This window comes from Variovorax sp. UC74_104 (assembly GCF_044055375.1).
In the GTDB taxonomy this organism is placed as follows: domain Bacteria; phylum Pseudomonadota; class Gammaproteobacteria; order Burkholderiales; family Burkholderiaceae_C; genus Variovorax.
The window spans coordinates 3,258,659-3,371,468 of record NZ_CP171978.1; the positions used below are offsets into that span (position 1 = coordinate 3,258,659).

Annotated in this window: 96 protein-coding genes, 1 tRNA gene, 5 pseudogenes and 1 riboswitch (2 of these 103 cut by a window edge); of the genes and pseudogenes, 63 read left to right on the forward strand and 39 right to left on the reverse strand. The window is 68.0% G+C overall.

What is annotated here, in order from left to right; genetic code table 11:
* Positions 1-473, reverse strand: partial view of a DJ-1/PfpI family protein gene (locus ACHMXA_RS15200; RefSeq protein WP_176667486.1) — the 5' portion only. 175 nt of this gene lie to the left of the window's left edge; only the first 473 of its 648 coding nucleotides appear in the window; its start codon is at positions 471-473; its stop codon lies off the left edge, out of view.
* A 204-nt stretch (positions 474-677) separates the two neighbouring features.
* Between ACHMXA_RS15200 and phbB the strand changes: the two genes are divergently transcribed.
* The 3 genes from phbB (at position 678) to ybaL (ending at position 4,661) form a co-directional block, all read left to right on the forward strand.
* Complete coding sequence (phbB, locus tag ACHMXA_RS15205; RefSeq protein ID WP_093201910.1) at positions 678-1,415, forward strand: acetoacetyl-CoA reductase; 738 nt, start codon at positions 678-680, stop codon at positions 1,413-1,415.
* Between the two features lie 126 nt (positions 1,416-1,541).
* Positions 1,542-2,885: a dicarboxylate/amino acid:cation symporter gene (locus tag ACHMXA_RS15210; protein WP_395315730.1), complete on the forward strand. Its 1,344-nt coding sequence runs from the start codon at positions 1,542-1,544 to the stop codon at positions 2,883-2,885.
* A 63-nt stretch (positions 2,886-2,948) separates the two neighbouring features.
* Complete coding sequence (ybaL, locus tag ACHMXA_RS15215) at positions 2,949-4,661, forward strand: YbaL family putative K(+) efflux transporter (RefSeq protein ID WP_176667488.1); 1,713 nt, start codon at positions 2,949-2,951, stop codon at positions 4,659-4,661.
* A 24-nt stretch (positions 4,662-4,685) separates the two neighbouring features.
* Here ybaL and ACHMXA_RS15220 read toward each other — a convergent pair whose 3' ends face one another.
* Complete coding sequence (locus ACHMXA_RS15220) at positions 4,686-5,090, reverse strand: hypothetical protein (RefSeq protein WP_176667489.1); 405 nt, start codon at positions 5,088-5,090, stop codon at positions 4,686-4,688.
* A gap of 172 nt (positions 5,091-5,262) precedes the next feature.
* Here ACHMXA_RS15220 and ACHMXA_RS15225 point away from each other — a divergent pair, with 172 nt between their 5' ends.
* From ACHMXA_RS15225 to ACHMXA_RS15260, 8 genes are all read left to right on the forward strand, one after another.
* Positions 5,263-5,487, forward strand: a complete 225-nt coding sequence (locus tag ACHMXA_RS15225; protein WP_176667490.1) for a hypothetical protein — start codon at positions 5,263-5,265, stop codon at positions 5,485-5,487.
* Between the two features lie 91 nt (positions 5,488-5,578).
* Positions 5,579-5,874: riboswitch (cobalamin riboswitch) on the forward strand.
* Positions 5,875-6,006: 132 nt separating this feature from the next.
* The gene (locus tag ACHMXA_RS15230) at positions 6,007-8,199 is read left to right on the forward strand and encodes a TonB-dependent siderophore receptor (RefSeq protein WP_176667491.1); all 2,193 of its coding nucleotides are present in this window, start codon (positions 6,007-6,009) and stop codon (positions 8,197-8,199) included.
* A gap of 23 nt (positions 8,200-8,222) precedes the next feature.
* Complete coding sequence (locus ACHMXA_RS15235; RefSeq protein WP_176667492.1) at positions 8,223-9,761, forward strand: PepSY domain-containing protein; 1,539 nt, start codon at positions 8,223-8,225, stop codon at positions 9,759-9,761.
* 73 nt (positions 9,762-9,834) lie between these two features.
* Complete coding sequence (locus ACHMXA_RS15240) at positions 9,835-10,512, forward strand: energy-coupling factor ABC transporter permease (protein WP_176667493.1); 678 nt, start codon at positions 9,835-9,837, stop codon at positions 10,510-10,512.
* Between the two features lie 135 nt (positions 10,513-10,647).
* Complete coding sequence (gene cobW, locus ACHMXA_RS15245) at positions 10,648-11,715, forward strand: cobalamin biosynthesis protein CobW (protein WP_395315731.1); 1,068 nt, start codon at positions 10,648-10,650, stop codon at positions 11,713-11,715.
* A gap of 12 nt (positions 11,716-11,727) precedes the next feature.
* Positions 11,728-15,543: a cobaltochelatase subunit CobN gene (gene cobN, locus ACHMXA_RS15250; RefSeq protein WP_395315732.1), complete on the forward strand. Its 3,816-nt coding sequence runs from the start codon at positions 11,728-11,730 to the stop codon at positions 15,541-15,543.
* Positions 15,540-16,634: an ATP-binding protein gene (locus ACHMXA_RS15255; RefSeq protein WP_395315733.1), complete on the forward strand. Its 1,095-nt coding sequence runs from the start codon at positions 15,540-15,542 to the stop codon at positions 16,632-16,634. Before cobN ends, ACHMXA_RS15255 begins: the two co-directional genes overlap by 4 nt.
* A 224-nt stretch (positions 16,635-16,858) precedes the next feature.
* Positions 16,859-17,284, forward strand: coding sequence for a hypothetical protein (locus tag ACHMXA_RS15260; RefSeq protein WP_395315734.1), 426 nt, complete (start codon positions 16,859-16,861; stop codon positions 17,282-17,284).
* A gap of 1 nt (position 17,285) precedes the next feature.
* Here the strand turns inward: ACHMXA_RS15260 and ACHMXA_RS15265 are convergent, their stop codons facing one another.
* The 7 genes from ACHMXA_RS15265 to ACHMXA_RS15295 all read right to left on the reverse strand — a co-directional run bounded on the left by ACHMXA_RS15265 (position 17,286) and on the right by ACHMXA_RS15295 (position 27,513).
* Positions 17,286-17,813: an SET domain-containing protein gene (locus ACHMXA_RS15265; protein ID WP_176667497.1), complete on the reverse strand. Its 528-nt coding sequence runs from the start codon at positions 17,811-17,813 to the stop codon at positions 17,286-17,288.
* A gap of 104 nt (positions 17,814-17,917) precedes the next feature.
* Complete coding sequence (locus ACHMXA_RS15270) at positions 17,918-18,859, reverse strand: ABC transporter substrate-binding protein (protein WP_176667498.1); 942 nt, start codon at positions 18,857-18,859, stop codon at positions 17,918-17,920.
* A 34-nt stretch (positions 18,860-18,893) separates the two neighbouring features.
* Entirely contained in the window at positions 18,894-19,745 is an 852-nt protein-coding gene (locus ACHMXA_RS15275) for a PA4780 family RIO1-like protein kinase (protein ID WP_395315735.1), read from the reverse strand.
* Positions 19,742-20,842, reverse strand: coding sequence for an N-acetyltransferase (locus tag ACHMXA_RS15280; RefSeq protein ID WP_395315736.1), 1,101 nt, complete (start codon positions 20,840-20,842; stop codon positions 19,742-19,744). The genes ACHMXA_RS15275 and ACHMXA_RS15280 overlap by 4 nt, the downstream gene beginning before the upstream one ends.
* Before the next feature lie 375 nt (positions 20,843-21,217).
* A complete protein-coding gene (locus tag ACHMXA_RS15285; protein WP_176667501.1) occupies positions 21,218-23,158 on the reverse strand; it encodes a reverse transcriptase family protein in 1,941 nt (646 codons plus the stop codon).
* A 282-nt stretch (positions 23,159-23,440) separates the two neighbouring features.
* The gene (locus ACHMXA_RS15290; protein WP_176667502.1) at positions 23,441-25,147 is read right to left on the reverse strand and encodes an SWIM zinc finger family protein; all 1,707 of its coding nucleotides are present in this window, start codon (positions 25,145-25,147) and stop codon (positions 23,441-23,443) included.
* The gene (locus ACHMXA_RS15295) at positions 25,144-27,513 is read right to left on the reverse strand and encodes a hypothetical protein (RefSeq protein WP_395315737.1); all 2,370 of its coding nucleotides are present in this window, start codon (positions 27,511-27,513) and stop codon (positions 25,144-25,146) included. Before ACHMXA_RS15295 ends, ACHMXA_RS15290 begins: the two co-directional genes overlap by 4 nt.
* On the opposite strand from ACHMXA_RS15295, the gene ACHMXA_RS15300 reads away from it, so the two are divergent.
* Complete coding sequence (locus ACHMXA_RS15300) at positions 27,512-28,318, forward strand: hypothetical protein (protein ID WP_395315738.1); 807 nt, start codon at positions 27,512-27,514, stop codon at positions 28,316-28,318. The two genes, ACHMXA_RS15295 and ACHMXA_RS15300, sit on opposite strands and share 2 nt — an antisense overlap.
* Before the next feature lie 154 nt (positions 28,319-28,472).
* Positions 28,473-29,552, forward strand: coding sequence for a DNA ligase (locus ACHMXA_RS15305; RefSeq protein WP_176667504.1), 1,080 nt, complete (start codon positions 28,473-28,475; stop codon positions 29,550-29,552).
* 143 nt (positions 29,553-29,695) lie between these two features.
* Here ACHMXA_RS15305 and ACHMXA_RS15310 read toward each other — a convergent pair whose 3' ends face one another.
* Both ACHMXA_RS15310 and ACHMXA_RS15315 read right to left on the reverse strand, forming a co-directional pair.
* On the reverse strand, positions 29,696-30,205 hold the full coding sequence (locus ACHMXA_RS15310) for a GNAT family N-acetyltransferase (protein WP_176667505.1): 510 nt from the start codon (positions 30,203-30,205) through the stop codon (positions 29,696-29,698).
* Positions 30,206-30,211: 6 nt separating this feature from the next.
* Positions 30,212-30,568 (reverse strand): DUF2845 domain-containing protein, encoded by a 357-nt coding sequence (locus ACHMXA_RS15315; protein WP_176667506.1) that lies wholly within the window; start codon positions 30,566-30,568, stop codon positions 30,212-30,214.
* Between the two features lie 240 nt (positions 30,569-30,808).
* On the opposite strand from ACHMXA_RS15315, the gene ACHMXA_RS15320 reads away from it, so the two are divergent.
* From ACHMXA_RS15320 to ACHMXA_RS15330, 3 genes are all read left to right on the forward strand, one after another.
* Positions 30,809-31,279: a plastocyanin/azurin family copper-binding protein gene (locus ACHMXA_RS15320; RefSeq protein ID WP_176667507.1), complete on the forward strand. Its 471-nt coding sequence runs from the start codon at positions 30,809-30,811 to the stop codon at positions 31,277-31,279.
* Positions 31,280-31,354: 75 nt separating this feature from the next.
* Positions 31,355-32,191: an APH(3'') family aminoglycoside O-phosphotransferase gene (locus tag ACHMXA_RS15325; protein WP_176667612.1), complete on the forward strand. Its 837-nt coding sequence runs from the start codon at positions 31,355-31,357 to the stop codon at positions 32,189-32,191.
* Positions 32,192-32,435: 244 nt separating this feature from the next.
* Positions 32,436-32,816, forward strand: a complete 381-nt coding sequence (locus ACHMXA_RS15330; protein WP_176667508.1) for a helicase SNF2 — start codon at positions 32,436-32,438, stop codon at positions 32,814-32,816.
* A gap of 135 nt (positions 32,817-32,951) precedes the next feature.
* Here the strand turns inward: ACHMXA_RS15330 and ACHMXA_RS15335 are convergent, their stop codons facing one another.
* The 3 genes from ACHMXA_RS15335 to ACHMXA_RS15345 all read right to left on the reverse strand — a co-directional run bounded on the left by ACHMXA_RS15335 (position 32,952) and on the right by ACHMXA_RS15345 (position 34,413).
* Entirely contained in the window at positions 32,952-33,341 is a 390-nt protein-coding gene (locus tag ACHMXA_RS15335; protein ID WP_176667509.1) for a DUF427 domain-containing protein, read from the reverse strand.
* 135 nt (positions 33,342-33,476) lie between these two features.
* A complete protein-coding gene (locus ACHMXA_RS15340) occupies positions 33,477-33,944 on the reverse strand; it encodes an FMN-dependent NADH-azoreductase (protein WP_256099160.1) in 468 nt (155 codons plus the stop codon).
* A gap of 151 nt (positions 33,945-34,095) precedes the next feature.
* On the reverse strand, positions 34,096-34,413 hold the full coding sequence (locus tag ACHMXA_RS15345; protein WP_176667510.1) for a multidrug efflux SMR transporter: 318 nt from the start codon (positions 34,411-34,413) through the stop codon (positions 34,096-34,098).
* A 94-nt stretch (positions 34,414-34,507) separates the two neighbouring features.
* On the opposite strand from ACHMXA_RS15345, the gene ACHMXA_RS15350 reads away from it, so the two are divergent.
* From ACHMXA_RS15350 to ACHMXA_RS15360, 3 genes are all read left to right on the forward strand, one after another.
* Entirely contained in the window at positions 34,508-34,915 is a 408-nt protein-coding gene (locus ACHMXA_RS15350) for a helix-turn-helix domain-containing protein (protein ID WP_218088415.1), read from the forward strand.
* Between the two features lie 2 nt (positions 34,916-34,917).
* Positions 34,918-35,907, forward strand: coding sequence for a tripartite tricarboxylate transporter substrate binding protein (locus ACHMXA_RS15355; protein WP_176667614.1), 990 nt, complete (start codon positions 34,918-34,920; stop codon positions 35,905-35,907).
* An 82-nt stretch (positions 35,908-35,989) separates the two neighbouring features.
* The gene (locus tag ACHMXA_RS15360; RefSeq protein WP_176667511.1) at positions 35,990-36,733 is read left to right on the forward strand and encodes an FABP family protein; all 744 of its coding nucleotides are present in this window, start codon (positions 35,990-35,992) and stop codon (positions 36,731-36,733) included.
* Positions 36,734-36,809: 76 nt separating this feature from the next.
* On the opposite strand, the gene ACHMXA_RS15365 is transcribed toward ACHMXA_RS15360, so the two are convergent.
* Positions 36,810-37,727 (reverse strand): LysR family transcriptional regulator, encoded by a 918-nt coding sequence (locus ACHMXA_RS15365; protein ID WP_176667512.1) that lies wholly within the window; start codon positions 37,725-37,727, stop codon positions 36,810-36,812.
* Between the two features lie 91 nt (positions 37,728-37,818).
* On the opposite strand from ACHMXA_RS15365, the gene ACHMXA_RS15370 reads away from it, so the two are divergent.
* From ACHMXA_RS15370 to ACHMXA_RS15385, 4 genes and pseudogenes are all read left to right on the forward strand, one after another.
* Positions 37,819-39,210 (forward strand): acyclic terpene utilization AtuA family protein, encoded by a 1,392-nt coding sequence (locus ACHMXA_RS15370; protein WP_395315739.1) that lies wholly within the window; start codon positions 37,819-37,821, stop codon positions 39,208-39,210.
* A complete protein-coding gene (locus ACHMXA_RS15375; RefSeq protein WP_395315740.1) occupies positions 39,207-39,572 on the forward strand; it encodes a hypothetical protein in 366 nt (121 codons plus the stop codon). The genes ACHMXA_RS15370 and ACHMXA_RS15375 overlap by 4 nt, the downstream gene beginning before the upstream one ends.
* A 47-nt stretch (positions 39,573-39,619) precedes the next feature.
* The gene (locus ACHMXA_RS15380; RefSeq protein WP_395315741.1) at positions 39,620-40,585 is read left to right on the forward strand and encodes a Bug family tripartite tricarboxylate transporter substrate binding protein; all 966 of its coding nucleotides are present in this window, start codon (positions 39,620-39,622) and stop codon (positions 40,583-40,585) included.
* A 73-nt stretch (positions 40,586-40,658) separates the two neighbouring features.
* Positions 40,659-42,756 (forward strand): annotated as a pseudogene (locus tag ACHMXA_RS15385) (alpha/beta hydrolase domain-containing protein).
* A gap of 6 nt (positions 42,757-42,762) precedes the next feature.
* Here the strand turns inward: ACHMXA_RS15385 and ACHMXA_RS15390 are convergent.
* A complete protein-coding gene (locus ACHMXA_RS15390) occupies positions 42,763-43,542 on the reverse strand; it encodes an NAD(P)H-dependent oxidoreductase (protein ID WP_395315742.1) in 780 nt (259 codons plus the stop codon).
* 89 nt (positions 43,543-43,631) lie between these two features.
* Between ACHMXA_RS15390 and ACHMXA_RS15395 the strand changes: the two genes are divergently transcribed.
* Positions 43,632-44,525: a LysR family transcriptional regulator gene (locus ACHMXA_RS15395; protein WP_395315743.1), complete on the forward strand. Its 894-nt coding sequence runs from the start codon at positions 43,632-43,634 to the stop codon at positions 44,523-44,525.
* Positions 44,526-44,542: 17 nt separating this feature from the next.
* Here ACHMXA_RS15395 and ACHMXA_RS15400 read toward each other — a convergent pair whose 3' ends face one another.
* On the reverse strand, positions 44,543-46,456 hold the full coding sequence (locus ACHMXA_RS15400; protein ID WP_395315744.1) for a sensor histidine kinase: 1,914 nt from the start codon (positions 46,454-46,456) through the stop codon (positions 44,543-44,545).
* A gap of 341 nt (positions 46,457-46,797) precedes the next feature.
* On the opposite strand from ACHMXA_RS15400, the gene ACHMXA_RS15405 reads away from it, so the two are divergent.
* Complete coding sequence (locus ACHMXA_RS15405; protein WP_395315745.1) at positions 46,798-47,811, forward strand: OmpA family protein; 1,014 nt, start codon at positions 46,798-46,800, stop codon at positions 47,809-47,811.
* 21 nt (positions 47,812-47,832) lie between these two features.
* Here the strand turns inward: ACHMXA_RS15405 and ACHMXA_RS15410 are convergent, their stop codons facing one another.
* Positions 47,833-48,327 (reverse strand): Lrp/AsnC family transcriptional regulator, encoded by a 495-nt coding sequence (locus ACHMXA_RS15410; protein ID WP_395315746.1) that lies wholly within the window; start codon positions 48,325-48,327, stop codon positions 47,833-47,835.
* 65 nt (positions 48,328-48,392) lie between these two features.
* Between ACHMXA_RS15410 and ilvB the strand changes: the two are divergent.
* Positions 48,393-50,178: pseudogene (ilvB, locus tag ACHMXA_RS15415) on the forward strand (biosynthetic-type acetolactate synthase large subunit).
* Between the two features lie 24 nt (positions 50,179-50,202).
* Here ilvB and ACHMXA_RS15420 read toward each other — a convergent pair.
* A complete protein-coding gene (locus ACHMXA_RS15420) occupies positions 50,203-51,762 on the reverse strand; it encodes a sodium:proton antiporter (RefSeq protein WP_176667522.1) in 1,560 nt (519 codons plus the stop codon).
* A gap of 208 nt (positions 51,763-51,970) precedes the next feature.
* On the reverse strand, positions 51,971-52,963 hold the full coding sequence (locus ACHMXA_RS15425; RefSeq protein WP_176667523.1) for a helix-turn-helix domain-containing protein: 993 nt from the start codon (positions 52,961-52,963) through the stop codon (positions 51,971-51,973).
* Between the two features lie 206 nt (positions 52,964-53,169).
* Between ACHMXA_RS15425 and ACHMXA_RS15430 the strand changes: the two genes are divergently transcribed.
* Entirely contained in the window at positions 53,170-53,925 is a 756-nt protein-coding gene (locus tag ACHMXA_RS15430) for an aldolase (RefSeq protein WP_371132255.1), read from the forward strand.
* The gene (locus tag ACHMXA_RS15435; RefSeq protein WP_176667525.1) at positions 53,922-55,223 is read left to right on the forward strand and encodes an MFS transporter; all 1,302 of its coding nucleotides are present in this window, start codon (positions 53,922-53,924) and stop codon (positions 55,221-55,223) included. The genes ACHMXA_RS15430 and ACHMXA_RS15435 overlap by 4 nt, the downstream gene beginning before the upstream one ends.
* A gap of 1,787 nt (positions 55,224-57,010) precedes the next feature.
* Here the strand turns inward: ACHMXA_RS15435 and ACHMXA_RS15440 are convergent.
* From ACHMXA_RS15440 to ACHMXA_RS15465, 6 genes are read right to left on the reverse strand one after another with little or no spacing between them, the layout of a single operon-like run.
* Complete coding sequence (locus ACHMXA_RS15440; RefSeq protein WP_176667527.1) at positions 57,011-58,669, reverse strand: ABC transporter ATP-binding protein; 1,659 nt, start codon at positions 58,667-58,669, stop codon at positions 57,011-57,013.
* Entirely contained in the window at positions 58,666-59,484 is an 819-nt protein-coding gene (locus ACHMXA_RS15445; protein ID WP_176667528.1) for an ABC transporter permease, read from the reverse strand. Before ACHMXA_RS15445 ends, ACHMXA_RS15440 begins: the two co-directional genes overlap by 4 nt.
* Positions 59,481-60,425 carry an ABC transporter permease gene (locus ACHMXA_RS15450; protein WP_176667529.1) on the reverse strand — a complete coding sequence of 315 codons (945 nt, stop codon included), beginning with the start codon at positions 60,423-60,425 and terminating at the stop codon, positions 59,481-59,483. The genes ACHMXA_RS15445 and ACHMXA_RS15450 overlap by 4 nt, the downstream gene beginning before the upstream one ends.
* A 17-nt stretch (positions 60,426-60,442) precedes the next feature.
* Positions 60,443-62,065, reverse strand: a complete 1,623-nt coding sequence (locus ACHMXA_RS15455) for an ABC transporter substrate-binding protein (RefSeq protein WP_176667530.1) — start codon at positions 62,063-62,065, stop codon at positions 60,443-60,445.
* 57 nt (positions 62,066-62,122) lie between these two features.
* Complete coding sequence (locus tag ACHMXA_RS15460; RefSeq protein WP_176667531.1) at positions 62,123-63,220, reverse strand: C45 family peptidase; 1,098 nt, start codon at positions 63,218-63,220, stop codon at positions 62,123-62,125.
* A 19-nt stretch (positions 63,221-63,239) separates the two neighbouring features.
* Positions 63,240-64,595: an aspartate aminotransferase family protein gene (locus ACHMXA_RS15465; RefSeq protein WP_176667532.1), complete on the reverse strand. Its 1,356-nt coding sequence runs from the start codon at positions 64,593-64,595 to the stop codon at positions 63,240-63,242.
* A gap of 173 nt (positions 64,596-64,768) precedes the next feature.
* Here ACHMXA_RS15465 and ACHMXA_RS15470 point away from each other — a divergent pair, with 173 nt between their 5' ends.
* A complete protein-coding gene (locus ACHMXA_RS15470; protein ID WP_176667533.1) occupies positions 64,769-65,707 on the forward strand; it encodes a GntR family transcriptional regulator in 939 nt (312 codons plus the stop codon).
* A 19-nt stretch (positions 65,708-65,726) separates the two neighbouring features.
* Here the strand turns inward: ACHMXA_RS15470 and ACHMXA_RS15475 are convergent, their stop codons facing one another.
* Complete coding sequence (locus tag ACHMXA_RS15475; protein ID WP_176667534.1) at positions 65,727-66,110, reverse strand: response regulator; 384 nt, start codon at positions 66,108-66,110, stop codon at positions 65,727-65,729.
* A 275-nt stretch (positions 66,111-66,385) separates the two neighbouring features.
* Here ACHMXA_RS15475 and ACHMXA_RS15480 point away from each other — a divergent pair, with 275 nt between their 5' ends.
* The 5 genes and pseudogenes from ACHMXA_RS15480 (at position 66,386) to ACHMXA_RS15500 (ending at position 70,030) form a co-directional block, all read left to right on the forward strand.
* Positions 66,386-67,171 (forward strand): acetoacetate decarboxylase family protein, encoded by a 786-nt coding sequence (locus ACHMXA_RS15480; protein WP_176667535.1) that lies wholly within the window; start codon positions 66,386-66,388, stop codon positions 67,169-67,171.
* A gap of 109 nt (positions 67,172-67,280) precedes the next feature.
* Positions 67,281-67,529 (forward strand): annotated as a pseudogene (locus ACHMXA_RS15485) (AraC family ligand binding domain-containing protein); the annotation flags it as partial.
* Between the two features lie 26 nt (positions 67,530-67,555).
* The gene (locus tag ACHMXA_RS15490; RefSeq protein ID WP_395315747.1) at positions 67,556-68,026 is read left to right on the forward strand and encodes a helix-turn-helix transcriptional regulator; all 471 of its coding nucleotides are present in this window, start codon (positions 67,556-67,558) and stop codon (positions 68,024-68,026) included.
* Between the two features lie 13 nt (positions 68,027-68,039).
* Positions 68,040-69,065 carry a tRNA dihydrouridine(20/20a) synthase DusA gene (gene dusA / locus ACHMXA_RS15495; protein ID WP_256099163.1) on the forward strand — a complete coding sequence of 342 codons (1,026 nt, stop codon included), beginning with the start codon at positions 68,040-68,042 and terminating at the stop codon, positions 69,063-69,065.
* 179 nt (positions 69,066-69,244) lie between these two features.
* Positions 69,245-70,030, forward strand: coding sequence for an IclR family transcriptional regulator (locus ACHMXA_RS15500; protein ID WP_176667538.1), 786 nt, complete (start codon positions 69,245-69,247; stop codon positions 70,028-70,030).
* A 134-nt stretch (positions 70,031-70,164) separates the two neighbouring features.
* Here ACHMXA_RS15500 and ACHMXA_RS15505 read toward each other — a convergent pair whose 3' ends face one another.
* Positions 70,165-70,806 (reverse strand): GntR family transcriptional regulator, encoded by a 642-nt coding sequence (locus ACHMXA_RS15505; protein WP_176667539.1) that lies wholly within the window; start codon positions 70,804-70,806, stop codon positions 70,165-70,167.
* 132 nt (positions 70,807-70,938) lie between these two features.
* Here ACHMXA_RS15505 and scpA point away from each other — a divergent pair, with 132 nt between their 5' ends.
* From scpA to ACHMXA_RS15545, 8 genes are read left to right on the forward strand one after another with little or no spacing between them, the layout of a single operon-like run.
* Positions 70,939-73,101 carry a methylmalonyl-CoA mutase gene (gene scpA / locus ACHMXA_RS15510; protein ID WP_176667540.1) on the forward strand — a complete coding sequence of 721 codons (2,163 nt, stop codon included), beginning with the start codon at positions 70,939-70,941 and terminating at the stop codon, positions 73,099-73,101.
* An 11-nt stretch (positions 73,102-73,112) separates the two neighbouring features.
* The gene (locus ACHMXA_RS15515) at positions 73,113-73,586 is read left to right on the forward strand and encodes a GNAT family N-acetyltransferase (protein ID WP_019653178.1); all 474 of its coding nucleotides are present in this window, start codon (positions 73,113-73,115) and stop codon (positions 73,584-73,586) included.
* Between the two features lie 47 nt (positions 73,587-73,633).
* Positions 73,634-74,617, forward strand: a complete 984-nt coding sequence (gene meaB / locus ACHMXA_RS15520) for a methylmalonyl Co-A mutase-associated GTPase MeaB (protein ID WP_176667616.1) — start codon at positions 73,634-73,636, stop codon at positions 74,615-74,617.
* Positions 74,605-75,618, forward strand: coding sequence for a hypothetical protein (locus tag ACHMXA_RS15525; RefSeq protein ID WP_395315748.1), 1,014 nt, complete (start codon positions 74,605-74,607; stop codon positions 75,616-75,618). The genes meaB and ACHMXA_RS15525 overlap by 13 nt, the downstream gene beginning before the upstream one ends.
* 21 nt (positions 75,619-75,639) lie before the next feature.
* Positions 75,640-77,184, forward strand: a complete 1,545-nt coding sequence (locus ACHMXA_RS15530; RefSeq protein WP_019653176.1) for an acyl-CoA carboxylase subunit beta — start codon at positions 75,640-75,642, stop codon at positions 77,182-77,184.
* Positions 77,185-77,204: 20 nt separating this feature from the next.
* Positions 77,205-79,253 carry an acetyl-CoA carboxylase biotin carboxylase subunit gene (gene accC, locus ACHMXA_RS15535; protein ID WP_176667542.1) on the forward strand — a complete coding sequence of 683 codons (2,049 nt, stop codon included), beginning with the start codon at positions 77,205-77,207 and terminating at the stop codon, positions 79,251-79,253.
* A complete protein-coding gene (gene bioB, locus ACHMXA_RS15540; protein WP_395315749.1) occupies positions 79,253-80,281 on the forward strand; it encodes a biotin synthase BioB in 1,029 nt (342 codons plus the stop codon). Before accC ends, bioB begins: the two co-directional genes overlap by 1 nt.
* Positions 80,278-80,769 carry a VOC family protein gene (locus ACHMXA_RS15545; protein ID WP_176667544.1) on the forward strand — a complete coding sequence of 164 codons (492 nt, stop codon included), beginning with the start codon at positions 80,278-80,280 and terminating at the stop codon, positions 80,767-80,769. The genes bioB and ACHMXA_RS15545 overlap by 4 nt, the downstream gene beginning before the upstream one ends.
* Here the strand turns inward: ACHMXA_RS15545 and ACHMXA_RS15550 are convergent.
* Positions 80,759-81,256 carry an Lrp/AsnC family transcriptional regulator gene (locus ACHMXA_RS15550; RefSeq protein WP_176667545.1) on the reverse strand — a complete coding sequence of 166 codons (498 nt, stop codon included), beginning with the start codon at positions 81,254-81,256 and terminating at the stop codon, positions 80,759-80,761. The two genes, ACHMXA_RS15545 and ACHMXA_RS15550, sit on opposite strands and share 11 nt — an antisense overlap.
* 116 nt (positions 81,257-81,372) lie before the next feature.
* On the opposite strand from ACHMXA_RS15550, the gene yedA reads away from it, so the two are divergent.
* The gene (gene yedA / locus ACHMXA_RS15555; protein ID WP_176667546.1) at positions 81,373-82,302 is read left to right on the forward strand and encodes a drug/metabolite exporter YedA; all 930 of its coding nucleotides are present in this window, start codon (positions 81,373-81,375) and stop codon (positions 82,300-82,302) included.
* Here the strand turns inward: yedA and ACHMXA_RS15560 are convergent.
* From ACHMXA_RS15560 to ACHMXA_RS15575, 4 genes and pseudogenes are all read right to left on the reverse strand, one after another.
* Entirely contained in the window at positions 82,268-82,906 is a 639-nt protein-coding gene (locus ACHMXA_RS15560; protein ID WP_176667547.1) for a LysE family translocator, read from the reverse strand. The two genes, yedA and ACHMXA_RS15560, sit on opposite strands and share 35 nt — an antisense overlap.
* The gene (locus tag ACHMXA_RS15565; RefSeq protein WP_176667548.1) at positions 82,903-83,538 is read right to left on the reverse strand and encodes an RnfABCDGE type electron transport complex subunit B; all 636 of its coding nucleotides are present in this window, start codon (positions 83,536-83,538) and stop codon (positions 82,903-82,905) included. The genes ACHMXA_RS15560 and ACHMXA_RS15565 overlap by 4 nt, the downstream gene beginning before the upstream one ends.
* A gap of 25 nt (positions 83,539-83,563) precedes the next feature.
* Entirely contained in the window at positions 83,564-84,970 is a 1,407-nt protein-coding gene (locus tag ACHMXA_RS15570; RefSeq protein ID WP_176667549.1) for a polyhydroxyalkanoate depolymerase, read from the reverse strand.
* Between the two features lie 158 nt (positions 84,971-85,128).
* Positions 85,129-86,326: pseudogene (locus ACHMXA_RS15575) on the reverse strand (amino acid aminotransferase).
* Between the two features lie 105 nt (positions 86,327-86,431).
* Between ACHMXA_RS15575 and uvrB the strand changes: the two are divergent.
* The 15 genes and pseudogenes from uvrB (at position 86,432) to ACHMXA_RS15650 (ending at position 97,938) form a co-directional block, all read left to right on the forward strand.
* Positions 86,432-88,549: an excinuclease ABC subunit UvrB gene (gene uvrB, locus ACHMXA_RS15580; protein WP_218088416.1), complete on the forward strand. Its 2,118-nt coding sequence runs from the start codon at positions 86,432-86,434 to the stop codon at positions 88,547-88,549.
* 235 nt (positions 88,550-88,784) lie between these two features.
* Positions 88,785-89,321 carry a Fe-S cluster assembly transcriptional regulator IscR gene (iscR, locus tag ACHMXA_RS15585; RefSeq protein ID WP_007828186.1) on the forward strand — a complete coding sequence of 179 codons (537 nt, stop codon included), beginning with the start codon at positions 88,785-88,787 and terminating at the stop codon, positions 89,319-89,321.
* 91 nt (positions 89,322-89,412) lie between these two features.
* Positions 89,413-90,634: pseudogene (locus tag ACHMXA_RS15590) on the forward strand (IscS subfamily cysteine desulfurase).
* A 65-nt stretch (positions 90,635-90,699) separates the two neighbouring features.
* A complete protein-coding gene (gene iscU, locus ACHMXA_RS15595; RefSeq protein WP_126018730.1) occupies positions 90,700-91,122 on the forward strand; it encodes a Fe-S cluster assembly scaffold IscU in 423 nt (140 codons plus the stop codon).
* Position 91,123: 1 nt separating this feature from the next.
* On the forward strand, positions 91,124-91,465 hold the full coding sequence (gene iscA / locus ACHMXA_RS15600; RefSeq protein WP_395315750.1) for an iron-sulfur cluster assembly protein IscA: 342 nt from the start codon (positions 91,124-91,126) through the stop codon (positions 91,463-91,465).
* Positions 91,466-91,514: 49 nt separating this feature from the next.
* The gene (hscB, locus tag ACHMXA_RS15605) at positions 91,515-92,033 is read left to right on the forward strand and encodes a Fe-S protein assembly co-chaperone HscB (RefSeq protein ID WP_176667552.1); all 519 of its coding nucleotides are present in this window, start codon (positions 91,515-91,517) and stop codon (positions 92,031-92,033) included.
* Positions 92,034-92,037: 4 nt separating this feature from the next.
* Positions 92,038-93,900: a Fe-S protein assembly chaperone HscA gene (gene hscA / locus ACHMXA_RS15610; RefSeq protein WP_176667553.1), complete on the forward strand. Its 1,863-nt coding sequence runs from the start codon at positions 92,038-92,040 to the stop codon at positions 93,898-93,900.
* Positions 93,901-93,909: 9 nt separating this feature from the next.
* Entirely contained in the window at positions 93,910-94,248 is a 339-nt protein-coding gene (gene fdx, locus ACHMXA_RS15615; protein ID WP_176667554.1) for an ISC system 2Fe-2S type ferredoxin, read from the forward strand.
* A 79-nt stretch (positions 94,249-94,327) separates the two neighbouring features.
* Positions 94,328-95,050: a DNA polymerase III subunit epsilon gene (gene dnaQ / locus ACHMXA_RS15620; RefSeq protein WP_395315751.1), complete on the forward strand. Its 723-nt coding sequence runs from the start codon at positions 94,328-94,330 to the stop codon at positions 95,048-95,050.
* 60 nt (positions 95,051-95,110) lie between these two features.
* Positions 95,111-95,185, forward strand: a tRNA-Val gene (locus ACHMXA_RS15625).
* Between the two features lie 246 nt (positions 95,186-95,431).
* Positions 95,432-95,554: a stereocilin gene (locus ACHMXA_RS15630; RefSeq protein ID WP_395315752.1), complete on the forward strand. Its 123-nt coding sequence runs from the start codon at positions 95,432-95,434 to the stop codon at positions 95,552-95,554.
* Positions 95,555-95,613: 59 nt separating this feature from the next.
* Positions 95,614-96,720 carry an NAD(P)/FAD-dependent oxidoreductase gene (locus ACHMXA_RS15635; RefSeq protein WP_176667556.1) on the forward strand — a complete coding sequence of 369 codons (1,107 nt, stop codon included), beginning with the start codon at positions 95,614-95,616 and terminating at the stop codon, positions 96,718-96,720.
* A 149-nt stretch (positions 96,721-96,869) separates the two neighbouring features.
* Positions 96,870-97,166 carry a DUF883 family protein gene (locus tag ACHMXA_RS15640; RefSeq protein WP_093052316.1) on the forward strand — a complete coding sequence of 99 codons (297 nt, stop codon included), beginning with the start codon at positions 96,870-96,872 and terminating at the stop codon, positions 97,164-97,166.
* Between the two features lie 57 nt (positions 97,167-97,223).
* A complete protein-coding gene (locus ACHMXA_RS15645) occupies positions 97,224-97,769 on the forward strand; it encodes a phage holin family protein (protein WP_395315753.1) in 546 nt (181 codons plus the stop codon).
* Positions 97,770-97,773: 4 nt separating this feature from the next.
* Positions 97,774-97,938 (forward strand): hypothetical protein, encoded by a 165-nt coding sequence (locus ACHMXA_RS15650; protein ID WP_395315754.1) that lies wholly within the window; start codon positions 97,774-97,776, stop codon positions 97,936-97,938.
* A 24-nt stretch (positions 97,939-97,962) separates the two neighbouring features.
* Here ACHMXA_RS15650 and ACHMXA_RS15655 read toward each other — a convergent pair whose 3' ends face one another.
* Positions 97,963-99,048: a quinone-dependent dihydroorotate dehydrogenase gene (locus tag ACHMXA_RS15655; RefSeq protein WP_176667558.1), complete on the reverse strand. Its 1,086-nt coding sequence runs from the start codon at positions 99,046-99,048 to the stop codon at positions 97,963-97,965.
* 40 nt (positions 99,049-99,088) lie between these two features.
* Between ACHMXA_RS15655 and rpiA the strand changes: the two genes are divergently transcribed.
* Positions 99,089-99,802: a ribose-5-phosphate isomerase RpiA gene (gene rpiA, locus ACHMXA_RS15660; RefSeq protein WP_176667559.1), complete on the forward strand. Its 714-nt coding sequence runs from the start codon at positions 99,089-99,091 to the stop codon at positions 99,800-99,802.
* Positions 99,803-99,821: 19 nt separating this feature from the next.
* On the opposite strand, the gene ACHMXA_RS15665 is transcribed toward rpiA, so the two are convergent.
* The 5 genes from ACHMXA_RS15665 to ACHMXA_RS15685 all read right to left on the reverse strand — a co-directional run bounded on the left by ACHMXA_RS15665 (position 99,822) and on the right by ACHMXA_RS15685 (position 106,789).
* A complete protein-coding gene (locus ACHMXA_RS15665) occupies positions 99,822-100,481 on the reverse strand; it encodes a glutaredoxin family protein (protein ID WP_176667560.1) in 660 nt (219 codons plus the stop codon).
* Between the two features lie 30 nt (positions 100,482-100,511).
* A complete protein-coding gene (locus tag ACHMXA_RS15670; RefSeq protein ID WP_176667561.1) occupies positions 100,512-102,560 on the reverse strand; it encodes a M3 family metallopeptidase in 2,049 nt (682 codons plus the stop codon).
* Positions 102,561-102,688: 128 nt separating this feature from the next.
* The gene (gene folD / locus ACHMXA_RS15675) at positions 102,689-103,540 is read right to left on the reverse strand and encodes a bifunctional methylenetetrahydrofolate dehydrogenase/methenyltetrahydrofolate cyclohydrolase FolD (RefSeq protein ID WP_395315755.1); all 852 of its coding nucleotides are present in this window, start codon (positions 103,538-103,540) and stop codon (positions 102,689-102,691) included.
* A 79-nt stretch (positions 103,541-103,619) separates the two neighbouring features.
* Complete coding sequence (locus tag ACHMXA_RS15680) at positions 103,620-104,252, reverse strand: response regulator transcription factor (RefSeq protein ID WP_012747279.1); 633 nt, start codon at positions 104,250-104,252, stop codon at positions 103,620-103,622.
* Entirely contained in the window at positions 104,249-106,789 is a 2,541-nt protein-coding gene (locus ACHMXA_RS15685; protein ID WP_176667563.1) for a PAS domain S-box protein, read from the reverse strand. The genes ACHMXA_RS15680 and ACHMXA_RS15685 overlap by 4 nt, the downstream gene beginning before the upstream one ends.
* A 197-nt stretch (positions 106,790-106,986) precedes the next feature.
* Between ACHMXA_RS15685 and aceE the strand changes: the two genes are divergently transcribed.
* The 4 genes in view from aceE to lpdA are tightly spaced (at most 57 nt apart) and all read left to right on the forward strand, a layout consistent with a single transcriptional unit that may run on beyond the window.
* A complete protein-coding gene (aceE, locus tag ACHMXA_RS15690) occupies positions 106,987-109,701 on the forward strand; it encodes a pyruvate dehydrogenase (acetyl-transferring), homodimeric type (RefSeq protein ID WP_395315756.1) in 2,715 nt (904 codons plus the stop codon).
* 57 nt (positions 109,702-109,758) lie between these two features.
* Positions 109,759-111,432 carry a dihydrolipoyllysine-residue acetyltransferase gene (gene aceF / locus ACHMXA_RS15695; RefSeq protein WP_395315757.1) on the forward strand — a complete coding sequence of 558 codons (1,674 nt, stop codon included), beginning with the start codon at positions 109,759-109,761 and terminating at the stop codon, positions 111,430-111,432.
* Positions 111,429-112,022 carry an MFS transporter gene (locus ACHMXA_RS15700; RefSeq protein WP_176667566.1) on the forward strand — a complete coding sequence of 198 codons (594 nt, stop codon included), beginning with the start codon at positions 111,429-111,431 and terminating at the stop codon, positions 112,020-112,022. The genes aceF and ACHMXA_RS15700 overlap by 4 nt, the downstream gene beginning before the upstream one ends.
* Positions 112,019-112,810 carry the 5' portion of a dihydrolipoyl dehydrogenase gene (gene lpdA / locus ACHMXA_RS15705; RefSeq protein WP_176667567.1) on the forward strand. Its footprint extends 1,035 nt past the window's final position, so the window shows 792 of its 1,827 coding nt (coding positions 1-792); its start codon is at positions 112,019-112,021; the stop codon falls past the right edge of the window. Before ACHMXA_RS15700 ends, lpdA begins: the two co-directional genes overlap by 4 nt.

Below are 112,810 nucleotides of genomic sequence, written 5' to 3' on the forward strand. Positions count from 1 at the left end.
GCCGATACCCCGGCGGAGGTCCAGACGTTGCCGTCCTGCACGAAGCGCTGCTCCACCACCTTCACGTCGCCCAGCGCGCGCAGGCGGTCGAGCGATCCCCAGTGGGTGGTGGCGGTCTTGCCCGACAGCAGGCCGGCCGCGTGCAGCACGAAGGCGCCGGTGCATACCGACATCAGCGTGGTGCATCCGGGCGCCTGGTCGGCGAGGAAGCGGGTCATGACGACGTTGTCGACCTCGCGGCGCGTGCCCATGCCGCCGGGCACGAGCAGGCAGTCGAGCTGCGGGCAGTCGGCGAAGGAGACGTGGGGGTTGATCGACAGGCCCTTGGCGCAGGCCACCGGCTCGCGCTTCTCCGCCACGATCAGGCAGTGCTCGGGACCGCCGGCCAGCTTGCTCCACATGGTGAGCATCTCCCAGGGGCCGACGAAGTCGAGTTCCTCGACGTCGGGGAAGACGATGATCCCGAAATTCATACTTTGGAACTCCTTGGGTTTTTTGCCTGTGCGGACACGCACGGATGAGAGGATAGAGGGTGAGCACGAAGGCCGCCTGACGCAAATCTTCGTGACAGCTGGTTGCAAGCTTGGCTCAGTGTTTTCCTCAGAGGGCCCGTGGCTTGAAACTCGCTAGAGTGAAGGCGGCCGTTCAGGCTTTTGCCATTACACAAAGGAAATCTCATGAGCAAGAAAGTTGCATATGTCACCGGGGGCATGGGTGGCATCGGAACAGCCATCTGCCAGCGTCTCTACAAGGACGGGTTCACCGTGGTCGCAGGTTGCGGCCCCACGCGCGACTACGCCAAATGGCTGGCCGAACAGAAAGCCGCAGGCTTCGAGTTCCACGCGTCGGTCGGCAATGTGGGCGACTGGCAATCCACCGTCGAAGCCTTCTCCGCCGCCAAGGCCGCGCACGGCCCCATCGACGTGCTGGTCAACAACGCCGGCATCACACGGGACCGCATGTTCCTCAAGATGACGCCCGAGGACTGGAGCGCGGTCATCGAGACCAACCTCAACAGCATGTTCAACGTCACCAAGCAGGTGGTGGGCGACATGGTGGAAAAGGGCTGGGGCCGCATCATCAACATCAGCTCGGTCAACGGCGCCAAGGGCCAGGCGGGCCAGACCAACTACTCGGCGGCCAAGGCCGGCATGCACGGCTTCACCATGGCGCTGGCGCAGGAGCTGGCCAACAAGGGCGTGACGGTCAACACCGTGAGCCCGGGCTACATCGGCACCGACATGGTCAAGGCCATCCGCCAGGAAGTGCTCGACAAGATCGTGGCCACCATCCCGGTCAAGCGCCTGGGCGAGCCCAGCGAAATCGCCTCCATCATCTCGTGGCTGGCCACCGATGAAGGCGGCTACAGCACGGGGGCTGACTTCTCCGTCAACGGCGGCCTGCACATGCATTAAGCATGCTGACTTACACCTGATCGACAAGACCCGCTTCGGCGGGTCTTTTCATTTCGACGATGCGGGTTCCACGGATAGAAAACCGCGAATACGCGTCCTACAGTCTTCAACCCTCCGGAGGCAAACATGGAAAGCACAACAAGCACACCCGCCAGAAAGCTCCCGCTGTACCGCTCGCTCTATGTCCAGGTGATCACCGCCGTGGTCATCGGCGTGCTGCTCGGCCACTTCTATCCGGCGGCCGGCGAGGCGATGAAGCCGCTGGGCGACGGCTTCATCAAGCTGATCAAGATGATCATCGCGCCGATCATCTTCTGCACGGTGGTGGTGGGCATCGCCGGCATGGAAGACATGAAGAAGGTCGGCAAGACGGGCGGCCTGGCGCTGCTGTACTTCGAGGTCGTGAGCACCATCGCGCTCGTCGTGGGGCTGGTGCTGGTGAACGTGCTCAAGCCCGGCGCCGGCATGAACGTCGATCCGGCCACGCTCGACACCAAGAGCATCGCGGCCTATACCGGCCCGGGCAAGATGACCGGCACGGTCGACTTCATCATGAACATCATCCCGAACACCATCGTGGATGCCTTCGCCAAGGGCGAAATTTTGCAGGTGCTGCTGATCGCCGTGATGTTCGGCTTCGCGCTGCACCGCTTCGGCGGCCGCGGCACGCTGGTGTTCGACGTGATCGAGAAGGGCTCGCACGTGCTCTTCGGCATCGTCAACTACATCATGAAGCTGGCGCCCATCGGCGCTTTCGGTGCCATGGCCTTCACCATCGGCAAGTACGGGCTGGGCAGCCTGTTCTCGCTGGGCAAGCTGATGGGCACCTTCTACCTGACCTGCCTGCTGTTCATCTTCGTGGTGCTGGGGCTCATTGCGAAGTTCCATGGGTTCAGCATCTGGAAGTTCATCAAGTACATCAAGGAAGAGCTGCTGATCGTGCTGGGCACCTCGTCGAGCGAATCGGTGCTGCCGCGCATGATGGAGAAGATGGAGAACCTGGGCGCGAACAAGACCTGCGTGGGCCTTGTCATCCCCACCGGCTATTCGTTCAACCTCGACGGCACTTCCATCTACCTGACGATGGCGGCCGTGTTCATCGCGCAGGCGACCAGCACGCCAATGACGCTCACGCAGGAGATCACGCTGCTGGCGGTGCTGCTGCTCACCTCCAAGGGCGCGGCAGGCGTCACGGGCAGCGGCTTCATCGTGCTGGCGGCCACGCTGTCGGCGGTGGGGCACGTGCCGGTGGCTGGCCTTGCGCTGATCCTGGGCATCGACCGCTTCATGTCGGAAGCCCGCGCGCTGACCAACCTGATCGGCAACGGCGTCGCCACCATCGTGGTCGCCAAGTGGACCAACGAGCTCGACGAGGCCCGGCTGCAGGCCGGGCTCAACAACGAGAGCTGGGTGGAGGCGCAGGAGCCCGAGGCGCTCGACGCCGCCCGCACCAGCAAGATGGCCGGCTGAGCTGCCGTCCGCGGATGGCCTGACGAACCAAAAGGCCGGGCATCGTTCCTGCAAAATGCAGCGATGCCCCACAGCGTCTCCCTCATCAACACGATCGCCGCCGGCCTGGGGCTGGCGCTCATGCTCGGCTTTCTTGCGGCCAGGCTGCGATTGCCGGCGCTGGTCGGCTACCTGCTGGCGGGCGTGATCATCGGGCCCTTCACGCCGGGTTTCGTGGCCGACGCGGGCATCGCGGCCCAGCTCGCGGAAATCGGCGTGATGCTGCTGATGTTCGGCGTGGGCCTTCATTTCTCCCTCGACGACCTGCTGGCGGTGCGCAAGATCGCGCTGCCGGGCGCGCTCGCGCAGATTGCGGTGGCCACGCTGCTGGGCGGCGGCCTGGCCCTGTGGTGGGGCTGGAGCCCCGGCGCTGCGCTGGTGTTCGGGCTGGCGCTGTCGGTGGCGAGCACGGTCGTGCTGCTGCGCGCGCTGGAAAGCCTGGGCATCCTCGATTCGTTCACCGGGCGCATCGCCGTCGGCTGGCTGGTGGTGGAAGACCTGGCGATGGTGCTGGTGCTCGTGCTGCTGCCGCCGCTGGCGGGCACGCTCGGCGTGCAGGGCGGGGCAGGCGCAGCTGGCAATGCCGACCCGCTGTGGCAGACGCTGGGCCTCACGCTGCTGCAGGTGGGCGGCTTCGTCGCGCTGATGCTGGTGGTGGGGCGCCGCGTGTTCCCGTGGATCCTCTGGCAGGTCACGCGCACCGGCTCGCGCGAGTTGTTCACGCTGTGCGTGGTGGCGGCGGCCGTGAGCATCGCCTACGCGTCGGCGGCGCTCTTCGGCGTTTCCTTCGCGCTGGGCGCCTTCTTCGCCGGGATGGTGATGCGCGAGTCGCAGTTCGCCCACCGGGCCGCGCAGGAGTCGCTGCCGCTGCGCGACGCCTTCGCGGTGCTGTTCTTCGTGTCGGTCGGCATGCTGTTCGACCCATCGGTGCTGATCGAGCGGCCACTGCAGGTGCTGGCGGTGGTGCTGGTGATCGTGCTGGGCAAGTCGCTCGCGGCCTGCGCGCTGGTGCTGGTGTTCCGCTATCCGCTGGGCACGGCGCTCACGGTGAGCGCGAGCCTGGCGCAGATCGGCGAGTTCTCCTTCATCCTGGCCGGGCTGGGCGTGTCGCTGGGCCTGCTGCCGGTGGAAGGGCAGAGCCTGGTGCTGGCCGGGGCGCTGATTTCCATCGCCACCAATCCGCTGTGGTTCAGCCTGATCGCGCCGATGCAGAAATGGCTGCATGCGCATTCCTCCTTCGCGCGCGGCCTGGAGATGCGCGAGGACCCGCTGGCCGAGCTGCCCATGACCACCGAGGCCAAGTACCTCTCGCGGCAGGTGGTGCTGGTGGGCTACGGCCGGGTCGGGCGCCGCATCGCGGCCGAACTCGACGCCAACGACATTCCCTACGTGGTGGCGGAGCAGAACCGCGAGCTGGTCGAGAAGCTGCGCGAGGCAGGCACGCCGGCGGTGTGGGGCGATGCAGCCGACCCGGCGGTGCTGATCCAGGCCCACATCGCGCGTGCACGCGTGCTGGTGGTTGCAACGCCGGACACCATGAACGTGCGCCAGATGATGGAAACCGCGCGCACGCTCAACCCCGCCATCCAGACCGTGATCCGCAGCCACAACGAGCAGGAAGCGCGGTTGCTCACGCAGGAAACATCAGCCACCGTTTTCCTCGGCGAGCACGAACTGGCTCAGGCCATGGCCCGCGACGTGGTGCAGCGGGCTGTATCGATGGCGGTGCCGGCCTGACGCTTGGCGGGCGCCGCCGTCGGCTCAGAGATCTTCGATCACCAGCGTGCGGTAGCGCTGGGCGATGGAGTAGGGCACGGTGCGCACCAGTTCCATCAGCCGCTCGGCCGCCGCGCCGTCCTTGGTCCTGACGAGCAGGCCGGTATGGCCCTCCTGCGCCAGCTTGGCGTAGGCACGCACCGTCGCCGCGTCGGTGCCGGCGGAGGGAAGGGGGCTGTCGGCCGAACTCACCGTCGGCGCGATCTCCGCGAGCACCGTCTCGGCGGGAAGCAGGTAGACCTCGTCGCCGCTCACGCCTTTTTCGATCAGGCGGTGGCCGATGCGGTCCGCGTCTTGCGCGCTGGGGAACATCACCATCGAGTAGCCGGTCGGGTAGAAGGCGCCGCCGATGCTCGATCGCATGCCGGGTTCAAGAGTGAAGTGCTTCATTGCTGCCTCCTGTTCTTGGTCGGTTCTTCTTCGAAAACTCGGAGATCCCTGTGAATACAACATTAGGTCGCAGCCGGGGCATGCTCTGTAGGAGAACCCCGAAAGCTCTGTCAACCGCACCCGTGCGTTCCCTGTTCATCCAGTAATCAGGCAGCACATTCATCCTCGCACCATGCCCCCCTCGAGAAACATCGCGCTCACCGTCCACGAACTGGAGGCGGGCGAGTTCTACTGGGTGCTGATGGAAGCCGTGGACGACTCGCCCGGCGCGCCCGGCGAAACCTCCCACGTCTACGTGCCGCTGGAGGCGGCCCACGAGCCGTACGCCACCTACTCCAATGCGCTTGTGGCGGGAGTGGCCATGATGCGGCGGCTGTTCGGGCCCGGCGGCCCCTGAGGCCGCCAGCGGGGCCTGGAGGGGCCCGGAGGGGCGCTACCTATAATCCCGCCGTTCCGATGCGGCAGTTTTCATTAGTTACCCGCCGCACCGGACAACACGGTTCGAAGGTGCCCCGCACGCCATCTCATCCTTGGCGACGGGGTTAAACGGGAAGCAGGTGAGCTGCGCCGTCGTTCTCTCCCGAGAGCGATGGACGCGCCAATTCCTGCGCTGCCCCCGCAACGGTCAGCGGATCTGGAACCCTCGGGCTCGTGCCTCATCGATCGGCACGGGCAGCCACTGCGCTTTGGCGTGGGAAGGCGAGGATTTCCGCCGCGGCGTGCATCCAAAGCATGCCGCGGCACTCCGCAAGCCCGGATACCGGCCTTCGCAACCGCCTTCGGACGCTGCGGGAGTGCGTGTCCGGGCCTGCCGCTTCACTCGCCCGCGAGCCGCCGCAGTCCCTTCGCCTCTACCCCCCGCCGCGTCCTTCATCGGTCAGGAGCCTGCGGGGACGCAGGCCGGAGGAGAAACTTCATGGGTCATGCATCGCCGCCAGGACGCGATCGCAGGAGGGCGTCGCAACGGCCGCGGCGCTGGGCGCGGTTTTCGGGGCTTTCCAGTCTTTCGCTGGGTTGGGGGCTGGCCCTGGGGCCCTGTGCGGCGGCCTTCGCGCAAACGCCCGACGGCCAGACCCTCAAGCCGATCCAGGTCGATGCCGAACGGCACACGCCATTGGCCATCGACGAACCCACGCAGACCGGCAGCCGCCTGGGCCTCACGCCGCTCGAGACGCCGGCCAGCGTCGAGGTGCTGTCGGGCGACACCATCCGCGCGCGCGGCGACGTCTCGGTGGTCGACGCCGTCACCCGCGCCACCGGCATCACCGGCTCGCCCGGTCCGGGCAACGGCGGCACCGCGCTGGTGGCGCGCGGCTTCCTCGGCCACGGCTCGGTGATGCAGCTCTTCGACGGCACGCGCCTCTACGCGGGCGCCGGCACCGTCACCTTTCCCTTCGACACCTGGTCGGCCGACCGCATCGAGGTGCTGCGCGGCGCGGCCTCCGTGATGTACGGCGAGGGCGCCATCGGCGGCGCGATCAACGTGGTGCCGAAGAAGCCCACGCGCGGGCCGATCCGCAATGAAGCGCTGCTCACGCTCGGCTCCGACGCCACGCGGCAGGTGGCCTTCGGCAGCGGCGGGGCGATCAACGACCGGCTTTCGTACCGATTCGACATCAGCCAGCGCAACACAGACGGCTTCATGCAGCGCGGCGAGGCCGAGAGCCTGGCCGTGAGCGCGGCCGTGCGGCTCGACGTGTCACCGCAGCTGCAGTTCACGCTCTCGCACGACGAGGGCCGCCAGTCGCCGCAGCGCTACTACGGCGTGCCGCTGATCGACGGCCGCCTGAGCAGCCAGACGCTGCGACAGAACTACAACGTGGACGATGCCGAGATCAAGTACCGCGACAAGTGGACCCGCCTCGACGCCCAGTGGACGCCCAGCGACGCCGTCACCGTGCGCAACCAGCTCTACCGGCTGGAGAGCAAGCGCCACTGGCGCAACAGCGAGACCTACACCTACAGCCCCGCCACCCGCCGCGTGACGCGCGGCGACTACCTGGAGATCGGCCACGACCAGGAGCAGATCGGCAACCGCACCGACGCCACCTTCAGGCACGGGATGTTCGGCCTGGCCAACCAGGTGCTGGTGGGCTTCGACGTGAACCGCATCGACTTCACGCACACCAACGACTCTCCCTACGGTGGCCGATCGGTGGTCGATCCCTTCGTCTTCAGCCCCGGTTACTACGCGTCGCCCGTGGCCTACACGCCGCGCTACAAGACGAAGACCAGCACCTACGCCTTCTTTGCCGAGGACAAGCTGGCCTTCAACGAGCGGTGGTCGGTGGTGGGCAGCCTGCGCTGGGACCACGCGAAGGTCGCGCGCACCGACCTGCAGAACGCCGCCAACAGCTTCGGCAAGACCTTCGAGTACGCCACCGGCCGCCTCGGTGTGGTCTACGCACCCGACGCCTCGCAGTCGTTCTACGCGCAAGTGGCGCGCGCGGCCGATCCGCTGGGCTCGCTGGTGACCACCTCCGCGTCGCAGGCGGCCTTCGACCTCAGCACCGGCCGGCAGGTCGAGGTCGGCTACAAGCGCCAGCTCGCGGACAACCGCGGCGCCTGGACCGTCGCCGCCTACCGCATCGACAAGAACAAGCTGCTGTCGCGCGACGCCATCGATCCGACCGTCACCCAGCAGGTCGGCAAGCAGTCTTCCGAAGGCATCGAGGCCACGCTCGACCTGGCGCTGAGCTCCACGCTGCGGCTCGAGGCCAACGTCGCCAAGCTGCGTGCGCGCTACGACGACTTCAACGAAGTGGTCGGCGGCAGGCTGGTCTCTCGCGCCGGCAACACGCCCACCGGCGTGCCGGAGGAGGCCGCCAACCTCTGGCTCACCTGGCGCTTCCTGCCGCAGTGGGAGGCCGACGTCGGCCTGCGCTACGTGGGCTCGCGCCAGGTCGATTCGGCCAACTCGCGAAAGATCGGCTCCTACACGGTCGCCGATGCGGGCGTGAGCTGGCAGGCGAATCCGTCGCTCAAGCTCGCGCTGCGTGCCTACAACCTGGCCGACCGACGCTATCCGGTGTCGTTCTCGAACGGCGGCAACCAGTGGCTGCTGGGGCGTCCGCGCTCCTTCGAGCTGTCGGCGCTGGTCAGCTTCTGAACGACGGGCAGGACGAAGAACGCATGACCTCCGCATGGCGCCGCGCTTGGCCGCGCATCCGGCACTGGCTCTACTGGACGCACCGGTGGCTGGGCATCGGCGGCTGCCTGCTGTTCGTCATGTGGTTCCTCTCGGGCGTGGTGATGATGTACGTGGGATATCCGAACCTCACGGACGAGGAGCGCCTTGCGGGGCTCTCGCCGCTGCGCTTCCGGCAGGCGACGGTGTCTCCAGCGGCTGCGCTCGAAGCGCTGCCCAAGGATGTGCGCGCCCAGCCGCCGCGGCGCATGGTGCTGGAGACGCAGGGCGGAACCGGCGCCGGCCCCGTCTGGCGCATCGTTGACGCGCGTGGCGGCCGGCATACGGTGTCGGCACGCGACGGCCGCATGCCCGGCCCGGTCGATGCCGTGCAGGCCGAGTCGATCGCGCGCGACTTCTCCGGCCATGCCGGCGCCCGCTGGGCCGAGACGCTGGAGCGCGACCAGTGGACCGTGCCGCAGGGCCTGAACCCGCTGCGACCGCTGCACCGCATCGAGGTCGGCGACGCACCGGGCACCGAGCTCTACGTGTCGCAGGTCAATGGCGAAGTGGTGCGCGACACCACGCGACACGAGCGCTTCTGGAACTGGCTGGGCTCGGTGCCGCACTGGATTTACTTCACGCCGCTGCGCGCCGATCCGCCGCTGTGGCACGACGTGGTGGTGTGGCTGTCGGCCGCCTGCATCGTCTCGGCCGTGACGGGCATCGTCATCGGCATCCTTCGCGTGCGCCTGCGGCGACGTTTCCGCAGCGGGGCGGTCACGCCCTACAGCGGCTGGATGGCCTGGCATCACATCGCGGGGCTGGTCGGCGGCTTCTTCGTGCTGACCTGGATCGTCAGCGGCTGGCTGTCGATGAACCCCAACGGCTGGTTCCAGCGCGGAGCCGGCGATGCCGCGGCGATGGCGAACTACACGGGAGCCGGTACGTCGCCGTTCCCGTGGCCGCCCGCGTCGTTGCCGGCGGACGACGGCGCCGACGCACCCCGCGAGGCCGTGCTGCTGTGGTTCGACGGCAGGCCGCTGCTGCAGCTGCGCGATGCCAAGGCCCGCGTGCGGGTGGTCGATGCCGCCACCGGCGCGCCGGCCACCATCGCGAAGGACGACATCCTGCGCGCCGCCGCCCGCCTGCGCCCCGGCTCGAACATCACCGAGGCCGTGCTCCAGACCCGCGAGGACTTCCACTGGTACGGCCATCACCGCGAGCGCATCGTGCCCGTCTGGCGCCTGCAGTTCGACGACCCGGTGCGCAGCTGGATCTACATCGACCCATCCAGCGGCCAGGTGGCCGGCAGCAGCGACGCCAGCTCGCGCCTGCGCCGCTGGCTCTTCAATGCGGCGCACAGCCTCGACTTTCCCTGGCTCATCCAATACCGGCCGGCCTGGGATCTCGTGATGTGGCTGCTTTCCCTCGTCGGCGCGGTGGCTTCGGCCAGCGGCGTCGTGATCGGCTGGCGACGGCTGCGGCGAAAACCGAAGCCGGCGGCCATGCCGGGCGCGCGGCAGGCGCTGCGGCGTTCATGAACGGGGCTTGCGCCAGCCTGCCCATCCACCAACAATCAACTTTCGCACCGCGGTGCATTTCAGGAGGTGCTCGATGCACATCGAACCAGGTCTAGTCGACGGATCCAAGATATTCCTCAGCTACGCGACGGCAGCCGCCGCGCTTGCCTACACCGGCAAGGTCGCGTTCCAGACGCTCATGAAGGACGGGCCTGCCGCACTGGTGCTGCGCTCCGCCATTGCCATGGCGCTGGTGTTCTGCTTCTTCGAGGTGTTTCCGCATCACCCGGTGGGCGTGTCGGAGGTGCACCTGATCCTGGGCACCACGCTGCTGCTGGTGTTCGGTCTCGCGCCCGCGGCCATTGGCCTGGCGGGCGGCCTGCTGATTCAGGGGCTGTTCTTCGAGCCGCAGGACATTCCGCAGTACGGCATGAACGTCACCACGCTGCTGGTGCCGCTGTTCGCGACCTCCGCGCTGGCGCGCCGCATCATTCCCGAGAAGCTGGCCTATGTGGACATCGGCTACCGCGAGGCTTTCAAGCTCTCGGTGGCCTACCAGGGCGGCATCGTGGTGTGGGTCGGCTTCTGGGCGCTGTACGGACGCGGCACCGGCATCGAGAACATGAGCCAGATCGCCAGCTTCGGCGCCGCCTACATGACGGTGGTGCTGGTCGAGCCTCTGGTCGACCTGGGCGTGCTGGCTGCCGCCAAGGCATGGCGCCGGCTGCAGGGTTCCGTCTTCGTCGAGCGCCGCCTGTACGGCGGCGTCTGACCTCTTCCTCTCGTCGCTTCCCCGGGGCAGGCCTCGGGGAGGCTGTCCGTTTCCATCGGTGGCGCCGGAATCATCCGGCGCCACTTTCGCCTTGCTGGTGCGCCCCGCTCGCGAGCGCCTGAAAGAATCCACCCCATGACCCCAAGCAACGCCAAGATCCCCGTCACCATCGTCACGGGCTTCCTCGGCAGCGGCAAGACCACGCTGCTGCGCCACATCCTCGGCAACGCCGAAGGCCGCCGCATCGCGGTGATCGTCAACGAGTTCGGCGAGCTGGGCATCGACGGCGAGATCCTGCGCGGCTGCGGCATCGGCTGCGACGACGAAGGCAACGAGCGTGAAGGCGCGCTCTACGAACTGGCCAACGGCTGCGTCTGCTGCACGGTGCAGGAGGAGTTCCTGCCGGTGATGCTGCAACTGGCCGAACGCCGCGGCGAGCTCGACGCGGTGCTCATCGAAACCTCCGGCCTCGCGCTGCCCAAGCCGCTGGTGCAGGCCTTCCAGTGGCCGGACATCGCCAACATCTTCACCGTCGATTCGGTGGTGACGGTGGTCGACGGTCCCGCCGCCGCCTCGGGCCAATTCGCCGAGAACCCGCAGGCGGTCGATGAAGCCCGCCGCGCCGATCCCGACCTCGACCACGAATCGCCGCTGCACGAGCTGTTCGAAGACCAGCTCTCGGCCGCCGACCTCGTGGTTCTCAACAAGACCGACCTGATGGACGACGCGGCGCGCGCCAAGGTCGAGGCGCTGGTGCGCGAGGAACTGCCGCCCGAGGTGAAGATCGTCGCCGCCAGCGAAGGCCGGCTGCCGCTCGCGCTGCTGCTGGGCCAGGGCCGCGCGGCCGAGGACACCATCCACCTGCGCGAGAGCCACCACGACCACGAGGAAGACCACGACCACGACGAGTTCGATTCGCTCGTGATCGAGTTGCCGCCCGTCGAGCGCGACAGCCTGCTGGCCGCGCTCGGCAAGCTGGTCGAGCAGCACACCATCTACCGCGTGAAGGGCTTCGTCGCCGTGCCGGGCAAGCCGATGCGCCTGCTGGTGCAAGGCGTGGGCCGCCGCTTCGACCATCACTTCGACCGCCGCTGGCGCGACGGCGAGGCGCAGCGCACGCGGCTGGTGTTCATCGGCGAAGACCTGGACGAAGGCGCGCTGCGCAAGGCGCTCGAAGAGGCGAGCGCGGTCGCCACCGCCTGACGCCCCGAGCGCATGCACCTGCTGAGCACCCAGCCCGGACGCTTCGTCGAGGACGACAGCGTCGTCACGCGCCTCGACCAGACGCCGGGCGACATCGTGGTGCTCAGCTCGGCCGACACGACGCTCGCGCTGCTCGCCGCCGCGCGCACCGCGCTGGCGGCCACCGACCCCGGCTATCCGTCGCTGCGGCTGGCCAACCTCATGTACCTGCGCCAGCCGGCCTCGCTCGACCTCTACGTCGACGAGGTGCTGCAGCATGCGCGCGTGGTGGTGGTCGACCACCTGGGCGCCGAATCGGCCTGGGCCTACGGGCTGCAGCAGCTCGAGAAGCTGGCCAGGCGCAAGGGCCAGCAACTCGCCATGTTCTCCGGCGACCTGCAGGAAGACGAAGACCTGCTCGCGCGCGGCACGCTGTCGCGCGCGGTGAGCCGCCGGCTCTGGCAGTACATGCGCAGCGGCGGGGCAGGCAATGCGATGCAGTTCCTGCGCGCCGTGGCCTTTCACGGCCTGGGCCACGGCGAAGCGCCGCTGCCGCCGCGCAGCCTGCCGCAGGTGGCGCTGCACGTGCCGGGCGGCGTGGGCGCTTCGCATACCGTGGCCGGCATCGACGACCTGCGCGCCGGCTGGCACGCGGGCGCGCCGGTGGTGGCGCTGGTGTTCTATCGCTCGCACCTGCTGTCGGGCAACACGGCGGCCTTCGATGCGCTCGCCGCGGCCTTGACTGCGCAGGGACTGAACCCGCTGCCCGTCGCGCTCGATTCGCTGAAGGATCCGCTGTGCCTTTCCACACTGCGCGCGCTGTGCGCAGAGCACGATGTGCAGCTCGTGCTCAACACGACCGCATTCGCGGCGCTGGGGCAGGGCGGACAGAGCGACGAGGTCGAGCTGGCCGGCGACGCCCCCGTGCTGCAGGTGATCGTGAGCGGCGGCAACCGGGAAGACTGGCTGGCCGACAGCCAGGGCCTGCGCCCGCGCGACATCGCGATGCAGATCGCGCTACCCGAGATGGACGGCCGCATCGTCACGCGCGCCGTGAGCTTCAAGGGCCTGTCGCACCGCTGCGAGCTCACGCAGACCGAGGTGGTGAACTACCAGCCCGAGCCCGACCGCATCGCCTTCGTGGCAGAGCTGGCGCGGCGCTGGTGCAAGCTGCGCAGCCTGCGCGCAGAAGAGAAGCGCGTCGCGCTGATCCTCGCCAACTACCCGGGCAGCGAAGGCCGCATCGGCAGCGGCGTGGGGCTGGACACGCCGGCCTCGGTGATGGCGATCCTGCACGCGATGACGGCCGAGGGCTATGCGCTCGGCGATCCCGATGCGATGCCCGTCGACGGCGATGCGCTGATGCGCAAGCTGCAGGAAGGCATCGCCAACGACCCGTCGCAGTGGGCTTCGCGGCCCGCCTGGCAGAGCTTCGCACTGGCCGACTACCGGGCATGCCTGTCACGCCTGCCCGATGGCATGGCCGCAGCCATCGACGAACGCTGGGGTGCGCCCGAGCAAGACCCGATGCTGCGCAACGGCCGCTTCATGATCGCCGGCCTGCGGCTGGGCCGCGTGTTCGTCGGCATCCAGCCCGCGCGCGCGCTCGGCAGCCTGGGCGCCGCCGACTACGCGAGCTACCACGACGCCGAGCTGGTGCCGCCGCACAGCTACTTGGCCTTCTACTTCTGGCTGCGCGAGGCCTTCGCCATCGACGCGGTGGTGCACGTGGGCAAGCACGGCAACCTCGAATGGCTGCCCGGCAAGAGCATCGCGCTGTCGCAGGCCTGCTGGCCCGACGCGATCCTCGGGCCGCTGCCCAACGTGTATCCGTTCATCGTCAACGATCCGGGCGAGGGCGCGCAGGCCAAGCGGCGCACGCAGGCGGTCATCGTCGACCACCTCATGCCGTCGCTCACGCGGGCGGAGAACCACGGCCCGATGCAGGACCTGGAGCGGCAGGTCGACGAGTACTACGACGCGCTGCTGGTCGACGCGCGCCGCGCGAAGGTGCTGCGCGCGCAGATCCTCGCCGCGGTGCGTGCGCAGCACCTGATCGAGGAGCTGGGCTTGCCCGGCGCGCAGGAGGAAGACGACGCCGTGCTCGCGCGCGTCGACGCCTACCTCTGCGAGCTGAAGGAAACGCAGATACGCGACGGGCTGCACGTCTTCGGCGCCTCCCCGAACGGACGGCTGCGGCGCGACACGCTGCTGGCGCTGGCGCGCTATCCCGCTGCCGATGGCGCGGGTGCGAACGCCGGTTTGCTCGGCGCGCTCTCGCAAGACCTGCTGCCCGACGACGCCTTCGATCCGCTCGACATCGACGCGGCCAAGCCATGGCAGGGCGCGCGCCCCGAGCTGCTGCAGTCGGTGAGTACGGAGGCATGGCGCCACCAGGGCGACACGCGCGAGCGGCTGGAACTGCTCGCGCAGCGGCTGATGGAAGAGGGCGCGTGTCCTCCCGAGCTGCCGCGCACCGCCGCCGTGATGAGCCGAATCGACAGCAGCCTCGCACCCGCGCTCGACGCCTGCGGCACGCAGGAGCTGCGTCAGCTGTCACGCGCCCTGCAGGGCCGCTTCGTGCCGCCGGGCCCGAGCGGCTCTCCCTCGCGCGGCCGGCCCGACGTGCTGCCGACGGGCCGCAACTTCTACGCCGTCGACACCCGCGCCATTCCCACGCCCACGGCCTGGATGCTCGGCCTCAAGTCGGCAGCGCAGCTGGTCGAACGGCACATGCAGGAGCACGGCGACTATCCGGCGGCGCTAGGCCTGTCGGTCTGGGGCACGGCGACCATGCGCACCGGCGGGGACGACCTGGCGCAGGCCTTCGCGCTGATCGGCGTGCGGCCGAAGTGGGCGCCGGGCAGCCAGCGGGTGGTCGATTTCGAGGTGCTGCCCACGGTCGGGCTGGGGCGTCCGCGCATCGACGTCACGCTGCGCATCTCGGGCTTCTTCCGCGACGCATTCCCGAATGCCGTGCAGATGTTCGACGCGGCCGTACAGGCCGTGGCGGCGCAGGAAGACGAGGACGAAGAGCGCAACCCGATCCGCGCGCGCATCCTGCGCGAGGCCGCCGCGCTGCAGGCGCAGGGCATGGCACCCGAGCTTGCCCGCACGCAGGCCGGCTGGCGCGTGTTCGGCTCGGCGCCGGGCAGCTATGGCAGCGGCCTGCAGCCGCTCTTCGACCGCGGCGACTGGCAGAGCGACGACGACCTGTCGAAGGCCTACGTCGGCGGCAGCGCCCATGCCTACGGCCAGGGCAGCGACGGCATACCGGCGGCCGACGCCCTGAAGCGCCGCCTGCGCGCGATGACCGTCGTCATGCAGAACCAGGACAGCCGCGAGCACGACCTGCTCGACTCCAACGACTACTACCAGTTCCAGGGCGGCATGGCCGCCGCCGTGCGCCACCTGAGCGGCCGCCAGCCGGCCATGTACCACGGCGACCACGGCAACCCGCAGGCGCCGCGCGTTCGCACGCTGAAGGAAGAGATCGGCCGCGTCGTGCGCTCGCGCGTGGTCAACCCGAAATGGATAGCCGGCGTGAAGCGCCACGGCTACAAGGGCGCCTTCGAGATGGCCGCCACGGTCGACTACCTGTTCGGCTTCGACGCCACCGCGCGCGTGGTCGGCGACCACCAGTACGCGATGGTGGCCGACGCCTACGTGCTCGACGACGCCACCCGCGATTTCGTGAACGAACACAACCCGCGCGCGCTGACCGACATGCTCAACCGCCTGCTCGAAGCCATGCAGCGCGGCCTCTGGCAGTCGCCCGGCGACTACCGCGCCCAGCTGGAGAACCTGCTGCTCGACCACGAGCAGCGGATGGAAGGAATCCCCCGATGACCACAGCCGCCCCGATGCCGGTGCCCTTTCCCTTTGCCGCGATAGCGGGCCAGCCGCATCTGCGCCAGGCCCTGCTGCTGGCCGCCGTCGATCCGGGCCTGGGCGGCGTGCTCATCGAAGGACCGCGCGGCACGGCCAAGACTACCGCGGCGCGCGCGCTCGCCGAGCTGCTGCCCGGCGCGCCCTTCGTCACGCTGCCGCTGGGCGCGAGCCTCGAAAGCCTGGTCGGCACGCTGGACCTCGCGAAAGCCCTGGTGGGCCATGAGCTCGCCTTCGCGCCCGGCCTGCTGGCGCGCGCGCATGGCGGCGTGCTGTACGTGGACGAAATCAACCTGCTGCCCGACGCGCTGATCGATTCGCTGCTCGACGCTGCCGCCAGCGGCGTCAACGTGGTGGAGCGCGACGGCATCTCGCACCGGCATGCCGCGCGTTTCGTGCTCGTGGGCACGATGAACCCGGAGGAGGGCACGCTGCGCCCGCAGTTGCTCGACCGCTTCGGCCTGTGCGTGCAGTTGCGCAACATCGACGAGCCGGCCGAGCGGCAGGCCATCGTTCGCGCCCGGCTGGCCTTCGATGCCGATCCGCAGGGCTTTCGCGCGAAGCATGCGCAGGAAGAGGCGGCGCTGGCTGCCTCGCTGGCGCGCGCGCGGACGCTCGTGGCCGATGCGTCGGCGCTGCCTTATGGCGATGCGGTGCACGAGGCCGTAGGCGCGCTGTGCATTGCCGCCGGCGTCGACGGGCTGCGCGCCGATCTCGTGATGCTGCGCTCGGCCCGGGCGCTCGCGGCCTGGGAAGGTGCTGACGGGATCACGGCCGACCACGTGCGGCGCGTGGCCGAAGCGGTGCTGCTGCATCGTCGCAAGCCCGGGGCCGAGGCTGCAGCGCCGGCTCCGGCATCCGGCGCTGCAAGGCCCGCCGCGACCGTCAATGGGCAGGACGGCACGAACAGCGCGAACGACTTGGGCGGCACGGGAGATGTGGGTGGAGAGGACTGGGGCGCCATGCCTCCCGAGCCCGTCGGCATCGAGCGCGTGAAGCCGCTGCGCCCGCTGATCGCCCCCGCGCAGGCGGTCGCCTCAAAAAAAGCCTGAGCCTCCGGGACGCCACGCCCGCTGGCTCGCGCCAGGGTGACCGGAGGCAGGGTTCGCACAGGGACGCATGGCACGCCACAGCCACGCACGGCGCTGCCTTCGATTGGCCGCGCACCTTCGCGGCGCGCGGCGCCGGCCGGCTCCGTGCCGAACACCTGCGCCATCGTCCGCGGGAGGCGCGCAGCGGCGCGCTGCACTGCTTCCTGCTCGATTGCTCGGCCTCCATGCGCGACGACGGCGGCCTCGCGCGCGCCAAGGGCCTGCTGCTCGCGCTGATGCAGGAGGCTTACCAGCGCCGCGACCATGTCGCGCTGCTGTGCTTTGCCGGCGACACGGTGGAGCTGCGCCTGCCGCCGCGCCGCGCCAGTGCGTGGAACGACGACTGGGTCGCGCCCATCGCTGCCGGCGGCGGCACGCCGCTCGCGCTGGGCGTGCGGCGCGCCGACCAGTTGCTGGCGAAGAGCGAGACGCGGCAGCGCTGGCTGTGGCTACTGACGGACGGACGCAGCAGCGAGAGCCCGACGCGGCCGGAGGCCGCCGACGTGGCATGCGTGATCGACTTCGAGGCGGCGCGGTTGCCGCTGCATCGCGCGAGGCGGCTGGCCGCGCAATGGGATGCGCGCTACCTCGCCGCGGGCGGGATGGCCTGAATCAAGGAGCGGCCGGGGCGTCCTGCACGGCCTGCACGGCCTGTACGGCCGCGGTTTCGTTTTCCGTCTCGGGCGGCGCCAGCATCGTTCCCCTGCAGTTCGGCGAGCCGCAGTGGCAGGGGTACTTCGACGGCGGTGAGCCGTCGTCCGCTGTGAGCGAGTAGTCGATGAAAAGCTCGTCGCCCGCGTCCACCGCCACAAGCGTCTGGAACTTGAGCACCAGTTCGCCGCCCTCGTCGTATTCCTCCACCGCCTCGCAGTTCGGCTCGCACGAATGGTTGAGGTGGCGGGTGGCGTTGCCGCCCTTGGCGCCGTCGATGGTCTCGTTGTTCGACAGCGTGAACAGGTAGGTGAGCTGGTCGTCCCAGACCTTGGTGGCGATCTCGGCCTTGGTGTAGCGGCGGCCTTCGTAGAGGCCGAGAAAGGCTTCGGCCGGCAGGTCGCGCGTGGCGAAGGCGCCGAGGCCGTGCACGCCGCTGGGGCCTACGCGCACGAAGGGGGTGGACGAGGTTCGCTTGTGGTGCTTCATGGGGGGGAGGGAGCCCGTCGGGCGAATGGCTCCTCGTGGTTTCTTGCTGGAGTGTCAACGGCATTTCGATCCGGCGGATGACAGGTGCTGCGTCATCGGGTCGTTCAGGGCTTCGGGTCGCCCAGGGAGTTCAGGCAACCCACGATCGCATCGGCAGCCTCGTCGAGCCGGGGACCGGGCCGCATCATCAGGTCGAAGCGCGCGGAGGCAAAGCTGCACACCCGCCCGCGCTGGATGGCCGACATGGCAGACCAGCCGGGCCGTGCGGCCATGGCGGAGATCTCGCCGAGGGCCGACACCATCAGCACGTCGGGGTTGGCGCGCACCACGAATTCGGGGCTCATCTTGGGGAAGGGGCCGAGCGTGCCGGGCACCGCATTGCCGAGCCCGAGGCGGGCCAGCGTCTCGCCGATGAAGGAGCTCTCGCTGGCCGCGGCCATGCCGCCATGCACCTCGAAATACACGCGCCGGCCCTTCCAGCCGGCCGGCACGCGGGCGCGGGCTGCGTCCAGCCCGGCGTCGAGCTTGCGCCAGTAGGCCTCGCCCGCACCGGGGCGGCCGGTGGCTCGGGCCACGGTTTCCATCACGCGGCGCATGTCGGCGTGGGTCTTGGCGTCGAGCGCCAGCACCTTCAGGCCCAGGCGCTCCAGCGGCTCGGCGGCGCGGCTGCGAGGGCGCAGCAGCACCAGGTCGGGCTTGAGCGCGACGATGCGCTCGACGTTCGCGTCGTCGATGCCGCCCACCTGCGGCAGCCCCTTCACCGACGCCGGCCAGTTGGCGTGGCGGTCGATGCCCACCAGCCGGTCGCAGGCGTCGAGCGCGCACACGGTCTCGGTCAGCGAGGGCATCAGCGACACGATGCGCTTGGCCGGGGCCTGCAGCTCGACCGAGGTGCCACGGTCGTCCTCCAGCCGGATGGCCGTGCCGGCGGCATGCGCGGCCGGGCCGAAGCCCAGCGCGACGAAGGCCGCGGCCTCGGCGACCCGGCGGACGGTGGAAGACAGAAGCTGGCGCGGGGCGGGGTTCGGCAGGGCGGAGGAGGTCATCGATCTGGCAGGTGGCGGGCAGGCGTTGGCCCGCCTATTGTCGCGGCGTGCGCAGGCGCAGCCGCCGCGCGGCTTCTTCCTCGCGCGCGTCGTCCACCTCGCGCATCACGTGGCGCAGGTCGACCGGGCCGGTCTCCTGAACGAAGCTGCCGGTGAGTTCGGTCTCGGGGCGCAGTTGGCCGCGCTCGTAGAGGTGCCAGATCTCCTCGCCGTAGCGCGTGTCCAGCAGCACGGGCGCGAACTGGCCGAAGAAATTGCGCAGGTTCTCGACGTCGCGCAGCAGCATGCGCCGGGCGTGGTTGTTGCCCGCGGCATCGACCGCCTGCGGCAGGTCGATGACGACCGGACCGTCCTCGGCCAGCAGCACGTTGAACTCCGAGAGGTCGCCGTGCACGATGCCCGCGCACAGCATGCGCATCACCTCGCGCAGCAGGCTGGCGTGGTGGCGCATGGCGTCCGCGGGCGAGAACATCACGTCGTTCAGGCGGGGTGCGGCGTCGCCGTTCGCGTCGGTCACCAGGTCCATCAGCAGCACGCCCTCCAGGAAGTTGTGCGGCGTGGGCACGCGCACGCCGGCGGCGGCAAGCCGGTAGAGCGCATCGACCTCGGCGCTCTGCCAGATGGCCTCGGTCACCTTGCGACCGAAGCGCGTGCCCTTGGCCATGGCGCGCGCCTCGCGGCTGTTCTTGACGCGCCGGTTCTCGGTGTAGTCCACGGCCTGCCGGAAGCTGCGCTTGTCGGCCTCCTTGTAGACCTTGGCGCAGCGCGTCTCGTCGCCGCAGCGCACGACGTAGACCATGGCTTCCTTGCCGCTCATGAGCGGGCGCACCACGGTGTCGATGAGGCCTTCGTCGATCAGGGCCTGCAGTCTTTGCGGTGCCTTCATGCGCGGGCCTCCCGGGAGATCATGGGACGGATAGCGAGGTAGGCCCGCAGGCTGTTCGTGCCGAACTGGTAGATGCTCTCCTGCCGGTGCACGGCAAAGCCCAGCTGGCGGTTGATGGCGAGCATCGGCGCGTTGACCTCCGCGTTGCTGGTGGAGATCAGCGCCAGCTCCGGGTGGCGCGAGTGCACCAGCCGCAGCATCGCGGCCTTGACGCCCTTGGCCAGGCCCCTGCCGCGCCAGTGGCGGGCCACGGCCGTGAGCCGCTGGAACATGCGATCGGGGAACAGCTGGTTCCAGCTGGCGTCGCACACCGCGACGACCTCGTCGCCGTCGAGCTGCAGCACGAGGTAGTGTTCGCCGCCGCGGCGGTCGATCTCGGCGTACCACGCGACGTATTCCGCCATTTCATAGCGCATGGGCGCTCGCTCCAACGCGCTGGTGGGTGCATCGTTCAGCAACGTCGACAGCGCGGGCAGCAGTGTCGCGAGCCGCTCGACGGGCACGCGCCCGGCATGGATCTCGGCGCGCAGACCGTGGGCGGGCGCGAAGCCCTCGGCTTCCCACCGGGAGAGAGCCTGCCAGTCGAGGCCGGCGAAGGTTGCGCGGTTCTCGACGCTGCGGTGCTTTTCCTGCGCTCCGATGGCGCGCAGGAAGGCGTGGCCCTCGGGCAGGTGCGCCTTGACCGTCGCGGTGGTCTTGCCCTGTGCTTCCATGAGCGCGAGCAGCGCGCCAAGCAGCGTGCTGGCCACGCCGCGGCGCTGATGCGAGCGCAGCACGCCGCCCCAGGCATCGACGAAGGGCGCGAAGGATTCGTAGTCGGGCGTTCCCGCTCGGCGGATGCCCATGTTGAGGCTGCCGACGGGCTTGCCGTGCTCGCCGAGCGCGAGCACCCGGTGGACGACGTACAGCGGCGCGTTCTGCAGCACACCGTGCCGGGTCTCGGCGTCGCTCGTCGAGGGTTCGTCGGGAAAGTCCTCGGCGCTGCGCTGGCGCCAGTAGGCGAGGGCATCACGCCACTCAGCCTCGGAGGCGCGCTGGGGATCGAAAAATACAGTGGTTGCAACGGGCCGCGAATGCGCGGCGTTGGCTTCGGACATGGTGTGCCTTGATTCGAAAGGGAACGGGGCGCCGACGGCACATGCGTGCTGGCGGCGGCGTTTGAATCGGGGCGGTTTGTCGCGGCGGCGAAAAGGCCGCGGGTGCCGGACTGGCCGTGCCCGTCAGGGGCACGTGCTGCGCGGGAGGCGCGTCAGCAATCGATCAGCGGGTGGGGGGCACGACAAACCGCACGATGGTGGGGGCGTGAATTACGGCGTCTTCCATCTCGTGCCTCCTTTTCGCAGGTGGTTGTCGAAGCGGCCACTGTAGCGGGCTGGTCGCCTGCTGTGAAGTGCTGCGTGGTGCCGCGTGGTGCGGGCGGCACACGAGAGCCGACACGCCCGATCGGTGCGTCGGCCCTGAACATGCCGTCCTCAGTTCTTCATGCTGTGGACCAGGGACGCCAGCGCCGACGATATGAAGATGGCCACGATGAAGCGCAGCCAGCCCGACTTGCGCTGCACGAAGTTGCCGATGACGACGCCGCCCGTCATCAGCCAGATCAGCGGGCTGGTTCCCGAGAGGAAGACGCTGACGACGTAGAGGGCCTGCAGCATCATGCTGGCGACCCAGCCGATCTGGGAGAGGGCGCCCGGTGCCTGCTTCGCAGCCGGGGCGGCTGCCTGGCCTGTCGCGGCCTGCGCCGCGGCGGGTGCGGGCGCCGGTGCCCGGCTGGCCGTGGCCGCTTGCGGGCGTGCCTCTTCGCGCTGAGCCTTCTTCTCTTCGGCGATCTGCTCGGCGGTTTTCTCCAATACCGGTGCGGCTGCTTCAGCTGGCTGCCACCACGCCGGCCAGGGCGCCTTGCCCTCGGCGGACAGCTTGCGGAACGCGCCTGCGCCGAGCTTGCGCTGCGATGCCTGCGTCTTCGGTGCCGAGCCGCCTTCATGCTTCGCCGCCAGCGCGCGCACCCGCTGCAGATACGGCTCGGCGCGCGCCGCATCGGTCATCGCGATGAAGTTCGCATAGCCGCGCAGCGCGCCGATCACGTCGCTGTTGCCGTTCCATTGCAGCCCCTGCGGGCCGTGGCGCTCCGCCTGGTGCAGCACCGCGCGGAAGCGCCGCAGCGTGTCGCGGTCGACCGAGAGCTTGTCGTTGACGACGATGCCCGTCACATGCTGCTGGCGGTGCCTGCGCATCACCTGCTGTTTGTCGGGGTGCAGCGTGAGGCCCTCGCTCGCCACGATCTGCTTCACGCGCCACAGCAGCTTGGCCGTGTCGCGGCTGTGCTCGGGGCCGGCGGAGAACGTCAGGTCGTCCGCGTAGCGCGTGTAGCGAAAGCCCAGCTTCGCCGCGCTTGCGGCCAGCCGCGCATCGAGCCTGCGGCACAGCAGGTTGGTGATCATCGGGCTGGTGGGCGCACCCTGAGGCAGCACGCGGTCGCCGCGCGCGACGAAATAGCGGTTGCCGTCGAGCTGCACTTCGTCGGTCGGCGCCTCGGTGCACACCAGCGCCAGCAGGCTCGCCACCTGCGACGAATAGCCGAGCTGGCGGAACACGCCGCGCACGCGGCGCATGCCGATGGAGGGAAAGAAGTCCTTCAGGTCGAGGTTGACGACCACATCGCGGCCCACGTGCGGCGCGGCATTGGTGATGATCGAGCGGCCCGGCATGAAGCCGTGCGCGGCCTCGTGCACCGGCATCTTCGCGAGGATGTTGTCGAGCACCCAGTACTGCGCGCGCTTCAGCCGCGGCATGGGCGCGGAGATGTGCCGCTCGCCGCCGCTCTTCTTGGGCATGGTGAAGCGCTGGTAGTGGCTCACGCTCGACACCTCGCGGTGCCATGCCAGGAAGCGCAGCTCGCCCAGGCCGACGCCCATGGCTTGCGCCAGGTCGCCCGCATGGTCCAGCGCGGGCAGGGTGTTGCGGGCCAGCGCCTGGCTGTCGCTGTGCCCGTCGTTGAGGCCGCCCGAGACGCCGTCGCCCACATACAGCAACTCGCGCTTGCGCCGCTCGTGCCATGCCACGGCGCGCGCATGGCGGCCCTGAGCGAGGCGCTGGCGGGTTTCCTCGCGGCGCTCGCGGGCTCGGGCCATGCGCTCCTTGCGCATCATCTTCAGGGCCCGGTCGCGGTCCTCGATGCCGCGCAGTTCGGTGCCGAGCTTCGAGAGCGCGGTCTGCAACTCGCCCTCGCGGCGGATCAGCTGCTCCTCGACCGTTGGCTGTGCCACGTCGTGCGGCCAGAAGCCCAGGCGCTGCATTTCCTCGAGGACGACTTCCTGCTTGGAACTCTTGCGGATGCGCTCGTACAGCTGCTCGCGGGTGAGCGCGGAGTCGGGAACGGAAGATGAAGAAGCGGCGGGAGACTGCATGGTCATGGCGCTGCGCCACCGGCCGATGCACTGCTTGGAGAAGGGAAAGATTGCGAACGAAGCGGGAATCTCGTCGAAGAGCCTCGGGACTGGAGGGCTCCACTCGACGCCGTATGGCCATGGTGACGCCGATGAGCTTCGAGGAAGCCGCACTGTTGTCGCGTCACCATGGCCATACGGCACAGTGAAGAGACGTCCAGTGACGCTTGGGAAGTGCTGTGTGCGAGGGCGGCGATACGCCGACCGGATTGCAAGAGCCTTCCCGCTCCGTTCGCAAAAAGCAGTGTATCAGCCGATGTGGGCGGTGGTCCTTTCCTGGTCTGTCGTTGTTGTTGTCGTGGTGTTCGCCGCAATGGACGGCGCGGCCGAGAGGCGCAGCGCAAGCATGTGCTCGCACGGCCCCCTGGTCATGCGATGGCGCACGAAGTGGCTGCACTGGCACTCGCCCGAGGCCACGCGCTGGTCGGCATCGAGCTGAAGGCTCGTGAAGTACTCGCGCTGGCCGGCCGAGCCCTTGCACTTCCCGCTGATCGAGACGCCTCCATCGGCGCGCGCCTGCGTCTTCACGCCGGCGATGCGACGCGCGCGCACCAGCTCGGCTGCGGCTTCTTCCTCGGGGCTGGCGTAGCGCAGCTTGTCCATGGGCAGCGGTTCGCGGCTGAGCTCGCGCAGCCGCCACACGCCGTGCGCGATGTCGTACACCACGCGGCCGGCCTGCACGTAGCCGCCGAGCGCGGCGTCGACCGTGAGCGTCGAAAGGCCGGTTGCCGCGGCAAGCTCGTCGGTGGTGGCGCGCCAGCGTTCGCCCAGCGCGGCGAACACGCGCAGCAGGCTGTCCTGGTCGACCGTCTGGCGCGGCTGCAGCAGCTCGAAGTGGCCGTTGCGCGACCAGTCGTTGGCGGTCCAGCCCGAGAGGCCGAGCGTGAATTCCATGTCGGGCATCTGCGCGACCCAGAAGCTGGGCATGCCGGTGCCCAGCAGGTGCACGGTGAAGCCCTGTGCCACCGGCACCAGCCGTTCGAGCTGCAGCAATCGGCGCCGGCCCCACACGCGGATGTCGATGTCGGAGGTGGCGCTGTGCGTGGAGCGCGGGCACACCAGCTCGTGGCCCCAGGGCTCGAACACGATGCGCACCGGCTGTCCCGGCCGCAGCACGAAGCGCAGCGAACGCGGGCCCACACGCTCCTTGCGTCGGCGCAGCACCAGGCAGATGTTGTGGATGTCCATCGGGTGCAGCTGCAGCCGGTGCGCAGGCAGCAGCATCGCGCTGCTGACCTGCAGGAAGCCGCGAACCCAGCTGTCGGGCACGTCGATCTTCGGCTCGTGGAAGGCCGGATCGTTGTCGCTCTGAACCTGGAAGCCGCCCGGGTCGATGGCCAGCCGCGTCGTCTTGTAGTCGCGGATCTTCTGGAACTCGTCGTACAGCGATTCGGAGTAATCGACGTTGGTGGTGCCGAAGGCGTGGTCGCTCACCCGGTCGAAGATGTCGTGGCTGCACGAGAACATGCCGTAGCTCGACTCGTCCTGGCTGAAGCATTCGAAGAACACGCGGTCGGGGTGCACCGTGATCACCGGGTCGAGCACGAACCACGCCTCGCGGTTGACCTTGTAGATGTGGTCGAAGTAGCGCTGCTGCGCGCTCATGAAGGGCTGCATCACCGCGCGCTTGCTCTTGCGCAGCTCGGCCAGCTCCCTGCTGATCGGCTCCATCTGCGCCTTCAGCTCGTCGCTGCGCGCCATGAACTGGGCGAGCAGCTCGCTTTCCTGTCCGGCCAGCCATTCGAGGTACGCGCTCTTGTCGCGCGGCTTGAAGCGCAGGTCGCCCACCACTACGTCGTGCAGCGCGGACATGCCTTCGCGGAACGGCAGGTGGCGGTTGATGTCGGCGACGAAGTGCACCGGCGTGCGCAGCGTGTCGGGCGCGAATTGCAGCGCGGTGCTGTTGGCGGTGTGCTGCGCGCCGGAGTGGCCGAAGTAGCGGTACTGGAATCTCATGCTGCGGGCCCTCCGGTCAGGGCGGAGGAAGAGGGCGGCGGCGAACGTCGCGGCGCGATGCTGCGCACCGGCGCGGTCTGCAACGGGTTGTCCAACTGGGGAAAGGCTTCCTGGATGCTGCGCAGCCCCGCCACGTATTGCGCGCGCTCCGTGATCGCGCCGGTGACGGCCTGCCGCGCGAAGACGCGCGCAACGATGCGCGCGATGTCTTCCGAATGCGCGGCCTGCGCAGCCAGGAATTCCATGACGCGCGCCTTGGCCAGCCGCCCCCGGTTGGCCTGCGAAAGCACGCTCAGGAAGTAGGGCTCCAGCCGTGCCAGCACGTCGGCGTTGCGGCTCGCGGCCGATGCCAGCCAGTTGGTGACGAACAGCTGCATGCCCGCCGACGGGTGCTGGCTGAGCTGCAGCATGTAGGTGGTGACGTCGGTCACGTCGAAATGCGTGGTGAGCAGCTCGCGGCCCAGCCGCTGCGCGCCCGCGTCCTTGTGGTCGCACAGGCGAACCAGCAGCGCGGGCGTCCACTGGCTTGCGCCGCTTTGCGAGCCGAACCACTGGCGGGCCCAGTCGCGCGCGTCGTCCCAGCGGCTGTCGAAGATGCGCAGCGCATCGCCGAGGTTCGAGAGCGTGCGTTCGGGGTTCGAGGCCAGCTGGTCCATGGCCCAGCGGCGCGCGGCGGCGGTGTCGACGAGGCCGAGGCTGGCTGTCTGCAGCACGTCGAAGCCCTGCGCATCCTGCTGCGGCAGCAGCCACGCGCCGAGGCGCTGCGCACCCTTGCTGCGCGCTTCGAGCAGTCGCAGCGTGACGGCGGGCTCGCCGCGGCGCGTGTGCTCGGCCAGCGGGCCGCACAGCCATTGCAGCAGCGAATCGAACACGCCTTCGGCCGCTTCGGCGCGGAACAGCTCGTCGCGCAGCAGCGGCATCAGCGCGGCGGCGAATTCGGGGTGGGCGGGAAGCAGCTGCGCCAGGCGCGGCGCGACGGCGGCGCGTACGGCCGGCATCGGGCTGCTGCAGAAGGCCGCGAACAGCTCGGGCTGGTTGACCAGCGTGGCATCCGGCAGGGAGGTGAAGAGCCGCACGCCGGCGCCGCGCAGGCGCTCGTCGTCGGACTGCAGCAGGCGGGTGAGCACGCTCACCGGCAGGCCCTGGACGGAGGCCGGATGCAGCAGCAGCCACTCGGCGGCGGTGCGCACCACGTCCGGGCTCGCGTGATCGAAGAGCGCGAGCAGCCTGTTCAGCGGCGCCTTCGCGGCAGCCGTGCGCAGCAGGCCCTGCAGCGCCCATTGCACGTTCTCGCAGATGGCGTCGAGCGCCGGCTGCGCGGCGTCGCAGGCCGACAGCCATGCGAGCAGTTCGGTGGCCAGCGCGTCGAGCGTCGAAAGATTCGGCGCGGCGGCCTGCAGCAGCAGGCGCGAGGCGCGGCGCACTTCGGCATCGGCCGATGTCAGCAGCATCAGCAGCAGGTCGACCTGCTGGCTGTAGAGGCCCGGATCCTGCCCGATGTATTCGAGCGCGAGCGTGCGCGCCTCGGCCAGCGGCGAGCCCAGCATCGCGGGCAGCCAGGGCAGGGCGGGCTCGCCGGCCGTGATGCGCTGGCGCGCGATGGCGAGCGCGAAGCGCGCAGTGTCCTCCCAGGTACTGGCCAGCAGGCGCCACACGGCGGGCGGCTCGAGGGCATCGCAGAAGGGCTTGTTGTCCTGCAGCGCGCGCGCGGCGAAGGCGTGCACCGCCGCGCACCGGCTCTGCTGCATCAGCTGCAGCAGCGCCTGCGGATGGCGGTCCCAGCGTTCGGGCCAGGCTTCGGTGCGGTTCAGGCGCTGCGTGGGCAGCGGCGTGCTGCGGCGCCACTGCAGGCCGCCGCGCTGGGCTTCCCATTCGGGGTCGTGGCGATGCAGCAGCTGCATCAGCACCAGCCAGCGGCTGTAGGGGCCGGTGTGCCAGCTGCGGGGTTCGGGCGTCCAGCGCGATTCGCGCTGCTGGCCGGCGGTACCCGCCTCGCTGTCGTCGGCCGCGAGCAGCACGCCCATGGCGAGCCGCAGCCAGTCGGGCTCGTCGGCCGTGCCGGCCAGCGCCAGCCGGCGCAGGTTGCGCCACGTGCGGCGGCGCAGGTAGTCGCGCGTGCGCTGGCTGTAGGCGAGGCGGCTGTCGGGCCGCACGATTTCCTTGGCGATGTCCACGTAGCGGCCGTCGACCTGCGCCCAGCGCCCGCCGGTGCGGAAGGCCGCGCGCTGCGTTTCCAGGCGCTGGTGCAGCACGCCAAGCAGGGCGTAGTCGCCCGAGAACTCCGCGCCCTTGTAGAGCCGGCGCCATGCGCGGAAGCTGCCGGCCGCGAGCTGCAGCGTCGGCGCGATCTTCGAGCAGCGCGGCATGCGCGAGCCCCTCGCCCGCGGGGCCTTCGAGCAGCGAGAGGTCGAACAGCTGCTCGACCCAGGCCGCGTACTTCATTCCGTTCCAGAGCGCGGGGTCGGCCAGGTGCTGCCGCAGCATCGGCATGGCTTGCCCTGCAGGGGCTTCGCCCATGGCTGTCCAGGCGCGGCGCAGTGCAGCGGGCCAGTCGTCGACGATGCGCGCCGCTTCGGCCGCGCGCTGCTCGGCGGGCCAGAGCGCGAGCGCGGCCCAACGCGCCGCCCGGGTGACCACGGGCGTGCGGCCACGCCGGGAGAGTTCGCGCATCGCCTCGAAGGCGCCGCCGTCACCGCAGCGGCCGATGGCCCATGCGATGCAATAGTCGAGCATTGGCTCGCCGGTCTCGATGAGGTCGACGAGCTGCGGCACCGCCGCCGCCAGCCGGCGTTCGCCGATGCGCCACACCACGCGGCTGCGGCGCACGGGGGGCAGCAGCCTCCACGCGTCGGGGCGGATGCTGGCGAGCAGGACGGCGTCGCCGGGATGGGAGAGGGCAGCGGCCACGGGGGCTGCGGCAGGAACGACGGCGGAGCCCTCGGGCACATAGCCCTGCGCGATCTGCGCCGCCACGGCGCGCTCGAAGACGGCGGTGGCGGCTTCCAGCGGCAGCGGCGACGGGGTATGGACCGTCTCCTTCCACTGCAGCCCGTCGCGGCTGGTGCTCACATGCACCACGTGGCCGGGAGCTTCCGGCAGGGCGAACAGTTCCACGGTGCTGAAGCCGGCGGCGCCTGCCACGCCGGGCTTCGTGCGGATGAATTTTTCTGAGCGAATGCGCTTCACGCGGAGGCCTCCCCTGCCTTCGGTCGATGCTTGTGCTGCTTTCTTGTGTCGCCGCGCATCTTAGCGGGCGTTGGCGCCGGCGCGGCCTGTGTAGCATGCGCGCTCCGGCAATCGCATGGGGGGTCTTCAGGTGTCGAACATGGAACAGGCTGAGCGCTCGAGCTTTCTCTACTTCACGGGCCAGGGCTCGGACAAGGTCTACCAGGTGCACCTGCGCCAGAAGGACGGCGGCTGGGTTGTCGACTACGGCAACGGCCGGCGCGGCGGCACGCTTTCCACCGGCACCAAGACCAGCAGCCCCGTCGCCTACGAGGCCGCGCTGAAGATCTACGACAAGGTCGTCAAGGAAAAAACCTCGAAGGGCTACACGCCCGACCAGTCCGGCGCGCTCTACACCTCGACCGACCTCGCCGGCCGGGTGAGCGGCGAACTGCCGCAGCTGCCGACGCTGATCCTCGAGGAACAGGCCGAGCGCTACTTCGACGATCCGGGCTGGGGCCTTCAGGAAAAGGCGGACGGCGAGAACCGCATCCTGCTGATCGAGGGCGAGGCCGTGCGCGGCACCAACCGGCGCGGACTCTTCGTGGACATTCCGCAGGCCTGGGTCGGCACGGCAACTGCCGCAGGGCGCACCGTGATCGCCGGCGAGCACGTGGGCGATGCCTTCATGGCCTTCGACCTGCTGGAACTCCATGGCCGCGACCTGCGCGGCGCGCCGTTCATCGAGCGCTTCGGCCATCTGCGCACGGTGGCCTCGGCCATGCCGTGGATCGCGCTGCTCGAACTCGAACTCACCGCCGAAGGCAAGCGCCGCCGCGCTGCGCAGCTGCTGGCCGCGCATGGCGAGGGCTACGTGCTCAAGGCACTCGACGCGCCTTTCGCAGCGGGCCGCAGCACGAGCAGCCTGAAGTTCAAGTTCAACCAGAGTGCGACCTGCGAAGTGATCCGCGTCAACGCGCAGCGCTCGGTGGCCGTGGGACTGCGCGACGACGCGGGCGCCATGATCGACCTGGGCAACGTGACCGTGCCGCCCAACGAGGCGCTGCCCGCGGTGGGCGCGCTGGTGGAGGTGCGCTATCTCTACCGCTATGCGGGCGGCAAGTTCGAGCAGCCGGTCTACAAGGGCCAGCGGCCGGACATGACGCCAGAGGACGCGGTGCTGTCGCAGGTCACGCGCATCAAGGACCGCAGCGCGGCGCTCGACGACGAAGCCGCCTGAACCGCACTCGCTTCGGCCGCCGGGTACGCCGCACCTGTTCGCGGAGGACCCCGATCCGGTCAAGCCGGCCAGGCTGGCGGTGCTGTTCGTTGCCGAGGAGAACTGCAGCCCGCTGTTGCCGCCGCCCTGAGCCTTCGGCGCATTCAGGCCGTCGCTTCGAAGGCCGCGTGATACGCGACGGTGCCGCTCGGCATCGCTCCTGCCATCGGCAGCGCCTGGAAATACTGTGGCGGCACGCCGGGATAGACCAGGGCAGGCGTGGCCGCGAATCCGAAGCGGCCGTAATAGGCCGGCTCGCCGAGCACCACGCAACCGGATGCACCCATGCCGCGCAACGCGGCCAGCGCTTCGTTCACGAGCCGCGTGCCGATGCCCAGCGCCTGCTGCCCGGGTCCGACCGACACCGGACCGAGCCCGTACCAGCCGGGCGAGCCATCGGAGATGCGCACCGGCGAGATGGTGACGTGCCCGACGATCGTCTGTCCGTCATCTTCCGCAACCAGCGAGACCGAGAGCTGGCCGGCGCGCCGCAATGCATTGACGATGAACTGCTCGGTATGGCTCGAATACTCTGCTGCGAGAAATGCGGCTGCCGTCAACGCCTCGATGGCCGGTGCGTCCGCAGGCACTTCGTTTCGGATACGGATGTTCATCGGCTGCTATCGCATCCGTTCGCCGTCGCGCACCGATTCGACGGCGCCGTTGTAGAACCTCACGATGCCCAGGAAGTTGCCCTGGCCCCGGTGGTACACCCAGTCTTCCATCGGCACGCAAGCCTGCGTCACCACCTGCTGCGCCGGGCCGCCGGGGTAGGGCGAAAGCACCCATGCCACCTGCGGGCGGGGCACGCAGACGAATTCCTTGGACATCGGCTCGCCGCATTTCTGCACCACCGAGAACTTGGAGTCGCCCACGCCGGAGAGCGTGCCGCCGCAGCTCAGCGACTGGGCCGATGCGCTGCCGGCGGGCATGAGGACGACAAGACAGAAGAGGGCGCTTGCGGCGAATGTGCGCATGGTGTCGATGGGTTCCTTTTGCAGGCTGGGACCACGGCGGGCCTCGATAGTTTCGCTTGCCTTCATCACGACCTCGGGCCGCTCCAGGCAAGGGCCGAAGCGGCGGGCGCCATCTTGCGGGCGTGCCTGCGGATTACGCCCTTGTAATCGGCGTGAAAGGCGATGGCCGGGTGGGCTTTCCAGAATTCTCGTCTTCATTCGCCTCTTCATTCACCTCTTCACCTCAAGGAGCATCGCCTCATGAAACACGCATTCCTCGCCACCTCCGCCTGCGCAGCGCTGCTCGCCGTGCTTGCCACCGGCGCATCGGCCTCGGGTACGCACGACGACGCGATCGGCAAGCCCGGCGTGGCCGCCAAGGCAACCCGCACGGTCGAGGTCGACATGACGGACGGCATGCGCTTCACGCCGGCCGACATCAGCGTCAAGCAGGGCGAGACCGTGCGCTTCGTGGTCAGGAACTCGGGCAAGCTGAAGCATGAACTGGTGCTGGGCACGGCGCAGGAACTGAAGTCGCACTATGCCGCGATGATGAAGAACCCCGAGATGGAGCATGCCGAACCGAACATGGTGACGCTGGCGCAGGGCAAGACGGGCGAAGTCGTCTGGCAGTTCACGAAGGCCGGCAAGGTCGATTTCGGTTGCCTGCAGCCCGGGCACTACGACGCGGGCATGAAGGGCGTGGTGAACGTGGCGCAGGCTGGTCGATAGATGGGGGCATTGGGCGCGTGGCGGGAGGGATTGGATAAATTCACTCGAGCAACGCAACAACCAGTGCCCAATCGCATGCATCCCTCGACCCCAGGCCTCCCGGAACCCCGGCGCCTTCTTCCTGCCCTGCCAGCCGGCATCGAATGGCTTCCCGTGAATCTCGGCGAGTCTGGAGACAGCGTCTATCGCCGCAGCGACGGCGCGGCCTTCGCCAAGGTGTCCCCTGGAAGCGCCGGCGGCGTGGAGTCGCTGGCCGGCGAGCGGCTTCGCACCGAATGGCTCGCGCCTTTCGAGCTGGGGTCCGCGAAGGTGCTCGACTGGTGTGCATCGCAGGAAGGGGCATGCCTGGTGACGAGCGTTGTTCCCGGGGTGCCCGCCAGCGAACTGCCCGCCGAGAAACTGCTGCAGGCGTGGCCTTCGATGGTGCAGCGGCTGAGGCTGCTGCACGAGATTCCCGCAGCGGATTGCCCCTTCGCGCGCGCTCTTTCCACGATGTTCGAGCGTGCCTGCGACGTGGTAGCGCGCAATGCGGTCAACAAGGAATTCCTGGACCCGGAACAGCAGGACGTTCCGCCGCCACTGCTCCTCGACGCATTGCGGGTGCAGTTGATTCAACGCCTGGCGCAAGAGGCGCGAGACCGCGTCGTGTGCCACGGCGACGCATGCATGCCCAACTTCATGATCGATCCGCAAACGCTGCGCTGCACCGGGCTGATCGACCTCGGCCGCCTCGGAACGGCCGACCGCTACGTCGATCTTTCGCTCTTTCTTGCCAATGCGCGCGACAGCTGGCGCGGTCCGCACGACGAATTTGCCGCTCGCCAAGGCCTGTTCGACACCCTGGAGATCGGCGAGCCCGATGACGGGCGGCTCGACTTTTACCTGCGCCTGGATCCCCTGACCTGGGGCTGAGGGGCACACCCGCCGAGGCGCTGCGATTGTTTCCATCGCATGAACGCCGCGGTTCTTTTTGCTGCGGGTTTTTACCTATCCGGCGGCTCACAATTCATCCCACAGACCAGCCGCCGACAACAAGCAAGCCAGTCTGGATGAACAGGCCCCGAGCGAGGTGGCCGCCCCCGAAAGGGACGGTGCCCCACCCAAGACCGGTTCGAAAACATCCCGTATGCAAAGAACTGAACTGAAGGAAATCCAAATGACCGCCTCCAAGCTCCTCTCCGCCATCTCCATCGCCCTGCTGGCTGCTGCCGGTGCCGCCCATGCCGAAAGCTATGACGGCGTGCATCAGCTCAGCTCGGCCGCGAGCCGTGCCGACGTTGCCAGCCAGGCCGTGGTCGCCGCCCGCAGCGGCAACCCGTACGCTGACGGCGCCAACCAAGGTCCCGTGCAACTGATCGTTTCCACCACCAGCCGCGCCGCCGTTCGCGCCGAAGCCGTGGCCGCTGCCCACAGCGAGAACCCGTATGCCGAAGGCGTGACCTCGCGCGTTGCACCGGTTCTCGCCAGCGGCCTGGATCGCTCCACGGTGCGCGCAGCTGCCCGTGCCGCCGCACGCGGCGACTCGCTGCCGCTGTGATCGCCGGGTGCGTGGTGCCACGCTGGTGAAATAGCGCGAAAGCAAAAGCAAAAAGCCGGTCCCCGTGTAAGCGGGGACCGGCTTTTTGCTTTTGTACGTTGATTGCGTCGATGTATGAGGCGCGTGTCGAAGTGCTCAGTAGACGCGCTCTTCGATCGGACCCACGCGATCGGGATAGAAGGCCACGTAGTCCTTGAGCTGCGAGACCGGGTCGTACGGCGACTCGTAGGTCCATACGGCATTCACCGAGCGTTCGCCGCCGGCCGGGATGCTGTAGTAGTTGCACTCGCCCTTGTATGGGCAGTAGGTCGCGTGCGCGGTGCGTTCCAGCAGCGACATCTTCACGTCCTTGCGAGGAAAGTAGTGCACGGTGCCGAAGTGTGCTTCGCGTACCGTCAGGGCCTCACGGGTATCGGCAATGACGCAACCGTCGACCGACACCACCACGCGCAGCGGGTTGGGTGTGATGGTGATCGGGTGTTCCGGGCCGGGGGTCTTGATGGTGCGCTCTGCTGTAGCGAACATGGAAAGCTCCTTAGTCCTCAGGTCGGATCGGGTGACACAGGAATCGGGGGATGCGGATATTGCCCCTACCGCGTGTCGATTTGAAGTCCCCCGAAAATCAGCCCATTCGCAACGTGGTTAAAGGCACGGAGCCCATCAGAAGCCCTCTGCAAGCCTTTCGGCTTCATTTCGTGCCCTTGCGAGGGCGGCTGCCACGGCCTCGGGTGATGCGAGCGTTGGCGCCGCCGTTATCTCGACAAGGTCATCGATTCCGAGGAAACCTAGCCAGGTGCGCATATACGGTTTCTGGAAATCCTTATCGTGCGACGGCAGCCCCACCGGATAGTCGCCGGCACTCGAATAAATGAGCGCGGCGCGCTTGCCCTGCAGCAGGCCGCTATAGCCTTCCCCCGGCGTCCAGAGCCAGTTTTCGCCCGGCAAGGTAACGATATCGATGTAGTGCTTCAGTATGTAAGGAATGCCGAAGTTCCACATCGGCAGGCTGAAGACGTATTTGTCGGCAGCATTGAAGGCGCGCGAGAGTCGCACGGCGCCCTGCCAGCGGCGCTTCTGTTCCTCGGTGGCGTTGGTGGCTCGCAGCACCGCGAACTTGGCCTCGATCATCGTGGCGTCGAAGGCGGGCAGGCCTCCGGGTGGTGTGCACGGTGTTGCTGAAGGAAGTAACGCGCCGTATCCGTAGAGCGCGAACGTTCGCCCGAAGGCGATGCCTCGATGTGCAGGATGCGTGTGGTCACGATTCTGTTTCCTTTGCGCATCAGCCGTTGACGAGGCGCAGGCCCACGGTGCCACCGATCACCATGGCGATGCATGCCAGCCGTGCAGCCGAGAGCGATTCGCCGAAGAACAGCACGCCCATCAGCACCACGCCCACCGAGCCGATGCCGGTCCAGATCGCGTAGGCAGGCCCCAGCGGCAGGTAGCGCAGCGCCCGCGCCAGCAGGTAGATGCTGAGCAGCGCGGTCAGCACGCCCACCACCGACGGAACGAGCCGCGACCAGTCCTCCGATTGCTTGAGCGCGGCGGCCATCGCGATCTCGACCAGCCCGGCGGACAGCAGAAATATCCAACCCATGAAAAAACTCCTTCGTTGTCGTTCGTTGCGGAAAAGAGGAACCCGATAATTCCGGCCCAGGCACCAACCGACAAGTACGCACCTTCTGGTAACCATGGGAAATTCAAAGACGCCGTCGAAGAAGACCTCGGATGTGGCAGAGGCCGAAGCAGCCCCCGCCGACGTGTGGAGCGCCGACTGCCCCTCGCGCCGCGTGCTGGAGCTCATCGCCAACAAGTGGGCACTGCTGCTCATTCCGCTGTTGCGCGGCAAGCCGCAGCGCAACAACGAGCTGCTGCGCAAGGTGGGCGGCATTTCGCAGAAGATGCTCACGCAGACTCTGCGCGACCTGGAGCTCAACGGGCTCGTGCTGCGCGAAGACCACCAGACCGTGCCGCCGCACGTCGAGTACAGGCTCAGCCCCCTGGGCCTGTCGCTGAGCAGGACGCTGATCGCGGTCGACCGATGGGCCGAGGCCAATCATGCGCAGATCGATGCGGCGCGAGAGGAGGCCAGAAAGTGAAGATGAAGAACCCGCTGGCGACCCTTGCAGTCTTCCTTGCAGCCGGCCTGCTCGCCGCAGGCGCATGGGCACAGCAGCAGCAGCAACAGGCGTGGCCATCGAAGCCGGTGCGCGTGATCGTGCCCGCGCCGGCCGGCAGCTCGCTCGACCTGATCGCCCGCACGCTCGCGGACCGCCTGCGCGTGATATGGAAGCAGCCCGTGGTGATCGAGACCAAGGCCGGCGCCGGCGGCCTGATCGGCATGGACGCGGTCGCCAAGGCGCCGCATGACGGCTACACGCTGGGCATAGGCTTCAACGGCCCGATCGCGTTCGGACCCTACATGTATGCACGCATGCCCTACGAGCCTTCGCGCGACCTGGTGCCGGTGGTGCTCACCACCTCGCAGCCCAACGTGCTTGCGGTGCGGGCCGACAACCCGGCGAACACGCTGCCCGAGTTCGTCGAATGGGCGAAGAAGCGGGGCAACAGGTTCAGCTATGCGTCGGTGGGCGCGGGCAGTTCGTCGCATCTCACGATGGAACTGTTCCGCAGCGTGGCGCACATCGAGGCGGTGCACGTGCCGTATTCGGGCTCGCCGCCCGCCGGGCTCTCGCTCGCGGCGGGCGATACGCAGGCGCTGTTCGCCGTGGCGCCCGCGCTGCTGCCGCTGATCCAGGGGCAGCGGGTGAAGCTCATCGCCGTCACCAGCGCGAAGCGCTCCGAGCTCATGAAGGAACTGCCGACCGTGGCCGAGGCGGGCTATCCCGGATTCGAGTCGCTGGCCTGGAACGGCTTCTTCACCGCCGCCGGCACGCCGCCCGAAGTGGTGCAGCGCATCAACGCCGACGTCAACGCCGTGCTGCAGGAGCCGGTGGTGCGCGAATTGCTTGCCAACCAGGGTCTGGTGGCGGGCGGCGGTTCGCCCGAGGAGTTCAGGGCCTTCATCGACGCCGAAGGGCGCAAGTGGGGCGCGATCATCGCGAAGGTCGGCATCCGGCTCGACCAGTGAGCGGCAGGCGAGTCAGGGAAGCAGAAGGTTGATGAGCGACACTCCTGCCCCATACAGCAAGCCCCATCGAGGAGAGAAGAACATGGAACAGCAGCAACCCGCGACGCAATTCCCGCGCGACATCTACACAGAGCCGGAACCCGATCCGAACACGCTCGCCAACCTGGGGCCGCTCACCGCGCTGGCCGGCATCTGGACCGGCTCGGCCGGCCACGACGTGAGCCCGAAGGAGGACGGCCCCGAGGCCGAAGCCTACATCGAGCACGCGGAGTTCCAGCCCATCGATGCGCAGACCAACGGCCCGCAGATCTTCTACGGCCTGCGCTACCACTTGCGCATCGTCAAGCCCGACGACGTGGAGACCTTCCATGACCAGGTCGGCTACTGGCTCTGGGAGCCCTCCACCGGCGCGTTGATCCAGACGCTCACCATTCCGCGCGGCCTTACCGCCATGGCCACCGGCCGCGCGAAGGCCGACGACCGCAGCTTCAGGCTCGAGGCCGTGCGCGGCGGCGAAACCAACGGCATCGTGGCCAACCCGTTCCTGGAGCATGCATTCAAGACGCTGCGCTACAGCATCGAGGTGACGGTGCACGACGACGGCAGTTGGTCGTACGAGCTCGAGACGGTGCTCGAAGTGCTCGGAAAGCCCGAGCCCTTCAGCCATACCGACCGCAACACGATGCGCAAGATCGGCGAGCCCACGCCGAACCCGACCGCGCGTGCCGCGATGGAAGCGCAGGCAGAGGCGGCGGTGGAGTCGGTGGTGGAAGCGGCAGTGGGAGCCGTGGCGGCGACGGGCAAGGCGGGCACCGAAGCGGCCTGAGCTGTTGCCGGCATCCGGCGGCAAGCCCGAAGGGCACGGCGCGAGCGGATGGCGGGTCGGGGCGGTGGGCCGGCCCTCAGTCCAGTCGCAGCGCCCCGAGCCGCTCGACGATGAGGTCGTGCAGCGTCTGCGCCGCCACCGACAGGCTGCCTTCGCGCCGCTGCACCACGTAGAGCGTGCGCGTGAGCGAGGGCAAGGGCAGCGGGCGCGTTACCAGTGTTTCGCGCTGAAAGTGGAACAGCGTGAGCGCGGGCACCACGCTAATGCCCAGGCCGGCTTCTACCAGCCCCATCACCGTGGCCAGGTGCTCCACCTCGAACACCGAGTTCAGCCGCTGCGGATGCAGGGCAGCGTCGAGTGCCTGCCGCACGCTGCTGTTGCGTGCCATCTGAATGAACGGGTAGGGCGCGATCTTCTTCACCGTCAGGCGCGGCTCGCTCGCGAGCGGATGGTCGGCGCGGCACACGAGATGGAAGCGGTCGGTGCAGAGCTTGCGCGCGCGCAGGTCGCCGTCTGCAGTGCCGCCCGCGCCCGATGCCGCGAGCGCGAAGTCGGCCTGGCCGTTGCGCACGAGCGCGATGCAGGCGTCCGACAGCGCATCGTCCAGGTCGATGCGGATGCCCGGCCACGCCTGCATGAACTCGGCGAACACCGAAGGCAGCCAGCCGGCCGCGAGCGAGGGCAGGGCGGCCACACGCACACGGCCCTTGCGGCGCTCCACGTGATCGGCAAGGTCGTCCATGGCGCTGCCCATGTCGTCGAGCAGCCGGCGCGCCGAACTCTCGAACAGCCTGCCCTCAGGCGTGAGCTGTACGCTGCGCGTGTCGCGGTCGAACAGGCGGGTGCCGACGGCATCTTCCAGCGTGCGGATCAGCGCGCTGAAGGCGGGCTGCGAGAGATGGCTGCCCTGCGCCGCGCGCGTGAAGTTGCGGTGCTCGGCCAGCGCGAGAAAGGCGCGCAGCTGGCGCGTGGAGAGGTCGGGCGTCTTTCTCATCTTCTTGTCTCTCTTCTTATTTGAAAAGCGGATCAATCGATCCGGATTTTCGATTTTACGGATGACCCCGCGCTGCCTACAGTGCACGCCGATGAATCCGAATGTTCCGCCCACGCTGTTGATCGGTTGCGCCGCCGGCTTCTCGGGCGACCGCACCGACGCTGCCGGGCCGGTGGTCGACACGCTGATCGCGCGCCTTGCCAGCGGCCCCGCCGGGCAGCGCGCCTTCCTGATCTTCGAGACGCTGGCCGAGCGCACGCTCGCGCTGGCGCAGCTGCGCCGCCGCGACAACCCCGAGGCCGGCTACGAGCCGCTGCTCGACCCCATGCTGAGGCCCGTGCTCGCGCGCTGCCTGGCGCACGGCATCCGCATCGTCAGCAACTTCGGCGCTGCCAATCCGCGCGCCGCCGCCCGGCACATCGCCCGCATGGCGCGCGAACTGGGCGCGAGCGCGCCGCGCATCGCGGTGGTGGAGGGCGACGACCTGTCGGGGCCCGAGCACCGCGCGATGCTGCAGGAAGCACTGGGCGCGCAGATGGAAGGCCTGCGCGTGGTGAGCGCCAATGCCTACATCGGCGCCGAGCCCATCGCGGCGGCGCTCGATGCGGGTGCGCAGATCGTGGTGTGCGGCCGCGTGGCCGATCCGTCGCTCACGGTCGGCCCGGCCATGTCGCACTTCGGCTGGCGCGCCGACGACTGGGACCGGCTGGGCCGCGCGACCATGGCGGGCCACCTGCTCGAATGCGGCGCGCAGGTGTGCGGCGGCTATTTCGCCGACCCGGGCTACAAGGACGTGCCCGGCCTGGAGTCGGTCGGCTTTCCCATCGCCGAGATCGACGCCGAAGGCCGCTGCACCATCGGCAAGGCCGACGGCACCGGTGGCCTCGTGAGCGAGGCGACGGTGAAGGAACAGCTGCTCTACGAGGTGCACGACCCGGCCGCCTACCTGACGCCCGACGTGGTCGCCGACATCTCCGAAGCCGAGGTGCAGGCGCTGGACGGTGCCGACCGGGTGGCGCTTTCCGGCGTTCGCGGCCATGCGCGGCCGGATCGCTACAAGGTCAACGTGTGCCATGAAGGCGGCTGGCTGGCCGAGGGCGAGATTTCCTATGCCGGCCCGCGCGCCGAGGCGCGGGCGCGGCTCGCAGCGGATGTGCTGAGAAAGCGGCTCGACGGCCTCGCGCTTCGCGTGGACCTGATCGGCGCGCTGAGCATCTTCGGCGACGACGCCGGCCGCGCGCTGGCGGACACGCCCGATGCCGGCCTGCGCGACGTGCGCCTGCGCGTCGCGGCCTCGCACACGCAGCGTGCGCAGGCCGAGCGGCTGGCACGCGAAGTGATGGCGCTCTACACCTGCGGCCCGGCGGGCGGCGGCGGCGTGCGCACCGTGCTCACGCCCAGGCTCAACACGCTGTCGTGCCTGCTGCCGCGCGAGGCGATACCAGTGCGCTTCGAATTGATTCCGCAGGAGGAACTTGCATGAACGGTATGGCAGACACCATCGAAGTGCCCCTGTACCGCGCCGCCCACGGCCGCACCGGCGACAAGGGCGACCGTTCCAACATCAGCGTCATCGCCTGGCACGCGCAGCTTTATCCCGTGCTGGTCGAGCAGCTCACGCTGGAACGCGTGGCGGCGCAGTTTCACCATCGCGCGCCCTCGCAGGTGCAGCGCTTCCTGCTGCCGAAGCTCGGCGCGATGAACTTCGTGCTCGACGCGGTGCTCGACGGCGGCGTCAACGATGCGCTGAACCTCGACGCGCACGGCAAGGCGCTTTCCTTCCTGCTGCTCGACATGCCGGTGCGCGTGCCGCGCGAGCTGGTGCCGCTGCTGGCCGGGCCGTAGCCGCAATCCTTTTTCCCTTACCAAGCATTCCATACGGAGACAAGACAATGAAACGATTCCCCCTCACCTTGCTGACCGCCGCGCTGGCCGTGGTGCCATTGCTGGCGCAGGCGCAGGCCTTTCCCGAGAAGCCGATCACCTTCGTCGTGCCCTTCGCGGCCGGCACGGCCACCGACCAGATCGCGCGTGCGCTCGGCACCCAGATCACCGCCGAGACCAAGCAGGCCGTGGTCATCGACAACAAGGCGGGCGCCAGCGGCTTCATCGCCTCGCAGAACGTGGCCAAGGCACCGGCCGACGGCTACACGGTGCTCATCACCACCAACACCACGCATGCGGCCAACGAGCACCTGTTCAAGAAGCTGCCCTACGACCCGGTGAAGGACTTCTCGCCCGTGGCCGCGCTCGGCAAGGGCGGGCAGATCATGGTGGTGAACCCCACCTTCCCCGCGAAGAGCGTGGCCGAGTTCATTGCGCTGGCGAAGAAGGAGCCGGGCAAGTACAGCTTCGGCAGCGGCAGTTCGTCGAGCCGCATGGCGGGCGAGCTGCTGCAGCAGATGGCCGACATCAAGCTGCTGCACGTGCCCTACAAGAGCAACACGCTCGCCGTGACCGACCTGCTGGGCGGGCAGATCAACATGATGATCACCGACACCGCCACCGGCCTGCCGCAGGTCAAGGCCGGCAAGCTGCGCGCGCTGGGCTTCTCCAGCTCCACGCGATCGGCGCTCGCGCCCGACGTGCCCACCATCGCCGAGGCGGGCGTGAAGGGCTACGAGATGGGCTACTGGTTCGCGGCCTACGCGCCCGCGAAAACGCCGCCGGCCGTGGTCAAGCGGCTCAACGAGCTGCTGGTGAAGGCCGCGAAGAGCGAAGCCGCGAAGACCGCCTTCTACGAGCCGACCGGCACCGAGGTGTTCACCAGCTCGCCCGAGGAACTGGCGAAGTTCCAGGCCGGCGAGTCGCAGAAATGGGGCCGCATCGTGAAGGCGGCCGGCATCGAGGCCGAGTGACCTGACGGCCCGCACGCCGTAGCGGGGATCGGCGCCGCACGCAGACAAAGACACACAACGAAGGAGACAAACCATGAAACGCTGGAGCCTCAGGGCTGCCACGGTGGCTTCGGCCGCCCTTTTTCTTCTGAGCGCCTGCGGCGGAAGCGGCGGCGGAGGAGGGGGCGGGCTGATCCTGCCGCCGCCTTCCACCGGAACCCCGTCGACGCCTCCGCCTGCCGCGGCCGCCGCCCCGAAGTACAAGCTCGCGATCACTGCAACCGAAGACGTGCCGGGCACCTTCGGCAGCGTCGGCGCCTACGAGAAGATCACCGGCACCTTCACCGGCGAGGTCGATCCGAAGGACGCCCGCAACGCGATCATCCAGGACCTGCAGATCGCGCCGCTCAACGCCAACGGCAAGGTCGAGTACACCTCCGACTTCGTGCTCTTCAAGCCCAAGGACATGAGCAAGGCCAGCGGCGTGCTGCGCTATGACGCGCCGAACCGCGGCAACATCGTGAACCTCGATCCGTACTTCGCCTCGCGCGGCTACGTGTTCCTCACGGCCGCGTGGCAGGGCGACGTGCCGGCCGCAGCCGGGAAGCTCACGCTGAAGGTGCCGGTCGCGAAGAATGCCGACGGCAGCAGCATCACCGGCACCTACCGTGCCGAGCTGTTGCCCACCGCGGCCACCAACGATTCGCTGCCGTTGCCCGGCGGTCCGTTCAACGCCGCGATGCAGGCCTACGCCACCGCCAGCCTCGACAACACGAAGCCCGGCTACGTGCTCACTCGCCGCATCAACGAGGGCGACGCGCGCCAGCTCATTCCGGCGAGCGATTGGAAGTTCGCGAAGTGCAGCGCCGCCACGCCGTTCCCCCGGCACGCCCGACGAGACGAGCGTGTGCCTGAAGGACAAGAGGGACCCGGCCTATCTGTACGAGCTGGTCTACGTCGCGAAGGATCCGAAGGTCATGGGCCTGGGCCTCGCGGCGCTGCGCGACATGATCACCTTCTTCCATCGCGATGCCAGCGACTCGGTCGGCACGGCCAACCCGGTGGCGGCCGCGATCAGGAACACGATCGCATCGGGTGTCTCGCAGTGCGGCAACTTCATGAAGACCTTCGTGCACCTCGGCTTCAACGAGGACCGTGCGCGGCAGAAGGTGTTCGACGGCGTGTTCGCGCAGATCGCGGCGCGGCAGACCAACATCAACATGCGCTTCGCCATTCCGGGCGGCGGCGGCGGCGTGCGTGCCGACCACACCGCCTTCGGACAGGCGGGCACGCGCGGGCTCTCGAAGGACTACGTGGACGACGTGGCGCAGCGCCGCGGCGGCATCCTGTCGCGCTGCGAGGCGAGCGGCACCTGCCCCAAGCTCTTCATCGGCTTCAGCGGCACCGAGTTCTACGTGCTGCAGGGCTCGCCGCTGCTGACAGACGCCTGGGGCACGACCGACCTCGTGCAGCCCGCCAATGCCCGCGTCTACTACTACGCGAGCACGCACCATCTGCTGGGCCTCGCGTCGCTGCCGGGCTTCAGCGCCGGCGCGCTCTATGCGACCAACGGCAATGCCGGCGTGATCCCGGTGGTGCGCGCGCTGTACCAGAACCTGGAAGACTGGGTCGTCGAGGGCACGACGCCGCCCGACAGCCAGGTGCCGAAGATCGCCGACGCCACGCTGGTGCGGCCGCAGCAGGTCAAGTTCCCTTCGATTCCTGGCGTGAGCTACACCGGCCTGGTCAACAACTACTCGCTGCTCGACTGGGGCCCGAACTACCGTCCGCAGGACGAGAGCGGCATCGCCACGCAGGTGCCGCCGGCCTACCTGGGCCGCGACTACGCGATCCTGGTGCCGCAGGTGGACGCCGACGGCAACGACGTCGCCGGCATCCGCAGCCTCGACGTGGCCGTGCCGCTGGGCACGAACACCGGCTGGAACTACACGAGCGTGCCGGGCCGCATCGACCAGGCGGGCCTCTTCGGCTCGTACTTCCCGTTCGCGAAGACGGCCGCGCTGCGCGGCGCCGATCCGCGCCCCTCGCTGCAGGAGCGCTACACCGACCAGGCCGGCTACGTGGCGGCGGTGACCGCAGCCGCCAACGACCTGGTGGCGAAGCGCTTCATGCTGCGCGTGGATGCCGACGCGGCCATAGCCAACGCAGTGGCGAACCCGGTGCTGCCCTGAGCCTGCTCAGTTCGCGGTGTGCACCGCGAAACCCGTCTTGCCCGGCGCGATGTGCTCGCGCAGGGTGAGGGCGGGGATCTCGTAGTCGCCCCCGTTCTGGCGGCGGAAGGGAATCGGCTCGGTGCTGAAGAGCGTGTCGAGCCGTTCGCCCAGCTCCTGCGTGATGCGCGCGTACGCGGCCTCGTCGATCTTGTGGGTGCGATACACGACGTAGGGCGGCAGCACGTCGAAGCCGGGGTAGTAGAGGATGCCGTGGTGGATCGGGAAGAGCAGGTATTCCATCGGCCCGTTGACGCCGCGCGGCGCGTAGTGCGAGGCCCAGCCGCCGGCCGTCACCACGAGCATGGCGCGCTTGCCCGCCATGACGCCTTCGCCGAAGCGGTCGCCCCAGTGCCGGTCTGAATGCTCGCCCACGCCGTAGGCGAAGCCATGGGCGTAGATGCGCTCGATCCAGCCCTTGAGGATGGCGGGCATCGAGTACCACCAGAGCGGGAACTGCAGGATCACCGCGTCGGCCCAGAGCAGCTTCTCCTGCTCGGCGGCGATGTCGGCTGTCTGCGTGCCGGCCTCGAAGGCCTGTTGGGAATCCAGGACCGGGTCGAAACGCGCGGCGGTGTCGCGCGCCGGGAAGTCGTCGGCATCGAGCGTGGGCTTCCAGCGCATGGCGTAGAGGTCGGACACGCGCACGCTGTGGCCGTTGGCCGTGAGGCGATCGAGCATGAAGCGGTGCAGCGAGCCGTTGAGCGAGGCGGGTTCGGGATGGGCAAGGACCAGTAGGACGTTCATGATTTCCTGAGGGTTCGAGTGGGGATGCCTTCAGGTTAGGTCGCCTGGCGATATATTGGAAATGAATAGTCTGAATTCCAGGAATTGCCATGAACAATTTCAGCCGCCTCGACCTGAACCTGCTGGTCACGCTCGACACCCTGCTGGCCGAGCGCAACGTCACGCGAGCCGCCGAGCGGCTGAACCTGTCGCAGCCCTCGGTGAGCGTGCAGCTGGCCAAGCTGCGGGAGGTCTTCGGCGATCCGCTGCTGCTGCCCGCGCAGCGTGGCATGCGGCCGACCGCGCGGGCCGACGAGCTGCGCGAGCCGCTGCACGAGGCGCTCGAAGCGCTGGGCCGCGCGGTCGCTCCGACTCGGCCCTTCGAGCCGGCCGAGGCCGGCACCACATGGCGCGTTGCCGCGGCCGACTACGCCGAGTCGGCCATCCTGCTGCCGGCGCTGGCCGGGCTGCGTGCGGCCGCGCCGAACACGCGGCTGGCGGTGGTGGAGGCCGTGCCGTCGCGCATGGCGCGGCAGCTGGAAAGCGGCGAGATCGACCTGTTCTTCCACACCAGCGTGGGCGCGCCGCCGGGACTGCATGCGCGGGTGCTGTTTAATGAGCGCTATGTGCTCGTCGGCCGCGCGGGCCATCCGCGCCTGAAGCGCCGGCCCACGCTCGCGCAGTTCTGCGCGCTGGAGCACGTGGTGGTGTCGCTGGCCGGTGGCGGCTTCGCGGGGCCCACCGACGAGGTACTGGCGCAGCAGGGATTGACGCGCAAGGTGGTGCTGTCGGTGCCGCACTTCCTTTTCATGATGTCGGCGGTGGCGGGCACCGACATGGTCGCGATGCTGCCCGAGCGGCTGGCGCGCAACGCGCCCGGGCTGAGCGTGGTGGAGGCGCCGCTGGAAGTGCCGGGCTACGAGATGGCGATGCTCTGGCACGAACGCCGGCATCGCGATCCGGCCCACAAGTGGCTGCGCGAGCAGATCGCGGCCAGCCTTTGAGGCTTGAGCCTGTGCGTTCAGGCCGCGCTCAGGACCTTGCCTACCCCGGCCGGCCGTTCCAGCGGAAGCCAGAGCACGAAGCGCGTGCCGGCGGCGCCGGCTTCCCAGCTCACGGTGCCGCCGATCTCCTGCGCGCGCCGCTGCTGGTTGCGCAGCCCGCGGCCGCCGCGCCGCATGGCTTGTTCCACGTCGAAGCCGCCGCCGTTGTCCTCGACCATCACGCACACGCCGTCGTTCGCCGTGGCGGTGCTCACGCAGATGGTGGTGGCCCGCGTGTGGCGCAGCACGTTGGCCACGCATTCCTGCACGATGCGCAGGATGTGCAGCGCGCCGTCCGGGTCGAGCCAGGGCAGGCTGGGCACGGGCTGCACCTCCCATTGCAGGGTGATGCCGGCGCTCTCGATGCGCGGCGCGAGGCGAAAGCGCATGGTCGCCAGCAGCAGGAGCAGGTCGGCGTCGACGCTTTCCATGGAATCGATCACCAGCCGCAGGTCTTCCATGCAGCCCTTGAGCACGCGGGAGATCTCGGCCTCGGTCATGGCGCCCCGTTCCACCGAACGGATCGCGCTGATGAGGGATGAGCCCAGCCCGTCGTGCATGTCCTGCATGAGGCGGCGGCGCTCGGCGCTGAGCATGTGCTGGTTCTCGCTCACGCGCAGCCGCTGGTAGCTCTGCTCCAGTTCCGCCTCGCGCGCCTGCAGTCGCTGGGCCAGGCCCCTGTTCAGCCGGCCCACCTCGGCGAAGGCGTCGGTGTAGCGCTGGAACATGATGTACGAGAACACGAAGAACAGGCTGATGATGGCGTAGGGCGACATGTAGACGCTCTCGGGGCTCACGAGGTTGTTCTGCAGCAGTCCGTCGCAGGAGGTGAGCGCGAGCGCGAACACCGTCCAGCCCGCCACCAGCCGTCCTTCGCTCTGCTGGTTGCGCAGCGACTTGCGCAGGTTCACCGTGAAGATCAGCACCGCCATGGGCAGCACCGCCAGGTTGAGCAGCGGCGTGAACAGGTAGAGGTTGACGATCTTCGTCGACAGCTGCGGCAGCGTCGTGATGTTGCAGGCCAGCACCAGCCCGATCGAGATGCGCGTCAGCCAGACCGAGGGCTGCTGGTGCAGGCGCTGCAGGAACAGGTGGATGAGGATGATCAGCCAGAGCAGGCTGGAGACGGTCATCCACTCGAACCAGTCGTCCGAGATCGGGATGAAGCTGCCTCCCGCGTAGTAGTGCAGCGTGCGCAGGAAAGCCATCGCCGAGATGGCGAAGAACAGCAGGTAGAGCAGTTCGCGCCGCCTGCCCAGCCACACCGCGAAGGCGAATGCGCCGACCGCCAGGAAGGCGGCGCTGCCCATGAAGGGCAGCTGCACCTGCAGCAGCTGGCGGATCTGGTAGCGCCAGCTCAGCGAGGCCTCGCTGCCGATCCAGACGGTGGAAAAGCCGCTGCCGCTGTTGCGCAGGCGGTCGACGCGGATCAGCACGGTCTTCGGCGGCGGCGCGCCGGCCGTCGGGTTCAGCGGCAGCAGCAGCGGATGGTTGTAGCCGTTGTGGATGGGGCTGCCGTGCGACTGGTAGAGCAGGGCGCCGTCGCCGTACACCGCGATGTGGCCCAGCGTCTTCCAGCGCGGGAGATAGAGCAACTGGGGCTCGCGCACGGAAGCCCTGCCGGAGAGGTCGATGCGGTACCAGTCGGTGACGGTGCGTGCGCCGCTGCCTTCGTCGGGCACCAGCTCGCGTCCGACCGTGTGCGGGAGGTTGACGTTTCTCCAGCCTTTGGGAGGCAGTGCCGCCTCCTGCACGTCGCGCGGAGGAGCGGTATAGCCGTTGCCCGGGACGGAAAGCAGCTCGACCCGCGTGATGTGCACGGCCTCGCCGCCCTGCGGCGACTGCCCCGTCGCCGGCTCGGCAGCGTGTGCGAACGACAGGAGCACCGGCACGGCGGCCAGCAAAAGCTTTGCGATCCACCTGCCGATTCGCCAACAGCTCTTGCTGCCCAGCCTCATAGATCGCTTTGCCTTGGAAGTCGCTTCTTTGTGGTTTGCACCGGCCTGAAGCCGCTGCGTTACGGCTCCGTGCCGTGGAGCCCGGATCTCGCCCTCGCGAGACGGGCGCGATTATGTTCCCCCTCGAATACGCCTGCGATTACGACCGTTAACACGCCGGCGACCCGGCGGGGCGGCGGCATAGGCCGTCCGTCGAATGCACAGCGGCGGCGGCGTTCCCTAGCATGCACAGGTCGCTGTGTTTCCCCGCTTCCATTCCTCTTCCGGGCCCGCCGATGAAACAGTCCGCCTTCATGGTTCTCGTTGCCCGCCTGGTGGCAGGCGCGCTGCTCTCGTCGGCCGCCGGCTCCTTCGCCGCCGAGCCGGCCAAGGACAACCCGCTGGTCGGGCGCTACGAGGGCTCGGTGCTCGACGGCTACAAGGCGGCCGCCTACGACGAAGTGGGCCTGATCAAGGAGCCGTTCCAGAACTGGGGCGGCGGCAAGCCCGACCTGCTCAAGGTCGAGGGCAAGGTCACGCTCTATCTATACAGGCTGCCCAAGGAGCGCTCGCTGCTGGAGGTGCAGCGCAACTACGAGTCCAGCCTGAAGGCCAAGGGCTTCGAGGTGCTGTTCAGCTGCGGCACCGCCGATGGCTCGTGCTACAAGCCGCGCGACGGCAGCGTGGACACCACCACGCCCTACGACTTCGCGCTGGCCTTCGACGCCCCCGAATGGCCGCGCCTGGGCAGCCGGGGCGACTACGCGCGCAACTATTTCGCCGTGAGCGGACGCTACCTGCTTGCCAGGAAGACCGGGCCGGGCGGCACCGTCTACGCCAGCATCGCCCTGGCCGAGCACAACGCCGAGGTCGGCAACCACGCCTTCGTGCGGGTGGTGGAGAGCAAGGCGATGGAGGAGAACAAGATCGTGTTCCTCGACGCCACGGCCATGCAGAAGAGCCTGGCGGAGACGGGGCGCGTCAATCTCTACGGCATCCTCTTCGACCTCGACAAGGACGTGATCCGCCCCGAGTCGCAGCCCACGCTCGACGAGATGACCAAGCTCATGCGCAACAACCCGCCCCTGAAGCTGTCGGTGGTGGGCCACACCGACGCGCAGGGCGAGGCGAAGCACAACGACGATCTTTCGAAGCGCCGCGCGCTGGCGGTGATCTCGGTGCTGGTGAAGGCGGGTGTGGACCCGCGCCGCTTCACCACGCGCGGCGCGGGTGCCTCGGAGCCGGTGGCGCCCAACGACAGCGAGGCGGGGCGGGCGAAGAACCGGCGAGTGGAACTGATCCGGCTCTGAGCCCGGCCATGGCGCGTGGCCTCAGATGACGGGCACGCTCGCTTCCTTCAGCACCCGCAGCACGAAGTGCGACTTGCTGTGGCGGATGCCCGGAATCTTGTACAGCTTCTCGCGCAGCAGCCGCTCGTAGTCGCGCGTGTCGCGCACGGCGATGCGGATGTAGTAGTCGTAGTCGCCCGAGACCAGGTAGGCCTCCTGGATCTCCGGGATGGTGGCGAGCGTGCGGCCGAAGTCGTAGAGCGTCTCGTCGGTGTGGCTCTCCAGCGTGACCTGCACGATCACCGAGTCGTGGTAGCCGAGCTTGGCCGGGTCGACGTCCACCGTGTAGCGCTTGATGACCCCGGTGGCCTCCAGCTTCTTGATGCGCGTCCAGCAGCTGGTGGGCGAAAGGCCGACCTCGTTGCCGATCTCCTGCAGGGTCTTGCGCGAGTCGAGCAGGAGCACCCGCAGGATCGCCAGGTCGGTCTTGTCGAAAGATCCTTCGCTGTCGCTCGGTGTTTGCCGATTGGTTTTCATGAATCGAGCTTAAAGAGCCAAAAGAAAGATGCATATTCTGCGCCCGAAACGGAAGAATTGACGGCATGCGACTGCTCGACCTACCCCCCACGTCCTCCCCGTCCCTCCACCCCGACACCAAGCCGGTTCGCATCCGCAACGGCGCCGAGGCCCTGCTCGACACCCTGGTCGAGTGCGGCGTGGACACCATCTTCGGCTACCCCGGCGGGGCGGCGCTGCCGCTTTACGACGCGCTGCACGGCGAACCCCGGCTGCGCCACGTGCTGGTGCGCCACGAGCAGGCGGCCGTGCACGCGGCCGAGGGCTATGCGCGCAGCACCGGCCGCGTGGGCGTGGTGCTGGTCACCTCCGGGCCGGGTGTGGGCAACACCATCACCGGGCTGCTGGACGCAATCAGCGATTCGGTGCCGGTGCTGTGCATCAGCGGGCAGGTCGCCACCGCCGTCATCGGTACGCAGGCGTTCCAGGAAAGCGACGCGCTGGGCATGTCGCGCCCGGTGACGAAGTGGAACCGCCAGGTCCGCGCCGCCGACGACGTGCCCGCGCTGGTGCGCCGCGCGCTGGAGATCGCATCGACCGGCCGACCCGGCCCGGTGCTGCTCGACGTGCCGAAGGACATCCAGCTGCAGCGCCTGGGCCGCGCCTCCGAGCCCGCGCCGCTTCGAGCACTGCGCACCAGCCGCACCGCGCTGCCGCCCAAGGCCATGGTGCAGCGCGCCGCCGACCTGCTTTCCACCGCGCGCCGGCCCGTCATCTACGGCGGCGGCGGACTCGTCAATTCGGGCCCGGCGGCATGCGAAGCCTTTACGAAGCTGGTCAACCTGATGCACGCGCCGTGCACGCTCACGCTGATGGGGCTGGGCGCCTTTGCGGCATCGGACCCGAAGTTCATCGGCATGCTGGGCATGCACGGCACGCTCGAAGCCAACCTCGCGATGCACGAAGCCGACCTGGTGGTCTGCATCGGCGCGCGCTTCGACGACCGCGTGACCGGCAAGCTCGACGAGTTCTGCCCGCACGCCCGCAAGATCCACATCGACATCGACCCCGGCAGCATCAATAAGGTGGTGCGCGTGGACGTGCCGATGGTGGGCGACTGCGCCGCGATCCTCGAAGAGCCTGCTCGCGCTGCTGCCGGCAGAGGGCTTCGCGCCCGAGCGGCTTGCGCCGTGGTGGGAGCGCATCGAACGCTGGCGCGCCGTCGACTGCCTGGCCTTCGAGCCGAAGGCCGGTTCGATCCTGCCGCAGCAGCTGATGTCTTCTCTGCAGCGCGCCATTGCCGGACGCGACGCCATCGTGTCGACCGACGTGGGCCAGCACCAGATGTGGGCCGCGCAGTACCTGCGCTTCGACAGCCCGCGCCGCTGGCTCACCTCCGGCGGCGCCGGCACCATGGGCTACGGGCTGCCCGCCGCCATCGGCGCGCAGATCGGCCACCCCGGCGCGCTCACGGTGTGCGTGAGCGGCGATGCCTCGGTGCTGATGAACATCCAGGAGCTTTCCACGGCCGTGCAGCACCGCGTGCCGGTGAAGCTGGTGCTGAGCAACAACGGCTACATGGGCATGGTGCGCCAGTGGCAGGAGCTGAACCATGGCAACCGCCTGAGCCACAGCTGGAACGAGGCACTGCCCGACTTCGTGGCGCTGGCCAAGGCCTTCGGCTGGGGCGCGCGACGGGTCTGCGACCCGGCGGAACTCGAGGACGCGCTGGCCGAATGCCTCGCGAGCGAGGGGCCGTTCTTCCTCGACGTGCAGGTCGAAGCGCAGGAGAACTGCTTTCCGATGATGCCCTCGGGCCACGGCCACCACCGGGTGATGCTGGCGAAGGACCGGTGGTACGAGGAGGGTTGAAGGCAGAGAAGAGGAAGCCGGGCCTCAGACGCTCTGCAGCCGCACGTCGTTCGCCGGAATGGCGTTGAGCTCGGCCCAGTCCATCTCTTCCTCCAGCTGGTGATAGGTGTCGTCCTCGATCTCGCCCGTCTGGCGCAGCGAGTCGAGCGCCTGCCGCTGCGCGCGAATGGCCACGGCGCGCAGCTGGTCGTGCGCGGTCTTGGCCTGCGGATGGCGCTCGTCCTGCGCCAGGGCGCGCGCGGCGCGGTATTCGTCGCGCACGGCATCGGCCTCGCGTCCGTCCTCGGCTTCGATGGCCGTGAGCGCCGCATCCATCATCGCGGTGCGGGCGAGCGAGATCTCCCTGTCCTGCGAATCGTCGGGCTCGATCTTCAGCACCCTGATCAGCGGTCCGATGGTGAAGCCCTGGATCACCAGCGTGCCAAGCACCACCGCGAACGCGCTCAGCACGATGAGATCGCGCCCCGGAAACTCCGCCGGCAGCGCGAAGGCGGTGGCCAGCGTCACCAGCCCGCGCATGCTCGACCAGCCGACCAGCAGGTTGATGCGCCTGGAGGGCAGCGGCACCTTGCGCCCCTGCACGATCAGGCGCAGCTTGTACTTGCGCATCGCGGCGCCGTAGATCAGCAACCACGCTACCCGCACCCCGATGACCAGCGCCAGCACGAGGGCGGCGAACTCCAGCGCATGCGTCAGCTGCGGCCCCGACAGCCGCGTGAGGATGCCGCGCGCCTGCAGCCCCATGAGGAAGAAGGCCAGCACGTTGAGCGTGAACACCACCGCGCCCCACACCGCATAGGAGTGCACGCGGTCGCGCGGCGCATGGCGCCTCGGTGCGTACTGGCCCAGCGTCATGCCGAAGGCCACCACCGAGATGATGGGCGACAGGTGCAGCCGCTCGGCCACGATCCAGGCGCCGAAAGTCATCACGAACTGGAAGATGATGGCCGAGCGCGTGCCCGCGAAGAGCGGTGCGCCGAAATGCAGATTGAGCTTGGCGAAGGCGAAGCCCACCAGCGCACCGCCCGGCACCGCCACCAGCAGCATCGGCAGCGAGCTCGTCATCGGCACGTGCGCGGCCCCCGCCGCCGACACCGCCACGCCGAACACCAGCAGCGCCACGGCGTCGTTGAGCAGGCTCTCGCCGTTGATGATCGACAGCGTGCGCCGAGGAATGCGGAACTGCTGCATCACCGCCGCCGCGGCCACCGCGTCGGGCGGCGCGACGATGGCGCCGAGCGTGATCGCCGCGGCCAGCGGCAGCCCCGCGAAAGCCCAGCCGGCCCACGCCACCACGGCCGTGGTCAGCAGCACCGCCACCAGCACCAGCGAGACCAGCGACATCCAGTTGCGCCGCAGTTCGCGCGGCGAGGTGTCGAAGGCCGAGTCGAGCAGTGCAGGCGCGATGAAAAGCGCGAGCGCCAGGTGCGGGTCGAGGCTCACGTGCGGCACCCAGGGCATCGCGCCCAGGCAAACGCCGGCCAGCGCCAGCATCGAGGGGTAGGGCAGCGCGAGACGCCGCGACAGCTGCAGCAGCAGGCAGGCGGCGATCAGCATGACGAGTACGTTCTCGAAGACGTCCATCGGGCCTCTGTCTTGGTGTTGTTTGCCCCGAATACTAAGAGGTCACCGGAAGACGGGCTCCTGCAGGCCGGCAAAAGACGATGGGCCCGCTGCGAGCCCCCTCGTCGCCAGTGTGTTCTTCACCAGCTTGGTCTTGCACGACGAGCGTGGGCGCGTCGAACTTCTTCGGGTCCTCATCGAAGTTGGTCTCCGAGAAGGACTTGATCCCTCAGTCCGGCGACCTGCGAAAGCCCCCCGGAGGCACGCCGAACCGGTCCCTGAAGCAGCGGCTGAAGTGGCTCGCGTCGCCGAAGCCGTTGCGATAGGCGATCTGGGCCACGCTCAGATGATCGAGCCGCCGGTTCTGCAGTTCGTCCTTCGCGCGCTCAAGCCGGCGCATCCGCAGGTACGCGCCGTACTGCGTGCGATGCGTCTCGAAGAGCCGATGCGTAAGCCGCCGCGAGATGCCGAGCTCCCGCGAGACCGCGTCGACCGACAGTTCCGGGTCGCCCAGATGCGCCTCGATGAAAGCCACCAGCCGCTGCCAGCGGTCGCGCTCGCGGCGTTTGCCGTCGGCCGTGTCCTGGTCGGCCGACTCGTCCAGCGACTCGCAATAGGCCGCGGCCAGCAGTGCGACGAAGGACTGCTCGGAAAAATAGGCGAGCGCCGGCGCAACGTGCGCCGCTCCCGGGAACACATGCCCCATGTGCGAGCGCGCGGCTTCTGCCAGCCGCGAATCCGCCTGAGCGATCGATGGCACGAAGCGCTCGTGCAGGTCGGCGTAGATGCCGAAGAAGCGCTCGGACGGCACCCGCAGCACCACCAGCTTGCCGGGCGCGGTCAGCGTACAGGCGGATGGAAGCCGCGTGGTCCTGAACGTGATGTCGCCCTTGCGAAACGGCATGCGGCGTCCGCCTTGCTCGATGGCGCCTTCGCCTTCGACGGCGATCATCGCGAGCACGTCGCCAGCGCCTGCGGCACACGGCAGGGCGGTGTCGTGGCGCACCGCCAGCGGCGTCGACGAGAAGCTGATCGCCAGGCCCCCGCCCACCAGGCGGCAGGCTTCGAGGCTCATGCGCGGATTGCTGTCCCGCACGCTGAGCTGGCCGGGATAGACCAGCGAATCGAGCGCGTTCGAGTAGCCCTGCACGTCGCCCGGATAGAACGGCCGGAAACGGGGCGCGAAGCTCAGGTCGGAGGCTGCTGTCGTGTCGTGGTGCATGGGTGGGGCTCCTGCCGACGGTCCGCATGCTTCGTGCCAGGCGGGGGCGGCGGCAGCAGCAGTCTAGGCAGCGATCCGTTGCGCGGGGGCTAAGACTTTCCACTAGTTGGCGCACTGGATCAATGCGCGTGCACCCAGGCGCAAGAGCGAACGGCGGGCTGCTTCTTACATTGACAGCACCCCTACGAACGCACAGGAGCCACAGCGTGAGCGATCCCAGCCCAGCAAGACACGACACCCCCGCACCGTCCCTCGACGGCCTCAGCTACGGCGACTGGAGCGAGGCCGAGAAGCTCGCGCTGAGCTGCCGCATCCTCGCCAGGGAGGGCCATTCCGAAACTCTGGCCGGACAGGTCACCGTGCGGCAGCCGGACGGCACCTTCCTGACCACGCCGCTGGCGCATGCCTTCGGCGAGATCCGTGCTGAGTCGGTCATGCGCATCGACGATTCGCTGCGCGTGCTCGAAGGCCGCGGCGTGCCCAACCCGGCGGTGCGTTTCCACCTTTGGGTCTACAAGCGCAGGCCGGACGTGAACTGCGTGATCCACACGCATCCGCCGTACGTGTCGGCACTGTCGATGACCGGCGAGCCGCTGCAGATCGCCCACATGGACGCCACCCCGTTCTTCGACGACTGCGCCTTCCTGGCCGAGTGGCCCGGCTTGCCGATCGCGGACGTCGAGGGCGAGATCATCTCGGCCGCGCTCGGCACCAAGCGCTGCGTGCTGCTCGCCAACCACGGCTTCCTGGCTGCCACGGCGAGCATCGAGGAATCGCTCTACATGTCGGTGCTCATCGAGCGCGCCGCGCGCAACCAGCTGATCGCGCAGTCGGCCTATGGCCGGCTCAAGCCGGTGGACCCGGTACTGGCGAAGGAGTCGCACGACTTCCTGCTGCAGCGGAGCATCGTCAACGCCAGCTTCGCGATGTTCGCGCGGCAGATCACCGGGGAGCGGCCATGAACAGCATCGCACCTCCCTTGCAAGGCGCCGCCGGCAGGAAGCACCAGAGCGTGTGGAAGATCGGCACCGCCACCATGGTCGGCACGGCCATCGAGGCTTTCGACTTCCTGGCCTATGGCACCGCCGCGGCGCTGGTGTTTAACAAGCTCTTCTTCCCCAACTTCGACGCCACCGTCGGCACGCTCGCGGCCTTCGGCACCTTCGCGAGCGGCATGCTCGCTCGGCCGCTGGGCGGCATCATTTTTGGGCACTACGGAGACAGGCTGGGCCGCAAGTCGATGCTCACGCTGAGCCTGCTGCTGATGGGCATCTGCACGGTGCTGATCGGCCTGCTGCCGACCTACGAGTCCATCGGTCTTTGGGCCGCGGTGCTGCTGGTGCTGCTTCGCATCGGGCAGGGCCTGTCGTTCGGCGGCGAACTCGGCGGCGCGATGCTGATGGCGGTGGAGCACGCTCCGCCCCGATGGCGCTCGCTGGTCGGCAGCATGCCGCAGATGGGCGCGCCGATCGGCGTGCTGCTGTCGTCCGGCGCCTTCGCACTGGTCACGCAATTGCCCGAGTCCAGCTTCCTGAGTTGGGGCTGGCGGCTGCCCTTCCTCGCGAGCGCGGTGCTGATCGTGCTGGGTGTGTTCATCCGCATGAAGGTAGACGAGTCGCCGGAGTTCATGCAGGTCAAGGTCCATCGCAAGACGGCGGTGCTGCCGGCGCGCGAGGTCGTGTCCGCGCACATGAAGCCGCTGCTGCTGACCATCGGCGGCAAGCTGGCCGAGGTGACGCTGATCTACACGGTGCTGGTGTTCTCGATCTCGTACGCCACCAGCCGCCTCGGCTTCTCGCGCTCCGACGCGCTGCATGCGCTCATCGCGGGCTCTGCGGCGATGGTCTTCACCATTCCGGCGGCCGGCTGGCTTGCCGACAAGGTGGGCGCACGGCGCCTGTACGTGTTCGGCGGCCTCCTGTTGGCGCTGATGGCGGTGCCGCTCTTCCAGGCCATCGGCAGCGGATCGCTCACGGCCTACACGGTGGCGATGGCGCTGGCGCTGTCGCTCAACTACCCGTTGATGTTCGCACCGCAGTCCAATCTCTACGCGGCGCAGTTTCCGGCGGAGTTGCGCTACTCGGGCATTTCCATCGGCATCCAGTTCGCCGCTGCCATCGGAGGCGGGCTGGCGCCGATCATCGCTGCCACGCTGATCGCCAGGTATTCGAGCATCGTGCCGGTGGGCGTCTACGTGGCCGTGCTCGGTGTGGTGGCGGCGGTCTCGGCCTGGCTGATGCGGCCGACGATGAACGAGTGAGCGCTCTTGGCGCGGGCACTCTCAGGAGTGCCCGTCCACCCGCATCTGGAACAGGAAGTAAGGCGGTATGCAGGCGCCTTGCCCCTCGGGCCGGCCCTCGGCCTGCGCGCAGATGTAGTCGTCGCGGCAGGCCTGCTGCGCCGAGCAAGTGCGCAGGTTGCCGGGGCGCGTGTGCTTCGCCAGGCATTCGCCGAAGGGCTTCTTCGCGGCCAGGCAGCTGTTGAAGTCGCTGAGGATCGCGATGCCGCCGCAGGAGCCGTTCGGGTCCTTGGGGTCGCAGGGGGCCGGAGCACATGCCGCCCGGAAAGCCGACCGAGGTCTTCTCGCAGACCGATGCCGGGCCTTCGCAGGAGATTCGCGGCAGCTTCTCGGCGCGGTCGAGCCATGCGTTGGCCGATTGCGTGATGCGCGTGGGCTCGCAGCGTGCGCCGACCGTCGCGCGTTCGGCCGGGCCATCCGTTTCCATCGGCTCGGCCAAGGGGCGGAACGGATCGGGCCGCGGCGTGGAGAGCGCGGCCCGCACATAGCCTTCGCGACGCGCCAGTTCGTCCTGCACGTGCGGCGAGTGCGGCACCGCGAGCGCGTTGCCGGTGGTGAAGGTCCGCGAGGCGCCGCGACGGTCGACGCCGAGCAGGTGGAAGCCCGCCACCGCGCGGCTCTGGTGGCAGCCCATGCAGCTCAGGTCGTCGAGGCGGCGCAGCACCGCCTGCGGCGACTGCAGCGTGCGGCTGCCGGGCACGGCCTTCCATTCGCCGGCCGGGTAGATCTGCTCGAAGGGCCGGTTCGCAAGGCGCTCCAGCCCGCGCGGCGCGACCGAGATGGCCTCGGTCGCGAGGAACCTGTCGGGAATCTGCAGCGTGGCCTCGTCCAGCGCGCGCAGGTTGGCGGGCTGATGCAGCCATAGCTGCAGTTCCTTGCGCAGCGGGGCGCTGGCCTTGAGCTTCGCGACATCGGGCGTGTTCTCCAGCGGCGCGACATCGAAGCGCCTGGCGCCCGCGTTCCAGCGGAAGGCGCGCAGCATGTATTCGGCATGGCCGCCCAGGTCAGGCCGCACCGCCGAGGGCCAGCGCACGCTCTGCAGGTTGGTCGTGACCTGCGCGATGCGCGCGTGCGCCAGCCGCTTCGACGCCAGCGGACCGTCGGCCGAAGTGAGCCAGCGGCCCAGTGCCTCGTCGCCCATCGCGGCCTGCGGCGGCTGCCAGCGCTTCGCGGCCGTAGCGCAACTGCCGTCGGCATCGGGCGCATCGCCGCGCAGTTCGACGTTGACCGTCATCGGCAGGCGCGACTGCATCGCGGCCGTGCGGTAGGCCAGCCGGTACACCAGCCGCGTCTCGCCGCAGGCGCCGTTCTGGAAGGGCCGCCGGTCCATGCGGTTGGCGACGCCGACAAGCTCGAAGAAGGCGTCGGGGCTCGCGAGCCAGCGTGCATCGAACAGCCGATGCGGATAGCGCGAGATACCCACGCCCGCCTGCTTGTCGCGCCGCTGGATGCCGGCGAGGCTCGCGCCCAGCGGCTCGGTAATCGAGCGCCACGCAGGGGTGCGCATCAGCGCATCGTTGGTGGTGACGCCATCGGCGGACGGCGCCGATTCGCCGTTCATCCAGCGCGCGAAGCCGGCGCCGGATTTCTCTGCCGCCTGCAGCGCGGCGGGCGAAGTGACGAGCAGCACCGGTTCCACCGCTTGCGCCATGGGCGCGGCGCAAGCGAGCGTCAGTGCGAGGAGGGCGGTGGGAAGGCGATGTCGGATGCGCGGCACGCGGCCCATTGTGCCGTCGTGCCGTTCGCGTTCACGCGACGGCCCGTTCCGCCTGGGGTACCGCCAGCGCCGCGTCGATCGTCATCAGGGGCCGTGGCGTGGCCGCGAGCAGCGCCTGCGTGTAGGCATGGCGCGGATCGTCGAACACCGCGTCGCGCGCGCCTTGCTCGACGATGCGACCGCGCTCCATCACGATCACGCGGTCGGCGATCTGCTCCACCGCCGCGAGGTCGTGGCTGATGAACAGGCATGCGAAGCCGTGGTGCTTCTGCAGGCTCTGAAACAGCTTGAGCACCTGCGCCTGGATCGTCATGTCGAGCGCCGACACCGGCTCGTCGGCCACCACGAAGGCGGGGCGCCGCACCAGCGCGCGGGCGATCGCCACGCGCTGACGCTGGCCGCCCGAGAGCTCGTGCGGGTAGCGCGCGCCGAGTCCGTCCAGGCCGACCTCGTCCAGCGTTTCGTTCATGCGCCGCGTGCGCGCCGCCGCGTCGAGTTCGGGCAGGTGGCGCAGCGGCTCGGCCACGATGTCATGCACGCGCATGCGCGGATCGAGCGAGGAGAACGGATCCTGGAACACGAGCTGGCAGGCCAGCCTGAAGCGGTGCAGCGCCGCGCGGCTGGCGCTGCGGATGTCCTCACCGCGGAACAGGATCTGCCCCGCCTGCGAAGGCGCGAGCCGCAGGATGGCGCGGCCCAGCGTGGTCTTGCCCGAGCCGCTGCCGCCCACCAGCGCGACCATCTCGCCCGGGTGGATGTCGAGGTCGAGCGAGTCGATCACGCGAACGGGTGCGTGGCGCTTGAAGAAACCGGCGCGCGCGCCCGCGTAGCTCACGCACAGGCCGCGCACCTGCACCAGCGGCTGTTGCGTTTCCGCCGGCGCCGGCTTGGCCGCCTGGCGCCTCGGCAGCGCGTCGACCAGCTTGCGGGTGTAGGGCTGCTTCGGCGACAGCAGGATGCCGGGCACCTCGCCGGTCTCGACCAGCCGGCCCTTCTCCAGCACGATCGCGCGCTGCGCATAGCGCCCCACGAGGCCGAGGTTGTGAGTGATGAGCAGCACCGCAGTGCCGTTGTCGCGCGCCAGGCCCACCATCAGGTCGAGCACCTCGCGCTGGCTCAGCGTGTCCAGCGCGGTGGTCGGCTCGTCGGCGATCAGCAGGCGCGGCTTCAGCAGCATCACGCTGGCCAGCATGATGCGCTGGCGCATGCCGCCGGAGAACTCGTGCGGGTAGGCGTGCATGCAGCGCTCCGGGTCGGCGATCTGCACGCGGCGCAGCATGTCGACGATGCGCGCGCGGATCTCCGCGGCCGGCAGCTGCGTGTGCATGCGCAGTCCTTCGGCCATCTGCTCGCCGATGCGGTGCACTGGGTTGAGCGAGACCATCGGCTCCTGGAACACCATGCCGATGCCCGGCCCGCGGATGGGGCGCATGGCCTTCGCGTCGCGCGTGCTCAGGTCTTCGCCGTCGAACACGATGCGCCCGCCCGTCTGCGAGATGCCCGGCGGCAGCAGCTGCAGGATGGCACGCGCGGCCATCGTCTTGCCGCTACCCGATTCGCCCACCACCGCGAGGAACTCGCCCGCCTTCACCTCGAACGACAGGTCGTGCACCAGCGGCTGGGCGCCGTTGCGCAGTTCGATCTTCAGGTGCTCCACCGACAGCACGGTGGGGTTCGATGCGGTGTTCATGCCTTCTCCGTCCGCGGATCGAGCCGATCGCGCAGCGATTCGCCCAGCAGGTTGATGCCCAGCAGCGTGAGCGCGATGCACAGCCCCGGCACCACGCACAGCCATACGGCCGAGGCCATGTACGGCCGCGCGCTCGCGAGCATGTTGCCCCAGGTGGGCGCGGGCGGCGGCACGCCCAGGCCGAGGAAGCTCAGTGCGCTCTCCGACAGCAGCACCCAGCCGAACATGCTGGTGGCCAGCACCGCCACCGGCGCCATGCAGTTGGGCAGCACGTGGCGCCACATGGTGTAGAGCTCGCCGTTGCCGATCATGCGCGAGGCCTCCACGTACTCTCGCTCGCGCAGCGACAGCACCGTGCCGCGCACCACGCGCACCACCGAAGGCGCATAGGCCATGCTCAGCGCCAGCACGATGCCCCACTTGTTGGCGCCGACGATCACCATCACGCCCAGCGCCAGCAGCAGCCCCGGAAAAGCCAGCAGCGTGTCGTTGAAAGCCATCAGCACGCGGTCGGTCCAGCCGCGCACGAAGCCCGCGACCACGCCGATCACCAGTCCCATCGCGGTGGCCAGCGTCACCGTGAGCAGCGCCACCAGGCAGCTGGTGGCGGCGCCCTGCATCGCGCGGCTGGCCACGTCGCGGCCGAACTCGTCGGTGCCCAGCCAGTGCGCCATCGAAGGTGGCTGCAGCTTGGAGCGCAGGTCGATGCCCAGCGGGTTGTAGGGCGTCCACAGCGCGGCGGCCACGGCAACGGCCAGCAGCACCGCGACCAGCGCGCCGCCGATGAGGGTATGGGTCTTGAACTTCGTCTTCACTGCACAGTCACCCGCGGATCGAAGAGGGGGTAGCACATGTCGACGATCAGGTTGATCACGACGTAGATGCAGGCGGTGAACAGCATGCAGCCCTGCAGCACCGGGTAGTCGCGCGCGAAGATCGAGTCGATCATCAGCCGCCCCAGGCCGGGCAGGGTGAACACCGTCTCCAGAACCGCGATGCCGCTGAGCAGGTGCCCGAGGATCAGCCCGATCATGGTGAGCGTCGGGTTGAAGGCGTTGGGCAGCACGTGGCGGCGCAACACCTGCGATTCGGGCACGCCCTTGGCGCGCGCATGCGTCACGTATTCGAGCCGCAGGATCTCGATCGTGCTGGCGCGCGACATGCGCGTGAGCACGCCGGTCTCCACCAGCAGCAGCGTCACGATCGGAAGAATCACGTAGAGCACGCCCTGCGAGAAGTTCTCCGACATCGGCACGTAGCCCACCACCGGCAGCCAGCCCAGGTACTGGCCGAAGAACATCAGCAGCAGCAGGCCCAGCCAGAAGCTCGGCACCGAGAGCATCAGCGTCGCGGCGCCGATGATGGCGAGGTCGGTGGGCTTGTCCTTGCGCCAGGCGGCGACGAGGCCGGCGGGCACGGCGATCAGCGAGGCCAGCGCCACCGCGACGAGCACGATGACCGCGCTGACCTGGAAGCGCTCCCAGATCAGCGGCAGCACCGGCAGGCCGTTGGTGGTCGATACGCCCAGGTCGCCGGACAGCGCGTGCTTCAGCCACACGAGGTACTGCACGGGCAGGGGCTGGTCCAGCCCCATCTGGTGGCGCATGAGCGCCAGCTGCGCGGGGTCGGCGCCTTCGCCCAGCATGAGCAGCACCGGGTCGCCCGGAATCAGCCGCATCAGGGTGAACACCGCGATGGAAACCAGCAGCAGGGTCGGGATCGTCATCGCGATCCGGCGCAGGAGATAGGCGGGCATTGCTCGCGCGGCTCCGTTCAGCCGGCGGCGGCCAGCCGCACGTTCCAGAACCTCGGCTTGGCCGGCGCCCAGCCCTTGAAGCCGAGCACGTTCTTGCGCATGGCGGTGGCGTCGCTGGCGTTGAAGAGCACGATCATCGGCACGTCCTGCAGCATCTGCCTGTGCATCTCGTCGAACAGCACCTGGCGGCGCGCCTTGTCGCGCGTGACCATCGACTCGGCCAGCCGCGGCTGGGCGTAGGCGCTGTCCCAGACCTTGCGCGGCTGCGCGGCCTTGTCGCCCGACACCATCTCGAAATTGAGCGAGGGATCGATGCGCGCCGAGTAGATGAAGGCCATGCTCTGGTACTGGCCCTTGGTGTAGCGGTCGAGCTGCGTGGCCCAGTCGAGCACCTCCAGCTCGATGTTGATGCCCGCCTCGGAGGCCATGGCCTGCACCAGCACCGCGGCCGAGTACAGGGCCTCGTAGCGCTTGTTGGCGATCATGCGGATCGGCTGGTTGCGGTAGCCGGCCTCGGCCAGCAGCTTCTTCGCGGCGGCGATGTCGCGCTTGAAGCCGCCGGCCTGCACCGCGTCGTAGTAGGGGCTGGAAGAAGGCACCACCGAGTTGTTGACCGGCGAGAGGCCCTCGGTGACGGAACGTGCGATCTCGGGCGTGTCAAGCGACAGCGCCAGCGCGCGGCGGATGCGCACGTCCTTGAGCACCGGGTCGCTGGTCTGCAGCAGCAGCGCGACCATCGACATCACCGGCGTGGTGTCGACCAGCACGTCGGAGCGCTTGCGCATCTCGACCACGTCGGCCGGACTGGGGTTGACGAATGCGTCGATGCCGCCGCTGTAGAGCGCGGCCTTGGCTGCGGCGGAATCGGGAATGACGACGAAGCGCAGGGTCTCGATCTCGGCCTTCTTGCCGCCGGCCAGTCCGTCGCGCGGCTCGGCGCGCGAGGTGTAGCCGTCGAAGCGCGTGAGCTCCACGTACTGGCCGCGCTTCCACTCCTTGAGCTTGTAGGGGCCCGTGCCCACGGGCTCCTTCCACTGGCCGTCGGGACCGACCGAGCTGCGGTGCAGGATGGCGGCGCCGCCGCAGTCGGGCCGGGCCATCATGGTGAGGAAGAGCGCGCTCGCGCGCTCCAGCTTGAACACCACCGTCTTCGGGTTGGGCGCCTCCACCGAGAGCACCTTGGTCATGCCCTTGCCGTCGAACTCGGGCAGGCAGCGCCAGCCGCCGGCGGGCTTGAGATAGCGCTGCCAGTTCCAGACCACGTCGTCGGCCGTGAGCGTGGCGCCGTTCTGGAACTTCACGCCCTCGCGCAGCGTGAAGGTGTAGGTCAGGCCGTCGGCCGAGGTGTCGACCTTGCTCGCCAGCATCGGGCCCACCGAGGTGTCCTCGCGCAGCGCGACCAGCCCCTCTGCCACGTGGAGCAGCACGTTGTCGGTGTTGTCGTCGCGGTTGCCGCCGGGGTCGGTGCTGCGGATGTCGGAATTGATCTGGATGCGCAGCGTCTGGCCCGCGCCCACCACCGGCTGGGCGAGCGCGGGCACAGCGGCTGCCAGGCCGAGCGCCAGGGCGGCGACCAGCGAGGCTGGCGATGCTGTCGATGCGGAGGGTGGGCGGGACGGAGGAACGGGGACTTTCTTCATGGCAACACTCCTGGCGTGGGCGGTCTCGGCGGCGTTAGGACGTTCTGGCGTTCGGGTTCAGAGCGAATATTCGGTGAAGCGATGGGCCCTGAAGGGCGCCGGGGCGATGCGCATCTTCCGTGCCGCCGGGTCCATGACGATCGTCGCCACCGTGGCCGACGAGGCGCCGCCAGGCCCCGCACTCGGGCTGCGGCATACGGCGCGCGGCGCGCCGAAGCGGTCCTGCAGCGCGTCGAGCACGTCCTGTTCGCCAAGAAGGCCTGCCGCGCGCCGGTTGTGCAGCGCCTCGGTCACGCGGCGGTCGCGGTAGAGCGAGTCGGGCGTGGTCTCCAGGCTGCGGTCCACCACGCGCGCGAGCGCGGCCGGCGTCTTGAAGTGGTTGGCATGCACCAGGATGCCGCCCTCGGGCTGCTGCCAGAACACCTGCTCGGGGCAGGTCTCCAGGCTCACGGCCTCGCCCTCGGCGTGCGTGACGATCATGTTGTTGGAGATGGAGCGCGCAGTGCGGCACACCACGCCAAGCGCGTTGGCGTACAGCTCCGACTGCAGGATGCCGCGGCGGATCAGCGCCAGCGGCACGCCCTGCTGCCTGCCGTCGCTGTCGGCCTTGATGAAGTTGCCGGTGACGGCGATGCCCGCGCTGTTGAGGCCGGCGCGCGCCAGCGTGCCCGCCTCGGCGAAGGTCAGCATCGACGGGCCCTTGGCGGGCTGGATGCGCAGCACGATGCCCAGCTCCAGGCTCTCCACGCGCCAGTCCCAGTTCTGCGCATGGATGAGCCGGCCCTCGCGCGAGGCCGAAGGCATCACCACCACGCCGGTGCAGCCGTCGGGCGGCTCGGTGGCTTCGAGCTGCTGGAAGGCGTAGAGCATCTCGCTGCGCGCGTTCAGCGCCACTATGTCTTCCGGCGGCACGCCGGCACCTTCGGCAACGCCCTCGATCTCGCGCAGCATGCCGGCGTCGAAGGCCTCGATCACCGGCATGAAGCGGCGTGCGAGCGCGCGGGTGCGGTCCCAGCTCAGGCCCACGCGCTCGAAGGCTGCGCGGTAGGTGCGCAGGCTCAGGTCGATGCGGTCGCCGGCGGCGCGGCCGTACTGCTGGCCGCACTGGCGGGCGTCGCCTTCGATGTCGTAGAGGGGAAACGATTCGATGTCCATCTGGTGCTTTCGTGTGTGTTCAGGCTGCGGCGTCGGTGGGACGGGCGGTTTGCGCGATGGCGGCGCGCAGGCTGTCGACGATCTGGTCGACGTGCCGGCGCTCCAGCGTGAAGGGCGGCGACAGCGCGATGGTGTCGCCCACCGAGCGCACCAGCACGCCGCCCTGATCCACGCAATGCTGGGCCACCGCCTGCGCGTGGGTGCCCGCGCCCTCGACCCAGGGCTGCAGTTCGATGCCGGCCAGCAGGCCGACGTTGCGCACGTCGATCACGCCCGGCAGACCGCGCAGGGCGTGCAGGCATTCCTCGAAGTAGGGCGCGGTGGCCGCCGCCTGTGCGATCAGGCCGTCCTGCGTGTAGGCGTCGAGCGTGGCCATCGCCGCGGCGCAGGCCAGCGGATGGCCCGAGTAGGTGTAGCCGTGCGAAAGCTCGATGCCGCTCACGCTGCCTTGCATGAAGGCGTCGTGCACTTCGTCGCGCAGCAGTACCGCGCCCATGGGCACCGCGCCGTTGGTCAGGCCCTTGGCGGTGGTGATGAGGTCGGGCGTCACGCCGAACAGATCGGCCGCGAAGTTGGTGCCCAGGCGGCCGAAGCCGGTGATGACCTCGTCGAAGATCAGCAGGATGCCGTGCTTGTCGCAGATCTCGCGCAGGCGCTTGAGGTAGCCGCGCGGCGGCGGCAGCACGCCGGTGGAGCCGGCCACCGGCTCGACGATCACGGCCGCGACGGTCGATGCGTCATGCAGCGCGATCAGGGCCTCCAGCGCGTCGGCCTTCTCGATGCCGTGCGCCGGCTCGCCGCGCGAGAAGGCGTTGCGCGCCAGGTCGAGCGTGTGCGGCAGGTGGTCCACGCCGTTGAGCAGCGGCCCGAAGGTGCTGCGCTGGCGGCCGATGCCGCCCACCGAGATGCCGCCGAAGCCCACGCCGTGATAGGCGCGCTCGCGGCCGATAAGCCGGTAGCGGCCCGCGTCGCCCCTCGCGCGGTGGTAGGCCAGCGCGATCTTCAGCGCCGTGTCGACCGACTCGGAGCCCGAGTTGGTGAAGAACACGTGGTTCATGCCGGCCGGCGCCATCTCGGCCAGGCGCTGCGCGAGCACGAAGGCGCCCGGGTGGCCGATCTGGAAGTTCGAGGCGTAGTCGAGCACGTCGATCTGCGCCTTCATCGCGGCGCTGATGCGCGGGTGGCGGTGCCCGGCGTTCACGCACCACAGGCCCGCGATCGCGTCGAGCACGCGGCGGCCGTCGGCCAGGTCGTAATGAAGGCCTTCGCCGCCGACGATGAGGCGCGGCGATTGCTTGAACTTGCGGTTGGGGGTGAAGGGCATCCAGAACGCGTCGAGCGACGCGGGGGAGGCGAGGGTGTCGGCAAGGGCCACGAGATAGTTCTCCGTTGGGAAAGCGACCCGGCTCCTGGGTCGTCGTGGGGCCGATCTTGAAACTCGAATTGTATTTTTGGCGCGGGATATACATGGTTTTTTCAGGGCAAAAATACAAAAGCCGGGCGATGATCGGCGCCTGAATTTCCACCCCGCGATTCCGGAGACCCTGGATGGCATCCCAGACGGACGACCGACCCACCGCATCGCCCACGACCGCCGCTCCGCTCGTCCAGCGCGTGAGCCGCTATGTGCTCGACCAGGCGCTGGCCGGCGGCTACGAGAGCGGCCATCACCTCACCGAATCCGAACTCGCCGGCCGGCTGGGCATCTCCCGCACCCCGGTGCGCGCGGCGCTGCGCTTCCTGCATGAACGGGCGCTGCTGGCGCACACGCCGAACCGCGGCTACACCCTGCTCGCCGATCGCAACGCATTGGCGCGGGCCCGGCGCGAGATGCCCGAGGACGAGGAAAAGACACTCTATTACCGCCTGCTGCGCGACCGTCTCTCCGGCAAGCTGCCCACGCGAGTCAACGAACTGGAACTGGCGCAGGCCTATGCCGTGCCCCGGCCGCTGTTGCGCACCGTGCTCACCACGCTGCTACAAGACGGCGTGCTGCGCGGTCGCCACTACCAGCGCTGGGAATTCACCGAGACGCTGGATTCGGTCGAGAGCGAGCGCGAGAGCTACCGGTTTCGCCTGACCGTCGAATGCGCCGGGCTGCGCGAGCCGGGCTTCCGGGTTGACCTGCAGCGGCTGCGCGCCTGCCGCGAGCGCCAGCAGGGGCTGCTCGCGCAGGCGTCGCGTTATTCATGGATGGATTTCTTCGAGGCCAACGCGCAGTTCCACGAACTGCTGGCCAGCGCTTCGGGCAACCGCTTCTTTCTCGATGCGGTGCAGCAGCAGAACCGGCTGCGGCGCATGTCCGACCTCTCGGACTACCCGCTGGTGAACATCGACCTGCTGCACAAGTCCTGCCATGAGCACCTCGCGATCCTCGATGCGGTTGAACTCGGCGATCTCGAAACCGCCGCCGAGCACATGCGCCAGCATCTGAGCCGTGCCAGCGACCTGGTCGAACAGCGTGTGACGGGCGTGTTGGGGGATTGACTGGCCGGGGCTGCGGTGCTCAGCGCCGCGGCGAGATGTTCAGCTTCTTGCAGAAGTCGTAGAAGGCCTCGAGCTCCAGCGACTTGTCGAACACCGCATCCACGCCCGCCGAGAGCGCACCCTCGCGCACTTCGGAAGTCGCGTGGTTCATCAGCACCACGGTGCGTTGTGCGGGCGACTTGTGTTCCTGCAGGTATTGCGCCACGGTGAGACCGTTGCCCTCGGCCAGGAAGATGTCGATGACCGCCGCGTCCCATTCCTGCGGGTTCTGCCTGAGCCAGTCGATGGCGCTGCCCGAGGTGGCGGCGGTGCCGATCACGTCGCAGTCGGCGAATTCCTGCAGGCCGTCGGTCAATGTGGTGGCGATCAGGGGGTTGTCTTCTATCAGGTAGATACGGGTCATTGTTCGCAGTCGGTGCTTCTCGTTCTGTTCTGTCTTTGCTCTCTTGCCGGCTTGTCTCGGGCCGACCGGGGCATTGTCCCTGCCGGCGCGGCGTGTCGAGTCGGACAACGCCTTCATCTGCCGTAGAACCCTGCGCGGGAGAAGAAAAAGAAAGGGAAGGAACGGAAAGTGCTGCGGGACGAGGGATCGGGATCACTGGCGTACAAGACGTGGTGGCGCGCACGGCCATATCGTGCGGCGGTCTTCAACAACGGCCTCGCCCGCAGCGCATCGTCATGCCGCAATCTTTTACGCCTCCTTTCACATCCTCCGGCCGCAGCGCGCTGGTGCAGGCTCCGCCCTGGCACTACGCGGGCTGGCTCGTCAACATCGCCTTCGACTTCGATGCCGCGTGCGGCGCCGCGCTGGTGCCGGCCGAACTGGGAACGGCCACCGGCAAGGGCTGCGTCCATTTCGCGGACTGGCAGTACTGCGGCGACGACGGTCGCGAGCTGCTAGACCCGGTGTATGCGCAGTACCGCGAGACCATCGTGGTGCTCGAGTTCGCGCCGAAGGACGGTGCAGGCGATGCGCGCTTCTTCCATTGCCCGCTGATCTACGTCGACCAGGACATCTCGCTGCTGCGCGGCTGGCTGCAGGGCTGGCCCAAGAAGATCGGGCAGACCTGGCTCACGCGCAGCATGCCGCTGATCCATCCGGCGGCGGCGCCGCTTGCCGCGGGAAGCCGTCTCGGCGCAAGCCTCAGCGTGAAGGAGCGGCGCCTGGTGGATGCCTCGGTCACGCTGTCGGGCGAGAAGGCGGGGCGGCTGGGTTTTCTTTCCGCGCCGACCGTGGGCGCCATCGGCTGGCCCGACCTGACGCAGCCGGGCATCGCGGCGCGGCCGCGCTACTTGCGCGCCGACATCATCGACCGCGTCGAGCCGGGCTGGACCGCTGGCAGCGCGACATTGAAATTCCACGAGCATCCGGTCGAGGAACTGGCATCGCTCGGCCCGGTGGAGGCCACGGGCGCGAGCGCCGGCTGGATGGGCCTCACCGTGCGCGGTGCCATCGCGGCGTGACGCCGCCGGCCGCGCTACCCTTTGCGGGATGAGCCGCAACCTGCCCGCAAGCCCACCCGCCTCGCACGTGATCGGCCTGCCGATGGAAGGCGGCACGCAGATCGAGGCCATGTTCGCAGCCGATCCCAAGGCACGCTTCGAGCTGCACTGGCACGCGGAGTGGAGCGTGGGCGCTATCCTGGAAGGCCGCTGCGAGTTCACCTGCGCCGGAGAGCGGCAGGTGGCGCAGGCCGGCGACATCGTGCTGATGGCGCCCTTCATGCTGCATACGGCCGGCGTCAGCGCGCAGGGCTTTCGGATGGTGATGCTCTACGTGCCGCACGCCTGGGCGAGCGGGCGCCTGGGGTGGCCGCCCGGCCTGCGAGGCACGCTGGGGCAGGGCGTGTGGCGCGACGCGGACATGCCGAGGCGCTGGCATCCGCCGCGCAGGCGGAAGACGGCGCGCAGGTCGGCCGCTTGCTGGAAGAGATTCTTCGCGCGCAGGCCGATGGCGAACTCGTGCCGGTCGAGCGCCACATGGGCGACGCGCGCGTGGAGGCTGTCTGCGAGGCGCTGGCGACGGAGGATGCCTGCCAGATCGATCCGGCCGGGCTGGCGCGGCGGCTGGGGGTGTCGCGGGAGCACTTCCATCGCCTTTTCCGCGTGGCCGTGGGCATGACGCCGGCCCACTATGCGCGGCTCGCGCGCATCGGGCGGGCCAAGGCGCTGCTGCGCGACGGCCACGCGGCGGCGGAGGTGGCGGCGCAGTGCGGTTTCGTCGACCAGGCGCACTTCTCGCGCTGGTTCCGCCGCTGCTTCGGCGTGACGCCGGGCAACTACATGGCCGGCCGGGAGCGCATGGAAAGGGCCGCGTGAGAAACTAGCGGGCTTGCCGGCCCGGCGTCGGGGCTGGCGATCACAGCCACAGGAATCCCGCGTTTTGGAAGAGAAGGTCGTCTCCGTTGCACCCATGATGGACTGGACTGACAGGTTTTGTCGGTACTTTCATCGCCTGCTGTCGCGTCGTGCGCTGCTCTATACCGAGATGGTCACGACCGGCGCGCTGATGCATGGCGACGTGCCGCGCCACCTGCGCTTCAACGCCGAGGAGCACCCTGTCGCGCTGCAACTCGGCGGCAGCGAGCCGGCCGACCTGGCGCATTGCGCGAAGCTCGGCGAGGAATGGGGCTACGACGAGATCAACCTGAACTGCGGCTGCCCCAGCGAGCGGGTGCAGCGCGGTGCCTTCGGCGCCTGCCTCATGAACGAGCCGCAGCTGGTGGCCGATTGCGTGAAGGCGATGGTCGACGTGGTCGGCATCCCGGTGACGGTCAAGCACCGCATCGGCATCGACAAGATCGAGAGCTACGAGTTCGTGCGCGACTTCGTCGGCAAGGTGAGCGAGGCCGGCTGCAACACTTTCATCGTGCATGCGCGCAACGCCTGGCTGCAGGGCCTGAGCCCGAAGCAGAACCGCGAGATCCCGCCGCTGCGCTATGAACTCGTGCACCGGCTGAAGCACGAGTTTCCCGACCTGCACATCGCCATCAACGGCGGCATCACCGTCAACGCGCAGGTGCACGAGCATCTGCGGCTGCTCGACGGCGTGATGGTGGGGCGCGAGGCGTACCACAACCCCTGGTGGCTCGCCGAATGGGACGCCGAGTTCTTCGGCGCTGGCGAGCAGACGCTGACGCGCGAAGAGGTCGAGTCGCTCATGTGCGACTACATGGCTCGCGAGGCGGCCGAGCACGGCACGCACTGGTGGCCGATCGCGCGCCACATGCTGGGCCTGCGCAACGGCCTGCCGGGAGCGCGCCGCTGGCGGCAGGTCTGGAGCGACCACCGGCTCAAGACCCTGCCGGCGCACGAAGTCATGGCGCTGGCTCGCGAGCCAGCCGTCCAGGCTGCCTGAACCTTTTTCCTCTTTTCGCGCGACTTCCTGCTTTTTCACGGGCCGACGCCGACCGGGCGCGGCTCCGTCGGCGCTCGCCTGAAACACTGTTCCGAAATTGCTACTTCACGATTAGTGGCGCGTCAACCGTTTTTTGCTGAAGAATGAGGAGCATCAGGGACATAAAAAGGTTTGGATACATGAGTGACGCGATTGGCGGCAAAGAAGAAGTAAGTGCACTCGCCAGAGGGCTCGCCCTCCTCAGAGTCATCGGAATGGCATCGGCTCCCATAGGCAATCGCGAACTGGCAGACACCACCGGCATCCCCAAGGCCACGGTATCGAGGCTCACCGCCACGCTGGTGAGTGCGGGGTATTTACGACAGTCCCAGGACAGCGAGCGCTTCAGCCTCGGTCCGGCGCTGCTGGACATGAGCAGCCGCTACCTGCGCCATTTCGACCTTCGGACCGTGGCGCGGCCGCACCTGGCGGCGCTGTCCGAGGCGGCTGGCGTGAGCGTGCACCTGGGCGTGCGCGACGAACTCGACATGCTCGTCATCGATTCGCTGCGGCCCCGCTCGGTGGTCATCAGCTCGCGCATCGAGGTGGGCACGCGCATGACCATCGCCACCTCGGCCGCAGGGCGTGCCTACCTCGCGGCGCTGCCCGAGGTGGAGCAGTCCGAACTGCTGGCGCAGATCCGGGCCGAGAGCGGAGAAAGCTGGGGCGCCATCGAGCCGGGCCTGATCTCGAGCCTGGACGAGTACGACGCGCTGGGCTACTGCGGCTCCTTCGGCGAATGGAACCCGCACATCCACGCCATCGGCTTCGCCCTGGAAGGCCCGCGCGGCGAGCGCTATTCGGTGAGCTGCGGCGGCCCCGCCTACCTGCTGCCCAAGGAAGCCATGGTGGGGCGCATAGCTCCGCTGCTCCTCGAAACCGCCCAGCGCCTGGCCAACGAAACCGGCACCCTCCGCCTGGACTGATTTCCTTCCCGGGGATGCGAAGCGACCCGAGGATTCGCGGGATACCGCGGGAACCGGCTTTGCCGGGCCGCAGGTATCGCCCCCGCGAGGGGGTTGGCGAAGCGACACGAAGTGCGCGAAGCCTGGGGGCGGTCTCAGTTCGCGGCTTCCAGCCCGTTCTGGAAGTGCTCGCGCATCCGGGCCATGGCGGCTTCCGCGTCGCGCGCCTCGATGGCTGCCATCACCGAGCGGTGCTCGGCCAGCGATTCGCCGATGCGGCCCGCCTTGAGCAGCGAGTTGTGCCGGTTGAGCTTCATCACCTTGCGCAGGTCGGCCACCATCTGGTCGCGCCACTTGTTGTTGGCGATGGCCAGCAGGCGCATGTGGAAGCGCTCGTTCACGGCGAAGAAATGTTCCCGGTCCTCCGGCGAGGCTGCGGCCTCAAGTTCGGCATGCAGCGCCTTCAGCTCGGCGCGCTGGGCGTCGGTGGCGCGCTCGGCCACCACGCCGGCGGCGTCGCTCTCCAGCAGAGAGAGCAGGTGGTAGACGTCGGCCAAATCCTGCTCCGACACCTCGGTCACGTAGGCGCCGCGGCGCACCTTCATCGTCACCAGGCCTTCCGCGGCCAGCACCTTCAGCGCCTCGCGCAGGGGGGTGCGGCTGATGCCGTATTCCTCGGCCAGCTTGAGTTCGTCGATCCAGCTGCCGGGCTCCAGCTCGCGGCGAAAGATCCGCTGGCGCAGCAGTTCGGCGACCTCTTCGTAGAGGGCGCGGGGGGTGAGGGTGACGGCGGACATGGGCCGGACTGTACTTCAAAAACGGTGTTTGAATTAATAATTATGGATCGGTTAGACTCGCGGCCGGCTTGCAGATCCCTGCAGGCGAATTTGCGAATACCCTGCAAGCAAGACACTGCGAACGGCCCCTTCATGAGCAGCAAACCCGAACCCTCTTTCAAGCAAGCCGATCTCGAAGCCTGGGCCAAGGCCGCAGCCAAGTCCGCACCCGGCGGCGACGTGAGCGCGCTGAACTGGATCACGCCCGACGGCATCACGGTGAAGCCGCTGTACACCGCCGCCGACCTGCAGGGCCTCAAGTACACCGACACGCTGCCGGGCTTCGAGCCCTACCTGCGCGGCCCGCAGGCCACCATGTACGCGGTGCGCCCCTGGACCATCCGCCAATACGCCGGCTTCTCCACCGCAGAGGAATCGAACGCCTTCTACCGCAAGGCGCTGGCCGCCGGCGGGCAGGGCGTGAGCGTGGCCTTCGACCTGGCCACCCACCGCGGCTACGACAGCGACCACCCGCGCGTGACCGGAGACGTCGGCAAGGCCGGCGTGGCGATCGACTCGGTCGAGGACATGAAGATCCTGTTCGACCAGATCCCGCTCGACAAGGTGAGCGTGTCCATGACGATGAACGGCGCCGTGCTGCCGGTGCTCGCGGGCTACGTGGTCGCGGCGGAAGAGCAGGGCGTGGCGCAGGACCAGCTCAGTGGAACCATCCAGAACGACATCCTCAAGGAGTTCATGGTCCGCAACACCTACATCTTCCCGCCCGCACCGAGCATGCGGATCATCGGCGACATCATCGAGTACACGGCGCAGAAGATGCCCAAGTTCAACTCGATCTCGATCAGCGGTTATCACATGCAGGAAGCCGGCGCCAACCAGGCGCTCGAGCTCGCCTTCACGCTGGCCGACGGCAAGGAATACGTGAAGACCGCGCTGGCCAAGGGCCTCGATGTGGACGGCTTCGCCGGCCGCCTGAGCTTCTTCTGGGCCATCGGCATGAACTTCTATCTCGAAGTCGCCAAGATGCGCGCCGCGCGCCTGCTGTGGTGCCGCATCATGAAGGAGTTCGAGCCGAAGAACCCCAAGAGCCTGATGCTGCGCACCCACTGCCAGACCTCCGGCTGGAGCCTCACCGAGCAGGACCCGTACAACAACGTGGTGCGCACCACCATCGAGGCGATGGCAGCGGTGTTCGGCGGCACGCAGAGCCTGCACACCAACGCGCTCGACGAGGCCATCGCGCTGCCCACCGAGTTCAGCGCGCGCATCGCGCGCAACACGCAGCTCATCATCCAGGAAGAGACCCACATCACCAACGTGATCGACCCCTGGGCCGGCAGCTACATGATGGAGAAGCTCACGCAGGACATGGCCGACGCGGCCTGGGCCATCATCGAGGAGGTCGAGGCGATGGGCGGCATGACCAAGGCGGTCGACAGCGGCTGGGCCAAGCTCAAGATCGAGGCCGCCGCCGCCGAGAAGCAGGCGCGCATCGACTCCGGCAAGGACGTGATCGTCGGCGTCAACAAGTACAAGCTGAAGAGCGAAGACGCGATCGACAGCCTCTCGATCGACAACGTGAAGGTGCGCGAGCAGCAGGTCGCGCGCCTGCAGAAGATCCGTGCCTCGCGCGATGGCGCCAAGGTGCAGGCTGCGCTCGACGCGCTCACCGAGGCCGCCGAGAACAACACCGGCAACCTGTTGGCCCTGAGCATCGATGCGGTGCGCCTGCGCGCCACGGTGGGCGAGATCTCCGATGCGCTCGAAAAATCGTTCGGCCGCCACCGCGCCGACACGCAGAAGGTGACCGGCGTGTACGCCGCCGCCTATGACTCCGCCGAGGGCTGGGAAACGCTCAAGACCGAGATCAACGCCTTCGCCGAAGAGCAGGGCCGCCGCCCGCGCGTGATGATCTCCAAGCTCGGCCAGGACGGCCATGACCGCGGCGCCAAGGTCGTCGCCACGGCCTTCGCCGACCTGGGCTTCGACGTGGACATGGGCCCGCTCTTCCAGACGCCCGAGGAATGCGCGCGCCAGGCCATCGAGAACGACGTGCACGCCGTCGGCGTCAGCACCCTCGCGGCCGGCCACAAGACCCTTGTGCCGGCCATCATCGACGAGCTGCGCAAGCAGGGCGCGGACGACATCATCGTGTTCGTCGGCGGCGTCATTCCGCGGCAGGACTACGAGTTCCTCTACGACGCCGGCGTCAAGGGCATCTACGGACCGGGCACACCCATTCCCGCCAGCGCCAAGGACGTGCTGGAGCAGATTCGCGCGGCGGTCACTGCCTGAGGCGCGCCGTCGTGAGCGATCTCTTGTCGCGGCTGTCGCTGCAGCCGGTGGATTCCAGCGATTTCGAGGCCATGCTGGCCCTGCGCATCGACGCGATGCGCCCGAGCCTGGAGCGCGTCGGCCGCTTCGACGTGGCGCGTTCGCGCGAACGCCTGAGCGCGGGCTTCGTGGTGCCGTACATGCACCACATCGTGCTCGACGGCGACCAGCGCATCGGCTTCGTCACGCTCAAGCCCGAGGACAGCGATGCGCTGCGCCTCGATCATCTCTACCTGCGCACCGGCTTCCAGGGCCTGGGCATCGGCGAATGGGTGCTCGAATGGGCCAAGTCGCAGGCGCGCGAGCAGCGGCTGGACATCAAGCTCACCGCGCTCGTCAAGAGCGACGCCAACCGCTTCTACCTGCGCCACGGCTTCGTGCTCGAGGGCGGCGAGGGCGTCGACCTGCATTACCGCTGGCGCGTGGCGTCGGAGGCTGCGTGCTGAGCGACAAGGCAAAGGTCCTGGAGAACGCGATCGCCGGCACCGAAGGCATGCCGCAGCGGCGCGCCATCGCCAAGGCGATCACGCTGCTCGAATCGACGCGCGACGACCACCGCGCGCAGGCCGACGAGCTGCTCACGGCGCTGCTGCCGCGCACGGGCAATTCCTTCCGACTTGGCATCTCGGGCGTGCCGGGCGTCGGCAAGTCGACCTTCATCGAGACGCTGGGCCTGCTGCTGATCGGCAAGGGGCATCGCGTGGCGGTGCTCACCATCGACCCGTCGTCCACTGTCTCGGGCGGCTCGATCCTCGGCGACAAGACGCGCATGGAGCGCCTCTCGGTGCACGAGCGCGCCTACATCCGGCCCAGCCCGTCGAGCGGCACGCTCGGCGGCGTGGCGGAGAAGACGCGCGAGGCGATGCTGGTGTGCGAAGCCGCTGGCTACGACATCGTGATCGTCGAGACCGTCGGCGTGGGCCAGAGCGAAACCGCGGTGGCCGGCATGACCGACATGTTCGTGCTCATGCAGCTGCCCAACGCAGGCGACGACCTGCAGGCCATCAAGAAGGGCGTGATGGAGCTGGCCGACCTCGTCGTCATTAACAAGGCCGACATCGACAAGGACGCCGCCACCCGCGCGCAGGCGCAGATTACCTCGGCGCTGCGGCTCTTCGGCCAGCATGGCCATCCAAATCATGCCCATCACGACGAGACCTTCTGGCACCCGCAAGCCATCCAGTTGAGCGCGTTGCTGGGGCAGGGCGTCGAGGCGTTCTGGACGCAGGTCGAGCGCTTTCGCATGCTGCAGGGCGCCAACGGCCGGCTCATGGCACGCCGCCAACTGCAGGCCAAGTCATGGATGTGGGACCGCATCGAAGCGGGGCTGCGCCATGCCTTCCGCCACCACCCGCGCGTGAAGGAAGAGCTGCCGGCGCTGCTGGGCCAGGTTGGCGCGCTTGAGCTGGCGCCGTCCACCGCGGCACGCCGTTTGCTCGGCCTTTACGCAGGCGACGAAACCGCATGGACTGGCTGAACGCCGACAGCATCGCGCGCGGCTTCGACACCGCGGCGGGCACCTTCGCCTGGGGCACGACCTTCGAGCAATTGGAGGCGCTGGGTCTGCGATCTGCGGATGCGGAACTTGGCTTGGGCGCCTGGCGCGTGCCGGGTGTGGATGTGCTGGGGTTGCGCAGCAGCCGCATGCAACTCATGGCGCCGTACCCGGGACGTCCGGTGATGCAGGTGTGGCACCGGCTCGACTTGCCCGAGAGCGAGTCGCACGTCGACTTCGTGCTGCGAGCGCATGCGCAACTGGTCGCGCAACTCAGCATGCCCGATTACGGCGAAATGCAACCGGCGCGCTTCAAGGAAGAGAACGCCTGGAATGTCGTCGTGAACGCCGGGTGGCGCGTGGGCGGTGTGAACGTGAGCGTCTCCTGGTACGGCGCGCCACGCAACGACGAAGCCGAGGGGAAGACCAGCGGCATCCTGTGCCTGGATTGGGACGACGAGATCGCCGCGGCCACGCCGTGGGTCGATGCGTGGCAGCAGGAACAAGTGACGCTCGACGCCATGCTGCGCCAGGCCCACACGGTGGCGAGGCTGCAGGCCGGCCCTGCGCACGAACAGGCGCTGAACCGCGGCAGCCCAGGGGACATCCGCGCGCTGATCACGGCACAGCGCGTGCTGCGCAGGCCGTCGCTGCACTTCACCGTGCCCGACTTCGCGCTGCTGAAGGGCAATGGCGCGGCCAACCACCAACTGGTGCTGTGGTCCGCGGCCTCCGGCGATGCCTGGGGCGTATCGGACATCCACAACACCGTGTATTGCCGCCACGGCGAAACACTCCGGGCGCAATGGGTGCAGGTGCTGCCGGCTAAAGGCGGCGGCTTCACCGACCTGTCGTTCGGACCGCTCTCCAACGCGCAGTCCTACTGCCCGCGCGAACGCTGCGGTGCCATCGCGCAATTCATGGACATCCTGGCCACCATGCCAGGCGCGTCGTTCCAGTACAGCGAAACCTACGACTGCTGATTTTTCAAAGAGGCTTTTCTCATGCAAGAACTGATCGAACAACTCGAAAAGCGCCGCGCCCAGGCGCGTCTCGGCGGCGGGCAGAAGCGCATCGACGCGCAGCACGCCAAGGGCAAGCTCACGGCGCGCGAGCGCATCGAGCTGCTGCTCGACGACAACACCTTCGAAGAGTGGGACATGTTCGTCGAGCACCGCTCGGTCGACTTCGGCATGGCCGAGCAGAAGGTGCCCGGCGACGGCGTGGTCACCGGCTACGGCATGATCAACGGCCGCCTGGTTTTCGTGTTCAGCCAGGACTTCACCGTCTTCGGCGGCGCGCTCAGCGAAGCGCATGCCGAGAAGATCTGCAAGGTGATGGACCAGGCGATGAAGGTCGGCGCACCGGTCATCGGCCTGAACGACTCGGGCGGCGCGCGCATCCAGGAAGGCGTGGCCTCGCTCGGCGGCTATGCCGACGTGTTCCAGCGCAACGTGATGGCCTCGGGCGTGGTGCCGCAGATCAGCATGATCATGGGCCCCTGCGCTGGCGGCGCCGTGTACTCGCCCGCCATGACCGACTTCATCTTCATGGTGAAGGATTCGAGCTACATGTTCGTCACCGGCCCCGAGGTGGTGAAGACCGTCACGCACGAGAGCGTGACCGCGGAGGAGCTCGGCGGCGCCATCACGCACACCACGCGCAGCGGCGTGGCCGACATGGCCTTCGAGAACGACGTGGAGGCGCTGATGATGCTGCGCCGCCTCTACAACTACCTGCCGCTGAACAACCGCGAGAAGCCGCCGGTGCGCCTGGGCAACAACGGCCTGGGCGACCCGGCCGACCGGCTCGACTACTCGCTCGACACGCTGGTGCCCGACAACCCGAACAAGCCCTACGACATCAAGGAACTCATCCTGAAAGTGGTGGACGACGGCGACTTCTTCGAGCTGCAGCCCGACTACGCGAAGAACATCGTGATCGGCTTCGCACGCATGGAAGGCCAGACCATCGGCATCGTCGCCAACCAGCCGCTGGTGCTGGCGGGCTGCCTCGACATCAAGAGCAGCATCAAGGCCGCGCGCTTCGTGCGCTTCTGCGATGCATTCAACATCCCGGTCGTCACCTTCGTCGACGTGCCCGGCTTCATGCCCGGCACGGGCCAGGAGTACGGCGGCATCATCAAGCACGGCGCGAAGCTGCTCTACGCGTACGCCGAGTGCACGGTGCCGAAGATCACCGTCATCACGCGCAAGGCCTACGGCGGCGCGTACGACGTGATGGCCTCCAAGCACCTGCGCGGCGACGTCAACCTCGCCTGGCCGCGCGCCGAGATCGCGGTGATGGGCGCCAAGGGCGCGGTGGAGATCATCTTCCGCGAGGACAAGAACGACCCTGAGAAGCTCGCCGCCCGCGAGGCCGAGTACAAGGCCCGCTTCGCGAACCCCTACGTGGCGGGCGCGCGCGGCTACATCGACGACGTGATCCTCCCGCACGAGACCCGCAAGCGCATCTGCCGCTCGCTGGTGATGCTGCGCGAGAAGAAGCTCGAGAACCCGTGGCGCAAGCACGGAAATATTCCACTGTGAGCGGTACGGAGAAGAAGAACATGTTCAAGAAGATCCTGATTGCGAACCGCGGCGAAATCGCCTGCCGCGTGATTCAGACGGCGAAGAAGATGGGCATCCTCACGGTCGCCGTCTACTCCGACGCCGACAAGGAGGCCCGCCACGTCGAGCTGGCCGACGAGGCCGTGCACATCGGCGCCGCGCCGAGCCGCGAAAGCTACCTGCAGGCCGATCGCATCATCGCGGCCTGCAAGAAGACCGGCGCCGAGGCCGTGCACCCGGGCTACGGCTTCCTGTCGGAGAACGAAGCCTTCGCGCGGCAGGTCGAGGAAGAGGGCATTGCCTTCATCGGGCCCAAGCACTACTCGATCGCGGCCATGGGCGACAAGATCGCCTCGAAGAAGCTCGCCAACGAGGCCCAGGTCAACACCATTCCGGGCTGGAACGACGCCATCGAAACGGCGGAGCGCGCCGTCGAGATTGCGAAGGACATCGGCTACCCGGTGATGATCAAGGCCTCCGCCGGCGGCGGCGGCAAGGGCCTGCGCGTGGCCTTCAACGACAAGGAGGCCTTCGAGGGCTTCACCTCCTGCCGCAACGAGGCGCGCAACAGCTTCGGCGACGACCGCGTGTTCATCGAGAAGTTCGTCGAGGAGCCGCGCCACATCGAGATCCAGGTGCTGGGCGACTCGCACGGCAACGTCATCTACCTGAACGAGCGCGAATGCTCCATCCAGCGCCGCCACCAGAAGGTGATCGAGGAGGCGCCGTCGCCCTTCATCTCCGACGCCACGCGCAAGGCGATGGGCGAGCAGGCCGTGGCGCTGGCCAAGGCGGTGAAGTACCAGAGCGCGGGCACGGTGGAGTTCGTGGTCGGCAAGGACCAGAGCTTCTACTTCCTCGAGATGAACACGCGCCTGCAGGTGGAGCACCCGGTCACGGAGTGCATCACCGGCCTCGACCTGGTGGAGCTGATGATCCGCGTCGCGGCCGGCGAGAAGCTGCCGCTCACGCAGGAGCAGGTGAAGCGCGACGGCTGGGCCATCGAGTGCCGCATCAACGCCGAAGACCCGTTCCGCAACTTCCTGCCTTCCACCGGCAGGCTGGTGAAGTTCCAGCCGCCGGGCGAGACCATGTTCGCGAGCGACACGCAGCACCTGAACGGCGTGCGCGTGGACACGGGCGTGTACGAGGGCGGCGAGATCCCGATGTACTACGACTCGATGATCGCCAAGCTCATCGTGCACGGAAAGGACCGCCAGCACGCCATTGCCCGCATGCGCGAGGCGCTCAACGGCTTCGTGATCCGCGGCATCAGCAGCAACATCCCGTTCCAGGCGGCGCTGCTGGCGCATCCGAAGTTCGTGGCGGGCGACTTCAACACCGGCTTCATCGCCGAGCACTACGGCAAGGGCTTCCACGCCGAGGACGTGCCGCACGCCGACCCCTCGTTCCTGGTCGCGCTGGCGGCCTACGTGCATCGCCGCTACCGCGCGCGGGCTTCGGGCATCAGCGGGCAGCTCGAAGGGCACGGCGTGAAGGTGGGCGAGCAGTTTGTGGTGGTCGAGCTGGGGCACGAGGGCAAGCACGTGCACCACCCGGTCTCGGTGACCGACTTCCACGGCAAGACCGGCGCGAGTTCGGTGACCGTGAACGGCAAGACCTACAAGATCGACAGCAGCCTCGCGCTGGGCGCCATCCGCGTGCAAGGCATCGTCAACGACAGGCCCTTCACCGCGCAGGTGGAGCGCGGCGCAGGCAAGAGCCCGCTGGCGCTGCGCGTGTCGCACGACGGCACGCAGATCGAGGCGATGGTGCTGTCGCCGCTGGGCGCGCGCCTGCTCGAGCTCATGCCCTACAAGGCGCCGCCGGACCTCAGCAAGTTCCTGATGTCGCCGATGCCGGGCTTGCTGGTGGAGGTGGCGGTGCAGCCCGGGCAGCAGGTGCGCGCCGGCGAGAAGCTGGCCGTGATCGAGGCCATGAAGATGGAAAACGTGCTGTTCGCCGCGCAGGATGGCGTGGTGGGCAAGATTTCGGCGAACAAGGGCGAATCGCTCGCCGTCGATCAGATCATTCTGGAGTTCAACTGATGGGTGCCAACGACTTTCAACAAGCGATCACGCCGCACCGCCCCGCCAAGGTCGCGACGCCGCAGGGCCCGTGGTCCGTCGAGGCGATCCAGGCGCTGCTCGACAAGCCGCTGATGGACCTGCTGTTCGAGGCGCAGACCGTGCACCGCCAGCATTTCCCCGAAGGCGACATCGAGCTGGCGACTCTGCTGTCGGTGAAGACCGGCGGCTGCCCCGAGAACTGCGGCTACTGCCCGCAGTCGGCCGAGTTCGACACCGGCGTGAAGGCGCAGAAGCTCATGGAGGTGGAAGAGGTGGTCCGCGCCGCGCAGGCCGCCAAGGACGCCGGCGCCACGCGCTTCTGCATGGGCGCCGCATGGCGCGCGCCGAAGGACCGCGACGTCGAGAAGGTGGCAGTACTTGTCGAGGCCGTGAAGGGCCTGGGCATGCAGACCTGCGCCACGCTTGGCATGCTGGAGCCGCACCACGCGCACCAGCTCAAGGCCGCCGGCCTGGACTACTACAACCACAACCTCGACACCGCGCCCGAGTACTACACCGACGTGGTCGACACCCGCACCTACCAGGACCGGCTCGACACCCTGGCCAACGTGCGCAGCGCCGGCATCAGCGTGTGCTGCGGCGGCATCGTCGGCATGGGCGAGCAGCCGGTGCACCGGGCGGGGCTGATCGCGCAGCTGGCCAACCTGAATCCGTACCCGGAATCGGTGCCCATCAACAGCCTGGTGCGCGTGCCCGGCACGCCGCTGGCCGACTCGGAGCCGGTCGACCCGTTCGACTTCGTGCGCCTGATCGCCGTCGCGCGCATCACGATGCCGACCGCGCGCGTGCGGCTGTCGGCCGGCCGCCAGCAGATGGGCGACGCGGTGCAGGCGCTGTGCTTCATGGCGGGCGCGAACTCGATCTTCTACGGCGACAAGCTGCTCGTCACCGGCAACCCCGACGTCGAGGCTGACACGGTGCTGCTGCGCAAGCTCGGCCTGAATTCGCGCCAGGTGCAGGAGCAGGCGGAAGGGTGCGCCGCATGACTGCCGTCACCGAGCGTCCCTTCAAGGTGCTGGGCATCCAGCAGATCGCCATCGGCGGGCCCGACAAGCTGCGGCTGCAGAAGCTGTGGGTCGACATGCTGGGGCTCGAGGTCACGGGCACCTTCAAGAGCGAGCGCGAGAACGTCGACGAGGACATCTGCGCGATGGGCGCGGGGCCGTTCAAGGTCGAGGTCGACCTGATGCAGCCGCTCGACCCCGAGAAGAAGCCCGCTGTTCACACCACGCCGCTGAACCACGTCGGCCTGTGGATCGACGACCTGCCCAAGGCCGTCGAATGGCTCACCGCGCAGGGCGTGCGCTTCGCGCCGGGCGGCATCCGCAAGGGTGCGGCCGGCTTCGACATCTGCTTCCTGCACCCGAAGGCGAACGACGAATTCCCGATCGCGGGCGAGGGCGTGCTGATCGAGATGGTGCAGGCGCCGCCCGAGGTGGTGGCGGCCTTCGGCGCGTTGGCCGCTACGCGTTGAGCACCTTCCGGATCGGCGGCTTCACGTCCGAACTGCGGGGCGGCAGCATCGGCTGGTGCTCGCGCGCGGGGTTCAGGATGATCGAGGTCGCCGTTTCGGTGAGGATGCAGAACTTGGTGACCACCGCGTCGAGGTGGCTCACGTCGATCACCGCGATCTCGAGGATCCAGCTGTCCTCGCCGGTCACGTTGTAGGCATTGACGCATTCGGGCGTCTCCTGCACCAGCTTCACGACGAGGTCGTAGTCGGCGCGGCCGACGCGGATGACGGCGCGGATGCCATAGCCCAGCTTGCCGAGGTTGACGGTGGCGCGGTAGCCGCTGATGACGCCGGCCGCCTCCAGCTTCTTCACGCGCTCGGTCACGGCCGGCTGGCTCAGGTGCACGCGGCGGCCCAGTTCGGCCATGGTGAGGCGCGCATCGGCCTGCAGTTCGGCGAGGATGCGGGTGTCGTGGGCGTCCAGGGCGGGGTTCAAGGCAAAGTCCATGCAAGTCCTTCAAATCGACGGTGAAGCAGGGGCAGAACCATGAAAACTGCATGGCTGCGGAAGGATGGCTTTCATACCATGACCGGCACCTCGATACCAACAAGAGACACCCTCGCATGCCGACTCTCGCTTCTCCCGCCCAGGCCGCACCCGGCACCACGCGCCCCGGGCTGCCGCCACTGCTGTGGCTCTGCCTTGCCGCCACATGGGTGGTGTGGGGCTCCACCTACCTCGCCATCAAGTACGCGCTGATCAGCTTCCCGCCCTTCCTTCAGATGGGCTCGCGCTTCCTGTTCGCGGGCGTGCTGCTCGCGGCCTGGATGCGCTGGCGCGGCGCGCCGTGGCCGTCGCTCGCGCAGTGGCGCAACGCGCTGATTGTCGGCGCGCTGATGCTGGGCGGCGGCATGGGCGGCACGGCGTACGCCGAGGTGTCGATCGGCTCGGGGCTGGTGGTGGCGTTCATCGCGGTGATTCCGCTGCTGATCGCGCTGCTCAACCTGATCTGGGGTGTTAAGCCGTCGAAGCTGGAAGCGGCGGGCATTGCGCTCGGCCTTGTCGGCGTGCTGATGCTCACGCAGGGCAGCGGCTTTCGTTCGTCGCCCGAGGGGCTGGTGGCGATCTGCATCGCCACAGCCTGCTGGTCGCTGGGCAGCGTGCTGAGCCAGCGCAGCCTGCCGCTGGCGCCCGGCGCGATGGGCTTCGCGAGCGAAATGCTCTGCGGCGGCGTGGTGCTGATGGGGATGGCCGCCGTCTCGGGCGAGACCATGAGCTGGCCGCCGCAGCCCATGGCGCTCGCCGCGTGGGCCTATCTGGTGGTGTTCGGTTCGCTGATCGCCTTCAACGCCTACATGGTGCTGCTGGCCAGGGCGCCGGCCGCGCTGGCCGCGAGCTACACCTTCGTCAACCCGGTGATCGCGATGCTGCTGGGCGTGTGGATTGCCAACGAAGCCGTCACGCGCTTCGAGTGGTACGCCGTGGTTGTGGTGCTAGCGGGCGTGCTGCTGATGCTCTTCAAGCGCCGGGACGGCGCCACACGGCCAGGGTAGCGGCGAGCAGCCACATGCCGGCCGCGCAGCCGCGGTTCATCATCCTGATGCCGCGCTGCGAGAGAAACCGCACGGCCTGCGTGCCGGCGCCTGCGTAGGCCAGCATCACGCAGGTGTCGAGCGCGACGAACACCGCGCCCAGCAGCAGGTACTGCGGGCCCTGCGGCTTCGTGATGTCGACGAACTGCGGCAGGAAGGCCGCGAAGAACAGCACCGTCTTCGGGTTCGACAGCGCCACCGCCAGGCTGCGCACGAGTGCGATGCGCCCGTGCGGCCGCGTTTCGAGCGGCGCCCTGGCCAGCGCGGTGCGCAGGTCGGTCGCCTCGCTGCGCCACAGCTTGATGCCCAGCCACACGAGGTAGACAACGCCCGCCACGCGGATCGCGTTGAAGAGCCATTCCGAAGCCGCCAGCAGCGAACCCAGCCCGAGCGCGACGACGGCGATCAGCGTGATGCTGCCGAGCGACGCCCCGGCAATGCCCCAGCTCGCGCGGCGCATGCCGCCTTCGATGCCGTTGGACAGCGCCAGCAGCATCGTCGGCCCGGGAATCAGGGCCAGCGCGAGCGAGGCGACGACGTAGATCAGCAGGGTGTCGAGCGTCATGGCTTGGCCGCCGGAGGGCGTTTCTGTTGCGAGGCGGCGCGGGCACGCGCCAGTGCCGCCTCGACGATGGAGCGCTTGCGCGCGTCGGCGTCTTGCGGGGCTTCGGGTGCGTCGGCGGCTTCTGCCAGCCGGGCGTCGGTGTTGCGGTGTTTGCCGTGCACCTCGTAGCGGGCGCGCGCGCTGTTGGCCTGCTCGGCCGACCAGGCCTGCCAGCCGCTGAGGCCCGGCGTCTCGACCTCGAGCGAGATGCAGTCCACCGGGCAGACCGGAATGCACAGCTCGCAGCCCGTGCAATGGGCTTCGATCACGGTGTGCATGCGCTTGTTGATGCCGACGATGGCATCGGTGGGGCAGGCATCGAGGCACAGCGTGCAGCCGATGCACCAGGCCTCGTCGATCACTGCCATGGCGCGCGGGCCTTCGGCGCCGAACTGGGGATCGAGGGGCAGGGCGGGGCGGCCGGTGATGCGGGAGAGCCGCTCAATGCCTTCGGCGCCGCCGGGCGGGCACTGGTTGATGCCGGCCTCGCCGTCGGCAATGGCCTGCGCGTAGCCTGCGCAATCCGGGTAGCCGCACCGTGTGCACTGCGTCTGAGGCAGTGCGTCGTTGATGCGTGCGGCCAGTCCGTTCACTTCGCGTTGTCGATGCGCAGCCGCTTCAGCGGGCGGCGCGCTTCTTCGCCGCCACGGTCGCGGTCTTCTTCGCGGGCGCCTTCTTGGCGGCCACGGAAGCGGGGATCTTGCGCCCGGGCCTGACGGTGTCTTCGGCGCCGAGGCCGCCACGGTTGCCGGCGCGGCTTTGCGGCTGGTCGTTGGCCTCGATGAACTTCTTCATCTTCGGATAGACCAGTTCGCGCCAGCGGCGGCCGCTGAAGATGCCGTAGTGGCCGGCACCCTTGACCTCGTAGTGCTCGCGCTTGTCGTCGGCGATGCCGGTGCACAGGCTGTGCGCCGCCTCGGTCTGGCCAGAGCCGGAGATGTCGTCGAGCTCGCCCTCGACGGTGAGCAGGGCGGTGCTGTGGATGTCCTGCGGACGCACGCGCTCCACCTGGCCCTTTGGGTTCTTCACGTCCCAGGTGCCGTTGACGAGATCGAACTCCTGGAAGACGGTGCGGATGGTCTCGAGGTAGTAATCGGCGTCCATGTCGAGCACGGCGTTGTACTCGTCGTAGAACTTGCGATGGGCCTCGGCGCTGGCGTCGTCGCCCTTGATCAGGTCCTTGAAGTAGTCGTAGTGGCTGCTCGCGTGGCGGTCGGGGTTCATCGCCACGAAGCCGGTGTGCTGCAGGAAGCCGGGGTACACGCGGCGGCCTTCACCTGGGAAGCCCTGCGGCACGCGGTAGATCACGTTGTTCTCGAACCACTCGAAGCTCTTGTTCATCGCGAGGTTGTTCACCGCGGTGGGCGACTTGCGAGCGTCGATGGGGCCGCCCATCATGGTCATGGTGAGCGGCAGCGGCTCGCCGCGGCTGGCCATGAGCGACACGGCCGCGAGCACGGGCACCGTCGGCTGGCACACGCTCACCACGTGGCAGTTGCCGTATTCGGCCTGCAGGCGGCGGATGAACTCCTGCACGTAGTTGATGTAGTCGTCCAGGTGGAACTCGCCTTCCGACAACGGCACCAGGCGCGCGTTCTTCCAGTCGGTGATGTAGACCTTGTGGTCCTGCAGCATGGTGCGCACGGTATCGCGCAGCAGCGTGGCGTAGTGGCCCGACAGCGGCGCCACGACCAGCACCACGGGCTGGCTCTTGAGCGTCTTGAGGATGTGCGGCTCGTCGGTGAAGCGCTTGAAGCGGCGCAGCTCGCAGAAGGGCTTGTCGAGCTCGACGGCCTCCTGGATCACGACTTCCTTGCCCTCGACCTTGACGGACTTGATGTTGAACTCGGGCTTCTCGTAGTCCTTGCCGAGGCGGTAGAGCAGGTCGTAGCTCGCGGCCATGCGCTGGGCCATCGGCAGCTGGCCCCATACGGCGCCGGGGCTGTAGAGCTTGGAGGCCGCCTGGGCGAAGTCCGAGAACGGCTCCATCAAGGAACGCTGGGCTTCGTAGAGTTGATAGAGCATCGCTGGAGTTGGAGTGGAATGTTGCGGTGCAATATATCAGTGCATCCGCGGCGTTGCAGGAGGCACTAACCCCTACATCGAGCCGTTGCCAGAGCCCTTCTGCGAAGAAGTGTGAAGGAATCGTCGCCTGGGCGGATTCCCTCACACCTTGCTGTCACCTAGATGACTTTGGCGATCGAGGCGCAGACGTGCCCGATGTTCTTGCTGTTGAGCGCGGCCACGCACATGCGGCCGGTGTCGGTGCCGTACACGCCGAACTCGTTGCGCAGGCGGACCATCTGGTCCTTGGTGAGGCCCGAGTAGCTGAACATGCCGATCTGGGTGGTAATGAAGCTCATGTCTTCCTTCACGCCGGCGGCCTTCAGGCCGTCGACCAGCGCCTGGCGCATGGCCTTGATGCGCACGCGCATCTCGCCCAGTTCCTTTTCCCACAGGGCGCGCAGCTCGGGGTTGCCGAGCACCGCTGCCACCACTGCGCCGCCGTGCGTGGGCGGGTTGCTGTAGTTGGTGCGGATGGCGATCTTGAGCTGCGACAGCACGCGGCCGGCTTCTTCCTTGTTCTCGCACAGCACCGACAGGGCACCGACGCGTTCGCCGTACAGGCTGAAGCTCTTGGAGAACGAGGTCGAGACGAAGAAGGTCAGGCCGGCTTCGACGAACTTGGCGACGGCGGCGCCGTCTTCCTTCAGGCCGTAGCCGAAGCCCTGGTAGGCCATGTCGAGGAAGGGCACCAGGCCCTTGGCCTTGACGGCGGCGACGACCTGGTCCCGACTGGGCCGCGGTGATGTCGTAGCCGGTCGGGTTGTGGCAGCAGGCGTGCAGCACGACGATGGTGCCGGCGGGGGCTGCGTTGAGCGCGGCCAGCATGCCGTCGAAGTTGACGCCGCGCTTGGCTGCGTCGTAGTAGGGGTAGCTCTCGACTTCGAAGCCGGCGTTGGTGAAGAGGGCGCGATGGTTTTCCCAGCTCGGGTCGCTGATCAGCACCTTGGCGTTGGGGTTGAGCTTCTTCAGGAAGTCGGCGCCGACCTTCAGGCCGCCCGTGCCGCCGATGGCCTGGATGGTGGCGACGCGGCCGGAGGTGACGGGTTCGCTGTCGGCACCGAAGACCAGCGCCTTGACGGCGTTGTCGTAGGCGGCGATGCCGTCGATGGGCAGATAGCCGCGCGCGGTGGGCGCTTTCATCATGTTCTGCTCGGCCGCCTGCACGCACTGCAGCAGGGGCAGCTTGCCGTTGTCGTCGTAATAGACGCCGACGCCGAGATTGACCTTGTTGGGGTTGGTGTCGGCTGCGAATTGTTCGTTGAGGCCGAGGATCGGGTCGCGCGGTGCCATTTCGACCGCGGTGAACATAGACATGGAAAGGTCCTTTGGGATGAAAGCTGCGCTGCAACCGGATGTGGCTTTATGCTTTCCGGTTGCCTTGAATTTTACCGGCGCGAGCGCCACCTGTCGGGAACAGCCATGCCAGAGAACAACGAAGCCATAGCAGACCTGAAGAAACTCGACCCGATCGGGCCGGCGAAGCAGGGCGAATTCGTCAAATTTCCCGGCTCGCCCTTCGAGCTCTACCAGCCCTATCCGCCGGCCGGCGACCAGCCTGCGGCGATCGAGGGGCTGGTCGAGGGCGTGAAGGACGGCGAGTCATTCCAGACCTTGCTGGGCGTCACCGGCTCCGGCAAGACCTTCACCATGGCCAACGTGATCGCCCGCCTGGGCCGCCCGGCCATCGTGTTCGCGCCCAACAAGACGCTGGCAGCGCAGCTCTACAGCGAATTCCGCGAGTTCTTCCCCAAGAACGCCGTCGAGTACTTCGTCAGCTACTACGACTACTACCAGCCCGAGGCCTACGTGCCCCAGCGCGACCTGTTCATCGAGAAGGACTCGTCGATCAACGAGCACATCGAGCAGATGCGCCTGTCGGCCACCAAGAGCGTGCTGGAGCGGCGCGACACGGTCATCGTGGCCACGGTGAGTGCGATCTACGGCATCGGCACGCCCGAGGACTACATGGAGATGCGGCTGATTGCCCGCGTCGGCGACAAGGTCGGCCAGCGCGACCTGATCTCCCAGCTGATCCGCATGCAATACACGCGCAACGAGCAGGACTTTGCGCGCGGCACGTTCCGGGTGCGCGGCGACACCATCGACGTGTTCCCGGCCGAGCACAGCGAACTGGCAGTCCGCTTCGAGCTGTTCGACGACGAGATCGAGTCGCTGCAGCTTTTCGACCCGCTGACCGGGCGCATCCGGCAGAAGGTGCCGCGCTTCACGGTGTATCCGTCGAGCCACTACGTGACGCCGCGCGACAAGGTGCTTGCGGCGGTGGAAACCATCAAGATCGAGCTGGCCGATCGGCTCAAGGAGCTGGTCGGCGCCGGCAAGCTGGTCGAGGCGCAGCGGCTGGAGCAGCGCACGCGCTTCGACCTCGAAATGCTGTCGGAAATCGGCCACTGCAAGGGCATCGAGAACTACACGCGCCACCTTTCGGGCGCCGCCCCTGGCGACCCGCCGCCCACGCTGACCGACTACATGCCGAAGGACGCGCTGATGTTCCTCGACGAGAGCCACCAGATGGTCGGCCAGCTCGGCGGCATGTACAACGGAGACCGGGCGCGCAAGGTCACGCTGGTCGAGTACGGCTTTCGCCTGCCGAGTGCGCTGGACAACCGCCCGCTCAAGCTGGAGGAGTTTGAGGCCCGGGTGCGGCAGTGCATCTTCGTGTCGGCCACGCCGGCGCAGTACGAGAAGGACCATGCCGGCAATGTGGTCGAACAGCTGGTGCGGCCCACCGGCTTGATCGACCCCGAGGTCGAGGTGCGCCCCGCCACGCACCAGGTCGACGACGTGCTGGGCGAGATCCGCACGCGCGTCGAGAAGAACGAGCGCGTGCTGATCACCACGCTGACCAAGCGCATGGCCGAGCAGCTGACCGACTACCTGGGCGACAACGGCGTAAAGGTGCGCTACCTGCACAGCGACGTCGACACGGTGGAGCGGGTGGAGATCCTGCGCGACCTGCGCCTGGGCACCTTCGACGTGCTGGTGGGCATCAACCTGCTGCGCGAGGGGCTGGACATTCCGGAGGTCTCGCTGGTGGCGATCCTCGACGCCGACAAGGAAGGCTTCCTGCGCGCGGAGCGCTCGCTGATCCAGACCATCGGCCGCGCCGCGCGGAACCTGAACGGCAAGGCGATCCTGTACGCCGACAGGATGACCGATTCGATGAAGAAGGCCATCGGCGAGACCGAGCGCCGCCGCGCCCGGCAGATCGCCTACAACGAGGCCAACGGCATCACGCCGCGCAGCATCGTCAAGCAGGTGCGCGACCTGATCGACGGCGTCTACAGCGAAAAGAGCGGCAAGGAAGCGGCCAAGCTCGACCTGGAGCGCGCCAAGGTCGAGGACATGAGCGAGAAGGACATCGCCCGGGAAATCAAGCGGCTCGAAAAGCAGATGCTGGAGCACGCCCGCAACCTCGAATTCGAGAAGGCGGCCCGCGTCCGCGACCAGCTGGCGCTGCTGCGGGAGCAGGCTTTCGGAGCGTCCGGCGGCGACAACATCGCCGGTCTGGCGCAGTAAGCCGGACGTTCGCATCTCCCTGCGAAACCCGCGCTGGGGTTTACCCGAGCAGGCCTCGGGGGCTTCTGTTATACTTGAGCGAAATACTCAACAACAAAGAGAAGAACTTCGCGATGAAGGACCGACTCCTACCGGCTGGTTCACCAGCGTCAGGGGTCGGGCAGGGCGGAGACGAAGTCACCGCGGTCCTGGACCACGGTGTCGTTTCAACGGTAAGCACTTGAAGGAGCTTGCGATGCGTCTCACTACCAAAGGCCGTTTTGCGGTCACAGCAATGATCGATCTGGCGTTGCGTCAGAACACCGGTCCGGTCACGCTGGCCGCGATCAGCCAGCGGCAGCAGATCTCGCTGTCGTATCTCGAACAGCTGTTCGGCAAGCTGCGCCGTCACGAGCTGGTCGAGTCGACCCGTGGCCCCGGCGGCGGCTACAGCCTCGGCCGCAAGGCCGCGGACATCACCGTGGCCGACATCATCGTTTCCGTCGATGAACCCATCGACGCCACCCAGTGCGGCGGCAAGGAAAACTGCCTCGGCGAAGCCGGCCGCTGCATGACCCACGAGCTCTGGGCCTCGCTGAACCAGCGCATGGTCGAGTTCCTCGACTCCGTCACGCTGCAGAAGCTGGTCGACGACCAGATCGCCAAGGGCGTGCAGATCGAGAACAAGCCGGTCGTCAAGCGCGCCATCTCCGCGCAGCCGGTGGTCAAGCCGATTCGCGTGAACGCGCCGAATTCGGTGTTCGCGCTCGGGAACGCATTCGCGAAGTCCTGAAAGCGCTGAGTCAGAGTTCCGGCGGCGCCTTCGGGCGCCAGCCTGAGCAGCCCAGATCAAAGAACAACCCCCACGCCAGCACGAGCCAGCCATGGACGTAACTCCTCATTTCCCGATCTATCTCGATTACGGCGCAACGACGCCGGTCGACCCGCGCGTGGTCGACGCCATGATTCCCTGGTTGCGCGAACATTTCGGCAACCCGGCGTCGCGCAGCCACGCATGGGGCTGGGAGGCTGAAGAGGCGGTCGAGAAGGCGCGTGGCCAGGTGGCGGAACTGATCAACGCCGACCCGCGCGAGATCGTCTGGACCTCGGGCGCCACGGAGTCGATCAACCTCGCCCTCAAGGGCGCGGCCAATTTCTACAAGGGCAAGGGCAAGCACCTCATCACCCTGAAGACCGAGCACAAGGCCGTGCTCGACACCATGCGCGAACTGGAGCGCCAGGGCTTCGAGGTCACCTACCTCGACGTCGAGGAAAACGGCCTCGTCAGCCTGGAGAAGCTCAAGGCGGCGATCCGCCCCGACACCATCCTGGTCAGCGTGCTCTTCGTGAACAACGAAATCGGCGTGATCCAGGACGTGGTCTCCATCGGCAACATCTGCCGCGAGAAGGGCATCGTCTTCCACGTCGACGCTGCCCAGGCCACCGGCAAGATCGACATCGACGTCACGAAGCTGCCCATCGACCTGATGAGCCTGGCTTCGCACAAGACCTACGGCCCCAAGGGCATCGGCGCGCTGTTCGTGCGACGCAAGCCGGCGCGTGCGCCTGGAGGCGCAGATGCACGGCGGCGGCCATGAGCGCGGCATGCGCTCGGGCACGCTGCCTACGCACCAGATCGTCGGCATGGGCGAGGCCTACCGCATCGCCAAGCTGGAGATGCACAAGGACATCGAACACGCGCGCCGCCTGCAGAAGCGCCTGCTCGACGGCCTGAAGGACATCGAGCAGGTGTTCATCAACGGCGACCTCGAGCACCGCGTGCCGCACAACCTGAACATGAGCTTCAACTACGTCGAGGGCGAGTCGCTGATCATGGGCATCAAGGGCCTGGCGGTGTCGTCGGGTTCGGCCTGCACCTCGGCCAGCCTGGAGCCCAGCTATGTGCTGCGCGCCCTGGGCCGCAGCGACGAGCTGGCCCACAGCAGCCTGCGCATGACCATCGGCCGCTTCACGACCGAAGAAGAAATCGACTACGCCATTTCGACCATCAAGCACAACGTTGCCAAGCTGCGCGAGCTGAGCCCCCTGTGGGAGATGTTCCAGGACGGCGTCGACATCAGCACGATCCAGTGGTCGGCCCACTGACGCGACGAGCGACAGCTCAGGCCCGCACCAGGCACCACGATTGAACAAAGTTTGAGAGGTACACCATGGCATATTCTTCCAAGGTCATCGACCACTACGAAAACCCGCGCAACGTCGGCTCCTTCGAAAAGGGCGACGACTCCGTCGGCACCGGCATGGTCGGCGCACCGGCCTGCGGCGACGTGATGAAGCTGCAGATCAAGGTCAACCCCGAAACCGGCGTGATCGAAGACGCGCGCTTCAAGACCTACGGGTGCGGCTCGGCCATCGCCTCGTCGTCGCTCGTGACCGAATGGGTCAAGGGCAAGACGCTCGACGAAGCGGCCGCGCTCAAGAACGCACAGATCGCCGAAGAACTGGCGCTGCCGCCGGTGAAGATCCACTGCTCCATCCTGGCCGAAGACGCCATCAAGGCAGCAGTGAACGACTACAAGGCCAAGCACGGCGTCAAGACCGAAACCGGTGCCGCTGCCGAAGCCGTCCACTGACATGGCCGTCACGCTGACCGAAGCCGCTGCCCGACATGTCACCCGCTACCTCGGCAAGAGGGGCAAGGGGGTGGGCGTGCGGCTGGGCGTGAAGACCACGGGTTGCTCGGGCCTGGCCTACAAGCTCGAATACGTGGACGAACTGACGCCCGAGGACGTGGTCTTCGAAGACCACGGCGTGAAGGTGCTGGTCGATCCGAAGAGCCTTGCCTACATCGACGGCACGCAGCTCGACTTCGTGCGCGAGGGCCTGAACGAGGGCTTCAAGTTCAACAACCCGAACGAGCGCGACCGCTGCGGTTGCGGGAAAGCTTCCGCATCTGAACTGATGCGCCGTCGCTGACTGCGACCACAGCCGCCAACATGTCATGTGCTGGCGGTTTTTTCTTGCCATGAACCTGAACGATACCGACTTTCAACTGTTCGCCGTCCCCGCGACCTTCGCGCAGGACCGCGCCGTGCTTGACGCGCGCTGGAAGGAACTGCAGCGAGAGGCCCACCCGGACCGCTTTGCCGCGCAGGGCGCCGCGGCGCAGCGCGTGGCCATGCAGTGGTCGGTGCGCATCAACGAGGCCTACCAGCGGCTGAAGGACCCGATTCGCCGCGCCAGCTACATCTGCGAGCTGAACGGCGCGCCGCTGGAAGCCGAGAACAACACCGCGATGCCCCCCGATTTCCTGATGCAGCAGATGGAATGGCGCGAGTCGCTCGACGAGGTGACGGACATCGCTTCGCTCGAAAAGCTCCACGCGGAGGTCGAGGCCGGCCGCACGCGCGCGCTGTCGTCGCTCGACTGGCTGATCGACGAGAAGGGCGACTACCCCGCCGCAGCCAAGCAGGTGAGAGCCCTCATGTTCATTGAGCGCTTCGCACAGGACGTCGAAGCCAGGTTCGATCAGTTGGGACAATAGAAGCATGGCTCTTCTCCAGATTTCAGAACCCGGCCAGGCGCCCGACCCGCATCAGCGCCGCATCGCCGTGGGCATCGACCTCGGCACCACGCACTCGCTGGTCGCCTCGGTACGCAACGGCGTGGCCGAATGCCTGCCCGACGAAAAGGGCCGCCTGCTGCTGCCTTCGGCCGTGCGCTACCTCGAAGGCGACCGCCGCCAGATCGGGTACGACGCGCTGGCTGCGCGTGCGCAGGACCCGGCCAACACCATCACCTCGGTAAAGCGCCTGATGGGCCGCGGCCTGGCTGACATCGCGAACCGCGAGTCGATGTCGTACCGCATCGGCAGCGGCGACGGCGGTATGGTCAAGGTGCAGACGCTGGCGGGTGAGAAGTCGCCGGTCGAGATCAGCGCCGAGATTCTCGCCACGCTGCGCTTCCGTGCGGAAGACACCTTCGACGACGAGCTCTACGGCGCCGTCATCACCGTGCCCGCGTACTTCGACGAAGGCCAGCGCCAGGCGACCAAGGACGCCGCGCAGCTCGCCGGCCTCAACGTGCTGCGGTTGATCAGTGAGCCGACGGCCGCTGCCATCGCCTACGGCCTGGACAACGCGAGCGAGGGCGTCTACGCGGTCTACGACCTTGGCGGCGGCACCTTCGACATCTCGATCCTGCGTCTCACGCAGGGCGTGTTCGAGGTGATCGCCACCGGCGGCGACTCGGCCCTCGGCGGCGACGACTACGACCATGCGCTGGCAGATTTCGTGCTCGCGCAGACCGGCTTGCAAGCCGGCAGCGATGCCGACAAGGCTGCGCTGCTCGTGGCCGCCCGTGCCGTGAAAGAGGCCCTGACCGATTCGGAAACGGTCGTGTTCAAGGCCGAGGTCGCAGGCAAGACGATTTCGTTCGACGTCACGCGCGAGCAGTTCTACGCCGCCACCCAGCCGCTCACCGACCGCACCATCGCCGCCGTGCGCAAGGCGCTGCGCGATGCGAAGCTCAAGGCGGAAGAGCTGAAGGGCATCGTGCTCGTGGGTGGCTCCACCCGCATGCCGCAGGTCCGCCGCTCGGTCGCCGATTTCTTCGGCCGCGAGCCGCTGGTCAATCTGAACCCTGATGAAGTCGTCGCGCTGGGCGCCGCCATCCAGGCCAACCAGCTTGCCGGCAACAACGGCGCGGGCGAACTGCTGTTGCTCGATGTGATCCCGCTGTCGCTCGGCATCGAGACCATGGGCGGCCTCGTCGAGCGCATCGTGCCACGCAACCAGACCATTCCGACTGCGATGGCGCAGGACTTCACCACCTACCAGGACGGCCAGACCGCGCTGGCGCTGCATGTGGTGCAGGGCGAGCGCGACCTCGTGTCCGACTGCCGCAGCCTCGCGCGCTTCACGCTGCGCGGCATTCCGCCGATGGCGGCCGGCGCGGCGCGTATCCGCGTGACCTTCACGGTCGACGCCGACGGCCTGCTGAGCGTGAGCGCGAAGGAGCAGGCCAGCGGCGTCGAGGCCAGCGTGGCGGTCAAGCCCTCGTACGGCCTGTCGGACGACCAGATCGCGACCATGCTGCAGGAGAGCTTCTCCACCGCGCAGCAGGACATGCAGGCCCGCGCGCTGGTCGAGGCGCGCGTCGATGCCGACCGCATGCTGCTGGCCACACAGAGCGCGCTCGATGCCGACGGCGACCTGCTGAGCGACGAAGAGCGCGCGGCCATCGACGCATCGATGGCCCGGCTGCGCGAAGCGGTCAAGGGCAGCACTGATGCGGCAGCCATCGAGGCCGCCACCAAGAAGCTTGCCGACGACACCGAAGCCTTCGCCGCACAGCGCATGAACGCGGGCATCGCGCGCGCGCTTGCCGGGCGCAAGGTCGAATCCCTCTAGAACAACGACATGCCCACGATCAAGATCTACCCGCATCCCGAGTACTGCCCCGAAGGTGCAGAAATCACCGCGCCCGCCGGCACCTCGATCTGCGAGGCGCTGCTCGACAACCACATCGACATCGAGCACGCCTGCGAGATGAGCTGCGCCTGCACCACCTGCCACGTGATCGTGCGCGAGGGCTTCAACTCGCTGAACGAGGCGGAAGAGGGCGAGGAAGACCTGCTCGACCGCGCCTGGGGACTGGAGCCGCAGTCGCGCCTGAGTTGCCAGGCGATCCTGGCGCAGGAGAATGTGACGATCGAGATCCCCAAGTACACGATCAACCACGCCAAGGAAAACCACTGATGAGCAAGGAGTGCATGAGCGCCGCGCCGGGCCGCCCCAAGCAAGCTCGCACCGCAGTGCGAAGCACGGAGGTACTCCAATGACCCGCCAGATCGTCCTCGACACCGAAACCACCGGTCTCTCGGCCGAGAACGGCGACCGCATCATCGAGCTCGGCTGCGTGGAGCTGTTCAACCGCAAGCTCACCGGCAACGACCTGCACATCTACTTCAACCCCGAGCGCGAGAGCCATGAGGACGCGCTCAAGGTCCACGGCCTGACGACTGACTTCCTGCGCGACAAGCCCAAGTTCGGCACGCTGGCCAACGACATCGTCGAATACCTGCGCGATGCCGAGCTGATCATTCACAACGCAGCCTTCGACGTCGGCTTCCTCAACAAGGAATTCGAGCGCGCGGGCCTGCCGCCGCTGCGCACCTTCGTCAGCGAAGTGACCGACACGCTGGCGATGGCCAAGCAGGTGTACCCGGGCAAGCGCAATTCGCTCGACGCGCTGTGCGACCGCTTCGGTGTCGATCGTTCCAACCGCACCTTCCACGGCGCCAAGCTCGACGCCCAGCTGCTGGCCGACGTCTACATCAACCTCACGCGCGGGCAGGACGCGCTGCTCATCGACGTGGCTGCTGCCGAGCCTGTGCAGGGTACTGCCGTGGTGGCCGTCGACCTGAGCCAGTTCGAATTGCCGGTCATCGTGGCGGCCGAGCACGAGCTGACCGCGCACGAAGCGGTGTTGGCCCAGCTCGACAAATCTTCTGGTGGCCGCACACTGTTTCGCCAGAATGACGAAAAAGCTGTGGCATAATCTAAGTCTTCGCTGAACGCGATACACAATTCAAAGCAACGCAATCGAATGCGCTGCTTTGGGCGGTTAGCTCAGGGGTAGAGCACAGCATTCACACTGCTGGGGTCGGAGGTTCGAAGCCTCCACCGCCCACCAAATCAAAAAGCGACCTGGATTTCCAGGTCGCTTTTTTGTTTTCTGCGCCGATATTGTCTTCGTCGTTTACTTCGTCGTGCCGAACGTCGGAGCTTCGGCTTGCATCGCGGCAAACAAGCAGTGCGCGGCGTGTCCGCACCGCCTGAGCAAGCCCACAGTGTCGGCACGCACCGACGGCAGGTGCAGCCGTGCGCTGTCGACTTTCCCGTGGCGGTGATCTAGAACCAGAGGGAAAGGAGCACAGCCATGGCCACTCATCCCGATGTTCCCCCGCCCGTTGCACCGGATCTTCCTGTCGAGCCCGACGAAGGGGCCGAGACCTCGCCAGACGAACCCACCGACCCCGAGCCGCCGCCGTCCGTGCAGTGAGGGGGCGCGGCGGGGGGCGAAATCCACGACCCGTACGCGAGCCGCGCTAAGCTCGCGCGATGGATGAAATCGATTGCGCCGTCATCGGCGGTGGTGTGGTGGGACTGGCAGTGGCGCGCGCCTTGGCGCTCGCTGGCCGGGAGGTGCTGGTGCTCGAATCCGAAGGCGGCATCGGCACGGGAACGAGTTCGCGCAACAGCGAAGTCATTCATGCCGGCATCTACTATCCGCAGGGTTCGCTCAAGGCCAGGCTCTGTGTCGAAGGCAAGGAACTGCTGTATGCCTATGCGGTCGAGCGGGGCGTGCCGCACCGGCGCTGCGGCAAGCTCATCGTGGCGACATCGCCCGAGCAGGCGGGGCAGCTCGAGGTCATCCGGGCGAAGGCTGCCGCGAACGGTGTCGACGACCTGACGCTCATCACCGCGCAGCAGGCCATCGGGATGGAGCCACAACTGCATTGCGTGGCGGCACTGCATTCGCCGAGCACCGGCATCGTCGACAGCCACGCGCTCATGCTGAGCCTGCTCGGCGACCTCGAGAACGCTGGCGGCATGCTGGCGCTGAAATCGCCCGTATTGCGTGCCGAGTGCGATGGTGGCGCCATCGTGCTGTTGGCTGAAGACGGCACGGCGTTGCGTTGCCGCAGCGTGGTCAACGCAGCCGGTCTTGGCGCTCCCGCGCTGGCCCGGCGTTTCGAGGGGCTGCCGCCTGCCGCGGTACCGAAGGAATACTTCGCCAAGGGAAACTACTTCACCCTGTCGGGGCGCGCACCGTTCGGGCGCCTCGTCTATCCCGTACCGGAGCCGGGCGGGCTGGGCGTACATCTCACGATCGACCTTGGCGGGCAGGCCAAGTTCGGGCCCGATGTGCAGTGGGTGTCCTCGCCCGACGACCTCGTGGTCGACCCCGCTCGCGGCGACAGCTTCTATGCCGAGGTACGCAAGTACTGGCCCGCGCTGCCCGACGGCGCGCTCATTCCGGGCTATGCGGGCATGCGGCCCAAGATATCCGGCCCCGGCGAGCCCGCGGCCGACTTCATGATCGACGGCCCCGCGTCGCACGGCGTGCCGGGGCTGGTCAATCTCTTCGGCATCGAGTCGCCGGGGCTCACGAGCAGCCTGGCCATCGGGCGCCACGTGGCAGCCCTGCTGGCCGACAGCCGATGAGCCCCATGCGGGCGATGGAGCGTATTGCGTGCCAAAAGCTGCACATCTGTCGCGCCCGAGGGTCTTTTGTGCCTGTAACATGACAGGACGCCATTTGCGGCGCGAAGCCGCCGGCGCGGTGCCGGTGTCATCACGGAGGAAAGTTTCCAATGAGTGCATCCCAAAATCTTGAAGCAGCGGCCGAAGACATCGCGAGCGACGTGCGCGGCGTGCTGGCGAGCAAGGACCTGGATTCGGTTCCCCACATCAAGGCGCTGCGCCAGCGCATCGACACCAAGCTGGCCATCGCGCGCGAACTCGCGGCCGAGAAGAGCAAGCTCGCGGCCAAGAAGGCCCGCGAGGCGGCAACCTCCGCCAACGCCTACGCCCACGACGAACCATGGCAGATCGCCGGTGCCGCACTGGCCGTCGGCGTGCTGGTGGGCTTGCTGCTTGGCCGCCGCTGACCTGAACACGCATCGCAGCAGCATTGACGTCAGCCCGGACATGAGGGGAGGCAGCGCATGAGGCTGTCGTCCCTGTTCGGATTGAATGCCCGGATCCGCCGGCTGCGCATTGCCGCGGCAGAAGGCGCGCTGGCCGTCGAAGACCGGGTGCAACTGCTGCGCATGGCCTGGGAGGACGAGAAGCAGCGCCTCAAGCTGATGCTTCTCCTCGCACTGGCGGTGCTGGGACTGACCACGGTCACCGTGGCCCTGCTGTCGGTGGCGGTGGTGGTGAACTACTGGGACACGCCGTACCGCATCACGGCCGCGTGGTCGGTGGCGGGTGTCTGGATCGCGCTCTGGCTGGCCGCCGCCATCGGGCTGCTTCTGACGCTGCGCAATGCATCCAACGGCTTCCTGCCTGCTCGCCAGGAATTCGAGCGCGACTGGGCCTGGGCCCAGGAGCGCTTCGGACTGGGCAAGGATCCGGCGGACGATGAGGAAGAGGCACCGCGCCGGGTCCGCAGGCCAGTCACTCGCGAAGAGCTGCTGGCGCGCATGGAGCTTCAGCGCCTGCGCATCGCGACGATGCAGGGCGGGCGCGAGACCCCGGCCCGCCAGTGACGATGTGCCTCCGCCCAACGAGTCGGCCGCGGCTGCCGCACTGCGCATCGCGCGTGCGCATCCCGTGGCAACCGGCGTCGTCGCGGCTGCCGCCGTGGTCGTGATCCGGCCGAAGCGGCTGCTGCGCTGGGCCGCGGTCATTGCGCCAGTGCTCTGGCGCATGCGCTGAGAGAAGAAGAGAAAAAGAAGGCGCTCAGGCCTTGTTGCCGCGATCGCGCAGCAGCGCCTGGGCCGCTTCGCGGACCAGCGCCGGGCCGCGATAGATCAGTCCGGTGTAGATCTGCACGACGTCCGCACCCGCGGCGATCTTCGCCTTGGCATCGGCGCCGCTCAGAATGCCGCCGACCCCGATGATCGGAAAGCCCGTGCCCAGTGCCGCGCGCAGTTGGGCGATCACGCGGTTGCTCGCCTCGCGCACTGGCGCTCCAGACAATCCACCCGCTTCCTCCGCATGCGGCAGGCCCTTGACCGCGTCGCGCGCGAGCGTGGTGTTGGTGGCGATCACGCCATCCATGCCGTGGCGCTTGAGCGTGGCGGCGATGACCGCGACCTGCGCTTCGTCCAGGTCCGGCGCGATCTTCACGAACAGCGGCGAGCGCTTCTCGTGGCGCGCCGCCAGCGCCTCGCGCCGCTCGGCCACGGCACCGAGCAGTGCATCGAGCGCCTCGTCGCTCTGCAACGAGCGCAGGTTGGCGGTGTTCGGGCTGGAGATGTTGATCGTCACGTAATCGGCGTGCGGGTACACGCCGTCGAGGCAGGCCAGGTAGTCGTCGACCGCGCGCTCGATGGGCGTGGCGGCGTTCTTGCCGATGTTCAGGCCCAGCAGCATCGGCGATTTCGCACCCCGGCCGCCGCTCTTGCGGAAGCGTGCTTTCTGCACGTTGGCCAGGAAGGCATCCAGCCCCTCGTTGTTGAAACCGAGCCGGTTGATCAGCGCCTCGCGCTGCGGCAGGCGGAACATGCGCGGCTTTGGGTTGCCCGGCTGCGCCTTCGGCGTGACCGTGCCGACCTCGACGAAGCCGAATCCCATGGCGGCGAAGGCGTCGATGCAGCGGGCGTTCTTGTCCAGGCCGGCCGCCAGGCCCACGCGGTTCGGAAAGCTCAGGCCGGCGAGCTGGACCGGGTCGTCGACGCGTGGTGCCGAGTAGGCGCAGGCCAGCGGGGTGTTCTGGGTGCGCGCCAGCCCGTCCAGCGTGATTTCATGGGCATGTTCGGGGTCGAAACCGAACAGGAAGGGGCGGGCCAGGCCGTAGAGCGAGGAGGGCATCAGCAGGGGCATCGGATAATTCGGGGCTTCAATGAGCCAAGGATTGTCCGTGATGACCGCACCCGCCTCCCCAACTTCCTCCCAACCGCTTTCCCAGGACGAACTCAAGGCCCAGGTCGGCCGCGCCGCGCTGGCCTATGTCGCCAGGGGCGAAATCGTGGGCGTGGGCACCGGCTCGACGGTGAACAAGTTCATCGATGCGCTGGCCACGATCAAGGACGAGATCAAGGGCGCGGTCTCCAGCTCGGTCGCTTCTACCGAACGCCTGCGGGCCCTCGGCATCCCGGTGTTCGACAGCAACGAGGTGGAGGAACTGTCGGTCTACATCGACGGCGCCGACGAGATCGATCACCGCGGCTTCATGGTCAAGGGCGGCGGCGCAGCGCTCACGCGCGAGAAGATCGTCGCGGCGCAGTCGCGCAAGTTCGTCTGCATCGCCGACGAGTCCAAGCTGGTGGAGGTGCTGGGCGCGTTTCCGCTGCCGGTGGAGGTGATCCCGATGGCCGCGCAGCGCGTGATGCGCCAGTTCGCCGCCATGGGCGGCATCGCCCAGGTGCGCGAGAAGGAAGGCCTGCCGCTGGTCACCGACAACGGCCAGCACATCGTCGACGTGACGGGGCTGCGCATCACCGATCCGCTGGCGTTCGAATCGACGGTGAGCCAATGGCCGGGCGTGGTGACGGTGGGCGTCTTCGCGCACCAGAAGGCCGACGTGTGCCTGCTGGGCACCGCGGCCGGCGTGAAGACGATGGAGTTCGGCGTCTGAGTCGCAGCCGAACGCAAGCTCAGAACTTGATGCCGGCCGGATTGCTCGGCGTCGGTTCGCTCGAGGCCGGCGGCGGCGGCGCGGGCTGCGCGGCCGGCGCGGGGGTTGCGGCGGCACGAGGCGCGGGAGCCGTCTGCGCTACCAGCGGCCGGACCGGGCCGTTGCGATAGCCCGCGGGCAGGCTGTTGCTCTTGGGATAGCCGGCCGCGTCGAGGTACTGCGACCATTCCACGTCCGAGAAGCCCTTGAGCTGTTGCGAGCCGATGGTCAGCAGCGGCAACGCGTTCTGGTTGCTCAGGCGCTGCAGGGCCTCGATGTCCGCGTTGCTCTTGACGGTGCGTTCCTCGAACGGAATGCCGCGCGTGATGAGCAGCGTGCGTGCCGCGCCACAGGGGCCGCACTCGTCTCCGCTGTAGAGCGTGACGGGATAGCGCTGCGCCACCTGGCGCAGTTCGTACGGCAGGCCGGAGGTGTTGGCCGTGGAGGAGGGGGCGGAGCCGGGCTGGCCGGCAGCCGGCGCCGGCTCGGTGCTCGCGCTCGGGGCGCGGTCGGAGAAAGTGACCTTGCCGTTCTTGTCCACCTGGCGGTAGACGGGTTGTGCCACGGCGCCCGCGGCGACGAGCACAAGGGCAAGGCCGGTCAGGCGATGCAATGGTGAGATTTTGTAAATCGTATGCATCGCCCGAGTATCGCAAGCTTCAGCGATGCATCAAGCCGGCTGGGGCTCGGCCATGCCCTGATGTCGCAGCAGCGCATCAAGCTGGGGCTCGCGGCCGCGGAAGGCCTTGAACGAATCCATGGCGCTGCGGCTGCCGCCGGCTTCAAGGATGGCCTGGCGGTACTTGCGGCCGGTCTCGATGTTCGGCTCGCCGTCGGCGCCCACGGTTTCCTCGAAGGCGGCGTAGGCGTCGGCGCTCAGCACCTCGGCCCACTTGTAGCTGTAGTAGCCGGCAGCGTAGCCGCCCGAGAAGATGTGGCTGAAAGTATTCGGCGTGCGGCTGAAAGGCGGCGAGGGCATCACCGCGACTTCGGCGCGCACCTTGCCCAGCAGCGCCATCACGTCGCCGGGCTTGGCGGTGGCGGCGTGGTACTCGGTGTGCAGCAGCATGTCGAACAGCGAGAACTCGATCTGGCGCAGCGTCTGCAGGCCGCTCTGGAAGTTCTTGGCCGCCGTCATCTTGTCGAAGAGGGCGCGCGGCAGCGGCTCGCCGGTGTCGACGTGGGCCGTCATGTGCTTGAGCACGTCCCACTCCCAGCAGAAGTTCTCCATGAACTGGCTCGGCAACTCGACCGCATCCCACTCGACGCCGCTGATGCCCGAGACGTCGCGCTCGTTCACCTGCGTGAGCATGTGGTGCAGGCCGTGGCCGAACTCGTGGAAGAGGGTGGTCACGTCGTCGTGCGTGAGCAGCGGCGGCTTGCCGTCGACACCGCTGGCGAAGTTGCAAACCAGCTGCGCGACGGGCGTCTGCAGCACGCCCGTGTCGGGGCGCAGCCAGCGGGCGCGCACGTCGTCCATCCACGCGCCACCGCGCTTGGCGGCACGGGCCGACGGGTCGAGATAGAACTGGCCGACCTTCTGCCCGGCGCGTTCGATGCGATAGAACTCCACGCTCGGATGCCAGGTCGGCGCCGAGTCGCGGCGGATCGACACCTCGAAGAGCGTCTCGACGATCTTGAACAGGCCGGCCATGACCTTCGGTGCCGGGAAGTACTGCTTCACCTCCTGCTCGCTGAAGGCATAGCGTGCTTCCTTGAGCTTCTCGCCGATGTAGCTCCAGTCCCAGGGCTGCGGGTCGGCGATGTTCAGTTGCTGGGCTGCGAAGACGCGCAGGTCGGCCAGGTCGCGTTCGCCATACGGCTTGGCCTTGGCCGCGAGGTCGCGCAGGAACTTCACCACCTGCTCGGGCGACTCGGCCATCTTCGGAACCACCGACAGCTCGCCGTAGTTCCTGTAGCCCAGCAGCTTGGCCTCTTCCTCGCGCAGCGCGAGGATCTCGGTGATGAGCGCGGTGTTGTCGAAGGCCGCGTCGCCGAACTCGCTGGCCCGCGTGACGTAGGCGCGGTAGAGCTTCTCGCGCAGCGCGCTGCTCCTTGCGAACTGCATCACCGGCAGGTAGCAGGGCATCTTCAGCGTGAGCTTGTAGCCTTCCTTGCCGTCGGCCTCGGCGGCCGCGCGCGCGGCGCTCACCACGTCCTCGGGCACGCCTTCGAGCTCGCCGAGCGTGGCGTAGTAGGCGAAGGCATCGGTGGCATCGAGCGCGTTCTCGCTGAACTTCTGGCTCAGTTCGGCCAGGCGCTCCTGGATGTCGGCGAAGCGCTTCTTGGCCTCGCCCTGCAGCTCGGCGCCGCCCAGCACGAAGTTGCGCACCGCGTTGCTGTGGGCCTGGCGCTGCTCGGCATTGAGTGTCTTGACGTCGATGGCCTTGTACTTTGCATACAGCCGCTCGTCGGAGCCCAGGCGGGTCCAGAAGGCGGTGACGCGCGGCATGGCCTCGTTGTAGGCGGCGCGCAGCTCGGGCGTGTCGGCCACGGCATTGAGATGGCCGACGGCGCCCCAGGCGCGGCTGAAGCGTTCGGAAGCCACGTCCAGCACCTTGGAGATCGCGTTCCAGTCAGCGGGAAAGTCGGGCGCGGTCACGGTCTGCAGCGCGGACTCGGCATCGGCCAGCAACGCATCGACAGCGGGCGATACGTGTTCCGGCTTGATCTTGTCGAACAGCGGGAGATCGGTGAAATCGAGAAGCGGGTTGGTCATGTGAGAAATCCTGTTCGAACTGACGGACCGATTCGGGGAGCCACCGCGGAACCGACTCTGCCGGGCCGCCGGTGGCGCCCCTCGAGGGGGAGGCGGCTACACGAAGTGAGCAAGCAACGGGGTGGTTCTTATCTTGCGGCGCGCTCGGCTGCTTCAAGGGTGTTGACCAGCAGCATCGCGCGCGTCATGGGGCCCACGCCGCCGGGCACGGGCGTGATCCAGCCGGCCACTTCCTTCACGCCGTCGAAGTCGACGTCGCCGGCGAGCTTGCCGTCGGGCCGGCGGTTCATGCCCACGTCGATGACGACCGCGCCGGGCTTGACCATGTCGGCGGTCAGCAGATCGAGCTTGCCCACAGCGGCGACGATCACGTCGGCCTGGCGCGTGATGGCGCCCAGGTCCTTGGTGGCGCTGTGGCAGATGGTCACGGTGGCGCTCTTGGCGAGCAGCATCATGGCCATCGGCTTGCCGACGATGTTGCTGCGGCCAATGACCACGGCATGCTTGCCGCGCAGGTCGTAGCCGATCGATTCGAGCATCTTCATGCAGCCGTGCGGCGTGCAGGGCCAGAAGCCGGGGGCGCCGGTCATCAGCGCGCCGGCGCTGGCAACGTGGAAGCCGTCGACGTCCTTGGCCGGAGAAATCGTCTCGATGACCTTCTGGCTGTCCATGTGCTTGGGCAGCGGCAACTGCACCAGGATGCCGTGCACCTTCGGGTCGTCGTTGAGCGTGCGGATGCGGGCCAGCAGGTCGGCCTCGCTCATGTCGGCGGGGTAGGTCTCGAGCGTGGCGTCGAGGCCGGTCTGCGCGCTGTCGTTGACCTTGTGCTTCGTGTAGACCTGGCTGGCCGGGTCTTCGCCCACGAGGATGATGGAAAGGGCCGGGTTCAAGCCGCGCGCCTTGAGCGCCGCGGTGCGGCCGGCAACTTCGGCGCGGATGGTTTTGGCGAGTGCGTTGCCGTCGATCAGTTGGGCGGTCATCGGTTTCGATTTTCCAAGTAAAAACGCCCGCTTTCGCAGGCGTGGGGGTCATGTGTCGCTATCGGGCGGATAGCTGTTTCTAGGCCTTGGCGGCTGGCGCCGCCTGCCCCAGCGCGATCTTGAGCAGATCGGCCACGGTGTTGGCGTTGAGCTTTTCCATGATGTTGGCGCGGTGCGCCTCGACCGTCTTGATGCTGATGCCCAGGTCGTCGGCGATCTGCTTGTTCAGGCGGCCGGCGACGATGCGCTCGAGCACCTGTGCCTCGCGGCCGGTGAGCTTGGACAGCAGCGCGTCGCGGCTGGCCGACTGCTGGTGCTGCGTGAAGGCGCCGCGGGCGTGTTCGAGCATGCGCTCGACCAGCGTGACGAGTTCTTCGTCGTTGAAGGGCTTCTGGATGAAGTCCATCGCACCCTTCTTCATGCTGTCGACCGCCATCGGCACGTCGCCGTGGCCGGTGATGACCACGATGGGCAGCGGGGAGCGCCGTTCGATCAGCCGGTCCTGTAGCTCCAGGCCGGTCATGCCCGCCATGCGGATGTCGACTATCAAGCAGGCGACTTCGCGCGGGTCGTATCGGGAGAGAAAGGATTCGGCGGAATCGAAACAGCGGACTCTGTAGTCCTTGCCTTCGAGCAGCCATTGCAGCGAATCGCGTACGGCTTCGTCGTCGTCGACGACATAGACCGTGCCCTTCTTCGGAATCAAACTCATGCAGGTACCTTTGCCTCGTCGCTAGCTACGGAACTGATAGCGTCCAACACCGGAATCCAGAAGGAAAAACGGCATCCGATCACATCCGGGCCATTGTAGATGTTCTCCGCCTGCATCCGGCCGCGGTGCGACTCGACGATGGTGCGGCACAAGTTGAGCCCGATGCCCATGCCTTCGGGCTTGGTGGAGAAGAAGGCCTCGTAGAGCCGGTCCATCACCTCGGGCGCCAGGCCCTTGCCGGTGTCCTGCACCGAGAACTCGATGGCGTTGTGGCCCTCGATCACCTTGGGCAGCACGCGCAGTTCCACGCTGCGGCGCGCCAGCGGGCGGTCGGCGAGGTCGATGGCCTCGGCCGCGTTCTTCAGCAGGTTGACCATCACCTGCTCGATGAGGATCGGATCGACGCGCACCACGGGCAGCCGGGCCGCCACGTAGTGGTTCAGGCGCACGTTGCGCCGGCGCAGCTCGATGCCCGCGAGCTCGACCGCCTCGCTCACCATGGTGGCCACGTCGGCGGGCGTGCGGTTGGGCTCGCTGCGCTTCACGAAGGAGCGGATGCGCTGGATGATCTGGCCCGCGCGCTGGGCCTGCTTCGACGTCTTCTCGAGCGCGGCCAGAAGGGCCTCGTTGTCGATCGACTGGCCCTTGATGCGCGACATCATCCCGTTGCAGTAGTTGGTGATGGCGGTCAGCGGCTGGTTGAGTTCGTGCGCCACGCTGGAGGCCATCTCGCCCATGGTGATGAGGCGGCTGGCGGCCTGGGCCTTGTCGGCCTGCGCGGCGGCCTGTTCCTCGGCGTCGCGGCGCGGCGTGATGTCGGTGGCGATCACGAGCTGGGCGAGCCGGCCGTCCACCCAGGTCAGGTAGCGCGAGCGCACTTCGAGCCACTTGCCCAGGTGGGGCACGAAGATCTCGTTGTTGGCGGTCTGCGCCGCGGTGAGGGTGTCGATGGGGAGGCCGGCGTACGGGTCCACGTCGTCCAGGCCTTCGTCGTGCGCATTCGACGCCGGCACGCCTGCCTGCGCGACCATGCCCAGGTGGCCCACGGTGTCGGAGCCGAACCAAAGTCGGTACAGCTTGTTGGCGAACAGCAGCTCCTCGCTGCCGATGGGGGCCACTGACACGGCGGCGTCGAGCGCTTCCAGCACCGTGGTGAAGCGCTCGTAGGAGGCCGAGAGCTGCTCGCGGATGCGCGTGGGCTCGGTGATGTCGGTCATCGACGTCATCCAGCCGGTCTGGTGGCCGCGTGCGTCGATCAGCGGCGACACATACAGGCGGGCGTTGAACACGCTGCCGTTCTTGCGCTTCACCCGCACCTGGAAGCCGCCGGGCAGGGCGCGGCCGTGCAGTTCCTCTTCGAGCCGCTCGTTCATCACCTCGCGATCGGATTCGAGCCAGTAGGGGAAGGGCGGCGACTGGCCGACCAGCTCTTCCTCGCTCCAGCCGGTCATCGCGCAGAAGGCGGCATTGACGTAGGTGATGCGGCCCTGCAGGTCGAGCACGCGCATGCCGGTGAGCATGGAGTTCTCCATCGCCCGGCGGAAGTTGGTCTCGGCCACCAGCCGCTGCTGCGCCTGCAGCCGCCGGCGCGTGTGGCGCCAGGTGCCGATCAGCATCCAGCTCGTGAGCACGCTCAACGCGCAGACCAGCCAGAAGAGCCCGTTGCCGACCACGCCCTGCGAGGTGCGATAGGCCTGCGCCCGCAGCACCAGCGCATTGCCGACGGGCGACACCGGCACTTCATATTCGTTGGTGCGCTCGGACCAGGGCAGCAGGCGCGTGCCGCTTTCCTTCAGGTTCGTGGTGTTGCCGGCGATCACATGGCCCTTGGCGTCGAGCAGCGACACCGCGTAGCGCGCCTGCACCTCGGAGGGCATGCCGTAGCGCAGCAGCCCGTCGATGGAAAACTCGCCCAGTACGACGCCCGCGAACAGGCCCTGGTCGAAGAGGGGAATGTGCAGCTGCAGCATCGAGGGCGGATCGCCCCCGGCCACGGGCTGCGAGAACACCGGCTGGCGCAGTTCGCGCGCCAGCGCGTAGTTGCTCTCGATGTCGCCGGGACGCAGCACGTCGCCGATCAGGTGCTGCTGCGCCGGATGCACGCTGGGAGCAGCGTAGCCGGCCTTGAAGCGGCGGCGGTCGTCGATCCAGGTGATGGTCTGCAGCTCGGGGAACTGGCTCACCAGCGACTCGGCGCGGCTGGTGAACTCGACGGGGTCGATCTCGCGGTTGGAAGCGTCGCGCGCGATGCGCATCAACTGCTCCTGCCGCTCCAACAGCCGCAGGCGCATGCGCTGCTGTGCATATTCGACGTCGCGGCGCACCGACTCCTGCTCGCGCTCGACCTCCTCGGTGCGCAGGTACCAGAAGGCGGAAACGATGGCGGCGAGGAACAGCAGCACGGCCGCCATCGGCGCGAGCATGGCGACCGCGTCCTGCAGCACCGGAGTCTGGCGTCGCCACCACCTGCGCCACCAGGACAGCGGCGAGGCGTTCACGGCACTGCGGGCAACCGCCAGCGGGGAGGAGAGAGGCATGGGGCGGATTCTAGGCTTGCCCCCTCGGCTTGCCATGTCCCGTGCGGACATCCGTTCCTGCTCTGATTTCTTTTGAATTTCACATTGAAAAATCAATAAGCACTATTTGAAATTGCGATGTTTCTATGCGAAACTCCGCCGCGTTCGCTGCACAGCGCACTTAAATTACAGCCACAGCCCTAAAAGGAGACATAAGCATGTCGGCAAACCCCGAGAACCTGTTCGGCTCGGCCGCTAACGACGCGGACGCCCAGGAGACACGTGAATGGATGGATGCCCTGTCTTCCGTCATCCAGAGCGAGGGGCCTGAGCGGGCTCACTTCCTCCTCGAGCAGCTGCTCGAACATGCCCGCCAGAACACGGTCGACATGCCGTTCTCGGCCAACACCGGCTACGTCAACACCATCGAACCCTCGCAGGAAGCCCGCAGCCCCGGCAACCTCGAGATCGAACAGCGCCTGCGCGCCTACATGCGCTGGAACGCAATGGCCATGGTGGTCAAGGCCAACCGCCACCATCCTGCCGAAGGCGGCGACCTCGGCGGCCACATCGGCTCCTTCGCCTCGCTGGCCAGCATGTTCGGCGCCGGCTTCAACCACTTCTGGCACGCCGAGAGCGAAAACCACGGCGGCGACCTGCTCTACATCCAGGGCCACGTCTCTCCCGGCATCTACGCCCGCGCCTACCTCGAAGGCCGCCTCTCCGAAGAGCAACTGCTCAACTTCCGCCAGGAAGTCGACGGCAAGGGCCTCTCCAGCTACCCGCACCCGAAGCTGATGCCGGAGTTCTGGCAGTTCCCGACCGTGTCGATGGGCCTCGGCCCGCTCATGGCGATCTACCAGGCGCGCTTCCTCAAGTACCTGCACGCACGCGGCATCGCCAACACCGAGAACCGCAAGGTCTGGGTCTTCTGCGGCGACGGCGAAATGGACGAGGTCGAATCGCTGGGCGCCATCGGCCTGGCGGCGCGCGAGAACCTCGACAACCTGATCTTCGTCATCAACTGCAACCTGCAGCGCCTGGACGGCCCGGTGCGCGGCAACGGCAAGATCATCCAGGAGCTCGAAGGCGAGTTCCGCGGCGCCAACTGGAACGTCGTCAAGCTGGTCTGGGGCAAGGGCTGGGATGCCCTGCTCGAGAAGGACCATGACGGCGCGCTGCGCAAGATCATGATGGAGTGCAATGACGGCGACTACCAGTCGTTCAAGGCCAACGACGGCGCCTACGTCCGCAAGAACTTCTTCGGCCGCGACCCGCGCACGCTGAAGATGGTCGAGCACATGACCGACGACGAGATCTGGAACCTCCAGCGCGGCGGCCACGACTCGCAGAAGGTGTACGCCGCCTTCCATGCCGCCCAGAACCACAAGGGCCAGCCCACCGTGCTGCTCGTGAAGACCGTCAAGGGCTTCGGCATGGGCAAGATCGGCGAAGGCAAGAACACGGTCCACCAGACCAAGAAGCTCGGCGACGAGGACATCAAGGCCTTCCGCGACCGCTTCAACATCCCGATTCCCGACAGCCAGATCGCCGAGCTGCCGTTCTACAAGCCGGCCGACGACACGCCGGAAATGCGCTACCTGCACGAGCGCCGCAAGGCGCTGGGCGGCTACCTGCCGCACCGCCGCGTGAAGAGCGACGAGAGCTTCACCGTGCCCGCGCTGGACACCTTCAAGGCGGTGCTCGAACCCACGGCCGAAGGCCGCGAGATCTCGACCACGCAGGCCTACGTGCGCTTCCTCACGCAGCTGCTGCGCGACAAGGCGCTCGGCCCGCGCGTGGTGCCCATCCTGGTCGACGAGGCCCGCACCTTCGGCATGGAAGGCCTGTTCCGCCAGGTCGGCATCTACAACCCGCACGGTCAGCAGTACACCCCGGTCGACAAGGACCAGGTCATGTACTACAAGGAAGACAAGGCCGGCCAGATCCTGCAGGAAGGCATCAACGAGGCCGGCGGCATGTCGAGCTGGATCGCTGCCGCCACCTCGTACAGCACGAACAACCGCATCATGGTGCCGTTCTACGTGTACTACTCGATGTTCGGCTTCCAGCGCATCGGCGACCTGGCCTGGGCTGCCGGCGACATGCAGGCGCGCGGCTTCCTGCTGGGCGGCACCTCGGGGCGCACCACGCTGAACGGCGAAGGCCTGCAGCACGAAGACGGCCACAGCCACATCCTGGCCAACACCATCCCCAACTGCGTGAGCTACGACCCGACCTTCGCGCACGAAGTCGGCGTGATCCTGCACCACGGCCTCAAGCGCATGGTCGAGAAGCAGGACAACGTCTACTACTACCTGACGCTGCTCAACGAGAACTACGCGATGCCCGGCCTCCAGCCCGGCACCGAAGAGCAGATCATCAAGGGCATGTACCTGTCGAAGCAGGGCCCCGCGCTCAAGGCCAAGGCACCCACGGTGCAACTGCTGGGCAGCGGCACGATCCTGCGCGAAAGCTTTGCCGCGCAGGAACTGCTCGAGAAGGACTGGGGCGTGTCGGCTTCCGTGTGGAGCTGCCCGAGCTTCAACGAGCTCACCCGCGACGGCCAGGATGCCGACCGCTGGAACCTGCTGCACCCCGACCAGACCCCGCGCGTGCCCTTCGTGGCCGAGCAGCTCGGCGCCACCACCGGCCCGGTGGTCGCATCGACCGACTACATGAAGGCCTATGCCGAGCAGATCCGCCCGTTCATTCCGAAGGGCCGCAACTACAAGGTGCTGGGCACCGACGGCTTCGGCCGCAGCGACTTCCGCAACAAGCTGCGCGAGCACTTCGAGGTCAACCGCCACTACATCGTGGTGGCGGCGCTCAAGGCGCTGAGCGAAGATGGCACCGTGCCGGTGGCCAAGGTGGTGGAAGCGATCAAGAAGTACGGCATCAATGTCGACAAGGTCAACCCGCTCTACGCCTGATCCCCAATCAACAACCAATCAACGAACGAACGGCGCCTGACGGCGGGAGACAACGATATGGCAGCAGTGGAAGTGAAGGTGCCGGACATCGGCGATTTCGATGAAGTCGCGGTGATCGAGGTGCTCGTGAAGGTGGGCGACACGGTGAAGGCCGAGCAGTCGCTCATCACGGTCGAATCGGACAAGGCGTCGATGGAAATCCCGTCGTCGACCGCCGGTGTGGTCAAGGAACTCAAGGTCGAGGTCGGCAGCAAGGTGAAAGAGGGCTCGGTGGTCCTCGTGCTCGAGGCCGAGGGAGCGGGTGCTGCAGCGGCTCCGGCCCCTGCGCCTGCAGCGGCTCCCGCAGCCGCCGCGCCTGCGCCGGCTGCGGCTGCGCCCGCGCCGGCCCCTGCAGCCGCCCCGGCGGCTTCGGGCCCGGTCGAGGTCAAGGTGCCGGACATCGGCGACTTCAAGGACGTCGCAGTTATCGAAGTGCTGGTGAAGCCGGGCGACGCGATCAAGGCCGAGCAGTCGCTGATCACGGTCGAGTCGGACAAGGCCTCGATGGAAATTCCGTCGTCGGCCGCCGGCGTGCTCAAGGAGTTGAAGGTCAAGGTCGGCGACACGGTCAACATCGGTGACCTGATCGCCGTGCTCGAGGGCGCAGCCGGTTCCGCTGCCCCGGCACCAGCGCCGGCTGCAGCCGCCGCTGCTCCGGCGACCGCCACTGCCACCGCTCCTGCCCCGGCCGCATCTGCACCCGCACCTGCGGCGGCGGCACCGGCCCACAACCCGACGGTCGCCCCCAGCGGCAGCCTGCCGCACGCCTCGCCCTCGGTGCGCAAGTTCGCCCGCGAGCTTGGCGTGCCGCTCGAAGAGGTCAAGGGCTCCGGTCCCAAGGGCCGCATCACGCAGGAAGACATCCAGAACTTCACCAAGGCCGTGATGAGCGGCCAGGCCAGCACCAAGGCCTCGGCGGCCAAGGCGCCGGCCGGTGGCGGCGGTGCCGACGGCGCGGCGCTGGGCCTCATTCCCTGGCCCAAGGTCGACTTCACCAAGTTCGGCACGGTCGAGCGCAAGGACCTGTCGCGCATCAAGAAGCTCAGCGGCGCGAACCTGCACCGCAACTGGGTGATGATCCCGCACGTCACCAACAACGACGAAGCCGACATCACCGAGCTCGAGGCCTTCCGCGTCTCCACCAACAAGGAGAACGAGAAGTCGGGCGTCAAGGTGACGATGCTGGCTTTCGTCATCAAGGCGGTGGTCGCGGCGCTGAAGAAATTCCCCGAGTTCAACACCAGCCTGGACGGCGACCAGCTCGTCTACAAGCAGTACTACAACATCGGTTTCGCGGCGGACACGCCCAACGGCCTCGTGGTGCCGGTGCTGAAGGACGCCGACAAGAAGGGCATCCTGCAGATCAGCGCCGAGATGGGCGAGCTCGCCAAGAAGGCGCGCGACGGCAAGCTCGGCTCGGCCGACATGCAGGGCGGCTGCTTCTCGATCAGCTCGCTCGGCGGCATCGGCGGCACGCACTTCACGCCGATCATCAACGCGCCCGAAGTGGCCATCCTCGGCCTCTCCAAGGGCCAGATGAAGCCGGTGTGGGACGGCAAGCAGTTCGTGCCGCGCCTCACGCTGCCGCTGTCGCTGTCGTACGACCACCGCGTGATCGACGGCGCCCTGGCTGCGCGTTTCAACGCCTACCTGGGCCAGGTGCTCGCGGACTATCGCCGCATCCTGCTATGACCACGGTAGTGGCCGTCCGCAAGGGCGGCCAGGTCACGATGGCAGCGGATTCTCTGGTGACCTTCGGCGACACGCGGCTTTCGCACCGCGCCGAGACGAACCAGAAGATCTTCACCGTCGAGGACGCGGCGGGGCAGAGCCTGTTCGCCCTGGCCGGCGCCGCCGCGCACTTCCTGGTGCTGCAGCACGCGCTGGCCGCGCAGCCGCGCGAGCAGCTGCTGTTCGGCAGCAAGCACGAGATCTTCCGCACCTTCACGATGCTGCATCCGGTGCTGAAGGACTCGTTCTTCATGCAGACCAAGGAAGACGAGCACGAGCCCTACGAGTCGAGCCAGTTCACGATGCTGATGGCCAACCAGAGCGGCATCTACGGCATCTACAGCTACCGCGAGGTGTTCGAGTTCAAGGAGTTCTGGGCCATCGGCTCGGGACGCAGCTTTGCCCTCGGCGCCATGCACGCGGCCTATGACATCAAGTCGCGCACATCGCGCGACGTGGCGGAGGCGGGCATCGCCGCCGCCTGCGAATTCGATCGCAATTCGGCCCCACCGGTCGACGTTCTCACACTCAAACTGAAAGTGTCCAAATGAGCGAACAACAAATCAAGGTGCCCGACATCGGCGACTTCGACGAAGTCGCGGTCATCGAGGTGCTGGTCAACGTCGGAGACACGGTCAAGGCCGAGCAGTCGCTGATCACGGTCGAATCGGACAAGGCCTCGATGGAGATCCCGTCGTCCGCCGCCGGCGTGGTGAAGGCGCTGGCCGTGAAGGTGGGCGACAAGGTCAGCGAAGGCTCGGTGGTGCTGACGCTGGAAGTCGACGGTGCCGCGGCACCAGCGCCCGCAGCGGCAGCGCCTGCCCCGGCCGCCGCCCCCGCGAAGGCTGCTGCTCCCGCGCCCGCGCCAGCCCCCGCTGCTGCGGCCGTGGCCGTGTCCAGCTACGGCGGCAAGGTCGACGTCGAGTGCGACGTGATCGTGCTCGGCGCCGGCCCCGGCGGCTACTCGGCCGCCTTCCGCGCCGCCGACCTGGGCCTGAAGGTCGTGCTGATCGAGCGCTACGCCACCCTCGGCGGCGTGTGCCTGAACGTCGGCTGCATCCCCTCGAAGGCGCTGCTGCACGTGGCTTCGGTCATGGACGAGGTCAAGCACTTCGCCGACCTCGGCGTGAGCTTTGCCGCCCCGACGGTCGACCGCGCCAAGCTGCTCGGCCACAAGAACAAGGTGGTGGGCAAGCTCACCGGCGGCCTCACGGCCATGGCAAAGATGCGCAAGGTGGCGGTGCTGCGCGGCGTCGGCAACTTCATCGACCCGTACCACATCGAGGTCGAGGAAACCTCCGGCACCAGCTGGGACACCACCGGCAGCAAGCAGACCGTC

What these genes read in the sequence shown, in the direction of transcription:
- phbB (WP_093201910.1), top strand. Translation starts at nt 678, where the DNA reads ATGAGCAAGAAAGTTGCATATGTCACCGGGGGCATGGGTGGCATCGGA.
- ACHMXA_RS15210 (WP_395315730.1), top strand. Translation starts at nt 1,542, where the DNA reads ATGGAAAGCACAACAAGCACACCCGCCAGAAAGCTCCCGCTGTACCGC.
- ybaL (WP_176667488.1), top strand. Translation starts at nt 2,949, where the DNA reads ATGCCCCACAGCGTCTCCCTCATCAACACGATCGCCGCCGGCCTGGGG.
- ACHMXA_RS15220 (WP_176667489.1), bottom strand. Translation starts at nt 5,090, where the DNA reads ATGAAGCACTTCACTCTTGAACCCGGCATGCGATCGAGCATCGGCGGC.
- ACHMXA_RS15225 (WP_176667490.1), top strand. Translation starts at nt 5,263, where the DNA reads ATGCCCCCCTCGAGAAACATCGCGCTCACCGTCCACGAACTGGAGGCG.
- ACHMXA_RS15230 (WP_176667491.1), top strand. Translation starts at nt 6,007, where the DNA reads ATGGGTCATGCATCGCCGCCAGGACGCGATCGCAGGAGGGCGTCGCAA.
- ACHMXA_RS15235 (WP_176667492.1), top strand. Translation starts at nt 8,223, where the DNA reads ATGACCTCCGCATGGCGCCGCGCTTGGCCGCGCATCCGGCACTGGCTC.
- ACHMXA_RS15240 (WP_176667493.1), top strand. Translation starts at nt 9,835, where the DNA reads ATGCACATCGAACCAGGTCTAGTCGACGGATCCAAGATATTCCTCAGC.
- cobW (WP_395315731.1), top strand. Translation starts at nt 10,648, where the DNA reads ATGACCCCAAGCAACGCCAAGATCCCCGTCACCATCGTCACGGGCTTC.
- cobN (WP_395315732.1), top strand. Translation starts at nt 11,728, where the DNA reads ATGCACCTGCTGAGCACCCAGCCCGGACGCTTCGTCGAGGACGACAGC.
- ACHMXA_RS15255 (WP_395315733.1), top strand. Translation starts at nt 15,540, where the DNA reads ATGACCACAGCCGCCCCGATGCCGGTGCCCTTTCCCTTTGCCGCGATA.
- ACHMXA_RS15260 (WP_395315734.1), top strand. Translation starts at nt 16,859, where the DNA reads ATGCGCGACGACGGCGGCCTCGCGCGCGCCAAGGGCCTGCTGCTCGCG.
- ACHMXA_RS15265 (WP_176667497.1), bottom strand. Translation starts at nt 17,813, where the DNA reads ATGAAGCACCACAAGCGAACCTCGTCCACCCCCTTCGTGCGCGTAGGC.
- ACHMXA_RS15270 (WP_176667498.1), bottom strand. Translation starts at nt 18,859, where the DNA reads ATGACCTCCTCCGCCCTGCCGAACCCCGCCCCGCGCCAGCTTCTGTCT.
- ACHMXA_RS15275 (WP_395315735.1), bottom strand. Translation starts at nt 19,745, where the DNA reads ATGAAGGCACCGCAAAGACTGCAGGCCCTGATCGACGAAGGCCTCATC.
- ACHMXA_RS15280 (WP_395315736.1), bottom strand. Translation starts at nt 20,842, where the DNA reads ATGTCCGAAGCCAACGCCGCGCATTCGCGGCCCGTTGCAACCACTGTA.
- ACHMXA_RS15285 (WP_176667501.1), bottom strand. Translation starts at nt 23,158, where the DNA reads ATGACCATGCAGTCTCCCGCCGCTTCTTCATCTTCCGTTCCCGACTCC.
- ACHMXA_RS15290 (WP_176667502.1), bottom strand. Translation starts at nt 25,147, where the DNA reads ATGAGATTCCAGTACCGCTACTTCGGCCACTCCGGCGCGCAGCACACC.
- ACHMXA_RS15300 (WP_395315738.1), top strand. Translation starts at nt 27,512, where the DNA reads ATGCGCGAGCCCCTCGCCCGCGGGGCCTTCGAGCAGCGAGAGGTCGAA.
- ACHMXA_RS15295 (WP_395315737.1), bottom strand. Translation starts at nt 27,513, where the DNA reads ATGCCGCGCTGCTCGAAGATCGCGCCGACGCTGCAGCTCGCGGCCGGC.
- ACHMXA_RS15305 (WP_176667504.1), top strand. Translation starts at nt 28,473, where the DNA reads ATGGAACAGGCTGAGCGCTCGAGCTTTCTCTACTTCACGGGCCAGGGC.
- ACHMXA_RS15310 (WP_176667505.1), bottom strand. Translation starts at nt 30,205, where the DNA reads ATGAACATCCGTATCCGAAACGAAGTGCCTGCGGACGCACCGGCCATC.
- ACHMXA_RS15315 (WP_176667506.1), bottom strand. Translation starts at nt 30,568, where the DNA reads ATGCGCACATTCGCCGCAAGCGCCCTCTTCTGTCTTGTCGTCCTCATG.
- ACHMXA_RS15320 (WP_176667507.1), top strand. Translation starts at nt 30,809, where the DNA reads ATGAAACACGCATTCCTCGCCACCTCCGCCTGCGCAGCGCTGCTCGCC.
- ACHMXA_RS15325 (WP_176667612.1), top strand. Translation starts at nt 31,355, where the DNA reads ATGCATCCCTCGACCCCAGGCCTCCCGGAACCCCGGCGCCTTCTTCCT.
- ACHMXA_RS15330 (WP_176667508.1), top strand. Translation starts at nt 32,436, where the DNA reads ATGACCGCCTCCAAGCTCCTCTCCGCCATCTCCATCGCCCTGCTGGCT.
- ACHMXA_RS15335 (WP_176667509.1), bottom strand. Translation starts at nt 33,341, where the DNA reads ATGTTCGCTACAGCAGAGCGCACCATCAAGACCCCCGGCCCGGAACAC.
- ACHMXA_RS15340 (WP_256099160.1), bottom strand. Translation starts at nt 33,944, where the DNA reads ATGATCGAGGCCAAGTTCGCGGTGCTGCGAGCCACCAACGCCACCGAG.
- ACHMXA_RS15345 (WP_176667510.1), bottom strand. Translation starts at nt 34,413, where the DNA reads ATGGGTTGGATATTTCTGCTGTCCGCCGGGCTGGTCGAGATCGCGATG.
- ACHMXA_RS15350 (WP_218088415.1), top strand. Translation starts at nt 34,508, where the DNA reads ATGGGAAATTCAAAGACGCCGTCGAAGAAGACCTCGGATGTGGCAGAG.
- ACHMXA_RS15355 (WP_176667614.1), top strand. Translation starts at nt 34,918, where the DNA reads ATGAAGAACCCGCTGGCGACCCTTGCAGTCTTCCTTGCAGCCGGCCTG.
- ACHMXA_RS15360 (WP_176667511.1), top strand. Translation starts at nt 35,990, where the DNA reads ATGGAACAGCAGCAACCCGCGACGCAATTCCCGCGCGACATCTACACA.
- ACHMXA_RS15365 (WP_176667512.1), bottom strand. Translation starts at nt 37,727, where the DNA reads ATGAGAAAGACGCCCGACCTCTCCACGCGCCAGCTGCGCGCCTTTCTC.
- ACHMXA_RS15370 (WP_395315739.1), top strand. Translation starts at nt 37,819, where the DNA reads ATGAATCCGAATGTTCCGCCCACGCTGTTGATCGGTTGCGCCGCCGGC.
- ACHMXA_RS15375 (WP_395315740.1), top strand. Translation starts at nt 39,207, where the DNA reads ATGAACGGTATGGCAGACACCATCGAAGTGCCCCTGTACCGCGCCGCC.
- ACHMXA_RS15380 (WP_395315741.1), top strand. Translation starts at nt 39,620, where the DNA reads ATGAAACGATTCCCCCTCACCTTGCTGACCGCCGCGCTGGCCGTGGTG.
- ACHMXA_RS15390 (WP_395315742.1), bottom strand. Translation starts at nt 43,542, where the DNA reads ATGAACGTCCTACTGGTCCTTGCCCATCCCGAACCCGCCTCGCTCAAC.
- ACHMXA_RS15395 (WP_395315743.1), top strand. Translation starts at nt 43,632, where the DNA reads ATGAACAATTTCAGCCGCCTCGACCTGAACCTGCTGGTCACGCTCGAC.
- ACHMXA_RS15405 (WP_395315745.1), top strand. Translation starts at nt 46,798, where the DNA reads ATGAAACAGTCCGCCTTCATGGTTCTCGTTGCCCGCCTGGTGGCAGGC.
- ACHMXA_RS15410 (WP_395315746.1), bottom strand. Translation starts at nt 48,327, where the DNA reads ATGAAAACCAATCGGCAAACACCGAGCGACAGCGAAGGATCTTTCGAC.
- ACHMXA_RS15420 (WP_176667522.1), bottom strand. Translation starts at nt 51,762, where the DNA reads ATGGACGTCTTCGAGAACGTACTCGTCATGCTGATCGCCGCCTGCCTG.
- ACHMXA_RS15425 (WP_176667523.1), bottom strand. Translation starts at nt 52,963, where the DNA reads ATGCACCACGACACGACAGCAGCCTCCGACCTGAGCTTCGCGCCCCGT.
- ACHMXA_RS15435 (WP_176667525.1), top strand. Translation starts at nt 53,922, where the DNA reads ATGAACAGCATCGCACCTCCCTTGCAAGGCGCCGCCGGCAGGAAGCAC.
- ACHMXA_RS15440 (WP_176667527.1), bottom strand. Translation starts at nt 58,669, where the DNA reads ATGAACACCGCATCGAACCCCACCGTGCTGTCGGTGGAGCACCTGAAG.
- ACHMXA_RS15450 (WP_176667529.1), bottom strand. Translation starts at nt 60,425, where the DNA reads ATGCCCGCCTATCTCCTGCGCCGGATCGCGATGACGATCCCGACCCTG.
- ACHMXA_RS15455 (WP_176667530.1), bottom strand. Translation starts at nt 62,065, where the DNA reads ATGAAGAAAGTCCCCGTTCCTCCGTCCCGCCCACCCTCCGCATCGACA.
- ACHMXA_RS15460 (WP_176667531.1), bottom strand. Translation starts at nt 63,220, where the DNA reads ATGGACATCGAATCGTTTCCCCTCTACGACATCGAAGGCGACGCCCGC.
- ACHMXA_RS15470 (WP_176667533.1), top strand. Translation starts at nt 64,769, where the DNA reads ATGGCATCCCAGACGGACGACCGACCCACCGCATCGCCCACGACCGCC.
- ACHMXA_RS15475 (WP_176667534.1), bottom strand. Translation starts at nt 66,110, where the DNA reads ATGACCCGTATCTACCTGATAGAAGACAACCCCCTGATCGCCACCACA.
- ACHMXA_RS15480 (WP_176667535.1), top strand. Translation starts at nt 66,386, where the DNA reads ATGCCGCAATCTTTTACGCCTCCTTTCACATCCTCCGGCCGCAGCGCG.
- ACHMXA_RS15500 (WP_176667538.1), top strand. Translation starts at nt 69,245, where the DNA reads ATGAGTGACGCGATTGGCGGCAAAGAAGAAGTAAGTGCACTCGCCAGA.
- ACHMXA_RS15505 (WP_176667539.1), bottom strand. Translation starts at nt 70,806, where the DNA reads ATGTCCGCCGTCACCCTCACCCCCCGCGCCCTCTACGAAGAGGTCGCC.
- scpA (WP_176667540.1), top strand. Translation starts at nt 70,939, where the DNA reads ATGAGCAGCAAACCCGAACCCTCTTTCAAGCAAGCCGATCTCGAAGCC.
- meaB (WP_176667616.1), top strand. Translation starts at nt 73,634, where the DNA reads ATGCCGCAGCGGCGCGCCATCGCCAAGGCGATCACGCTGCTCGAATCG.
- ACHMXA_RS15525 (WP_395315748.1), top strand. Translation starts at nt 74,605, where the DNA reads ATGGACTGGCTGAACGCCGACAGCATCGCGCGCGGCTTCGACACCGCG.
- ACHMXA_RS15530 (WP_019653176.1), top strand. Translation starts at nt 75,640, where the DNA reads ATGCAAGAACTGATCGAACAACTCGAAAAGCGCCGCGCCCAGGCGCGT.
- accC (WP_176667542.1), top strand. Translation starts at nt 77,205, where the DNA reads ATGTTCAAGAAGATCCTGATTGCGAACCGCGGCGAAATCGCCTGCCGC.
- bioB (WP_395315749.1), top strand. Translation starts at nt 79,253, where the DNA reads ATGGGTGCCAACGACTTTCAACAAGCGATCACGCCGCACCGCCCCGCC.
- ACHMXA_RS15545 (WP_176667544.1), top strand. Translation starts at nt 80,278, where the DNA reads ATGACTGCCGTCACCGAGCGTCCCTTCAAGGTGCTGGGCATCCAGCAG.
- ACHMXA_RS15550 (WP_176667545.1), bottom strand. Translation starts at nt 81,256, where the DNA reads ATGGACTTTGCCTTGAACCCCGCCCTGGACGCCCACGACACCCGCATC.
- yedA (WP_176667546.1), top strand. Translation starts at nt 81,373, where the DNA reads ATGCCGACTCTCGCTTCTCCCGCCCAGGCCGCACCCGGCACCACGCGC.
- ACHMXA_RS15560 (WP_176667547.1), bottom strand. Translation starts at nt 82,906, where the DNA reads ATGACGCTCGACACCCTGCTGATCTACGTCGTCGCCTCGCTCGCGCTG.
- ACHMXA_RS15570 (WP_176667549.1), bottom strand. Translation starts at nt 84,970, where the DNA reads ATGCTCTATCAACTCTACGAAGCCCAGCGTTCCTTGATGGAGCCGTTC.
- uvrB (WP_218088416.1), top strand. Translation starts at nt 86,432, where the DNA reads ATGCCAGAGAACAACGAAGCCATAGCAGACCTGAAGAAACTCGACCCG.
- iscR (WP_007828186.1), top strand. Translation starts at nt 88,785, where the DNA reads ATGCGTCTCACTACCAAAGGCCGTTTTGCGGTCACAGCAATGATCGAT.
- iscU (WP_126018730.1), top strand. Translation starts at nt 90,700, where the DNA reads ATGGCATATTCTTCCAAGGTCATCGACCACTACGAAAACCCGCGCAAC.
- iscA (WP_395315750.1), top strand. Translation starts at nt 91,124, where the DNA reads ATGGCCGTCACGCTGACCGAAGCCGCTGCCCGACATGTCACCCGCTAC.
- hscB (WP_176667552.1), top strand. Translation starts at nt 91,515, where the DNA reads ATGAACCTGAACGATACCGACTTTCAACTGTTCGCCGTCCCCGCGACC.
- hscA (WP_176667553.1), top strand. Translation starts at nt 92,038, where the DNA reads ATGGCTCTTCTCCAGATTTCAGAACCCGGCCAGGCGCCCGACCCGCAT.
- fdx (WP_176667554.1), top strand. Translation starts at nt 93,910, where the DNA reads ATGCCCACGATCAAGATCTACCCGCATCCCGAGTACTGCCCCGAAGGT.
- dnaQ (WP_395315751.1), top strand. Translation starts at nt 94,328, where the DNA reads ATGACCCGCCAGATCGTCCTCGACACCGAAACCACCGGTCTCTCGGCC.
- ACHMXA_RS15630 (WP_395315752.1), top strand. Translation starts at nt 95,432, where the DNA reads ATGGCCACTCATCCCGATGTTCCCCCGCCCGTTGCACCGGATCTTCCT.
- ACHMXA_RS15635 (WP_176667556.1), top strand. Translation starts at nt 95,614, where the DNA reads ATGGATGAAATCGATTGCGCCGTCATCGGCGGTGGTGTGGTGGGACTG.
- ACHMXA_RS15640 (WP_093052316.1), top strand. Translation starts at nt 96,870, where the DNA reads ATGAGTGCATCCCAAAATCTTGAAGCAGCGGCCGAAGACATCGCGAGC.
- ACHMXA_RS15645 (WP_395315753.1), top strand. Translation starts at nt 97,224, where the DNA reads ATGAGGCTGTCGTCCCTGTTCGGATTGAATGCCCGGATCCGCCGGCTG.
- ACHMXA_RS15655 (WP_176667558.1), bottom strand. Translation starts at nt 99,048, where the DNA reads ATGCCCCTGCTGATGCCCTCCTCGCTCTACGGCCTGGCCCGCCCCTTC.
- rpiA (WP_176667559.1), top strand. Translation starts at nt 99,089, where the DNA reads ATGACCGCACCCGCCTCCCCAACTTCCTCCCAACCGCTTTCCCAGGAC.
- ACHMXA_RS15665 (WP_176667560.1), bottom strand. Translation starts at nt 100,481, where the DNA reads ATGCATACGATTTACAAAATCTCACCATTGCATCGCCTGACCGGCCTT.
- ACHMXA_RS15670 (WP_176667561.1), bottom strand. Translation starts at nt 102,560, where the DNA reads ATGACCAACCCGCTTCTCGATTTCACCGATCTCCCGCTGTTCGACAAG.
- folD (WP_395315755.1), bottom strand. Translation starts at nt 103,540, where the DNA reads ATGACCGCCCAACTGATCGACGGCAACGCACTCGCCAAAACCATCCGC.
- ACHMXA_RS15680 (WP_012747279.1), bottom strand. Translation starts at nt 104,252, where the DNA reads ATGAGTTTGATTCCGAAGAAGGGCACGGTCTATGTCGTCGACGACGAC.
- ACHMXA_RS15685 (WP_176667563.1), bottom strand. Translation starts at nt 106,789, where the DNA reads ATGCCTCTCTCCTCCCCGCTGGCGGTTGCCCGCAGTGCCGTGAACGCC.
- aceE (WP_395315756.1), top strand. Translation starts at nt 106,987, where the DNA reads ATGTCGGCAAACCCCGAGAACCTGTTCGGCTCGGCCGCTAACGACGCG.
- aceF (WP_395315757.1), top strand. Translation starts at nt 109,759, where the DNA reads ATGGCAGCAGTGGAAGTGAAGGTGCCGGACATCGGCGATTTCGATGAA.
- ACHMXA_RS15700 (WP_176667566.1), top strand. Translation starts at nt 111,429, where the DNA reads ATGACCACGGTAGTGGCCGTCCGCAAGGGCGGCCAGGTCACGATGGCA.